This window comes from Candidatus Hydrogenedentota bacterium (genome assembly GCA_013359265.1).
Taxonomy (GTDB): Bacteria; Hydrogenedentota; Hydrogenedentia; order Hydrogenedentales; family SLHB01; genus JABWCD01.
Window position 1 is genome coordinate 115,344 of sequence record JABWCD010000001.1, and the last position, 115,343, is coordinate 230,686.

The window sequence follows — 115,343 nt, forward strand, 5'->3', positions numbered from 1 at the left end:
CGCATTACTCTCGGAAGACGCCGTCTCGGGTTTGATTCTCGTCGTTTTGGTCCTATGGCTTTTCTTGAACACGCGCCTCAGTTTCTGGATAGCGATGGGAATCCCCGTGTCGTTTGCGGGCGCACTGTGCATCCTGTGGATGATCGGCGAAACGATAAACCAAATTTCGCTCATAGCATTCATCGTCGTGCTTGGAATCGTTGTTGACGATGCGATTGTCCTTGGCGAAGCAATCTTTGCGCATCGCCAACGCGGCGATGGACCCCTCGAGGCCGCCGTCGCGGGCGTGAGCGAAGTCGGCGCGCCGGTCTTCGCCGCGGTGATGACGATGATCACCGCCTTCATCCCGCTCGCGTTCATCCCAGGAATCATGGGCCAGATCGTGGCGGTCATGCCTATCGTCGTAATCTCGACGATGATTGTTTCGACCATTGAGAGCTTGTTCCTGCTGCCCACGCATCTGAATCACCTGCCGGACCCGAACCTGCCGGAAAAACCGCGCCCGCGATGGCAACAACGGTTCATCGCGTTTCACGCGGCGTTCCCCCGCGGGCTCGAGTGGTTTGCCCGGCACATGTACCAGCCCGCAGTGCGGACAGCCATCCGGCATCGCTACGTGACGTTGTGCTGCGCTATCAGCGTTCTGCTCGTGACGGGCGGCATCGTCGCGGGCGGTTTCGTTCGCGTGATATTCTGGCCGCCGGTTGACGGCAACTCGCTGGATGCGTTCGTCGAATTCCCTCCCGGCACTCCGGGCGAAGTCACGCGCGACGCCGTCGAGCAAACGCGGCGGGCATTCGAGCGCGTTGCCGAACGCACGAAAACCGAAAGCGGCGAGCCGCTACTCCGCAATATCTTCACGCGCGTCAACTCGTTCCAGCCCAATTTCGGTTTCATCGCCGTCGAAATGTTGCACTCAAGTGCGCGCGGCGTACACTCGCAAGACCTCGCAGCCGCATGGCAGAAGGAAGTCGGCGCGATACCCGGCGCGGTGCAGCAATCGTTTCACGAGGACACCATCGGCATGGGTGGCCCCCCGATCGAAATTTGGCTGCAAGGCAAGGACCTAAACGCTCTCCGCAACGCCGCAAACGAACTCAAGGCAAAACTCGCAACCTATGACGGCGTCTACCAGATTGCCGATGATTTCCGCGCGGGCCGCACGGAAATCCAGGTGCGCCTGAAACCCGAAGCGCATGCGCTCGGACTCACGCTCGATCAGGTTGCGCGCCATCTCTACACCGGCTACTACGGAGAAGAGGCGCAACGGTTCCAACGCGGGCGCGACGACGTGCGCGTCCGCATCCGCTACCCCGAAGACGAACGCCAGACCCTCGCGGAATTGGAGCGCGTCCGCGTTCGCACGCCCCAAGGGTTCGACGTGCCGCTCATGTCCGTCGCGGAAATTGCCGCCGCGCCCGGCGTATCGAGTATCAAAGGCAGCAACGGGCTGCGCCGCATTGCCGTTTACGCGAGCGCGGACTTCAACAAGGCGAACCCCAGCGAAATCGTGACCGACCTCGGCGCCAACTACCTTGACAGCCTCTGCGCGCAATACGGCAACCTGACATGGACCGTCGAAGGCGTTGAAGAAAGCAACCGCGAAACGCTTGCGGGCATTCAGCGCGGATTCGCGATCGCGGCGCTCGGCATCTTCGTCATTCTCGCGACGATATTCCGATCGTACGTCCAACCGGTTGTCATCATGCTCATCATCCCGTTCGCGATGGTCGGCGCGGTGCTCGGCCATCTTGCGATGGGAATCCCACTCACGTTTCTCAGCCTATTCGGACTGATCGCGCTCGCAGGTATCGTCGTGAACGACTCGATCGTCCTTATCGAGTGCGTCAACGAACTCATTGCGGGCGGCACGCCCGTCTATGACGCGCTGGCCCAGGCGGGCGTACGACGCTTCCGCGCGATCTTCCTTACTTCCGTCACGACGTTTATCGGCCTCGGCCCGCTCGTATGGGAGCGTGACTTGCAGGCGCAGATCGTGATTCCCATGGGCATTTCCATCGCCGCCGGGTCGGCCTTTGCAACCTTCGTAACGCTGCTTTTCACGCCCAGCCTGCTCGCCATCACGAACGACGCGCGCCGGCTGGCCCATCGGGCCCTACACAAACAATGGCCCGAGCCCGAAGACGTCGAACCCGCCCGCGACCGCCGGAGACCCCCGGTCGGCGCCCCGGCGCCACACGGCGCGCCGGATCTTGCGTGACGGAAGTAAACTTCGAGAATTTGCACAGGACGCATGTACACTGAATGCCATAACCGTATTGGGGGTATCTGCCATGAATCGAATCGCCTCGATGTCTGCACTTCTCGTCCTCCTACTATCGAGTTGCATCTCGGTCAAGGGAAACATTCACGTCGAAGACGAGGAAGCCAAGAACGCGGGCGTCCTGCGACATGTCGTGTTGTTCAAGTTCAAGGCGGGCACGAGCGACGCCGACATCGAGAAGGTCCGCACGGCCTTCCACAATCTGAAGAACGGCATCGAAACCGTGCGCAGCATCGAATCCGGCAAGGATATCAGCACCGAGGGGCTCCAGCAGGGCTTCACCCATTGCTTCATAGTCACCTTCGCCGACGCAGCGGGCCGCGACACCTACCTCACGCACCCGGTGCACGACGAGTTCGTCAAGTTGGCCGGACCGTACCTGGACCAGGCTCTGGTTGTAGACTTCGTGCCGTAGCACACCTGGCACGTCACGTCGCAGCGAAATTCTATAGAAAGAGCACGCAGACCGGCATGGGAACGACTATCGGCTCTCCGAGCGGTGAGAGTGCGCCAGTTTTTTGATCGATCGAAAACGTGACGATAGTATCGCTCTTCTGATTGGCGGCGATGAGGTACTTGCCGCTGGGGTCGAGGTTGAAATTGCGCGGCGTGCTGCCTGCCGTTGGCGTATGTCCCTTCAAGCTCAACGTTCCGCTTGCGCTCTCCACGGTGAACACGGAGATGCTGTCGTGCCCGCGGTTCGAGGCGTATACGAACGCCCCCGATGGGTGGACGCGGATTTCCGCGGTGGTGCTGGCCTCCGCGAAATCGCCCGGGAGCGTTCCAACGTTTTGAATTTGCTTCGCCGCGCCTGAAGCAGCGTCGAAGGCGAACGTGGTAACCGTGCTATCGAGTTCGTTCACGACGTAGAGATACGGCAATGTGGGATGGAATTTCGTGTGGCGCGGACCCGCACCGGGCTTCAGCGCAGCAGGCCTCTCGTTTGGCGCCAGCGCGCCTTTCTCCGCGTCATAGCGATAGACCAACAACTTATCCAGTCCGAGATCGGCAACGACGAGGTATTTCCCGCTCGGGTCGAAGGTAACGGAATGGGCGTGCGGTCCCTCCTGGCGCTGCGGGTTCACGCTGCTGCCTTCATGCTGGACGAATGCCGACGCCCTGCCCAACGCGCCCGTGTCGTCAATGGGGAGCAGCGCGGTGCTGCCGCCGCCATAATTCGCCACGGCCACATGCTTGCCCGAAGGCGCGACGGCCACGTGGCAAGGGCCATCGCCGACCGACGACGCGCGGTTGATCAGCGTCAACGCACCGGAGACTTCGATGCGAAAGGCGCTGACCGTACCGCCGGGACCATCCGGTTCCTTAACCATCTCCCCTACGGCGTAGATCACGGGAAGCGTGGGATGCTTCGCAAGAAAGGACGGGTTCTCGGTCTTCGCAGCAAGGCGCAGATTGTCGGCCGCACCGGCGCTTGAATCGAAATCGAGGACGTAGATGCCGTCGCTTGTGCCGCTCGTGTAGGTACCGATATAGACGCGTTGCGGGTCTGCCCGTGCCGCGGGGTTTATCAATGCCGAAACGTAGAACGCCGCGGCAAGCAAGGCGCCTGTGAAACGCATGATTCGCTCCTTCTCGTTTGACCAGGAATTGCACACGGCCAAGCCCGCAAACGCGGTGCTGACGCCGGTTCGGTACCGCGCGTGACGATAACCCAATTCGTTCCGGGGTTCATAGTTACGAAACAGGCGCAAGTCCCAGCACAGCCCAAGGCGACTTCAGGCTCAATCTCGTAAATCATGTTTTAATCGATTTTCTATTTATTTTGATAGCCTTATGCCTGCATACCCCGTGACAAATCCCAAAATGTATGGTATAGTTCTCGCGCTGTAGGCTGCTGGGGAAGGCGGTCTGTGCTCCGGGGTACAGTCGCCGCGTGGTCTCAGCCGCGCGCCAGGGGAACGGTTTAGGGCCGAGTTCAGGCTTGTGCGCGCACGCCGATTGCGTGCTTTCCACTTCGCGAGCAACGAGAGACACACATGTGCCAACGGGAGTGAGAGCATGGGAATCCAGGCCACGATCCAGCGGAAAGTAAGCGAATTCTTTCAACCCTTCACCACCTCCGATACGCCACCTGACGAACTGGTCGCACCGTCCCCACCCGCGCGACCCTCGCGACGCGACATTCTCTTTGGAAGAGGGGTTCCATCCGCGCTCCTCGGCGCGGCGATGTCGATTCCCGCGTTCGCCGAGAAGACGGTGGAAGATGAAATCTCCGATCAGTACAAGAGTGGCGACAAGAGCTACGATCCCCTCTTGCGCCGACTCGTCGACCGCTGCACCTACGGCGCGAGCGCCGACGACCTCAAACTCGCCAAACAGATGGGTTACGACGAGTACCTCGATTACCAACTCGACTACAACCAGATCGACGACGGCGATCTGAACGATCGGCTCTCCGATTTTCAAAGTTTAAACTGGAGCGCCAAGCAACTCGCGGATGCCGCGAACGAGGGCAACTACGAAGTCTTCTATGAGGCCATTAACTCGACGATCGTGCGTTCCGCGTACAGCAAGCGCCAACTTTACGAGCGCATGGTCGAGTTCTGGCGCGACCACTTCAACATCTATATCGAAAAAGACTACATGTATTACGTGCTGCCGACGGACACCCGCGAAGTGGTCCGCAAGCACGCGCTCGGCAAGTTTCCCGACATGCTGTGGGCCTCCGCGCACAGTCCCGCGATGCTCATCTATCTCGACAACGATCCCAGTTCGAAGGAAGCGCCGAACCAGAACTACGCGCGCGAACTGATGGAACTCCATACGCTTGGCGTCGGTAACTACACGCAGAAGGACGTCGAGGAAGTTGCCCGCTGTTTCACCGGGTACTCGTTCGTCTGGGAGTACGAAGCCGCCAACTGGGGCACGTTCAAGTTTTACGGGTGGGCGCACGACAGAGGGAAGAAAAAGGTCCTCGGTCGCGAGATTCCCAAGAAAGGGGGCGTAGAGGACGCGGAGATTGTCCTTGACATTTTGACGGCGGATCCTAACTACGCGCCCATCACGGGCCAGTTCATTGGTCGCAAACTCGCGAATTGGCTGTGGGGTTACAACCCGCCGCAGGCGCTCGTGGACAGCATCGCCGACACCTATGTGAGCAGCGGCGGCGACATCAAGAAGATGGCGAAGGTCGCATTGAGTCAGGAGTGGCTCGCGCAATCGCTGCCGAAACTGAAACGCCCTTACCATCTTGTGATGTCGACGCTCCGCATGGTGCCCTCGACCATCTCCGATTTCTGGGGCATCCGCTACACGCTGTCGCTGATGGGCCACGAACCGTACCAATGGGCCCCGCCCAACGGGTACCCCGATACGCTCGACTTCTGGGCGGGAGGCCTGCTGCCGCGCTGGCGGTACGGCTCGTACATCTACAGCCAGAACTACAATCCCCTCTTCAATCTGAAGGCCTTCGAGGGCGACATGGACGTGAAAAAGTTCATGAACCGCCTCAAGACGACGTTCTTTGGCGGGAAGATGACCAACAGCGACAAGGAAATCCTCGAGGCATACGTCTCCGAAGACTTCGATTCCGAGTGGCGGCGCAGGGAAACGCTCGGGCTTGCCGTTTCCTCCTCCAATTTCCAGTGGTACTAATACGCGCGGCAGCGCGTTAGAGGAGTTTGGACGATGCAGGGTTGTACACATCGCGGATGCAACGAATACCACCATCTGTCGCGCAGGCAGTTTATTGGCGTCAGCGCCGCGAGCGCGGCCGCCGTCGGCGCCCCAATGTGGTTGCCGCGCGTCGCCTACGCGGGAACGCCGAGCAGCCGCGACGTTGTCATCACCGTCTTTCTGCGCGGTGGCGCGGACGGACTGACGCTATGTTGCCCACACGGCGATAACGATTACTACCGCCTTCGCCCGACGCTTAATATTCCGCGTCCGGACAGCGGCAGCCCGGACGCCTGCACCGATCTCGACGGTTTCTTCGGCATCCCGAAGCCGATGAAGAGCCTGAAGACGGCATACAACCAAGGCGATCTATTGTTCGTTCACGCGACCGGCAGCAAAGACGAATCGCGCTCGCACTTCCAGGCCGAGTACGTCATGGAAATCGGCAAGCCGCTCGATCCCTCGCTGTTCACCGGGTGGCTCGGAAGGCACCTGATGACCTCGGCGCCCGCAGACCCCAACGCGATCCTGCGCGCCGTCGGCATCAGTTCGGCACTGCAACGCTCGCTGGCCGGAAGCCCGCTCGCGCTTCCGATTCCAAACCTCTCCGATTTTGGTATCGAGGGCTACTGGGCAACGGTGGACGAACGCATGGCCGCGCTCGGCGCCATGTACGCGGAAGGCCCCACCGAATTGCAGATCACCGCGGAGAACACGATCACAACCTTCAACATGCTCCAGGCGATCGACTTCGATAATTACGCCCCCGCGAATGATGCGGTCTATCCCGACTCGTGGTTCGGCTATTCGATGAAGTCCACCGCCGCGCTCATCAAGTCGGGCATCGGCGTCGAGGCTATCGCCGCGGACGTCGGAGGCTGGGACACGCACGCCGAACAGCAACCGCGCCAGGGTTACATGGCCGATCTCATGCAGGAGCTCGCGGATACGTTGGCTGCCTTCCACGCGGACATGAAAGGCGATTCCTCGAAGAACTACGTCGTCGTCGTGATGTCGGAGTTCGGGCGCATCTGTTGGGAAAATGGCACGGCCGGCACGGACCACGGATTCGGCGGCCTGATGATGCTCCTCGGCAACAACATCGACGGCGGGCGCGTCCTTGCCGATTGGCCGGGACTAAAGGACGACGAACTCTTCCAGGGACAGGACCTCAATATCACCATCGATTACCGCGATATTCTGGCTGAAATCGTGCAATACCGGCTTGGCAACTCGAACCTCACGGAAGTCTTTCCCGACTACACGCCCGTCTTCCGCGGAGTGACAGCGGCTTAACCCCAAACGGGGGATTCAGACCTCCTCGTGTTCGCCGGGGGCCGAAAGCGGAAATTCGGTCCCCATGCTGAATTTTCTTGCTCCCCCAAATGCGAACCACCCTCTCCTGTTTTCGTCAGTACAGTCGCAATCGAATGTCCGATAAATGCGCTTGGCGCGCAAGTCACAGTCTGTGTCGTTTCGGTCCTTTTCGTCCCTTGCGTCGTTTTCCCTACGAGGAACTCGAATGCGCGGACGAATACGATTAGGATTCCCGCTCACCAGGAATAGCAGAAAGGCACCGCAACATGAACTACCGTAACGTTGGCGCATCCGGACTCGAAGTTTCGGAGCTTTCTTTTGGATCGTGGGTGACCTTTGGGGATCAGGTCGTCGAATCCGCTGCCGAAGACTGCATGAAGGCGGCATGGGAATCCGGCGTGAACTTCTTCGACAACGCCGAAGCCTACGCGCAAGGCCGCTCCGAGACCGTCATGGGCAACGTGCTCAAACGCATGGGCTGGAAGCGGTCCGAAATCGTTGTCTCCACCAAAATCTTCTGGGCGGGCAAAGGCCCGAATCAGGTCGGCGTCTCTCGGAAGCGTCTCATCGAAGGCACGGAGGCAAGCCTCGCGCGGTTGCAGCTCGATTATGTCGACATGCTGTTCTGCCACCGGCCTGACTGTCGCACGCCCATCGAGGAGACGGTGCGCGCGATGACCTATCTCATCAATCAGGGCAAGGCGCTTTACTGGGGCACAAGTTGGTGGACCGCGGAACAACTGATCAACGCCTGCCACATCGCGCGGCGCGAGCGCCTCATTCCCCCGACAGTCGAGCAGCCCGAGTACAACATGCTCAAGCGCGACTGGGTCGAAAAAGAATACGTGAATCTCTACGACGAGATCGGACTTGGCCTCACGACGTGGAGTCCGCTCGCCAGCGGCATGCTCACCGGCAAGTACGCGAAAGGGATTCCGAAAGGATCGCGCGTATCGCTGAAAGGCTACGAATGGCTACGGAAAGAGTTCGAGTCCGAAGAAGGGAAACAACGCATTGCGAAAGTGGCCGGGCTCGAACCCATCGCCAAGTCGCTAAAGTGCACTATGGCCCAACTCGCCCTCGCGTGGTGCCTGAAGAATCCTCACGTCAGCACTGTAATCACCGGCGCAACGCGCCCGGAGCAAGTCCACGAAAACATGAAGGCGCTGAAGGTCGTCCCCAAACTGACCCATGCCGTCATGGAAAAGATTGAAAAGGTGCTGCAAAACAAGCCGGCGCCGCCGGCGATTTACCGCTGACCGGGTGGGTGATTCCGGCGCCGGGCCGTCCTCACGTCATCGCGGAAACAACCGATCGATCTCGGCCTGCTCCTGATTGTTGAAGTGCAGGTTTTCAATCGCTCTTGCGCAATCGATCACCTGCTGAACGCTTCTCGCGCCGATAATCGCGCTCGTCACGCGCGGGTCGCGCAGCGTCCACGCCAGCGCATACTGCGCCATCGACTGCCCGCGCACCTCGGCCTTCTTGGCCAGCACGCGCACCTTCTCCACAAGCTGTGGCGTCACCTGGTCTTCGCGCAAGAAGCCGTCCGGGTCCGCCGCCCGCGATTCGGCGGGGATGGGCGCCGCCGGATCGAGATATTTCGCCGTCAACAGCCCTTGCGCCAGCGGACTAAACACAATCACGCCCGTGCCGTGCGAGTCGGTGTATTTCAGCAAGTCCCTTTCGATCCACCGGTTCGTCATGTTGTACACCGGTTGATGCAGTGTGACCGGCGCCCAATCATGCTGCTTCGTTGTTTTTACCGCGCGCACGAAATCCGCGCCGCGATAATTGCTCACGCCTGCATACAGCGCCTTGCCTTGCCTCACGATAAGATCCAACGCGCCCAGCGTCTCCTCAATCGGTGTCTCGGGATCGGGGCGGTGGTGATAAAAAATGTCGACATAGTCGAGGCCCAATCTCTTCAGTGACTGATCGAGACTCGCCACCAGATACTTCTTGCTGCCCCATTCCCCATACGGACCGTCCCACATCCGATACCCCGCCTTGGACGATACGATCAATTCGTCGCGATGCGCCCCAAACTCTTCGCGAAGAATCTTGCCGACCCGCTCTTCCGCCGATCCTTTCGGGGGTCCGTAGTTGTTCGCGAGATCGAAATGATTGATCCCAATATCGAACGCGGCCTTCATAATTTCGACACACGTCTGATGATCGGCCTTCCCGCCGAAGTTGTGCCACATCCCCAGCGATATCAGCGGCAACATCAACCCTGACTTCCCGCACCGGCGGTACTGCATGCGCTCATAACGGTCCGCGTTAAATGACATAGCGACTCCTAACGATTCGTGGCGCGGATAGCGCGGCACGACGAATGCATTGTGGTATTGTGGCGTTATGCCTTACACACCCATTCTAGCAACTCTCGGCTACGTCATGTCGCCGGACCGCAACCGCGTGCTGCTCGTTCACCGCAATAAGCGCGGCGGCGATCAACACCTCGGCAAATACAACGGTCTCGGTGGAAAAGTCCACGACGACGAAGACGTCGTCGCCTGCATCAAACGAGAAATTCGCGAAGAAGCCGGCGTCGAATGCACAAATCTTGCCCTGCGCGGCACAGTGAGTTGGCCGGGCTTTGGCAAAGGCGGCGAAGATTGGTTCGGCTTCGTTTTCCTCATCGACGAAATCAAAGGCGAACCGGTTCATGAAAACGACGAGGGCACGTTGGAATGGGTAGACGTCTCGCGCGTTCTCGAATTGCCCCTCTGGGAAGGCGACCGCCATTTCCTCCCCCTCGTCTTTTCCAACGACCCGCGGCAGTTCCACGGCGTCATGCCTTATCGCGACGGCAAGCCCGTGAGCTGGACCTATTCGACACTCTAACCTCGTTCGTTTGTGCGACGATTTGCACTGCGGCGGCGGGGGATGCCGATTTGGCCGGCAGCGCATTGAATCTTCGAGGGATTCTCACGAATAATCGTGGGATGCTGCGTCGATCCAATTTCTTCAGCGCGTTGCGCTTTTTTGCCGCCACGTGCGCCGCCGCGCTTTGCGTCTACGCCCAGGGCTACGCACCCGAAGACGCCCCGTCGAAAATGTCCCTCATGCCCGGCTTCCGCGCCGAACTCGTCGCCTGCGAACCCTTGGTGCGCCAGCCCGTCGCCATGGAATTCGACGACCGCGGCCGCCTCTGGGTCGTGCAATACATGCAATATCCGAATCCTGAAGGACTCAAGCGCGTCAAAGTCGACCGCTACTCCCGCACCGAATACGACCGCATGCCCGAACCTCCGCCCCACGGCCCGCGTGGCGACGACGTCATCACCATTCTCGAAGACACCGACGGCGACGGCCGCGTGGATTCATCGAAGAGTTTTCTCGAAGGCCTCAATCTCTGCACCGGATTCGCGTTCGGTTACGGCGGCGTGTTTGTCATTCAAGTGCCCTATCTTCTTTTCTACCCCGATACGGACCGCGACGACGTTCCCGACGGCGATCCCGAGGTGCTTGTTACCGGCTTCGGCATGGAAGACGCCCACTCCGTAGCGAACTCGCTCACGTGGGGCCCCGACGGTTGGCTCTACGGCAATCAAGGCAGCACCGTCACGGCGCGCATCAACGGGATCGAATTCCAGCAAGGCATCTGGCGTTATCATCCAGTCACGCACAAATTCGAATTATTCTGCGAAGGCGGCGGAAACATGTGGGGCCTTGACTTTGATTGGGAGGGAAATCTTTTCTCGAGCACCAACTTTGGCCCGTACATCGCACTGCACGGCGTACAAGGCGCGTACTACTGGAAGCAATTCGGCAAACACGGCGCCCTGCACAATCCGTACACCTACGGCTATTTCGAACACATGACGAACCACAACCCGCAGGGCGGCCATGTCGCCGTTGGCGGCACCATCTACGAAGCGGACGCATACCCCGCCGAATTCCAAGGCAAGTACGTCTTCGGGAATCTGCTCACGCACGACGCGTATGTCAGCGAGTTGAAGCGCACTGGTTCGACGTTCGAGACCCACACTATGGGCCAATTCCTCAACAGCAACGACACGTGGTTCGCCCCAAGCGATCTCACGCTTGGTCCCGACGGAGCAATTTACATCGCTGACTGGTGTGACAAACGCACCGCGCATCCCGATCCCGACGCCGAATGGGACCGCTCGAACGGCCGCATCTATCGCGTTGTAACCGAAGGCATGCGGCCGGGCAAACGTTTCGACCTCCGCGATCAATCCACGAAGAAGCTCGTCGATGCACTCGAGAATCCAAACAAGTGGTACGTGCGCCGGGCGCTCGTTCATCTTGCGCAACGAAAAGACAAATCGTCGTACGCACGCCTGCGAAATCAGATTGAGCGAAACGGCGATCCGCGCACGACGATGAACAGCCTCTTCGCACTGTACGTCAGCGGCGGTATTGACGAAACGTACTCGCAACAACTCCTGCATCATCGTCTTGCGCCGGTCCGGAAATGGGCCGTTCGGTACTTAGGGGATGCGGACACCATTTCATCGCAGTCAGCATCGATGCTCGCTTCGCTCGCCGACACCGAAACCGACGTGACCGTGCGCAGCCAACTCGCGTGCACCGCGAAGCGGTTGTCTTCGGAAGCGGGTCTCGCCATTGTCTGGAGCATGGCCAGCAATAACGACGTAGCGAACGATCCCCATTTGCCGTTGTTGATGTGGTGGGCAGTCGAACGCCATGCAGTCGCCGATACCAAGTCAATCATGAAAACGCTCGGCTCGTGGCCCGATACCGATTCCGCCTGGATTAGGGCGACGCTCCTTCCCAGCCTGATTCGGCGATACGCTTCGGAAGGCTACGAGGAATGCGACGGCGCATGCGCCCAACTCGTTGGAATCGCGAGCAAATGGGGCAATGAGGAAGCCGTATTGACGGCGCTGGATGCGGGAATCAAGGATCGGCAACGTCCTGCGCCCGCAGAGGCGCCCGGCCCGCTGTTCGCAGCGTACGCGCAACATTCCATGGGCGACGCGCCGGCTGCGCATACGGTCACGCCGGTGAACGAGCGACTGCGTGTACTGCTGGTGTCGCGTTGGCGGGAGAAACAGAATAGGGACAACCCGATCCTGCTGCGTATTGCCATGCGCCTTGAAGACAAGGAGGCGTACGCGCACGCCCTCGCCCTCGCGGGGAATTCGGCGGCAAGCGATGCGCAAGTGCTGGGTATCACGCTGCTCGGCGAATTTGGCAATTCGGATAGCGCGCCGGTCTTGCTGCGGGTGCTGGCGAGCAACACCAACGAGACAACAAAGCAGGCGGCACTGACTGCGTTGCGCCACGTTTCCGGCGATTCCATCGGCGCCGAATTGATCCGGCTGTACCCGTCCTTCGACGACGCGATGAAAGGAAAAGTGCGCGACGTGCTCGCCACGCGCGCACCGTGGTGCAAGACATTGGCGGACGCCGTGAATCAAGGCGTCATTGCGCCGGCTGAAGTGCCAATCGATCAGGTCCGCGTCATGGCGAACCATGATGACGCCGAGTTGCGCGCGCTCATCGAAAAGACATGGGGAACGATCCGATCCGGCACGCCGGAAGAAAAACTCGCCGAAGTGCGGCGATTGAACAACGAACTGAACGCAGGTCCGGGCACCCCCGCAAAAGGCAAAGTGGTGTTCGAACAGAACTGCGCGAAATGCCACCAATTCTTCGGCGAAGGGTTCAAAGTCGGCCCGGACCTTACGCAGGCCAACCGCATGGATCGCGAGTACATGCTCGTCAGTCTCGTCGATCCCAACCTGACTGTCCGCAAGGAATACACGCAATACGTGCTGGAAACCAAGGACTTCGGGTTATTCAACGGCATCATCGCCGAACGCACCCCAGGCAGCGTGACGCTGGTCAATGCGAACGAAATCAGGACAACCGTCGCGACAAACGACATCGCCGACCTGCGTGAAGCAGGCATTTCCCTGATGCCGGAGAACCTGGTGACACCGATATCCGGCGACGACTTGCGTGATCTGTTCGCCTATTTGCAGAGCCAGGAACCGCTTCCCAAACCGTGAGGAAATGACCGCATGCAAAGAACAATCTGCGCGTTGGCGCTGTGCAGCGCCGTGGTGTTTGCAGCCGAGGAACCAGCCGCGAGCTACACGTACGAAAACACGCTCGCGCCTATTTCCAATCCACAACCCATCCTCGCCGATCATCCAGATTGGGTCCAGCCGGTGCACGAAGTCATGCGCTACGAAGCGCCCATTCTGGTAAACGACGAAAAAGCTACGCTCGACGTCCGCGCGTGGCGCTTCTCGTACAACGCGCGCGGCATCATCGAAATGCCCAACAAACTCCGCGGCGATCAGACTGCCATCGTCGTTGTGCATCCATGGGGTATTGACGATGGCCAGGGCTGGCGCACGCCGGAACCCGCGGGCGTTGCCGATTTCTGTACTCCGATTAAGAACGACCTCTCGCACAAACACATCGTCGATGTGCTCAACCCATTTCTCAAGGAATACAGGAACAAGGTGAAATTCGTCTTATACAGCCAACCCGGCAACGAAGACGCTATCCGCCGCAAGCTCTATCGCTCCGTCCGTGCCAAGCCGACCCGGAAACAGATGGAGCAGGGCAAGAAGGAATTGACGGAAAAACTGAACAGTTTCAACTACAATGCCGGTCCACTTCCGCAGACCCTGACCTTGGGCAAGCAATCGCCCGTCGTCGACTACTTCAAAGCTTTCCCTGGTCTCGATTCCGGCGACCACTACAACGGTGAAGGGTTTTGGGACCTGCCCATCCCGGTCGTTTCGAGCATCGAAGTCGACCCCAACGACGTCATGATTTACGACAAGGAAGGCTACGACGTTATGAAGGAGTTCCTGAAGAAGAACGGTGTCCGCCATATCCTGCTCACTGGCTACTGTACCGATATGTGTTACAAGTCCACCTGCGCGGGCTACGAGAATCTTTCCAAGGACTTTAATGTCTTCCTGGTCGGCGACGCTACGCTCGCGACTTTTCCCTCGAACTCCACGCCGGCGTACGCAACGAACGCATCGCTTTCCTACGCGGCCTTGAATCAACTCGTTACGCAAATCTCCTGGATAAGATACACGGGGAAAAAGAAATGAACCGCAGACACTTCTTGGAACTTGGCGGCGCCGCGCTCGTGGCGCCAATTCTAATGACGAAAGCCGGTGCGGAAGCTCCAGCGTGGAAAGATGGCAAGCGCTGGGTCTATTCGATCACATACGACGAAGGTCCGCAGGAACTCCTGAACCACGCCGTACCACTTCACCGGAAATACGGCATCCCCGGCCACGTCGCTCTTGTCTCTTCGCAAATTGGCATCCCGCGCAATGTCCCCGGCAGCAGTTACCATGGCATGATGATCTTGAGCAAAGAAGAAATCGCCGGGCTCGCGAAAGAAGGCTGGGGCTTCTCCTGCCACTCGATGACGCACTGCGGCGTCACCAACGAAAACGCGCAGGTGGAAGTTGTCGAAGCTAGAAAAGTGCTCGAAGACGCGATCGACCAACCTATTACCATCTTCACGGTCCCCGGCACAAACGACGGCCACCCCCCCGCGATGAAAGTCGCTGCGCAAGCAGGTTATAAAGCGATCCTCACAATCTACGACCGCGTGAACGTGCACGATTCCGACCCTATGGGCCTCGGCCGTGTCCCGCTTCACACGCAGTATCCCGCGCCGTTCTTCTCCGAATTCGACCCCTACAAACGCATCCACCAAGCCATCGATCTCGGCGGATGGATTGTTGATTACTGCCACTGCCCCATGCCCGGCAAACCCATCCACCCCGCGAAAGACTGCACCACGCAGGAACTCGAGCAGCGCTTTCAAAAAGTCAAAGAAATCGGCGGCGAAGACGTCTGGCTTGCCGACCCCAATGACGTTGTCGACTGGCTCGTCGAACAATCCAAGAAGTCGTGAAGGATCAAAAAGGCGTCTCGACTACGAATAAGAAGTGATAATGCAGGCAAGCGTGCGACCAATACTACGTGCCTGTACGCCCGTGGTTCCTCCATTTCGAGATTTCAAATCGAGATTCTTGGACCAGTGGCCAGCATGTTGTACGGCACTTTGCCAGCGACTAGCATACTGTAGGATTCGCACTTCAGTTCGCAAAGGTGCGGCATGGTGTCAAGTTCGGGCGATTTCGCCCGTATACGGAATGACAGCTTTCCACATTGGGGGGCTGAAGGGTTGTCACGTTTGTCGCCAGTTGCATTAATCGCCAGATGATCGTCCCGTCCCCGTCGAGGCGGGAAGGACTATCAACGCGAATCGAGGTGCATGATGGTTGAGAATTCGCTCGCCCTACACATCGCCGCCACCATGCTCGGCCAAACCGGCCCGTTGCCCAATCCTTTTCCGCGCACCATGGGCCCGAACGCGGCGAAGTACGTGCAGGAGGTCATCGACTCCGGCCTCACCATCGACATGATGGGCCGCTTCGAACGCGCCTTCGCCGAAGCGCTCGGCGTGAAGTACTGCATCGCCACGCCCGGCTGCACCCCGGCACTCCATGTCCTCGCGCTCGCGTGCGATTTCAAGCCCGGCGACGAAGTCATCGTCAGCCCGATCTCGGACTACGGCACCATTCAGGGGCTGCTCGCACAACACGTCATCCCCGTGTTCGCGGACGCCGCGCCTGGCACCGTCAATTTCTCGGCGGACACCATCGCGCCGCTCATCACGGAACGCACACGCGCGATCCTCTGCGTCCATTTCACCGGCCTCATCAACGATATGGACCCTATCAACGAACTCGCGAAGAAAAACAACCTTTTGGTATTCGAAGATTGTTGCCAGGCGACCTTCGGGCAGTACAAAGGCCGCTTCGCCGGAACCCTCGGCGATGCAGCGGGCTTTTCTTTCGACGCGGAGAAGACGATGGGCGCGGATCAGGGCGGCTGCATCGTGACAAACGACGAAAAGCTACACGAGCGAGCGCGCTATATGGGCCACAACCGCGCCTCGGACATGGTCCCGCATTTCGGCCGCACGCATTCCGAAATCGGTTACTCGTATCGCATGCCGCAATGCACGGCCGCCGTTTGCCTCGCGCAGCTCGATATTGTCCGCGATCAGGTAGCCCAGCGCGACAAGATGGCGCGGCTCCTCTACAAGCTATTTGCCGAAATCCCCGGCATCACGCCATTGCCGATACCCGAATACCAGACTGTATTCTCATGTTGGATGATCGGGTTCACAATCGATCCCAAGGCCTTCAAATGTTCGACGGAAGAATTTGGCGCGCGACTCTCCGACGCGGGCATCCCTGGCGCGGGCATGGCCGAGTACTATCTGTTGCCCGCGTCAATGACGTGTCTGCAACGAATGGCCCGCGGCAACGCGTACCCATACTCGAACCCGCCCGCGTCGCGCGCCCATACCTTCTCTGCGGACGCCTGCCCCACCGCTCGCGACTTCATGAAGAGCTTCATCCGCTGGTCTACGTTCTGCGAGAAGTACACGCCCGAACATTGCGAACTCGCCGCGAATATCGTGCGAAAAGTAGCGGGAGAGCATCGAGCGTGACCTCTACAAGTCGCTTGATATCCGGAAGGTAAGATGTTATCTTACTTCTCATGAATACTTCCATCTCAAGTAAAGGTCAGATTGTTCTTCCAGCGAAACTTCGCAAGATGGATGGCATCGAGCCCGGTCAGCAATTCGAAATCGAACGAATAGGAAAAGGGGAATACAAGCTGAAGCGTAAAGCGCGACGCCGCAATGAGGGGTTGGTCGATCTGTTGCTCGCATGCCCTGTAAAGGATTGGTTTGTTTCACTGGATCGATCGGAGACCACGGAAGACATTTGGAACGCCCGCCTCAAATGAACTACCTTGTGGACGCAAACGTCTTAAGTGAGACCATGCGCCAATCGCCAGACCCGAGGGTTGTTGCGTGGCTTCGCAGCCACGAGCAGGCACTCGTTATCGATCCCATAATACTTGGGGAGATTCGACTCGGAGTTTTGTCCCTGCCGCACGGACGCAAACGTATTGCGCTCGAGTCCTGGTTTGAAACTGTTGTGCGTGCGGTCAAGTGCTTACCGTGGGATCGCACAATAGGCGAGCGGTGGGCGCGCCTTGTGGTAGAAATGAACCAAAAAGGAAAGCGGCTGCCGGCCCTGGACAGTATGATTGCGGCGACAGCACTCACCCACAATCTTGTTGTCGTGACAAGAAACGTGGGCGATTTTCAGAGGGCCGGTGTAAGAGTTCTCAATCCATTCATGTGAACCCGATGGAGGGCTGCATTTGTGCATACTCCGCTGAAACGACGCGAGTTTCTTAAGACCGTAAGCGTTACGGCAACCGGCGCATTGATCGGCGGCTACCGCGCCTCGGCCGCGGGACTGCCCGCGAATGAAACCATCCATATCGGTCTTATCGGCACGGGCGGCCGTTGCGGCCAGTTGATGGAGCGCCTGACGAACATGCCCGGCGTTAAAGTCATCGCCGTGTGCGACACGTGGGACGTCAACCTCGAGCGCGGCAAGACATTCGCGGAGCCCAACGCGCAGGCAACGCGTAATTATCAAGATCTGCTCGCCAATAAGGACGTGGACGCGGTCCTCGTCGTTACGCCCGACCATCTTCACGTGCCGATCACCATCGACGCGTGTGAGGCCGGAAAGGACGTATACGTTGAGAAGCCGCTCACGCACGATATCGCCGAAGGCCAGTCGGTCACTGACGCTAAGAACAAAACCGGCCGCATTGTACAAGTCGGCATGCAACAGCGCAGCATGCCCCACCTCGCCGAAGCCCGCGAGATCATCAAGTCCGGCCAATTGGGCACGATAAGAAAGGTCCACCTCACGTGGAACCGAAACTCCGGGCCAACCAAGAAGGTCATTCCAAGCATCCCCGAAAACACCGTCGACTGGAAAGCTTTTCTTGGCAACGCGAAGGACCAGCCCTTCGATCCGTACAAGATGCGCAACTGGCGCTTCTTCTGGGATTTTGGCGGCGGCGTATTCACGGACCTCATGGTCCACTTCATCGACGTCGCGCATTGGTTCCTCGATTTGGACCACCCCGACGTCGCCACCAGCATCGGAAACTGGTTCAACCGAAAGGACCAATGGGAAACGCCGGACACGGTCCAGACGCTCATGCAGTACAACGACCCCGAAGTGCAGGTCTACTACGAAGGCACGTTCTACAACGCGCGCAACGCGGCGATGATGGAATACATGGGTTCTGAAGCGACGCTCTACTGCGATCGTGGCCGTTACGAAATCCACCCCGAATACGACCGGAAGATCGAGTATAAGGAAAAAGTTGTGGGGACAGGTGCGCGCGGACAGGACTTCTACGATCAACCCGACGGCGAGCTGCTACACCTCGGCAATTGGCTCGAGTGCATCCGTTCGCGCAAGGCGCCCAACGCACCCGTCGAGGCGGGCGTCAGTGCCGCGAACGCGGCCCACCTTGCGAACAAGGCGCTCCGGGAAAACGCCGTCGCGCGGTGGTCATAACGTCGCCTAGTACCAGACGGTCACCACGATAACCGGTTCCTGCACGGCGGACTGGTGGCCGCGCTCATATCCGAAGGATTGCTTGATGTGCTTCGGCTCGACGTTGTGCTCCGCGAGCCACTCGTTGATGTGTTCCTCCATCTGCTGCAGCGACTCCATCGAAACCTTTCCCACAAAGGTTTGCACGCGCATCGGAATCCTCCTCCCCTCGACCCTACCCGCGCGCAGTATATCAAGTTGCGCGCGTCCATGTGCGTGCATGCGCGTCCGCGTGTAGAATCCGGCCATGCAAATCGAAATTCGCGATTACGAATCCAAAGACGAAGCCGAGTGGATGCGCGTCCACGCGATCATCATGACCCAGTCCCACGCGTGGAACTACTGCATCCAGGAGCGCCCGGCGTACGAGGGCTACTCGAGCACCCGGCTCGTCGCGCTGCACAACGGCTGCATTATCGGCCTAACCGACTGCCAGTACGAAAACGAACCCGGTGAAATCTGTTACCTGCGCGACAGCCGCGGCGGCTACGTCTGCGAGTTCGGCCGCCTCCCTGAATTCCGCGGCTGCAACCTCGGCAAACGCCTCATCGACGCCACCATTGAAAGTGCCAGAGCGAAGGGAATCCGGCGCCTCGAATACTGGAGCCAGGACCGCAACGCGCAGCGTTTCTACCAGAGGCTCGGCATGCCCGAGATAGGCCGGCACTACCGCTTTCGCATGAAACCAACGCAAGCCATGAAGGATTTACTCGGTGAGCGCCAAATCGGGATCGAGTACGTCTATGGCGTGTGCCTGCCCGAAGAGTGGCCGCTCGTGAAGGAGCGATACGAAGTCCTGCAAAAACACCCCCTCGAGCCGCACCTCTGCGTGGGGTACGAAGTGCGTTTTTGATCCCGAGAGTGGCCTTGCCACTCGGCAGCCTTTCATGTATCCTGAATGCGTAGCGGGTGACACCCCAACATATTGGGTAACGACATGCCTCCTCTAATTCGCCAGCAGAAGAAACAGCCCAGCATCTTTAAGATAGTCTTCGGCATTTTCGCCGTCGGCGCGCTGGCCTACGGCGGGTATTGGGGCGTGACCCGTATCTTCTCCGGCGGCGGCGTCGAGGCTGTCCAGACGACCGCCCCCACGACGCTCGATACGGCGCGCGCGCTCCTCGAAGAGGGTAAGTCAAACGAGGCGCGCGATGCCCTGCGCCCCCTTGCGGCAGGCTCGACGGACGCACAAATCGCCGTACCGGCGCTCATGATGCTCGCCGACCTCGATGCCCGCGCTGGCGACCGCGCGAGCGCTATCGAATCCCTCAAGCGCATCACGGCGGAATTTGCCGCGAGCCCGGAACGCCCCCGTGCTCTGGCGCAGTATGCCAGGCTCCTCGAAGATGACGGCAAGACCCAGGAAGCTCTCGCCGTCTATAACGACATCCGCGCCAATGCCCCCGCCGAATTCCGCGCACCCGCGCTCAGCGGCATCGCCCGGCAGGCCGAAAAGGACGGCAAAATATCCGAGGCGCGCGATCTCTACGCCGAGGCCGCCAAGTCGGCGACATGGGACAGCCCGGCTTGGAACGAGGCCATCGACGCAATGGGCCGCGCCAACATCGCCCTGGTGTTCTCGCCCAACGAGACGCCGGAGAGCAAAGTGTACACGGTTGAGAAAGGCGACAACCTGACTTCCATTGGCATCAAGCTAAACACTACGCAGGGGTTGCTCACCCGCGCCAACGGAATCGAAGCCGACACGAAACTGAGCCTCGGCCAGCGCCTGAAGTGGACGCCAAAGGACTTTCGCATCGTTATCGAGCGCTCCAAATGCCGCATATTCCTGCTCGACTCGAATGGAATCTTCAAGCGATATTCGTGCGGCCTCGGCAAACCCGGTCATGAGACGACCCTCGGTGTATTCAAGATCGGTAACAAGGAAAAGGACCCCGTCTGGCACAAGCCCGGCGAAGGCCCGATACCCCCGGGCGACCCGCGCAATCTGCTCGGCTCCCGGTGGATGCCGATGGTTCCCGTACAGGAGGGGCTCCCAAAAGACCTCGGCATTCACGGCGCGCCAGACCCCACGACCGTCGGCTCGTTCTCCTCGAACGGCTGCGCGCGCATGAAGATGGAGGAAGTCGAGGAACTCTACGACCTTGTCGTCCGCTCGACCCCGGTTCAAGTGGTCGAAGTCGTCGACCCCGCAACGCTCGACACACTTGCGCTCGCACAAGCCTAATGCCGCGTCTTTGCGGTTTTCTCATCCCGTGCCGCGCGGTGTATACTTCCGCCTTTCCCTTCACGTTCTAGGAGACACTCCGTGAAGCATCTCGCATTCGCCGTCGCCATTGCTATGTGTCTGACCGGTTGCCACACGTTCATGCGCGTCGCGCCGGACTACGCCGACTTGCCGGTTGACGACGTCAAGGCCGTCGCCGCCGAAATCGAACAGGCCATTCACAACAAGGAGCGACAGCCCGACATCAAGAATCGCGGCGCTGTCGTTGTCGAAACGGACGCGATCAAGCAAGCCATCCGCACGCGTGCCGCGCGCGCACACCTAATCGAGGCCTTCCTCGAAACCGGCCACCTCATGGAGGCCAATAACGGTCTCGTGTCCATCTTGCGCACCCGCGAGTACAAGCACTTCGGGTCCAGCCGCGACCGCGACCGCAATGCCCAGCTCGTGCTCGGCGAAAACGCCGACCGGTGGGCGCTCTACGAAGGAATCCTCAAGGCAAGCAACTTCTCGCCCAAGTCGCTTCCCGCGGTCCAGCGCATTTTCTTCGAGGCCCATCTCGCCGTCCTGCCCGACGGCTCCAAATTTGAAGATGAAAGTGGAAACGTGGCATACAAAGGGGGCTCCCCTGCCGCAAAAACCAACTAGCGCTGTGGCGGGAGCGCGCGCCATAGTTCCCATGACCCCCATTGCTCCCATAGACACAGCCCAGCCAACGCGATGGCGCCGCCGATGATCACGGGAACTGCTACCGCCACGATGCCCAATCTGGCCATCGATCTCGGCGGACTAAAGATGAAGAACCCCGTCACCGTTGCGTCGGGCACTTTCGGCTATGGCGGCGAGTACAGTCAATATTTTGACATCGGCCGCCTCGGCGCGGTCACAACCAAGAGCCTTTCGCTCAAGCCCCGCGCCGGAAACAAACCGCCACGGCTCGTCGAAACACCTGCGGGCATGCTCAACGCTATCGGCCTGCAGAACGTCGGCATTGAAACCTACTTCAACGACAAACTCCCGTTCCTTCGCGCCAAAGGCGCTACGATCATCGCCAATATCTACGGCCATTTCCCCGATGAATACGTCGAACTTGCGCGCCGTCTGGACGAAGCCGGCGCGGCAGACGCCATCGAGGCGAACCTGTCGTGCCCAAACGTACACGACGCCCGCAAAGCCAAGGGCGCAGTGCTCGTCTCACAGGACCCGCGCTGTGTCGAGGACTACACGCGCGCGATCCGCGCCGCAACGCGATTGCCCCTCATCATCAAGCTCACGCCAAACGTCATGGACATTACGGAACCCGCCCTCGCTGCGGAGGCCGCTGGCGCAGATGCGTTGTGCCTCATCAATACACTGCTTGGCATGGCCATCGACGCGGAGACGCGCCGCCCGCGCCTCTCCAATATCGTCGGCGGCCTCAGCGGCCCCGCGATTCGCCCAGTCGCCGTAAAGATGGTTTGGGACGCACACCGCGTTGTCAAGATTCCCATCATCGGCACCGGCGGCATCTGCCACCCGGACGACGCCATCGAATTCTTGCTTGCCGGCGCCACTGCGGTTTCCATCGGCTCAATGACGTTCCGCCAACCCGACGCCGCCATGCGCGTGCTCGAAGGTATCGAGGATTATCTCGTGCGGCATTCGATCACTGACGTTAACGATCTCATTGGCGCGATGAGAGTGTAGCGAAATGCCATTTGGATTCGTACGCACCATCTCGGTTTCGAATACAACTTCGGCCACAAAGCTCGCTGTGGCCAAGACAACCACGAAGTCAACTTCTTCTACCTTGTCCATTGGGTCCATCGCGTCCATTATGTCCATCGCCACGATAAAGTCATTCTCACTCCTTGGGTCCCTTCCGTCATTTAGGTCCTTCGGCTTGTGCCATGCCCACTGAACTCATCATCGCCCTCGACGTAGACTCCCTCGACGCCGCCAAGCGCGCCGTCGACACCTGCGTCGGTTGCACCTGGTTCAAGGCCGGCCTCCAACTCTTTTCCCGCACCGGCCCCGCGATCGTCGATCAACTCCGCGGCGCTGGCAAACACGTCTTCCTCGATCTCAAACTCCACGACATCCCGAACACGGTAAAGCACGCCGCGCGCGCCGCCGCCGATCTCGGTGTTGACCTGATGACCGTTCACGCAAGCGGCGGGCGCAAAATGATCGCGGCAGCGCGCGAAGCCGTCGACGGTACGGAAACCCGCATCCTCGCGGTCACCGTACTTACCAGCATCAGCAGCGACGTCTTGCGCGACGAAGTCGGCATCAAGGCCGGCGCGGAAACGACAGTCTCCCGACTTGCGAAGCTCGCCTACGAAAGCGGCGCGCATGGCATCGTCTCTTCTCCCCACGAAATTGCGGTCGTACGCGAATCCGTTGGTCGCAGCACGCTAATCGTCACGCCCGGAATTCGGCCCGCATGGGCAGTCGCAGACGATCAGGCTCGATTCCTCACACCGCGCGACGCCGCCCGCGCAGGCGCGGACTTCATCGTGGTGGGCCGCCCCATACTGAAACACGACAGCCCCGCCGAAGCGGTGGCGCTTGTACTAAAGGAATTGACCGCATGACCTCCGGACAAGTCCTCGATATCTTCCGCGCGACGGGCGCGCTGCTCGAAGGCCACTTCCTCTACACCAGCGGCCGACACGGCGCGCACTTCGTTCAGGCATCCCGCGTGCTCCAGTTTCCGAACTACACCGAACGCCTCTGCAAGGCCATCGCGGAAAAGTGGGCCGGTGACACGATAGAACTCGTCGTCGGGCCTGCGACCGGCGGCATCATCCTGTCATACGAAACCGCGCGCCATCTCGAATGCCGATCCGTGTTCACCGAAAGGGATGGCGCAGGCGGCATGTCCCTCAAGCGCGGGTTCCGCCTCGATCCCGGCACCAACATCCTCGTTGTCGAAGACATCGTCACCACCGGCGGATCGGTGAAGAAGACCATCGACCACCTTCGTTCGCGCGGCGCGCGCATCGCCGGCGTCTCTGTCCTCGTCGACCGCAGCGGCGGCGAGGCCAATTTCGATTGTCCATACAAACCGCTCGCATACCTCGCGCTCAAGAGCTACGACCCGAAGGAATGCCCCGGTTGCCAGGACAAGATTCCGCTCAGTGACCCAGACGATCTGGTAATCTAATGATAACAATGCGCCGCACCGCCGCATTTTTCTTCATGGCGCTGGGCCCGTTAGCGCGCGCCGGCGAGCCGCCCCAGTCACTGCCATTCGCCGCCGCCGATCACGGCGCCATCGCGAGACAACTCAACGCCCCCGGCATCACCGTACTCAAGCCCGACAAAGACGAAGCCGAATGGTGGGCGGGTGCGCCCTCGGTGGTTCGCGACAAGGACGGAACTTTCTGGATGGCCTGCCGCATGCGCACCGGCGAAGGCGAACGTGGCCTTCGCGGATACGAGGTTCGCATCGTGCGCAGCGACGATGGCGAGCGCTTTGAGAAAGTCCTGAGCATCAAGCGCGAGGAAGTCCCCATCCCCGGTTTTGAACGCCCTGCGCTCCTCATTGATCCGAACACCGGCAAGTTCAAACTCTACGCGTGCGGCCCGTGGAAGAATGGCCCGTGGTCGATCGTCAAATTCGACGACGCCGCCAGCCCCTCCGAATTCGTCGCTTCCACTGCGAGGCCCGTTATCGTTCCGCGCGAAAGCACCTACGAACGCGATCAGCAGCCCGTCGAATACAAAGACCCCGTCATCATTCACGCCTACGGCAAGTATCACTGCTACGTCATCGGCTATATCCGCCGCAATGAACGCATCTTCCATTTCGCGAGCGATGACGGCGAGCAGTGGGCCCCCGTCGGCAATCCCTACGAACCGATCATGGACCTCGCCGGCTGGCACGACTTCTTCGTCCGCCCCGCCTCCGTCGTACCCACCGGCGCGGGCTATCTCTTCGTTTACGAAGGATCGAAAACGTCCTGGTATGATCCCGTCTACAACGTCGCGACCGGCATCGCCTATACCTTTGACCTGCACAGAATCATCGACCTGACGCCCGGCGCTCCGATCGCGGTCAGTGCCACGCCCAGCGAACACTTCGCCACCTTCCGATACTCCAGTTGGCTCCGCGTCGGCGACGGTCTCTGGGTCTACGCCGAAGTCACAGCGCCAAACGACACGAAGGAAATTCGGCTGTACAAACCGGCTTCGTAGGGCCGCCCCCACCACACAAGACTCGCGCGCGGCTCCGCCTTCACGCCGTTCTGCGGGTTGAGTCCATACTCCTCATTCTCTGGTATGATCGCCCCGCCAACCACGCACCATATGTAACTTCAAGGATCGTAATGAACAACCTTTCCCAGTCCAGCGGACCACAACCTACTCCCGGCGATCGCCACTCGCCCGGCAGTCAGCACACGACCCGAAATGTCGGTGCAATTGGCGGCGTCCTCGTTGCCATCGGCCTACTTCTCGCCAAATTCAAGTTTCTGCTCGTCCCCGTCCTCAAGTTCTTCCCGCTGATTTTCAAAACCGGCGGCACAATGATCCTCTCGATCGTCTTCTACGCGATGGAATGGGGCTGGTGGTACGCCACGGGCTTTGTCCTGCTCATCCTCATTCACGAATGTGGACATCTCGTCATGGCGCGCCGGTTCGGCCTCAACGCCGGCTGGCCCGTCTTCATCCCGTTCATGGGCGCTGTCATCGCCCTCAAGGACGCGCCGAAAAACGCATGGATCGAAGCATGGGTTGGAATCGGTGGACCAATACTGGGAACGCTCGGCGCCATCGTCTGCGAGATCATCTTCCTCGCCACCGGAGAACCGATCTTCCGCGCCCTCGCCTACACCGGGTTCTTCCTGAATCTCTTCAACCTCGCACCCATATCCCCGCTCGATGGCGGCCGCATTGCGACCGCGCTGTCGCCGTGGCTGTGGATCGTCGGCCTGCTCATCATCGGGACTCTGGCCGTGCTCCGCCCGAACTTCATCTGCTTCCTCATCATCGCGCTCGCGTTGCCCCGTCTCGTCACCTTGTTCCGCAAGCGCACCGACGAGGAACGCCGCTTCTTCGAGCTCTCCGGCAGCCAACGCCTTACCATGGCCTTCTTCTACTTCGGTCTTGTCGGCTTCCTTGTTATGGGCATGCACTTCAGCCATATACCGCCGCCCGACCAGCCGCAGGTGCGGACGGAAGAAGAACTGGAGTCCTTAGACTGGCCCACTTCGCTCGATTCGCCGGCTCCGCTACAAGACGGGAACTTCGATCGCGTCGCGTACTTTACGCATTCGAGCTCAGGTCATCCGTCTTGATGCGCCTTCGCCTACTCCGGACTCGGCACGAACGCGTCCGCGTAGATATCGCTGAGGGATGCCCCAGCCAAAAACGTTTTGCGCTGCATGATCCGCACGAAGTCCGGGTGACCACACAGATAGACCTTGTGTCCGCTGAGCTTCGGAACGGTCTGTAGGCTAAACTGATCGAGCGGTACGGTCGCGACACCATCCGCCTCGCCCTGAAGCACGCTCGCGTAGTAGTGAACGTTTGCGTTCCGCGACGCCATCGCCCGCAGTTCGTCGGCAAGATACAGCCCCTCCGGCCGAATCGCGCCGTGAAACAGATGAATCGGCCCTTCGTGTCCCCGGCGCAGTGCATCGCGCACAATGCCGTAGAGCGGCGCGAGCCCGGTATTCGTACCCGCAAGAAATATCGGCTGGTGTGCGTTCCCCGGAACGTAGAAGCAATTCCCCACGGGCCCCAACAGCGCGACCTGCGCGCCCAACCCGTCGCGCCGGTGCATCCACCCGCTCATCCTTCCGCCCGGCACCGCCGCGACGTGGAGTTCGAGCAACTCGTCTTCCTCGGGCACACTCGCAAGCGAATAACTTCGCACCAGCCCGTCCGCGCGCACTAGATTGACGTATTGACCCGGCCGGTATTCGATCGGCTTTTCCGTGCGCACTCGCACGCGCACCACCGTCGCATTCAGCGGATCGATTGATTCGATAGACCCGGGCGTGCGCAGCAGCGCCGTGTCGATCAGCGCTATCTCGACGTCACCCTCCGGAACGAAACAACACGCCAGCACGTATCCTTGCGCTCGCAACGTGTCGCGCAGGCCCGTCTGCGCCTTCGCCGGTATTGTCCCGCTAACCGCCCGCATGATGCACGACTGGCAGACGCCACTCTTGCAGGAGTGTGGCATGGCGAAACCGTTCCGCAGCAGGCAATCGAGAACGCTCTCCCCCTCCCGCGCGGCATACCGCTCGTTCTGGAAATGAATGTCGTGCATGGCGCGCCTGCGCGTCAAACCGAGCGTACCAGGCGACCGCCGCTCCTACCTCCCCAGCACGTCGTTACGCGTACTCTCCGCGATTGCGGCAACCTGATCGATCAGGTCCTGCGCCACCCCCATTTCCTGCAACGTCGCGCCGAGATCCTCGACCACCGCGTCAAAGTGGCTGTCGTTGAGCCCCCGCTGCACCAAGTGGGCGTGCCCCCGGCGCATGTCGAGGCCCGTGTAATCGTTCGGCCCGCCGAACGCATACGTCAAGAACGCCTTCTGCTTGGCCGCCTGGCGCGCCATATCGACCCCGTCAAAGAAATGCGCTATGCGGTCGTCGGACAAGACCCTCCTGTAAAACAAGTCTACCGCCGCATCGACCGCCGCTGCCCCGCCCAATTGCTCGTAAAGCGTGCTCATTCAACATTTCCCCCTTCAGTAATGGTTCGAGAGACCCCCTTGAAACACTCAGAAAAAGATGTATTTTTCACACATCTTAAACAAATGTTGCATTATACACCCTCTACATGTCAAATTAAGGTAAGGGTCCAACGGCTCGGGGGAGATAGCGTTGGACCAAGGGGGAGACTGTAATGCATCTTACCCACTATACCGATTACGCCCTTCGCACGCTTATTTTCCTGGCGGCCAAGGGCGAACCCTCCACCATTGCGGAGGTCGCAACACGCTTTCGCATTTCGCGAAACCATCTCGTTAAGGTCGTACACAGCCTGGGCAAGACCGGACTTATCAAGACCGAACGCGGCAAACTGGGCGGCATTCGGCTCGCGCACCCGGCAAACCAGATTAAGGTCGGCGACGTCGTCCGTAAAATGGAGGTAAACTTCCACTTGGTGGAATGTTTCTGTCCGGCCCACAACGAGTGCCCGATCACCCCGGTATGCGACCTAAAGCGCGTGCTCGAGGAAGCGTTTGACAATTTCATGGTCGTGCTGGACCGCTATACGCTCGCCGACATGATTGCCGAACGGCAACCGCTCATGCAATTGCTGCAGCCGGCCGCAAACGCAGAGACGTCGCCTGCGCGCGCGTAGCCCCCTTACATAAAAATCGTCGTGTCGCCGAAAAACGTCTCGATGATGTTCTGCAGAATCGGCGGAACGTTAAGTCCGTAAAGATTCGTCAGAAACGAGATCGCATTCGCAATAAATCCAAGCAGCAGACTGCCTGTCATGTCGCGTACTCCCGCGCTTCGCGCACCGTAACCAAACGCTCGTTCAATCGCACGCTTTACATATCGGCATTTTCGATCTAACCCAAGAATGAGCGAGAAACGCTGCCGCGCTCGCGCACGTGTTGCTCTTGAAATATTCGATCTCGCCCCTCGTCGTTTAAGTCTTTTCAGTACTTTAGGTCCTTTCGACCTCCGCGAATTTCGGGCACGCCGTTTCTGCGATGGCGCTAAAGCCCGCCGTCCGATTCTACCACGTAGGAGCTAATCGTGAACTTGTCGCAATCGTACCCGCGATGCATTGCGTACGATTCCGCCGCGATCTGGATAGGCACGATGTCCGTTAAGAACTGCCAATCCGCGGAAATCGCCGGCAAATCGATCCAAAGATCGCGCGGATCGCGCGTCACACCCTGTCCGATGACCATCAACGCGCAATGCCGTTTCCTCAGGTCGTCGACGAGCCGCAGGTCCTGCCCGCGCGAACGCACCGGATCGATCCACAGCGCGAACCGCGCCTCCCCCGCCGCGAGGATTTCCTGCGGTCCGTGACGAAAGGTGCTCGTCGTCATCGACGTCGACGCCGCCTTCGCCACTTCCAGCCACAGCAGGCGTGCTTCGTAGCTGCTCGCCATGCTGCACCCCCGCGCAAGGAAAAATGTCGGCCCCTCCGCCTCGAGCCAACCCGACTTCCGAATCTCGCCACGCCACGCATCCACGCGCGCGTTCGTACTTTCGAACGCGCCGCCAAGCTGCTCGACAAGTGCATCGGTCAACGAATCGGTCGATTGCGCCGCAAGCAGTCCCCCCACCAGTCCCGGCGCCGTGTACGTCGCGATCGATGCCGCCGTGTCAAACGAGACGTTGCACAACAGCGTCACGTCGGCGCGCTGCGCCAGCGGACTTTCCGCCGCGTTCGTGATCGCGATCACTTTCGACTTCGCCTGCGCTGCCTTGCCGATCACGCTCACAACCTCGACGCTACGCCCGCTCCGCGACAGCACGATCAACGCAGTATCCGGCGGAATCGGGCACATAAACTCCAACTCCGCCGTTTCCACCAAATGTGCGGGAATACCAAACTGGTGAAAGATGTGCTGCACACCAATCCCGGCATGCCAACTCGCGCCGATGCCGGTGATGTATACGTGCCGCGCCTTCTTCACCAAAACCGCCGCCGCATCGAGCTGCGCGCGCCCCACGGCCGTCGTATGGTCCAAACATGTCCGAAGTTCGCCCATCTGGCGAACGATGTCTTGCCACAACTTGCTCACCGTCCGACCTTCTTTTCCGCAAGCATGCACAGCCCGTCCGACTCTATGCCCAACGGCCGATTGATCAGATTGTAGTAATTTTCCATCGCGTTCACCCACGTGATCTCGACGATTTCTTCCTCGGAGAAGTGCATCTTCAATTCCGCGAATGTCTCGTCCGAAACATTCTTTGTTTTCGTCACCTCTTCGACGTACGCCAACGCCGCGCGCTCGCGTTCCGTATACAATTCGCTCGTCGCATAATTCGGCAGCGCCCGCATTTTCTCGGGCGGCACATGCGCGAAGACCGAATGCGCCTGCGCGATGTCCACACAGAACCCGCACCCGTTGATCGACGCCACGTGCGTGTTGATCAATGCTACCAGTCCCTTGTCCAGCCGCAACCCGTTCTGCGCAAAATTCACGATCGCCCGCGACATTCCGAGCGATTTGGGCATCCGCGCGTACACGACCTTCAACGGCGTAATCACCCGCCCATACGCCCGCCGCGTCATCCAATACGCAAGGCGCAACATTAGCGTTTTCGGTTGTTCAATCGGTGCAAGTCGCATGACTATTTCACTCCGTTCACTTCTGACTGTCCGGCAGAATTAAGAAAGCAGCACGATTGCCCAATCGACAGACGATACGCCGGAATCCGCCCAACTTCCAAGCGCGGCGACATGCCCGCCTTTTCACGCCTCCGCAGCGCCTTCGTACGCCTCCCCGTGCCATATATGACGTCTAGAGCAAGCCAAGTTCGAGTGCACCGTCTGTTTCGTGCTCGTGAGTCGTCATTGTACTCGTACTCGAAACTCGAAAAGATCGAGTACGAAGACGAGGCAGGAGCACGAGCACGCCGTGCAGCCGGCCGCGAAACGCTCTGGTAGTCCCGCTTCATCCGCCCCGACAGCCAGGTCCACTTCGTCCATTAAGTCCAATGTGTCGGCTCGCTCTCCTTGGTCCTTTTGGTCATTCTGGTCCTTTGAGTCCCTTCGCACCTTCACACCTTGATCCGCCCTCCTTCCCCGGCGCACCATACCGCCCATGCCAGTCAGCACATCCGTTCACATCACGCACTGTCTTCGATACATCATCAACATGCGCCCCCGCTCGATTCTCGATATCGGCTGCGGCTTCGGCATGTGGGGCTTTCTCTCGCGTATGTACCTCGATGTCGCCGAGGAGCGCGTACAACCCGCCGACTGGAAACTCCGCGTGGATGGACTCGAACTCTTCGAACCCTACATCCAAACGCACCAGCGCGCGCTCTACTCGAACATTTTCATCGGGGATGTGCGCGAACTCGCGCCAAAGGTGGAGAATTACGAACTCATCATCGCCGGCGACGTCATCGAACACCTCGACAAGGACGACGGCGAGACTGTCATCGAACAACTCTACGACAAGGCAACCCGCGCGCTCTTGGTCAATATCCCGCTCGGCGAAGGCTGGGAACACCCCGAACGCCACGGCAACCCCGGCGAACTCCACCGCAGCCAGTGGTACATCGAGGATTTCCACCCCTACCCCAACATCGCCGAAACGTTCACGCTCCCTGCCGGGGCCTACGGCAGCTTCTTTTGCCCCAAAGACTGCCCTACGGACGAACGCGTGCTCGGTCTCCTAAGCCTCGCTGACCGCCGCAAGAACGAAGGCCGCATCGAGCGCGCGCTCAAGTATGCCCGCAAGGCCCGCTCCCTCGACCCCGCGCACCAGGAAACCGTTCTCTTCCTGGTCGACACCCTGCTCGGCAACCGCCAGACCAATGAGGCCATCGACCTGCTGCGCGCAGCCATCACGCAATCACCGGGCTTCCACTACGCGTACATCGCCCTGGCCCGCATCCTCCGCGCAACCAACAACACCCCCGAAGCCCAACGCATCGCCCAACAACTCCTCGCACTGCCCAACGTCGCCCCCGACCTCCACGCCCAAGCTGAATTGTTACTCGTTTAACTGGACAGATCCACAAAGGTTAGCAAGATTATTCCTCCCGACCAGACGTATACGGGTGCCGTATTCCCAAATCGAAAAACCCAAAGCTAGAACTGAACGATCCAATTATGTGCCTTTCGCCCCCCACCTCAGGCTCAACGTCTTCTTATTCATTGCGCAGTCCCGCAGATACAAGTTGATGAGATTTTGATATGGCATCCCCAACTCCCCGGCGAGCGACTTAAAATACACAATCGTCGTCTTATCCAGTCGGATGGTAATCGGCTGCTTGAGCCGTTTGATGTACGGATTCTTCTCCCCCTTCATCTTTCCAAAATCGTAATGCTCTCTCATGGCTATGCGCTCCAATTATCCTCACATTCCTTCTTGTTTGCCTTTCGTGCCGAAATTATCCGAATCACCGAATCGCTCTCGCGAAAGCAGTTGCACACCACCAGCACGCGAAGTTTCCAGCTCATGCCAAGCATGAGAAACCTGTCCTCGTCCTCCGAATGGTCCGGGTCGAAATACCGCACCGCATTTTCATCGAAAAACACGGACTGCGCTTCATCGAATGACACGCCATGCTTGCGGTGGTTCGCGCGGTCCTTGGTTGCGTCCCATTTAATTCGTGTTTCGCTCATACGTACACTGTACATATAAGTTTCGGTGCCGTCAAGAGTGTATTGCCCAGCCCGTACAATGCGAGCGGCGCGCTACTCGTTCCCGAATTTCATTCCAAATTTCCGTTCGGGAACGAGCTCTTGGTAAGCGCTGCTCGGAACTCACTTGCGTCGCAGCGGCCAACCCAGTACCCGCGCCGCGATCCATTCGATGGACTGCGGATGTGCGAGGAATGCCGGGCCCAGCATGTTGAGGCAATGGACGGCTTCTTCTTCGCTTCCCATCGAATACGATCCAAAACCCGAATCGCGCAGCTCGCGGCGTCCGATAAGAAAATCGGCCACGTGCGGATTCACGGAACGGGCCCGCTGGAGCGCACGCTCGGCCCCGGATATGTTTCGCGACAGCAGGCACTCGAGCAACTGCCCATAGCACCACACCGCGAACATGGGTTCCTTGTATCGCGACATCAGTTTTCGTGCCTTCTTGGTGTCGCGTTGGCGCAAGTACAGGCCGAGCAGCACCTCGCGCATTCCCTGATTGTCGTTCGGGTTCAATTCGAGCATGGACTCGCACTCGACAATCGCCTCGTCGATACGATCCAACTCCGTCAGCACATACACGAGATCGCAGCGCGCGCGCATGTACGGCCGCGTCTCGATCTTTCCCCAGAAATGGCCCTTGTTCTCGGCGAAAAACTTCGGACCCAGTTTCTGCTTCGCCCTCTCCAACGTCTCGCGAATGAGATCGACTTTTTCCTCCTGGGTTTTGGCCGTGCAACCAATAACAACCATGCTTGCGTCGACATTCAGCGGGTCCAGCGCCAACGCCTGCTTCGCCAGCCGGATGGCGCTGCGCTCGTCTTGCGCGTCCATCGCCTGATAAGCGAGTTCCTGCGCAGATTCCTCCGCGGTCATCTCGATTGCGCCCATGAGTTCGTCTAACCCGCGTCCAGCCATAGACTCCTGCAGGAACTGGTTCGCTTCCTCGATACTCTTGAAATCCTTTTTCTCAAGGGCCTTTGCGACGATGCTGTTGAATCGTTCGTTGTTGAACTGGCTACCCTGCAAGCGACCCTGCGATGCAGCGGCCTTCTTGGAGTTTTTCTCCCGAGCCATGCGGTACCCCCACGTTTTAGCGTCAGAACCCGAATCTCCCAAGACAGGAGTTCTATGGTGTTGATCTCGCGTCCCAGATTTCAATGCACCAGATATCTGCGTTTTTTCTCGTTCCCTAAAACGTATGTGGTCCCGTCCCGCGCAGCTCAGCCGCTTCAGAGGACGGAGGATGGCAGCGTGACGTCTCACCTCCCAAGCCCATTGACGATGGTATCGTCTGCTGGGCCCTCTTCTCTTTCCTTATTTACAAAATCTGTGCAATCTACGGATGGACGAAATCGGTTGTCTGCCCAGCCGCCTTTCTGCGAAATTCCATCAAGAACCTCGTTTCGCAAAATTCCACCAAGCTTGGTTGCCGATCTAATTCGCACCTTATAGCGAGTTGCGTCAGCCAAACCTCCCTCGTTTCGCAAAAACCCGTCTCGAACCACACAAAAGCTCCCTCCGTCACCGTCAATTAAACAGGGGTCGTTTCGCAGGCAAGCGCTTTGTCCAACGCGTCGTGGGAGTGCAACGCAATGGCCATAAGAAGTAGGAAGCGCAACGTAATCCATTCGCGCATGGCGTCGCGTCTGTTACTTCCGCGTCTCGTGCGTCAGGAGCAGTCCGGCCAGCGTTAGCATTGCCGCGCTCGTCAGGTACAGCCCAACCGACGCGAGGCCGTAGGTGTTGGCGAGGGTGACGGCGAAGAACGGCGCCAGCGATCCGCCGAAGATGCCCGCGAGGTTGAACGTCAGCGACGCGCCCGTGAAACGGACTTCCGGCGGAAACAGTTCGGACAGAATTGTGCCGAGCGGGCCGTAGGTCGCACCCATGAGCGCGAGTCCGAGTGACAGGAAGCAAAGCGTCAGCATCGGGCTGCCTGCGCGAAACATCGGCGCGATGAGGAATCCGAACAGGCCAATCGCTACTGTCGCGCCGATAAGCACGCTGCGGCGCCCGAGCCGATCGGCCAGGACCGCCGAAATCGGAATCGTCGCCCCGAAGAATAGCACCGCGACGAGTTGCAGCCGCAGAAACTCGGGACGGCTGTAGCCGAGCTGTTTGGTACCCCAGCTCTGCGTGAAGACGGTGAGTAGGTAGAAAAGCGCAAACGTCGTGATCGCGATGAGTACGCCGAGCACGAACGCCCGCGTGTGCCGCGTGACCACCGTGGCCGTTGGTATCCGCACGCGCGTGTCGTTCTTCAACACGTCCTCGAACACGGGCGTTTCGGTGATCTTCAACCGTACGTAGAGGCCAATGACAATGAGAATGATGCTCGACAAAAACGGGATACGCCATCCAAAGCTGAAGAACTGTTCGTCCGTCAGCGTCTCGCTGAGGATCAGAAAAAGTCCGCCGGAAAGGATGAACCCGATGGGCGCGCCAAGCTGCGGAAACATCCCGTACCACGCGCGCCTGCCCGGCGGCGCATTCTCGATTGCAAGCAACACGGCGCCGCCCCACTCGCCGCCAAGGCCCAGCCCCTGCCCCATGCGGCACACCGCGAGCAACAGCGGCGCGGCCACGCCAACGCTTGCGTACGTTGGCAGCAGGCCAATAGCAACGGTCGAAACGCCCATCGTCAACAGCGCGGCGACCAGCGTCGCCTTGCGCCCGACCCGATCGCCGAAATGCCCAAACAGCGCAGAGCCCACGGGCCGCGCGAAAAACGCAATCGCAAATGTCGCGAGCGACTCGAGCATCCCCGCCGTCTCGCTCGACGCGGGAAAGAACAACTCGGGAAACACCAAGACCGCCGCGTTGGCGTAAATATAGAAATCGAAAAATTCGATCGCGGTCCCGATCAAACTGCCAAACAGCACATGCTTGGTCGAGTTCCTGGGCTTGGCCGGGTCCGGCTGATCGTACATCGTCGCTTTCAGTACCTATTTATTACGAGGAACTCACTTCGTAACCAGCTCTTGAAAAGCGCTGCTTTGAACTGGATACACATGAGATGGACACCCAAGATTAGTCTCCCCGTGACGATGAAACTGAATAGGAACCACAACAAGCGCGACCTACCCGTAGCGCGCCCAGAGCAGCAGAATAGCCAGCGCAAGCGGAAACAGCGCAACGAAGAACGCGGCCAGGCCGCCCTTGGCCATGAGTTCGATGTGCTGTTGCTGCGGGGTCGTGGACAGAATAAGCGGTTCCCTGCGCGAACCGTGCGCGATGCGGTTACGTGTAATGCGCGCGCCAGTCTCGTACAACTCTTCCGCTACACTGGGCGGTTCGTCGTCTGGACCATCTACACCGGCGTCATTCGCGTCAACAGGTGGGACTTCACCCTCAAACGCATCCTCGCCGCCTTCGGCCACCTCATCCACCGCGGCAGGCTGTGGCACTTCGACCGTGTTCGTAAACACGCCGAGCACCAACAACGGATCGCCGTCGTAGATGCGCTCCTCCCGGTAGCGATAGGTCGAGTCCGGACTGGTATCGATGTGGACCCAACTCGCCGTGCTTCCCGTCGGCGGCACGCGCGGCGGACTGCGGTCCTCCGGCGTCTCCGTCGCGCCGTACCACTCGCTCTTGTCCGTCGGCGTGACCTCGGCCTTGACCGGATCGACTACGCACGCGCCCGACGCGTCGCGCACAAAGAACGGCGTTTCGCTCGTTTCGTCGAGGACGGCCTCCCATTGCATCGTCCCGTCCGAATCGTTACGGCGCCGCACTCGCCGTTCGACGCGTGCGCGATACCAGCAGCACGGCGACAAGGTCAGCGGCGCTGTGACCGTACGGCGGTTGATAGCCTCCACTCTTCCTTCCAGCTCGACGTAGCCCGGCCGCGCCATGCGGATAGTCGAAGTCTTCACGCGCTGAACGAGCGCCGCCCGTTGCCGGGCGTAGATGCCCGCGTACACGCAAATGCCCGTCATCGCCAGCGGAAACGCGAGCATGACGAGGAACACGGGCAGTGGTATCGACTGAAACATGAATTCGCCACCCTGCGATGCTCGTTAGCAGTGGTTGAATGTAGCGGCGCGCGGCCCTCACTGCAACCATTGGGAAAAACGATCGGCTCCGCCCGTGCGCGCTGCCAACTATTGCACGGGCTCGGGGTCCATAGCCTCAGGCGGAAGCGGCGTCAATCGGAAGTCCACGTTTCGAACGGTTTGGCGCTCATTGCGCACTTCCACTTCCGTAGCCGCGCCCGGATATCCTTCGGCGCGGACGCTCACTTCGATAAGTCCCATGTGCACGCCATCAAGCGTATACGTGCCGTCTGTCGAGTACGTCGTGCTGCGTACAGAAGTCTGGCTCACGCGCTGCCTTCCCTCCTTCGACGCATCGACACTTCCCCACGCTACGGCAAAGGATCTAATCGGTTGTCCGGTCCTTGCATCGAGTATGTGCCCGGTGATTTTCGCCGTCCCCGGCATCGTCAGCCGCATATTCCGGCTAGGTGCAATCAGATCGAAGCTGAGTGCACTGTGGTCCCAGTGGTGAACATTGAGGTGGTATTCGCCGGACTCGAATCCGGCGAGCACGAAATGGCCGTTTTCGTCCGTTGTGTCGCTGGCATGGGCGCTCCCGGTTTTCGAGTGCGCCTGCACGCTTGCCTGCTTTATCGGCTTACCCGCCGAGTCGACCACGTGACCGTCGATCATCGGCTCGACGCGAGGCGGATCGAATACAAGCTGCAACCCCGTCGCGTCCACACCTTGCCGAATGACTATCTCGAGGTCGGAATCGACCTCGTAGCTGCTGGTAGCATCAGAAATCCGGAAGCCATAGACACCTGGCGGTACTCCCGAAAACTCGAATACTCCCGGTTCGTCCCGGTTCACGTATTCACCGACGTGTACGCCTTCAACCGGGTCTCTTGCCACGGGATTCACGCGCGCATTTACGACTGGCCTGCCCGCACTGTCAATCACCTTGCCTTCGATCCGGGAGCCGGCGACGAGCACCAGTTCGATTCCCGTAATCTCCGTCGCGTTGAGATCGATCTGCGGCAGTGTGGCGCGGGCATACCCCCGCTTTACGGCGGATACATACACCTTTGCACCGCGCGAATACCCACGCAACACAAAGCTGCCGTCCGGCCGGCTTCCCTCCGTATCGCCTTCGTTGGGGTTGTCGACATTGTGTCCCGACACGCGAGCAAAGTCGACGGGGTTGCCCGCCTCGTCGACCACACGCCCGCGAATGAAGACGCATGGCTGCATTGCGAAGTCGACGCCGGTGGTTTCCTCCCCCGGCGATACGGTGACGGTTTTGTCGTCCCGCTCCTCTCCGTGCAGGTATCCGTGAATCCAACGCCTCCGCACGAGCGCGTTTCCAGGAGACACGTTGCGCAACTCGTATTCGCCGTTTGCATCTGTGCAGACTTCGCGAGAAGTAAGGGTCTGCGCGCAAATCGCCACACCATGAATCGGCGCTCCCGTCTCCGCGTCGAAGGCCCGCCCCTGCACTGTACCGCCCGCGCCAACCTTCAGTTCGAGTCCATCTACACTGTTTCCGTTCTCGATTTGGATGGACGGCGGCCGCTCATATAGGCAAAGCTCTGAATGGTCGATGTTCAGCCAGATCGCGCCGTCAGGCAGGCCCGGAAATGCAAACTGTCCATCAGCTCCCGTCGTTACGCTGCGACGCCGACGCGTCTTTTCGCCGTGCAGCGTTACCTTTACCTCGCCGATCCCGTTTCCTGTCGCAGCGTCAACGACGATTCCGGAAACGCTCCCGCCGTCGTTCAGCCTCACGACCGCGTCAGTAGTGCCAATCGGATACTGCGGCGTGATCGATTCGGCATATCCTTCGGCGAAACCCATGAGGATCCATTCCGCCACCGGCAAATCCGTGAGTGTAAAATACCCGTCGCGATTCGAGTTTGCCCGGCGCTCCGTGAAAACACGCCCGCGCCCTGTATTGCCCTCCACCGGCCTCACTTCTGCGCCGCTGACTGCATCACCCGATCGGTTCACCACGCGCCCCGCAATACTCCCGGTTGGGCCAATGCGCACTTCGACAATCTGATCTTCCGGTTCGTTTGGATCGCAGTGGACGCGATCAACTCCCCGATCCGCGCCATACGCCGCACGAACCTCGAAGAGGCCATCCGGCAGCGATGCCACACGGAACTTGCCGTTGTCGGCTGCGTGCGCGCTCCATTCGTGACCCGTGAACGATTCGAAATAGTCCCGTTCTGGATCGAGCAATTCGACTGAGATCGTCGCGCCTGCGACCGGCACATCGTTGGAGTCGAATACGACGACACCGCGAATCGCGGATGTTCCCGAAGGTCTAGCTGCGGATTGTGCCGGTCTCGTGTGCGCGTCTTGCTCTGTCATCGGCCGCCGCGAGTCCGGCGGCGCCTGAATCGCGGTCTCGTAGTTATCGGCGCCTTTCCCGTCTGATCGCGCAGGAATGTCCTCGCGAGCCGGCGCAATCCCGGCCACGCCGAATCCCAAGCGCATTAGCAACCAGGAGGCAACCAAGACGAGAATTGTCGCGACAAGTAATAGTGCAAAGCGGATACTGGATTTCATGCACTCATCCACTCACGCCAAACTGGAGACGCTGCGTAGCGCCACAGACATTTCGTCAAGCGGTCGATTCCGCGCTCCGGACCACACTACGCGCCGAAGCCGCGCTATAACTTCGACGCCGGAATCATGCGCTTTGCGCGAACGGCTATTTGCTCACTCCCGCGCTAACCGAATCGTCACAGCGCTTCCCTATTTCATTGACGAGTAGTCCATCGGCGTCATGTAAACCGACTCGACCTTTGCTGTCAACGAGCCGTTCGCTTCCGAGGCCTTTTTCGCTTCCACCCATGCCGGGTCCGCGCGGAACGCATCGAACGATTTGAGGCCGTCCTCCCTGCTCCTGTGTGCGAGGACGTAGATAAGCTGATCATTTTCCTTGTCCGAGCGCGTCCAGTAACCGATGTTGGTCATGCCGTGCTTTTCGAAAAGCTTCGTCGTGTGTTCACGGAACCGCGCAAGCAATGCGTCCATCGTCCCGGGCGCGGGTGTGTATGTACGCAACTCGAATGCGCGCGGCGCGTCGGAATGCGATGCGCGTATCACTGGAGAAAAGTCTGTGGCCGTCAGGTAGATGCTATCGACTTTCAACACGAGTTTGCCGCTTGCTTCCGTCTTTTCCACGACTTTTTTCCATTCCGGGTCGGCGGCGAAGTCCTTCCACGCTTTGTCGTGCGCATCCCGGCTTGGGCTGGAGATGATGTAGACCAGCTTGTAGTCCGGATTCTCCATCGGCACCCAATACCCGACGTTCGTAAATCCATGCTTCTCGAACAACGCGCAGGTGTGTTCGCGGAACCGCGCGTTCAACGCATCGAGTTTTCCCGGCGCGGCGTAGTAGATGCGCATCTCGTAGCAGCGCGTGTCCGGCGCCGCGGCAAACGCGCTCGCACAGGCCAGCATCAGTACGCATGAACACGCAGTCTTCATATCGAACGAACTCCCATCGGTTGTCGGTTTCAGCAACGAAAGCGGACGGCGGGCTTAGATTAACCGGCGCGAGCCACATGCGTCCACTTTCAGGCACGGTTGATTTTCCCGTCGCCTTCGCGTCACTCTATTGCTTTGGTGCATTCCTTTCCAAAGGGCGTAAACGGTGTCAGCGTCATTGGGCAATTCCACGGGAAGACGATCGGCGGCGCGCGAGTCGCGGATGAATCGCCGTAAATTTCTTAAGGCAGCCGCCGTTGCCGCGCCAATGATCGTTCCGGGTTCGGCGCTCGGGCTCGACGGCGCGACGGCCCCAAGCAATCGCATCACCATCGGCTGCATCGGCGTCGGCGGGCAGGGCGGCTCGAATATGCGCGCGTTCCTTGCGCAGCGTGACGCCCAGGTCATTGCCGTATGCGACGTGGACTGCAACCACCGCGACTCGGCGAAACAGGCGGTTGACGCGCAGTACGGCGACAACGGGTGCATGTCCTGCAACGATTTCCGCGAGATCATCGCGCGTGACGATATCGATGCCGTTTCCATCGGCACGCCGGACCACTGGCACGCGATCATCACGGTCGCCGCTGCGCGCGCGGGTAAGGACGTCTATTGCGAGAAACCGCTGTCGCTCACTATCGCCGAAGGCCGCGCGATGGTCGACGCCGTGCGCACGTATGGCCGTGTGCTGCAAACCGGCACATGGCGGCGTTCGCGCGCGGGTTGCCGCCGGGCCTGCGAGCTCGTGCGCAACGGCCGCATCGGCGACCTGAAGTCGATCACAGTCGGCGTTCCCCAAGGGTTCGCGATACGCAATGGCGAGCAGTCCGAGTTGGAGAAGCCACAGCCGATTCCCGAGGGGTTCGACTACGACATGTGGCTGGGTCCCGCGCCGTGGGCGCCGTACGCGCCGGGGCGATGCCATTTCAATTTCCGCTGGATTATGGATTACGGCGAGGGGTACATCTCCGATTGGGGCGCGCACTACTACGATATCGGCCAATGGGCCAACGGAACGGACGGAACCGGCCCAATTTCCGTAGAAGGCCGTGCCGAGTTCTCGCGAACTGGGCTTTACGACGGCCCCATCGATCACGAGTTGACCTTCACCTACGCCAACGGTGTAAAGATGGTTTCCGTCGCCACGCCGAAATCGATGCGCTACGGCATGCGTTACGAAGGTACGGAGGGATGGGTGCACGTCGAAAGCGATACGATAACGGGCGAACCAAAGTCCGCGATAGAATCGCGACTGGGTGCAAACGACATTAGGCTCTACGCCAGCGACAACCATCACGCAAATTTTCTCGAGTGCATTAAGTCGCGCGCGGAAACCGCCGCTTCTGTCGAGATTGGTCATCGTTCGGCGACGATTTGCCATATGGGAAGCATCTGCGCGCAGCTCGGACGTCCGTTGAAGTGGGACCCGGTTGCGGAAGTTTTCGATGACGCGGAGGCGAACCGCATGCGGGCGCGGCCCATGCGCGCGCCGTGGCGAGTGTAGAATCGATTTGGATATTGGATTAAGCGTGCGAGTAACAAAACCGAAGAAGGATTCTGATATGGCGAGATCGACAGACGCTAGACCATCGAAAGACACAGGGCTTTCGCGCAGACAGTTCCTACGACGAGGTGGGGTAGCCGCAGCGGCAGCGGCCCTGCCCAACATCGTGCCGCCGTCAGTGCTTGGCCTGGACGGAACAATCCCACCGAGCGAACGCATTGTGATGGCATCTATCGGAGTCGGTGGACAAGGTACAGCCAACCTGCGCGCCTTTCTGAGTCAACGCGATACGCAGGTTGTTGGCGTGTGCGATGTGGATTACGACCACGTATGCAAGGCTCGAGACCTTGTCCACGAGACTTACGGCCGTTTCATGCAAAGTGGCGAGTACAAAGGCTGCGAGGTATATAGCGATTTTCGCGCCGTGCTCGAACGTGACGACATCGACGCGGTGTGTATCTGTCCGCCGGACCATTGGCATGCGGCAATCTCCGTTGCAGCGGCAAAAGCCGGAAAGGACATGTACACGGAAAAGCCCCTTGCCAATGGCATCGCGGACGGGCGCCGCGTTGTCGATGCGGTGAAGCGTTATGGCCGCGTTTTCCAAACAGGGAGCCACGAACGCTCGCGCACGAACGCGCGCTACGCCGCCGAACTCGTGCGGAACGGACGAATCGGAAAACTGCACACGATTCACGTCAATTTGCCGATCGACAATCACGGTCCGATTCCGCCGCAACCCGAAATGCCGATTCCAGAAGGGTTCGACTACGACTTCTGGCTCGGGCCGGCGCCGTGGGCGCCGTACACCGAGAAACGCTGTCACTTTTGGTTCCGGTACATTCTCGATTACAGCGGCGGCGAAGTGACCGACCGCGGCGCGCACATCATCGATCTTGCGCGCATGGGCCACGGCAGCGACATGACCGGGCCGATGGAAATCGAAGGCAGGGGCGACTTTCCGCGCGACGGATTCTTCAACACGGCGATGGACTACACGTTCACCTTCCGGTACCCCGACGGTGTTCAAATCATCTGCAAGCAGCAGGGCCCGCGCGGCGTGAAGTTCGAGGGCGACAAAGGGTGGGTCTTCATCCACGTGCACGGCGGCAATCTCGATGCAAGCGCGCCGTCTTTGCTGAAGGAAATTATCGGCCCGGAGGAAATTCACCTTGGCCGCAGTCCGGGCCATCACCGCGATTTCCTGAACAACGTGAGATTGCGAGGCGACTGCTTCGCTGCGCCGGAAATCGGGCACCGCACAGCGACAATGTGCCACATGGCAAATATCGCCATGCGCCTCGAACGGCCGCTGAAGTGGGACCCGGACAAGGAACAGTTCATCAACGACGATGAAGCAAACCGCATGCTCGAAGTGCCCCAGCGCTCGCCGTGGCGGTTCGTATAGGAATGAGGGCGTATATCATGCGAGGAACCATACCCATGCAAAACCTTTTCTTGGCGATGGCCGCGGCTGTCGCTATGACTTTCGCCGCTCAGGCGCAGACTCTCGATGAAGCGCTCCAGAATATTGCCAACTTCAAGTTCGGCGAAGACCGCGAGCCGCAATCGGTAGTCAACGACCTCGTCCGCAAGGCGGACAACGCCGGCGGCGATGAGCGCAAGTCTGCGGAGGCGAAACTGCTCGCGTTGCTCAAAGCGAATCCGTCTCCGGACTGCGTGGACTTTCTATGCCGCCAGCTCATGATTATCGGATCGGAGGCGTCCGTCCCGGTGCTCGAACCGATGCTCACAAAGGACGAAAAAAGCGCGGACTGGGCACGGTACGCGCTCGAGTGTATCGACGGTGAGGCGGTGGACAAAGCGCTCATCAAAGCTGCGACACAAACGTCTGGCCGTGCGCGTGCCGGAATTCTGAACTCGCTCGGCAATCGCAAGTCGAAAAGCGCAGTGAGTACGCTCGCGAGCTTCACAACGAACCAGGACAAGGCCGTCGCGTCCGCGGCCATAGCCGCACTCGGGCAGATTGGCGGCGACGACGCCGCGCAGGCAATCGCGAAAGCGCGCTCCGGTAACAATAAACCGGTCGCCGACGACGCATATATTGCGTGCGCCACATCCTTTATTGCTGATGGCAAGAGCGCAAAAGCGGAAAAGATCCTGAACGAGTTGTCCGCAGACGCCGAGACGCCGCACGTGCGAGCCGCTGCAGTCATTGCCCTTGCGAAAGCGAACCCCGACGCCACGCAGAAGACACTGATGGGTTTTCTGAAGGGAGACGACGCATACCTGCGCGCGGTCGCCGTCGGCATACTGCGCAACACGAAAGAGGAAAGCGCGACGCGTGCGGTTGCTCGGGCCTTGCCGTCACTCGATCCCGGCGCGCAGGTGCTCGCACTCGGCATTCTTGAACATCACGGTGACAGAGCTTCGCTCGGCGCCGTCGCAAAGGCAGCAGCCAGCGAAGATCCTGCCGTAAGGGCCGCCGCAGTGCGCGCAGTAGGCGTGCTCGGCGATGCGTCGTCTGTGCCGATGTTGGTTTCCACTGCAACTACCGGCGCAAATGACGTGAAACAAATCGCGAACGACAGCCTCAACTCCCTGCGCGGAGCAGATGTCGATCAGAAGATGCTCGACGAGATGAGCGGCGCGGACACGGCAACGCGCTCCGTCCTGATCCGTACGCTCGCCGCGCGCGGGGCGAAAGCGGCGTTACCCGCGCTCTATGAATCGACCGGCGACACCGACGAAGGCATCCGCGCAAACGCGTTTGACGCGCTTGGTACGCTCGCGGGCCCGGGTGAATTGCCAAAGCTCGTTGATCTCCTTGCAAAGATGAATGGCAACAGCGCGCAACCCCAAGCGGAAAGCGCGGTGGTGGCCGTTTCGCAGAAGGTCGATGACTCCGGCGCGCGCGCGAAGGCAGTGCTCGACGCGCTCGACGCCTCGAGAGACGAGAAAGTCCGAACGTCCTATACAAGGGTCGCGGGGCGTATTGCCGATTCGAGCGCGCTGTCCGCGCTACGCGAACTTGCCGCGCAATCGAAGGAAGCATCGGTGCAAGACGCCGCGGTGCGCGCGCTGGCCGATTGGCCCACCGCGGAAACGCTGGGCGACCTGCGCACAATGGCCGCCGAGGCGAAGAACGACACGTTCCGAGCGCTGGCGTTCAACGGCATGATTCGCGTCGCCCGCATGGAAGGCGGTCCGGATATCGAAACGCAGTTGGCGGTTTACACGGAAGGGCTCGCGCTTGCTAAGTCGCCGGACGAGAAGCGATTGGTCCTGGCTGGACTGGGCCGTGTCGCGGACCCGCGCGCCCTCGAGTTGGCGAGAAAGCTCGAAGGCGATGAAGCGGTGAAAGAAGAAGCCAAGCAAGCCATCGAACAAATTACCAAGTCGCTCGAACCGAAATAACAACCGATCAAGATGCTTGAATCGCCCTCGGGGGAATGCCACCCCGAGGGCGCGCTGTTGGATGCGCGGCCGGTTTTCAAATCGCCCATTGCCGGGCTATGATGGTTGCAACTGCAAGGGAGGCTGCCATGAGTACCGAACGACTCGCCATGTTCGCCGCGTGCTTTGCCGCAATTCTCGCCTGGTCCGTCACTGCGGGCGCAATTCCACCGTCGCTCGATACGGCAAAGGAAGCGCTGGACAAATCGCCGCGGCACGGCGAGTTCGTGGAAGTTCCTCTGCCCGGGTCGGACGCGAAGATCAAGTCGTTTGTGGTTTACCCTGAAATCAAGGAAAAGGCTCCCGTCGTCATTGTGATTCACGAAATCTTCGGAATGACCGATTGGGTGAATTCCGTCGCGGACGCGATCGCTGCCGAAGGATTCATCGCCATCGCGCCTGACCTTATCTCCGGTAAAGAAGGCGCGGCGGAGAACCCGCGCGAGGCCATCGGCAAATTGACCGAAGAAGAGACAATCCAGCGGCTCGATGCCGTGCGTGACTACGCCGTCGCGTTGCCCGCGGCAAATGGGAAAAGCGCCGCCATCGGATACTGCTGGGGCGGCAAGACCACTTTCCTCTACGCGACCGCACAGCCGAAACTGAACGCGGGCGTCGTGTACTACGGTACTGGCCCCGCGCTGGAAAGGATTGCGTCCATTACCGCGCCGATTCAGGGCCACTACGGTGAGGACGATGCGCGCGTCAACTCGACCATTCCCGAGACCGAGGCAAGAATGAAGGAACTAAACAAACCCTTCGAGTACACGATATATGAGGGGGCGGGGCACGGCTTCCTCCGGCAGCAAGACGGCCGCGAAGGCGCCAACCTTAAGGCGAGCCAGGACGCATGGCCCAAAACGATCGCGTTTCTGAAGGCGCACACAAAGTGAAATGACCGCACATCGTCTCAAAGTTCACAGACAAGACAGCGACCGATGTCTATCGCGAACATTATTCGCGATGGCCGCCGCGCTTAGTGCAATTTTGCCGTCAGGTGCGGAAGACCCCAGCTTTGACTATTTCGAGCAGCACATCCGCCCAGTCCTCATCGAGCATTGTTACACGTGCCATAGCGCCGAGAGCGAATCGCTGAAGGCTGGTCTCCTGTTGGATACGCGCGAGGGCGCGCTGAAGGGCGGCGACTCCGGCAAGGCCGCTGTGGTCCCCGGCGCGCCGGAACAGTCGCGCATCATCGAGGCAATCCGCTACCAGAACCCGGACCTTCAAATGCCGCCGAAGCAGAAACTGGATGACGCGGCCATCGAAGCAATCATAACGTGGATTGCGATGGGCGCGCCGGACCCCCGCGATGGCCAGGCACTGGCCCCAAAGCCGCAATCGCGAAAGCTCTGGGCAACCGAGCCCGTCGCCGATCCGCCCGTTCCTGCGGTGAACGACGCTTCGTGGATCAAAACGCCGGTCGATGCCTTTGTGCTCTCCAAATTGGAAGCAGCGGGCCTTGCACCAGCGCCACCCGCCGACAAGCGCACGCTGATTCGCCGCGCGACCTACGACCTCACGGGACTGCCTCCAACTCCGGAGGAAGTTGACGCCTTTCTCGCCGACGATTCTCTCGATGCGTACAGCAAAGTCGTCGAGCGGCTGCTTGCTTCGCCCCATTACGGCGAACGCTGGGGACGCCACTGGCTCGATGTCGCGCGCTACGCGGACACGAAGGGCTATGTGTATGGCGACCGTGAAGAGGCGCGGTTTGTTCACTCCCATGTCTATCGCGACTGGGTCGTTCGCGCCCTGAACAACGACATGCCCTACGACAAGTTTCTCCTGCTTCAGATAGCAGGCGATCAGATCGCGGGCGAAGCGGATAAGGAAGACCTCGCGGCCATGGGGTTCCTGACGCTGGGGCGGCGGTTCCTCGGCGTGATGCACGACATAATCGACGACCGCATCGACACGCTCATGCGTGGGACGCAGGCATTGACTGTCGCGTGCGCGCGCTGCCACGACCACAAATTCGACCCTATCCCCACAGAAGATTACTACGCGCTCTACGGCGTCTTCGCCGGTTCGAGCGAGCGTACCGTTGAATTGGCGTCAAACGTGGAGGAAACGGACTCATTCAAAGCGTATAGGGAACAACACGACGCGCGCGTCGCGGAGTTCAACAAGAAGTTCGAAGAAAAGGCGGACGAACTGTCGACGCGGTTGCGTGGTCAGATCAAGGAGTATCTGGTAGCCGTACTCGATGCCGATACGCTTCCGACTGAAGACTTTTACGAAATTCGGCAGGCAAACGAATTAAACCCGACAATCGTGCGCAAATGGCAGGCTTTTCTCCTGAAGCGCGCGAAGGACGATCCTGTGTTCGGGCCGTGGCTTTCTTATGCGGCAATGCCAGCGGACGCGTTTGCCGATGCCGCGGCGAAGTACACCGCGGAGCGGTTTCCGAAAGAGGAAAAGAAAGAAGAAAAGAAGGAGGGCGAGACTGAAGCGGCGACCAGCGCGCCGGTGAACGCGCGCATCGCGGATCTTTTTCGCGAGAAACCACCCGCGAGTATGAAGGAAGTAGCAGAGCGTTACGGCGATCTGCTGTTGCAGATTCGCGATACGTGGCGCGACACGCTGGAGCAGGCATCCGTCAAGGCCCAGCCGATGCCCACGGGTTTGGCAAACACCGAGGATGAAGCGTTGCGGCAGGTCCTCTACGCGCCCGATGCGCCCGTTACCGTTCCCGCCGGCGCGATCGTCGATTTGGAGTGGTACTTCGACGAACCGACCCGCGTCGAGCTCGGCAAGATGCAACGCCTGATTGATCAGTCGATCGTCGAACAGTCCGGCTCAACACCGCACGCGGTCATTCTCGAGGACCGCGCGGAACAAAAGAACCCGCGTGTCTTCAAGCGTGGCAACCCTGCAAACCGCGGCGACGAAGTGCCGCGCCAATATCTCGCGGTGTTGTCCGGTCCCGATCGCCAGCCGTTTCAAACCGGCAGCGGCCGCCTCGAACTCGCACGCGCCATTGCAAGCGACAAGAATCCGCTGACCGCACGCGTGATGGTGAACCGCATGTGGCTCGGCCACTTTGGACAAGGCCTCGTGCGCACGCCGAGCGACTTCGGATCGCGCAGCGAGTTGCCCAGCCACCCCGAACTGCTCGATTGGCTGGCATCGCACTTTATGCGTGAAGGGTGGTCGATGAAAAAGATGCACCGAATAATCGTGCTGTCAAACACCTACCAGCAGAGCAGCACGCCCGCATCGGAATCTGCGGGAACCGGCGCCGATCCCGAAAACCGTCTGCTCTGGCATTTCAACCGCCAGCGCCTCGATTTCGAAGGGATGCGCGATTTTGTGCTCGCGGCATCCGGCAGGCTCGACCTCGCCATTGGCGGCCGGGCCGACGATTTCGTCAAGAACCCGGAAAACGCGCGCCGCACCATCTACGGTTACGTCGATCGGCAATTCCTCCCAGGGGTGTTCCGTGTGTTCGACTTTCCGAATCCCGATATGCATAGTCCGCAGCGCTTCGACACTACGGTCCCGCAGCAATCGCTCTTTCTGATGAACGGGCGGTTTCTTATGGAGCAGGCGCGGTGTCTTGCCAATCGCACAGGAACCGCGTCCGCCGATGACGCGCGCATCCGCGACATGTATCGCATCGTATACCAGCGCGACCCGACGGACACGGAAGTTCAAAGGGGGCTGGCCTTCGTCGCGAGCGTTCCACCGGTACCGCCCCCGGCGCCCATCCCACAGACCGTCACAGCATGGAAGTACGGCTACGGCGCGTTCGATGCAGAAACTCAGCGCATGAAATCCTTCGAACCGCTTCCCCATTTTACCGGTCATGCGTGGCAGGGTGGTACGGCATATCCCGACGACAAACTTGGCTGGCTCAAACTTACCGCCGACACCGGCCATCCCGGCAACGACATGGATCACGCCGTGATCCGTCGTTGGATTTCCCCCATTTCCGGCGCGGTGAACATCAGCGGCAAGATAAAGCACGAGACCTCACTTGGCAATGGCATCGGCGCCCGAGTGGTCTCCGGCAAGCACGGCGTGCTCGGCGAATGGAAGCTGCATAACAGCGAGGTTGCTGTTGATTTGAAGGGAATCGCGGTCGAACCTGACGATACACTCGACTTTGTTGTCGATATTGCAGACCAACTCAACAGCGACGATTTCCGTTGGACGCCGATCGTCACGCGATCGTCGCCAGCGCCCGCTGAGGCCGGCGCGGACTACGTAACGGAGTGGAACGCGGCAAAGGATTTTGCCGGAGAACCGGAAGCATTGCCCGACCCGCTGCCCGCGTGGGGCCAATACGCGCAGGTATTGCTGCTTTCGAACGAGTTCGCCTTTATTGACTGAACGGGGTACCGTATGGGAGCGGGCGGGGCTCGTGCCGACTTCGCGTGGGGGTTAGCGTGAACGATCAACTCCAGGGTTACATCGATCAGTTCCATGAAGCGCGCGAACGTATGCGCGCACTCACGGGCGATCTGTCCGACGACGTATTCAACAAGTGCCCGCCCACCGGTGGCTGGTCCATCGGCGAGATTGTTCATCACCTTTGTATCCTCGGCGAACAACTGTTGCCGCGCATCGACGTAGGTATCGATGAGGCGCGTTCGTATGGATGGCACAACCCTGGACCGTTTCGCTACCCGTTCTTCAGCCGCTGGTTCATCCGCGCCGTGGGTCCGCTCCCCGCAAGCAAGCGCGGCAAGATGAAGGCGCCCGGACTTTACGTGCCCAAAGCAAACCACGCGATGGATGAAATCCTGCCGCGTTTCGACAAACTCCAAACCGATCTCATCGCGCGCTGCGAACGCGCCGACGGAATCGACATCGCCCGGGTGGTCATTGCGAGTCCCGCCGCGGCCTGGATTCGCGTGCGCCTTGGCGCATGGATCGAAGCCATTGCCGCGCACCAACTGCGCCACTTCGCACAGATCGAGGAAACTCGCGAAGCCTTGGGGACCGCGCTACAGACGGAGTGACGCCGGCGAGCCATTGCAGCCTGCGATTTCTCCGCCGTACCCTGCCGTCGTGTGCTATCATTCCCCCATGTCGCACCATGCGCCAAATCTTGCCGATGCTTTCCTGACCCGCCGCGACTTTGTCTGCCGCTGCGGCATGGGCATGGCGTCACTCGGGCTAGGCGCATTGCTGCAACAGGCGGGAGCGCTCGAGTCGACGAACCCACTCGTGCCCCGTTCGCCGCACGCGCCCGCGAAGGCCAAACGTGTCATTCACTTCTTCTTGAACGGCGGCCCGTCGCACGTCGATACGTTCGATCCGAAACCGGCGTTGAAGCAATACGACGGGAAACCGCTGCCGACCGGCAACCTGCGCACGGAGCGCAAGACCGGCGCGGCGTTCCCATCGCCATTTGAGTTCAAGAGGTACGGGCAAAGCGGGATCGAGGTCAGCGAGATTTTTGCGAAGACTGCCGGGCATATCGACGACATCGCCGTCATTCGCTCGATGACAGCGAAAGTGCCGAACCACGAGCCGTCGCTCATGCTCATGAACTGCGGCGATGCGGTCATGAGCCGGCCTAGCGTTGGGTCGTGGGTAACCTACGGGCTCGGCTCCGAAAATCAAAACCTGCCTGGATTCATTGCGATGTGCCCGGGCGGATATCCGATCAAAGAGGCGGAGAATTGGCAATCTGGCTTCTTGCCGGGTGCGTTCCAGGGCACCTACATCGATACGCAGCACACACGGCTCGAAAAGCTGATCGAGAACATCCGCAACAGCACGACGTCGCTCGTGGACCAGCGCCGGCAACTCGATCTGTTGCACGAACTGAACGCCGACTTTGCGAAGAAGCGCGCAGAAGACGCCAAAATCGAAGCACGCATGCAGTCCTTCGAACTGGCCTACCGCATGCAGATGGAAGCCGCCGACGCCTTCGACATCGAAAAAGAACCGCAATACATTCGCGACATGTACGGCGACGGCGTCCACGCACGGCAGACGCTCATCGCGCGCCGCCTGATCGAGCGCGGCGTCCGCTTTGTCCAACTCTGGCACGGCGCCGGCCAACCGTGGGACAACCATGACAATATCGACATACACAAGACGCTTGCGGGCAACATCGACCAGCCTATTGCCGCGCTCATCACGGATCTAAAGATGCGCGGGCTTTTCGATGAAACGCTAATACTCTGGGGCGGCGAATTTGGCCGCACTCCCACAGTCGAACTCAACGCCGCGGGCTCGCCGCTCAGGGGCCGCGATCACAACCCGTACGGCTTTAGCGTATGGCTTGCGGGCGGGGGCGTCCGAGGCGGCACCGTATTTGGAGCAACGGACGAGTTTGGCTTCAAAGCCGAAGTGAACTCCCTCGAAGTCCACGACCTCCACGCCACGATGTTGAAGCTACTCGGCTTCGACCACGAGAAGTTCACCTACCGCTACGCGGGGCGCGACTTCCGGCTTACGGATGTGGCCGGCCGTGTCGTCAACGAGGTAATCGCGTGACCCCAGGAATCGCGTTACGGGGAGAGCCACCGGCGCGGTGACGGTTCCCATCGCGATCCCCCGCTCCTAAGTGGCACGAATCAATAGGTGGCGCGCTCTTGATTGACGCCGCCCCGTTATTCGTGAATGGCAAACGTCGCATCGCTGGTATCCTGCACATCACCGTCCAAGAGTGAGATGATGCGAATCGTATAGCCGCCTTTTGCCGGAATGTCCTGTCCAACCGTCCAAACGAGTTTGCCATCGTTGCGCGTCCTGTCATCAATGAGTTTGACGAAGGCGCCTTTGCGCAACAATTCGATTCGAACTGTGTCACCTGCGTCACCCTCGGTAGACCAACGAATCTTCCGTCTTGCACCGCGGGCCCATCGCTCTCCGCCGTTAGGCGTGACGACAACGATGCGTCCCATAGCGGATTGAGTGATTTGTACATCGAGCGGATTATTGGTTGCATCCGCAGCAGTAAACCGAAGCGCCCCCACGCGCGGCTCGAGAGAATTGTTCTTCTGCAGCTTTAATGTTACGGAACCGGTATCCGAACCCGAAGTTTCGCCGGAAAGAGACATCCAGTCACCGGCGAGTACTTCCGCATTCCAAGCCATTACCCCGCCGCCACTGTTCTCAATCGTCAGCAGGTGTTTGCCTTCAATATGGGAGAACAATTGCTCCGCGCCCGACACTGCGATACGCGGGCGACCCAATTGGTGGACGGCAACCTGAACAGGGCTGTTCGCCGCTTCGGACGAGAAGATCGTAATGAACGCCGTCCGGTCGGCGTCAGTTTCATTGCCATCGTAGTCCACGATAATCGTCCCGGCGTCCGTACCCGATGCGCTGCCGGTGATTCGCAGCCAGTCCGCGCTTTCGACTGTGGCGGTCCAGTTCATGTGGTCAACGCCGGTGTTGGCGACCTCGAAACTCGTCTGGCCTGATTCGGGCCCCAAGTTTCGTTCGTTTGGTGTCACGGCAATGTACGGCGATGTGACGTCTCCTATGTATCCGATGTCCGTTTTGCTTGCGGCGCTTGTCCGCGTGCCAAAGGTGGCGGTCACATAGTATTCGTAGGGAGTGTTGGGCGCCACGGAATCATCGTCATAGGATGGATCGTACGCAGACGCGATATGTGTCGCCGATAAATCCTTGGATCCGGTCCGCCAAACATCGTACCGATCCGCGCCGGCCATCATGTCCCACTTGAGATGCACTACATCGTCCGGGCTGCCGTCGCTTGCCCTGAATCGCGTTGGGGGCGGAGGTTCGGGCAAGTCACCCGTATAACGCAGCACCTCGAAGCCCCGATTGAAAGCCGCAACGTAGAGATATTCGTCTCGCATCGTTACTCGCCGTACAGGATGGGGATAAATCGCCATTTGTCGTGGTGTCGACGGATCGCTAATGTCGACGAGCACCAGACCGTCCGAGTAACTGGTGGTTATCAACACATTGCCAATTACGGTAACACTGCCTTCGTAAATAGGCCACGACCCGACAGATTCCGGATGCTGAATATCGCTGATATCGACGATTCTGATATCGTTGGATTCCCCTAGGAACGCATACTTGGAAGAAAGGCCGGCACTTTCTGCCGCGTAGTCGGGCAGTATTTCCTGTAACGGAACCGGCATCGATGGACTTGAGAAATCGAAGAAGGCGAATTCGCTGAACAACCCTACGTCGTTTGTATATGTTTCGGTCAGAATGAGCGATCCGGAGGCGTCAAAATCTCTGTGCCCAGTATTTCCCCACAGATCCGCCTTTCCGAGCAGTGTCGGGCTATTGCCGCTCACGTCCAGCGTCACGAGGCCGTAGTCATCCCAATAATTTATTTGGCCCGAGTAGTACAGTCTGTCGCCGCGCGCCCGCAACCGGTTCGCCCGGCCACGAAAGCTTCCGAGTAACAATGGATGGGAAGGGTCGCTGATTCGTATTGAGAAAATCCTATCGCTGTCCGCAACGTACATGCGCTCGCCATGCCGCTCGACATCTTGAATCAAGCCCGTTCCCGCAAATGGCCCCACAATAACCGGTTTGTTGGGCACCGAAACGTCAACCTTGATGGCTCCGGCCGAAAGCGTCCCCACCACTGCGAATGTGTCCAATGCGGAAACCGCCGTGGGTTGATACGGCATGGAAAAGAACCCTCGCTCTTCGACGTCTGCCACGTTCGCTACGTCGACAAACCTGATGCCGTTCAGGGTCGCTGCAAAGAGCCAGTCTCCGTCCGCGGCGAGAATCGTGCTGCCTGTGTGTTGTAGCGCGCCTTGTCCAATCAAAGCCGGCTCGAACGGATCGTCCAAACCGTAGATCGACACGTTCAGCCCGTCGGTCGTGTATAGCCGGTTATCCGAGTGCGCTATGGCTTGCTGGGGAATCGTGAATTCGTGTGAATGCGCTACTTCGGGATTGGACAAATCGTCAGCATCGATTACCGAGAGAGCATAGTAGCCGAGCGCGTAGCAGAGATTCCCGCGCCTAATCAAGCCCTGCACATTTTGCGGCAATGCGCATTGGCCAGCGAGGTTCGATGGAGACAGGATGCTGACGATTCCGAGTTTTGAATTTGTGCGGTTGCAGAGAAAGACATGGTCTCCGTCTCCCGCGATCGGCCCCGAAAACCCCGCCGGCGGAAAAAAGCTGATTACCTCACTGGGCGCACGCGGATCGGTTACGTCGATGATGTGGATTTGAAATTGAGACACCAAGTATACGCGATCACCGCTTACGTCCATGTAGTACGCCGTAGCGCCGCATTGAAAAATCGATTCAAGTTGAGGATTGGTGGGATCGCTCACATCGACTATTGCGAGCGAACCGTTGCCAACTGGATAGACCCCTTCCAGTGCGATGTACGCAAAGTCTCCATTGATGGAGATTAGCCGGACCGTGTCGTTGAGGCGCAGCTTGCCCACCGCATGCGGCTGTGAAGGCGTCGAATAATCGAGAACAAGCAACCATGAGCCACGGCCGGCGGCCAAATAGCCGCCAAATGGCGCAACAGCCTGACATGACCCGCCAACCTGTCCCAGCCATTCTATGTTCTCTTCATCGGCCGCCGCGCGGTTCGTGATCGCAAATTGACAAACGACACAAAGAAACAGCGCGAAGTACCGCATAACGGCTTTCCCCCCAAATCCGGCCGGTGACCAACGCCCCCGAGAAAACCGGCCACAGATAAATAGAATACCATGTCCCATTTTCGAGATCAAATCAAAGCACATTTACAGAGATTTAGCACACCGATACGAGCTTCCCGCACGAGAATCACCGCAATTCCAATACACTCGCGCTGATACCCGGAATTGTTAACTGATGCACGTTGGGAGTCAGGTTGGTTCGCATTTCCTCGATCGCCACGTTTAGCCTGTCGCCTGGATTATTGTAAGCCATCGGGTCCTTACCGCTAATTTGCCAACCTCGCACCGAAGCATGACGCTCAACCCCGACCACTTCGAGGTTGAGCGTCACCTCGTTATACGTTGGATTTACCACACCAATGGTTAGCGCCGTGCGCGTTTCGTTCCACGCCGCCACCACATCAAGTGGGTCTGTGTTTCCCGTCACCGCGACCGGAATTGTGCCGAAGTGGTCGCGATACAGTTTCAATGCGAGGCCGGTCGTTTCAAACGCTGCGGCGGTTTTGGTCGTCTTGATGGCGCCGATGACGTTGACGGTCTGCGCATAGTTGGCCATGAAGAACACATCGCTGTTGCGCGCGATCTCATGGATGCCCGCCGCGATGCCCAGCGCGTCCTGCAGGAAGTAGCGGGTACCGAGTTCGCCAAATTCGTACGGGCCGTACCAATAGTTCCATTCGTCGAGCGCAATGGGCACTTTCTTGCCTGCGAGCGACGGGATGGTATCCCAATACTGCCGATGCGCAACGGCCTTCCTGCGCACCGCGTCCGGAATTTGCTTCACGTGCTCGATTAAGCCAGGTTTCGATTGACAATAGAAATGCTCGCTCAACAGTTCCATGTGTTCCGCGCAATTCGCGAGCATCTGTTCGCTCCATTTGCCCGTATCGCCGACGGCAATCAACTGGATTGCGGGATCGACCGCGCGCATCGCGTCCGCGAATTGGTTGTGTTTCCGCACATAATCTTCCAGCGGCATATGGCCGAGTTGCCAATTGCCGTACATCTCGTTGCCGATGCTCCAATATTTGCAGCGCCAAGGCTCGCTCCGCCCGTTCGCGGCGCGTAACCGACCCATCGGCGAATCCTCGCCGCCGTTCACATATTCGACTTCGTCGCGCGCGCCATCGACGCCGCCGAGACCGCTGTTCACGGCGATGTATGGCTCGGTTTCAATCTCCTCGCAGAAAAGCATGAACTCGTGAATGCCGAAGTCGTTGTGCTCGATGCCGAGCCATGCGGGATTCTTGCGCGGGGGACGCTTGTCACGTTCGCCGATGCCGTCGCGCCAGTCGTAGCCGCTGACAAAGTTTCCGCCCGGCCAACGGTAGACTGGCGCGTCAAGTTCCTTGAGCAGCGCGAGTGTGTCCTTGCGCATGCCGTACACGTTGTCCGCTGGCATTAATGACAACGTTCCGATCCCAACAGATTCCGCCGCCGTGATTTCGATGCGCGCATTGTCCGTCGAAGCGCCCGCGCGGAAGCGCAGCCGATACGAATTGAAAGAAGTTCCCGACGGGCCGGAGGATGACTTGATCAGCACAACATTCGTGTCGCGAGCGTAATCTCCATCGCCCCAAATTAGATTCACCGTGACTTTGCCCGATCCCGACAATACGATATGGCCATCGTATCGTTTGCCGCGTACAACGCCGAGGCCCGACTGAGCGATGCCTCCGCCCGCAGGCAGGTGAGGCGTGTGTTCGCCGACAAATGCATCCGCCGCAACCATCTCCGCGCCGCTGCCAGTCGATTTCCACGGCGACTCCTTTGAATCGACCGCATAGAAGAATTTCCGGTCCTCGATCATCTCCGCCCATATACCGCCGTAGATACATCTTCCCAGATGCTCGATAAACTGACCATAGATGTATTTTGATATCGGCGCACCCATTTGCGCTGCGTCGATTGCGACGGACCGCTCCAATGGTGTTGCGCCGAGACACTCCAATTGCACGTCATCAAACCAGGCCTTGCCCGTGGCATGCCCCCAGCCGCCGAACAGGCAATTGATCATGACGGTTTCGAACCGTCCGGACTCAAACTCGAACGAAACTGGCGTCCAATCGTTGGTGCCGGTTATTGCATCGGATACGCCGGCGGGACCCTCGTGCAAGTTAATGAGGGCGCCCTTTCCGCCCGCGGGCGCCACGTTCTCCGTCTTGACGTATCCGCTCAAGCGGTACCGCGAATACGCCTTGACCGGCGCGCGCGTGAACCATGAGAGATCGCCGCCGTGTTGGCTGGTAATGCCCACACACCAACTGCCGTTGCGTCCGTTCTGGTCATACGAGAATGTGCCCGCGCCGCCCCACGTCTTCTTCTCCCAACCTTGTGGCTTTCCCTCCGGCATCTCGAACGACCCGTTGATTGGAAGCGTATCGGCCTGCGCGGCGGCCGCCGTGGTCATGACGAAGAGCACGAGCGAAAACATGATCAGAACTCCTATGAGTAGCATGCGTTTGTGCGGTTAACGCACCCGTCGACTTCAACCCGCGCGCGGGAGCCGCACTTCATCGCCACAATCGCGCGCCGCAGCGCGGCGTCTCCCGTGGCAATTTACAGTTTCGCTCGCCGGCATGCACGCGTCGAGTCAATCTCGTGACCGGACTCGAGTGCGATCTACGGATTGGCGATGATTCCCGCGGCTAAAACAATGTCATCATCGTAGAGGACGGCCCACTGCCCGGGGGTGACGGTGCGCTGGGGCTCGTGGAAGGTCAGGGAGAAGGTGTCCGGCGTGGCGCCGGGGTTGACCGTGCACGCAACGGGTGTGGCTTTGTATCGGGTTTGGACGGCGCACGCGAAGGATTCTGTTTGTGGCGGAATGGCGCACCAAGACACTTGCGTGGCTGTGAGTCCGGTGCAACGCGTTTCGTCTTCGTGCCCGACGACGAGGGCGTTGCGCTGCATGTCGATCTTGACGACATAATACGGCGTGGGCGCGGCGATGCCGAGTCCTTTGCGCTGGCCGACGGTGTAGTTGATGAGACCGGTATGGTGTCCGACGAGTTCGCCCTGCAGGTTTACGATCGGTCCGGCGGGCGGGGCGTCAACACGTGTCGCCAAGAAGTCGCGGTAGTTGTCGTTCGGCACAAAACAGATTTCCATGCTCTCGGGTTTGTCGGCGGTGACGAGTCCTAGAGAACGCGCGACGTTTCGCGTTTCCTCTTTCGTCATTTCGCCGAGAGGAAATATGGCGCGTTGAAGCTGCGCCTGGCCCAAACCGGCGAGCGTGTAACTCTGATCTTTATTGAGGTCCCGCGCGCGGCGTAGCGCAACGCGATCGCCGCGCTGCACGGCGCGGGCGTAATGCCCTGTAGCGATGACATCGGCATTGATGGCGAGCGCCTTTTCGTACAGAGCTCCGAATTTTACGCGCTGATTGCAGCGCGAACATGGGTTTGGCGTGCGGCCCGCCATGTACTCGTTGATGAAGTCGTTAATGACTTCGCGTTCGAAGCGCTGCACATAGTTGATAACGTAATGCGGAATTCCGAGTTTGTCGGCGACGCGACGTGCGTCCTGCGCAGCGTCGAGTGTGCAGCACGCCTTGCTCGAAGTCTCGCGGCCTTCGCCGGAGGCGACGCGCATGGTCATGCCGACGACATCGCAACCTTGCTCGACGAGCAGCGCCGCGGCGACGGAGCTGTCCACCCCGCCGGACATCGCGACGAGAACCTTGCGATTTTGGATTTTGGGTTCCGGATTTTGGATTGAGGGGCACATGGCATCGACCGATCCCGCGATATTATAGCGGATTCGTTATGGATGGCATGGACGGAATCCAAGCACCCGGCAATGGGGGTCGCACCTCGTGCAGTGCCGAATAGGCCGCTCGCGCCAGGGGCGCCCGTGTTACGGCTGAACCGGTTGCTGCGGCGGGCGCTGGGGCTGCGGTTGTTGATGATCGCCGCCGCCGTCGCTGGGCGCCTGACGCTGGGGCTGCTGCGCGGGTTGGGGCGGTTTCATCGTGCATTTGCCTTCGAAGAGTACGCCTTCGGCGATGCTCACGCGCGGGGCGACGATGTCGCCGATGAGCTTGCCATTGGTGGCGATTTCGAGGCGATCCTGCGCGAAGATGTTGCCTTCGACTTCGCCGGCAATCGTAACCTGACCGGCGTAGAGGTCTGCCTTCACCCGGCCGGTTTCCTGCACGACGATGGAATCTTCGCTATGTATTCTTCCAGACACGACACCTTCAATGCGGATGGTGCCTTTCGACTTAATCTCGCCGATGATGGTCGTGCCCTGGCCGATAATTGTTACCACTTTGGTTTCACCGTATACCCGTTTTTTTGCTGCGTCTAACATTTCCACCGCTTATTCGGAAAGATAGCGTTCGGGGTCGACTGCCTTGCCGTTGATTCGAACTTCGTAATGAACGTGAGCACCTGTGCTCCGCCCGGTGCTGCCGAGTTTGCCCACTTCAGTGCCTTTGACGACCTGATCCCCGACGCTCACGGTCGTTTTTTGCATGTGGCCGTACACCGTCACCAGCCCGCCACCGTGGTCTACTCGAACACAATTCCCGAGGTACTTGTCCCACCCGGAGAATATTACCTTTCCTTTGCCCGTTGCAATGATCGGCGAACCGTACGGCGCGCCGATATCGAGTCCGTCATGGAAGCTGAGGTTGCGCGTGAATGGGTCCTTACGGTAACCGTAGCGCGAGGTCACGATGGAACGCTTGCTGCGGCCCACGGGCCAGATGCCGGGCGTGCGATCGATCTCTTCTTTCTTGGCGGTGCTCGCCGCGAGATACAGTTCGTTATACTCGCGCAGGCTCTCGGTGCGGATGTTGATCTCCTGCACGATAAGGTCGGCGCTCGGATTCGCGAGGCCGTCGATTACCGACGGGGGCCGCATGAGCGAATCGTCGCTGTTCGCGGGGGCGTCGTCGCCGGGGCCGTCGGACGGCCCACCGCCCTTGCCGCCTGCCTCGGAGCTCACGTTTTCGACGTAGCCTGCGGGCTTCTTGCTGCGTGGAGGCAGGCCGTTGTTCTTGCGGAAGTTCTTTTCGACGTCGTAGAGTTCGCTCAGCTCGCTCGTAATGGCGGCCATGCGGCCTTCGTACTCTTCGCGGACCTTCTGTTCGATGGCGGCCTTTTCGTCCTCGGTCAGGATGGCGGCGGGCGCTTGGATGACCGGTGCGGCCTGAGCGCCAATTTCGCGCTTTTCGCGCTCGAGGCGTTCGATGTCCTTCTTCGCGGCCCGCACGCTCTGGTAGGAGAAGGCCGCGGTAAATGACAAGACAGCGAAGACCAGTACCACTCCGTACAGATACAAGGCGTAGAGATTTAGGCTTTTTGTGTTCCCCTGCCCGTGGGGAATGAGCATTACCGTCCAGCGCTTCATTCAAAGTGCTCCGAGCTCATTGCGGCGAAAGGGGGCGTCGCCGCGCACGATTCCCGATGTCGTCAAAAGGCTTAATTCCGCTGACTTCGCTACTGTATCCCCGTTTCCACCCCGGGGATTCCCACCAAATCGGAGCGACTATAGCACGCGGCGGGGGGCAAGTCAACTTAGAAACGGGCCTCGATTTCGTAAAATGCTGATTCTGTTGATTTTACGGAAGGGGAGATATGGACTTTTTGCCGGTGTCGACTTGCCAAACCAGCTTTCCGTTTCCGTTGGAACCGTTTGATTTCGGTTTGAATCCGGTGACGAAGAGTTCGATGAAGTCCTCCGGGCGTTTTCCCGCGTATTTCTTGCGATTGAATGCCTTTACCAGTTGGCGATAGTCGTCCTGATGTTCTTCGTCCTGAACATACAGGTCATACAGTGGCTTGACCTGGACGACGCCGTCGCGGTGGCGGGGGCAGCCGACGTTGTCGTGTAGGACAAACCCCTTGAATGACCCATCGGCAAACTCGGTAACCCGGAACGGGTACAAACGGCACAGAATTGGGCGCGCCTCGTAGATGGAGCAATAGCGGGTATTTTTGTCCAAGAAGTGGCACCGCTCGCCGTGACGCCGCAAAGCCATCATGTAGCGCTCGCCGTCGATGTCCAACCAAGTCGGATCGGTCTTGGAAACCTCCTCGATATCCTCGGGGGTAACGAACTCGAGGAAATCGTAGGGGTTTTCGCCGGTGGCCCGGACGATGCGGATCACGTCCCATGGCGTGGGCAGACAAATGACTTCCGTGCAACAGTGGTTGCAGTGATGGCAGGCGAATCGAACGGTGTTTCTTCCCATACGTGGGGCGGGACTTTATAGCAGAAGCCGGGTCGAACGCAAGCGGCCGCGGTTTGTGGCATCGGGCCGGGGGCGTTTGCTATACTCCCGCGACTCGTAGCCGGTACCTGGGCCACGGGAACTTCTATGCTCGGAAGGAGGTGATGTGAATGGCGGCAAACAACGTCGCGGAGATGGTCAAGAAGATCGTAGTCGAAAAGCTGGATCGCAAGCCCGAGGAGGTGACGCTTGAAGCGCGTTTCATCGACGATTTGGGCGCGGACTCGCTCGATCTGACAGAACTGTTGATGGCCCTCGAAGAGGAGTACAACGTCGAGATCGATGACGAGGCGAACGAAATCCAGACCGTCGGCGACGCGGTCAAGTACATCGAATCCAAGCTTCAATAATTCTACCGCGCCCCAATTAGGCGCGTTGGTAATAGGTAGATTGTCTGGATCGCCCAGGCCGTGGCACAATCGCCGCGGCCTGGGCGTTCGGCGTTTTGGGCCGCAAGGAGTTTCATGCGTACGAAGGTGGTGGTGACCGGGTTCGGCGTTGTGTCGCCGATGGGTAATGATGTGCGCACGTTTTGGGCGAACGTGTGCGCCGGCAAGTCGTGCATCAAGACAATCGATCGGTGGGACGCAACCGTACTGCCGACACAGATTGCCGGGCTGGCGCCGTCGCTCGATATGCCGGACATGTCGTCAAAGGACTTGCGGCGGCGCGATCTATATACGATTTACGCGCTGTACGCGGCGGTCGAGGCGTGGAACCAGTCCGGTCTGGATATCGACAAGGAAGTGCCGGAGCGCTGCGGCACGGTGGTTGGCAGCGGAATTGGCGGGATTCAGACCCTGGAGGAGAGTCACGAAAAGTTCATGGGCGCCGGTTACAGGCAACTTTCGCCCCTGACGATTCCCAAGCTGATATCGAACATGGGCGCGGGTGAAGTCGCAATCCGGCTGGGATTGAAGGGGCCGAACAAGTCAATCGTGACGGCGTGTGCGACGGGCGCGCAGAGCATCAGCGACGCGGCACACATGATTCGCTCGGGCGTTGTCGACGTGATGGTGTGCGGTGGCGCGGAGGCCTCGATCACGCCGTACGCCATGGGCGGATTCTGCGCGATGAAGGCGATGTCGCGCCGAAACGACGAGCCCGAACGCGCGAGCCGTCCGTTCGACATCGATCGCGACGGATTCGTCATGGGCGAGGGCGCAGGCGTGCTGGTGTTGGAATCGGAACGACACGCGCGGTCGCGCGGTGCGGAGATTCTCGGTGAGATTGCGGGCAGCGGCGAAACCTGCGACGCGTATCACATCACGGCGCCTTCACCAGACGGTACGGGCGCGGCGGCGGCGATGAGGGCGGCGCTCGCTGACGCGCAGGTGAACACGACTGACGTAGGTTACTTTAACGCGCACGGAACGAGTACGAAGCACAACGACGCGAGTGAATCGCTGGCATTGCGGCTGGTGTTCGGCGAGGACATGCCGCCGGTAAGCTCGACAAAGTCGATGATGGGCCACTTGCTGGGCGCCGCAGGATCGATTGAGGCCATCATTTGCCTGCTTGGCATTCGGGACGGTGTGCTTCCCCCATCGATTAACTATGATTCACCCGATCCTGAGTGTGTAGTGAACCTTGTTGCTAATGAAGCGCGTGAAGCGAAATTTGCAGTCGCCATGTCCAATTCATTAGGATTTGGCGGACATAACGCCTCGTTGTTGCTGAAACGGTATGATGGTATCGAGTGAGCGCGAAGCGGAATTGGAGACCCTCCGTGACCGGCTCGATTTGGGCGTTCGAGATTTCGATCTACTTGATCGGGCCTTGACCCACGCCTCGATTCAGTCCGAACAGAGTGGCCCGGCATACGACTATGAGTCGCTTGAGTTCCTGGGCGATGCCGTGCTGAGTCTGGCGGTGGCCCACCACCTCTTCGTGCACGCACCTGACCGCACTCCGGGCGAGTACAGCAGGATGCGCGCGCGTATCGTCAATCAACAGGGCTTGTGCCGGGTTGCGGAGCGCATCGAGATTGGACCCGCCATCCGGCTTGGCAAGGGCGAGGAAATGTCCGGCGGCCGAAAGCGATCGGCGCTGTTAGCCGATTGTCTTGAAGCATTGATCGGGGCGATATACCTCGATCAGGGCTTGGACGCGGCGAAGCGGTTTGTCGAGCGAGTCTTCAGCCGGGAGTTGGAGTCGGCGTCGCAGGCAGACGCGGGCTGGGACCACAAGTCTCGTCTTCAGCAATACTGCCAAGCGGAAAAGCTTGCGTTGCCGCGCTTCGAGTTGGTCGGTTCCGAGGGGCCGGACCACCAGAAGCAATTTGAAGTTGAAGTATACCTTCGCGGCGAGCCAGCGGGCCGGGGAATCGGTCTAAGCAAGAAAGAAGCCGAGCAGAATGCGGCGCGGTTGGCGCTGCTGCGAGAGGGATTGCTTATCGAATGACCGACTTAACGGTCGGTTGGGTATGGAAGAATCAGGTTTCACAACCGGGTCGAGGGGGGAGTATGAGCATCGGCTTTCTCGATATCACTGGATTCACGAGTCTTTGTGTTCTAGCCTTTGTGGGCTATCTTGCGAGCTACGTACTTTCAAAGCCGCAGGGCACGGAACGGATGGCGGCGATTTCTGGACTCGTTCAAAAGGGGGCAGCCGCTTTTCTGCGGCGCGAGTACCGGTACGTACTGGTCACAGTTTTTATTCTCGGCGTGTTCATTACGGTAGTCGGTGAAGCGCGGCCCGATCTCCCGCTCGGTTGGCGGACAACTGTGGCGTTCTTTGCAGGTGCGCTTGCAAGCACGCTTGCAGGATTCCTTGGAATGTATATTGCCACGCGTTCAAATGCGCGTACATGCGAGGCGGCGCGGACAGGCGGCGTGAAGGCGGCATTGGACGTAGCATTGAGCGGCGGCGCCGTGATGGGGATGGGCGTTGTAGGAATCAGCCTGCTGGGGCTCATCATCGTTTACTGGCTGTTTAACGGGGAAGCGCAGATCGTCAATGGTTACGCGATGGGTGCGTCGCTGGTCGCATTGTTTGCACGGTCGGGTGGAGGCATCTACACGAAGGGCGCCGACATGGGCGCGGACCTTGTAGGAAAGGTCGAGGCGGGGATTCCCGAAGACGACCCGCGCAATCCAGCCGTCATCGCGGACAATGTGGGCGATAACGTGGGCGACGTGGCAGGGTTGGGCGCCGACCTGCTCGAGTCGTATGTTGAATCGATAATCGCGGCACTGGCCGTGGCCACGGCGATGAGTATGGCCCCCGAATACGTCCGTGCGTTTCCATTCCTGGTGGCCTCGATAGGCGCGTTCGCTTCAATCGTCGGCGTGATGTACACGAAGGTATTTTCGAGGAGCAACCCGCAGAAGGCGCTGATGTTCGGCACGTATGTGGCAGCGGTGCTTACATTGGTTGGCATTGGGATTCATGCGCAATTCTATGGAGAGCCGTTCACACTTAATGGGGTGACCTATGGCAAGTTCGGACCTTTTCTCGCGTGCGTGTTAGGAATTATTGCCGGTATGGTTGTCGGCTTCATGAGTGAGTACTTTACGTCGGGATCGTATCGGCCAGTGCAGCGGCTCGCGGAAGGGTGTCAGACCGGACCGGCGATTGCGGTGACGGAGGGTACGGCGGTGGGCATGCAAAGCGTGGCAATTCCGATCATCGTATTGGCGCTCGCCAACATTGGCGCTTATCACGTGGCGGGTGTATACGGCGTGGCGATTGCCGCTCTGGGCATGTTGGCGACAACGGGCATCGTCGTCGCCGTGGATTCGTACGGTCCTATCGCGGACAACGCGGGGGGGATCGCCGAAATGAGCCACCTGGACCCGAGTGTGCGAAAGATTACGGACAATCTCGACGCAGTCGGCAACACGACGGCCGCGATTGGCAAGGGATTCGCGATTGGCTCGGCGGCGTTCGCCGCGATTGGGCTTTTGAGCGCGTTCCTGATTTCGGCGAGGCTCACGGAACACTCGATTGCGATTTCGAATCCATACATCCTCAGCGGCATTCTTATCGGCGGTATGGTTCCATTCTTCTTCTCCTCGATGCTGTTTCGCGCGGTAAGCAAGAGCGCGTTCGCGATGATTGGAGAAGTGCGACGCCAGTTCGCAGAGATTCCCGGGCTTAAGGAAGGAAAAGAGGGCGTCTATCCCGACAGTGCGAAGTGCGTCGATATCGCGACGCGGGGCGCGATTCAAGGTATGATGGTCCCGGGCATAACTGCCATCGCGCTGCCAATCGTCGTAGGATTCGCAATGGGGGCCGAGGCGCTCGCGGGAATGCTGGTGGGTTCGATTTGTACGGGCGTTATGCTCGGAATCCAGACCGCGAATTCCGGGGGCGCGATGGACAATGCGAAGAAGTACATTGAAGAGGGGCACTTTGGCGGCAAGGGGTCCGACGCGCACAAGGCCGCGGTAGTTGGCGATACCGTGGGCGATCCGTTGAAGGACACCGTCGGCCCGTCGATTAATATCTTGATCAAGCTGATGTGCGTAATTTCCTTGGTACTTGCGCCGTTGTTTGCGAAATAGCCGGGCGGGAGTGCTTTGCGGGCGAGGGTCTTCCGCAGCGAAAGGCCCTCGCTTTCGTTGGAGTCGTTCCCTTTTTGTTCGTTTCACGCTTCCGGCGAACCGGGGGTCTTTCTCACGATGACTGTTCCAGACATCGAACGCAACGCAAGCAAGCGAATCGTGTGCGTGGATCAACTACGCGGGTACGCGATTTTCGGCATGTTGATCGTAAACGCGAAGGGTCTGTTCTTTTCCCCCGTCGAGAAGTACTTCGCGGGCTCGGAGTGGCAGGCCGCCTACGAGGCCTTCATCTTCCAGATCAGTCACCATCGCGAGAATTTCACGTACGCTGACACGATCGCGCCGCTGTTTGTATTCGTGGTGGGAATGGGCATGCGCCTTTCGTGGCTGCGCCGTAGTGCGGGAGCGAACGCCGCGGAGAGTCGTAAGGCGTTACTGAAACGCTACTGCCTGCTTGTCCTGATTGGCTTTACGATTTATACGGGCTGGTTGTGGGACGCACTGACAGACATTGGATTGGCCGGCCTGTTGGCGATCCCGCTGATAGACAAAAAGCCGCGCACGCGGGTCATCGCCGCGTTCGTGTTCGTCCTGGCATATCAATGCATTCATTCGTTCACGTCGTACGGTCATTGGTCGATGCACGGGAAGTTCTCCGAAGCCGATCCTGAATACGTGCCACTCCTCGTCCGGCTGGTGCCGCTCGATGACACATTATTCGCGGTGACACTGAACGGCGGCCCGCTGGGTCCCTTGAGTTGGGTCATGATGCTGTTGTTTGGATCGGTTGCGTACGACGTGTTGTCGGCCAAGAACGAGAAGAGGTTCGTTGTACAGTGCGCCGCGTGGGGCGTCGGCCTTTGCGCGCTGGGGTATGCGCTTCACGTTGCGTGGGGAAGCGCGAAGCCCGAATGGCCGTTCTCGGCGCGTTACATGACCGCGCCGTTTCCGTTATGGTCGACGGGACTCTGTTTCCTGCAGTTGCTCGCTTTCTATTTGTTATGCGACAAACTGAACATTCGTGTTCCGACATTCACATCGGTCGGCATGAACCCGCTCGCTCTCTATATTTTCCAAAGCCTGTTTCTCGATGTGGCGGACGATTTTGCGCCGGAGCAGTTGTCGTTATTTGTAGGTGTTCTTGGCTTCTTTGCATTCTGGGGCCTTATAGCAGGCGCCGCCTATTACCTGCATCGAAAGCGAATTTATATCAAGCTCTGAGCCGGCTTCGCCGCGGACGGGACCGATACGCACATTGCCACGCTATTGCATCCGCCCCCCAAAACGCGCACACTATCTCGATCTATGAAGGCCACACCCAGTTCCATCGACACTGCAAACGCGCCCGCCGAGCGCCCGGACACCGACCTGTTTACGCGTCCGCTGTGGCGCGCCGAAGACTTGGGCAAACCGATCCCCGCGTCGCCGCACGCTGCATCGGTGGCAATGCCGCTCTGGGAACACGTCGTGCGCTATGAGCAGAAGGACCCGGCGCTGCTCGATACGCTGCAATGCGGGTACCCAAGGTTCGTGTTCAATCCGATCGTCAACGAGTTGTTTCGCGAGTGCCGAAGGCGGTTTGCGAACGAGAATGAATTGTGCCTCGCGTTTCCGTCCCGGCGAATTGCAGAGCGGTGCGCGCGGTTCCTGGACGAAACCGCGGGGTTCCCGTCACGAATCGAGGACTTCGGATTAAACGATGTACACGCCGTAGTGTTTTCCAACGAAGCGTTCGACGCGGCGAAGAGCTTCTGGCAGCATTACGGCAACATTGTAAGTTCGCGTTTGGCACAGGCGACGCTGGCGGGCCGGGAACTGCCGTACGAAACAACCGACGCAAAAAGGACGCTGACCGAGCGCATTGCCTCACTGATCGGCTCCGTTGCGAAGGACATTCGGTTGTATCCATCGGGAATGGCCGCGCTGTCGGGGGCGCTCGATTGCGTGCGCGCCAACCGGCCCGGCGCGAAGACCATTCAGCTTGGCCTGCCCTATGTGGACTTGCTGCGCATTCAATCCAAGTGGGGACCGGAGGCGACATTTTATCCCGCGGCGAACGCGGAGGTGTTCGACGCATTGGCATGGCAGGTCGAGAACGAGCACATTGCGGCGGTGTTCTGCGAACACCCGGGGAATCCACTGCTGCAATGCGCGGACATCGAGCGTTTGTCGACGTTACTGCGCGCGCATGGTGTGCCGTTGGTCGTGGACGAAACCCTCGGGTCGTTTCTCAATGTGGACGTGCAGCCGTTCGCGGACATCGTGGTTACGAGTTTGACGAAATACTTCTCTGGTGTGGGCGACGTAATGGGCGGATCGCTTGTGCTGAGCACGGCGTCTCCATTTCACGACGTGCTCGCGCGGCACCTGCGCAGACAATTCGAGGACCGGCTTTGGGAGGAGGACGCGGCCGTGCTGGAGGCAAATTCGCGCGATTTTGTCGAGCGGATGCAGCGCATCAATGCAAATGCGGAACAGATCTGCGACGTCTTGCGCACGCATCCGAAGGTGCAGCACGTGTACTTCCCGAAATTCGAGACACCTGACTTCTACAAGTTAGCCTGCCACACCAACGCGGGATATGGCGGAATGTTTTCATTGGTGCTCAAGGGCGCCGCGGCCAACGCCCCACGATTCTACGACGCGCTGCGCGTCTCGAAGGGGCCAAGCCTGGGCACAAACTACACCCTGGCGTGTCCATATACGTTGCTTGCGCATTTCGACGAATTGGATTGGGTGGAGTCGATCGGCGTGTCACCACATCTTGTTCGAGTGTCCGTGGGAATCGAGGAATCGGGCGACTTGATTGGCCGTTTCGAACAGGCGCTGGATTCGGTGGAGTAGCCGGACTCGAATTCGTCGGCGACTTGGCGGTCGAGGGGTTACGTCGGTGACCCTCCTGGCCCTGTGCGCGGCCGGTGACAGCCCCCTACGGCCGTGTACGTGCACGCCTAAAATCGAAGGGGGCGCGCACCGGGTTTGGATGCAAGCATCCGCCTGGCCTGTCCTGCGGTGAAGATCGATCCCGTGATCAGAAGCGGGCAATGCGCAGACGCTTCCTTCATTCCGACTGCAATCGCATCGCGCAAAGGCGTTGTCATTTCGTGAGGAATTGCGCCCGCGGCTGCGGACAGCTTATCCGCCGGCGTTGCGCGCGACCCTTCAAATTCGGTGAGTATTAGTTTCCTGGCAAGCGGAGCGATTTCGCGGAGCATCTCACCCACGTCTTTGTCCGATGACGCGGCGAACACGACGACACAAGGCGGCATCGATTCCACGATTCGCTGAATCCCCGCAGGGTTATGCGCGACATCGATATAGACCGGCGGGTCGTCGAGCACGCGTTCCAGACGGCACGGCCACTGTGTGTCTGCAAGACCGCGCACGATGGCACTCTCGGTTATGGACAGATTTCGCTGGACGGACTCCATGAGCGCTACGGCAAGCGCGGCATTTTCCACCTGGTGCATACCCGCGAGACTGATCGGCGCGTCGGTCAAATTGAAAGTCGGCCCGCGGTAAGACAATGTTGACGACAACGGATCGCCACCGACCGCGAACGTAAAATCGCGTCCTTTGAGTTTGATCGGTGCATTGCATTCGCGCGCGACCGTCTCGATTACATCGAACGGGCCGGGCATGCATTCACCGACGACGACAGGGACACCCGTTTTGATGACACCTGCCTTTTCGAACGCAATCTCTTCGAGCGTGTTTCCGAGATACTTCTGGTGATCGAGCGCTATGTTGGTTATCGCGCAGACTTCAGGTTCGACGACGTTGGTGGAGTCGAACCTCCCCCCCATCCCGACCTCGATGACGGCAACATCCACTTTACATTCCGCGAAGTGGCGTAAGGCAATCGCCGTGCAAACTTCGAAATACGTCGGGGGATTCGGAAGTTCGTGCGAGGCTCCCCGGAAGAAGTCAATGTGGCGGTCAAGGTCTACGTCCGCTATCGGAGTGGCGTCTATTAGAAACCGCTCGGATACGTCCAGCAGGTGAGGGCTTGTGAAGCGCCCAACACGAAGGCCCGCAGCGCGCAGGATGGAAGCGGCAAATGCCACAACGCTCCCTTTACCATTCGTGCCGGCGACGTGGATTACGGGATATCCGCGCTGAGGATTATTTGCCACATCCAGCAACCGCCGGATGTTGTCGATGCCGAGTTTTATGCCGTGGAATTCGAGACTGGCGAGGAAGTCGCGGGGCGTCACTTGGGGGTGAGGTATTTCAGTAGCCGCCCGAGGGTATCGCGCATTTCCGGCCGCGGAACGATGCAGTCTACAAATCCGTTGTTAAACTGCGATTCCGCGGACTGAAATCCTTCGGGCAATTTGACTTTCAAAGCGCCTTCGATGAGACGCGGGCCAGCGAACCCGATCTGGGCGCCCGGCTCGGCAATGAGAATGTCACCAAGACTCGCGAAGCTCGCGTACACGCCGCCCGTGGTGGGGTGAGTGAGCACGGAGATATACGGGATCGCGGCTTCGTTCAGCGCGCGCACTGCGTCAGTCGTCTTTGCCATTTGCATCAGACCAAGGATGCCTTCATCCATGCGCGCGCCGCCGGACGACGTGAACACAACGTAGGGAACCCGCTCCCGAACGGCGTCGTCCGCCGCGCGGCAAAACTTTTCGCCGAGCGCGGACCCCATGCTACCACCGAGGAAGGTGAAGTCCATCGCGCCGAAAACCGCGCGGGCCGTGTCAATCGTTCCGAAGCCCGTGACGATGGATTCCGTAACGTCCGTCTTTGCGTGGGCGCGTTTCACGCGCTCGGGATAGGAGTAGGACTGTTCGGGGATTACGAATCCGAGCGGGTCGGCGGATTGTACTTCCATGTGCGTTTCGCTGAAGGAATCGGGATCGAGCAGGAACCCAAGCCGCTGCCGCGCCGTGATTCGGTTGTGGTGCCCACATTGGGGGCACACCATCAGGTTCTCTTCGACCTCGGTAGTTGAGACGGTCTTCTCGCAACCGGGGCACTTCGAGAACATACCGTCGGGCACGCTGCTTTTGCGGCCAATCACGGACACGAAGCGACGGCGCTTCAGAAACGGCATGGCACAGTTCCTCCCCGAGCGGCCTTCCGCACGTTGGACGCGGGATTACCCCACCGGGGTTTCAAGGTAGTTTTCCGCATGGTAAAGGAGGCGCCCGCAATGGGCGCAGGCATGCACCTTGCCGCCAAGAATTTCGTTTACGGCCTGCGGCGTTACGGCCATGTTGCAGCCGCTGCATGTCGCGCCATTCATGGGAACGATCGCGGCGCCGGTCTTCTTGGCGGCGCGGATGCGGTTGTACTTCGAGAGCAGGCCGGGTTCCACCGTGGCCCGGAGGGGTTCGCGCTGCGCCTCGAGCGCGTGGCGCGAACTGATCGCTTCGGCAAGCTCGGCGTCGATTTCGGCGCACTGACCGGCAATCTGTTTCAGCTCCTGGTCGATGCGCTTCTTGTCCTCGGCGAGGCGAACTTTCGCGGCGTCGATTTCGTCCATCAGGACAAGGATGCGCTCTTCTTTGACGCCGATCTGCTTTTCGATCATGTCGATTTCATGCAGCAGCGCCTGGTATTCCTCGTTCTTTTTGACGCTGTTGAGTTGCGTCTTGTATTTGAGTATCTGCGCCTGCTTCTGCTCGATGTCCCTCTCGCAGTCTTTTTGCTCGAGTTGCAGCGCCTTGAACGCTTTGTCCCGCTCGTCGAGTTCCGCGGCGAGGCGCTTCTTTTGCACGTCGAACTTCCCTTTTTGCTTGGGGATTTCGAGTTCGCGCAGGCGGCACGCCTCAATCTTCAAATCGAGTTCTTGCAGCGGCAACAGATTCTTCAAGGCAAACAATCTCCTGGCAACTTCACGGCGCGTGTGCGACGTGCGACGATTCAATTTGTTTCTGCTCGCCGCAACCCCTCTCGGGGTTGAAGCACGGTTCGTTGCACCATATCAGCGTACGTCGCTGCGCTTCACGCGACAGCAAGCGGCGTCAGTCTACCAAAAGTAAGAACCCCGCCCAAGGGCGGGGTGTAGTCTACTTGATCCAGGGCATCATCTTCCGCAATTCCGCCCCGACTTTTTCGACGGGGTGCGCGGCGTCGGCGTCTCGCAGCCTCTGGAAGTTTTTTCCGCCCGACTGGTATTCGCCTAGCCATTCTTTAGCGAAATCGCCGGACTGGATGCGCTTCAGCGCGGTGCGCATCGCGTTTTTCGCGTCCTCGGTGACTATTTTGGGACCTACGGAAAGTCCGCCGTACTCGGCGGTGTCGCTGACCGAGTAGTTCATGAATTTGAGCCCGCCGCGGTAGTAGAGGTCAACGATAAGTTTCAACTCATGCATTACTTCGAAGTACGCAATTTCGGGTTGATATCCCGCTTCCATAAGCACTTCGAAGCCCGCCTTAATGAGCGCCGCGGAACCGCCGCACAGGACGGTTTGTTCGCCGAAGAGGTCGGTTTCGGTTTCTTCCTGGAAGGTAGTTTCGATAATTCCGGCGCGTGCGCCACCGATACCCAGACCGTAGGCAAGCGCTTTCTTCAGCGCGTCGCCGGTGGCGTCCTGGTAGATCGCAACGAGGCACGGCACGCCTGCGCCGCGCTCAAACTCGTCGCGCACGAGATGGCCGGGGCCCTTCGGCGCGATCATGAATACGTCGACGTCCTTCGGCGGGTCGATACACTTAAAGTGAATATTGAATCCGTGCGCCCACATGAGGGACATGCTCGGACGCAGATTCGGTTTGATCTCGTTCTCGAAGAGGTCCTTCTGGATCGTGTCCGGAACGAGAATCATGATAATGTCCGCGCGTTTGGTGGCGTCGGCAACGGACATTACGTCAAAGCCCGCGTCCTTTGCGGCCTGGTACGTCTTGCTGTTTTCGCCGCCTTTGTGGCCGATGATTACGTTCACGCCGCTGTCACGAAGGTTTTTCGCGTGTGCGTGTCCCTGGCTGCCGTAGCCGATGACGGCGATGGTCTTCCCTTTGAGTGCGGACAGGTCCGCGTCTTTCTCGTAGTAAATCTTGGCCATTGGTCTTCCCTTACGCGTTGTTTTTCGAGGTTCGGGCCACGGCAATCCGGCCCGTCCGCACCAATTCCTTAATACCAAACGGGCGCATCATGTCGATAAATGCCCGAACCTTTCCTTCACTACCCGTAGCTTCGACAATCATCGACTCCGGATTGATGTCGACGACCTTCGCCCGGAAGATGTTCGCGACTTCGATGATGGGTGTCCGTCCGGCGCCATTGACGGCGACCTTTGCCATCACAAGTTCGCGCTCTACAAAACTCTCCTTCGTCAGATCGATGACTTCGATAACCTCGACGAGTTTCTGGAGTTGTTTTACAATTTGTTCGAGCACGCGATCGTCGCCCTCCACCACTACCGTCATGCGCGAGGCGCTGGGGTCTTCGGTCTCGCCCACGCAGAGGCTGTCGATGTTGAATCCGCGCGCACTGAACAGTCCCGAGACACGAGCCAGTACGCCGAAGTGGTTTTCGACAAGGACGCTAATCGTGTGTTTCATACTCACTCCAAGTCTCAGTTCCGGCCCGGGAACGGGCTGAAGACCCGTCCCCCCTCACTTGGCCTTGTTGAACCGGTTCATCGCCGCCGCGACGCCGTCGGTCACGCAACAGAGCACGGCATCGGCCGCGAGCGCGAGCGCGCGCTCGACGTCGGGCTTCTCCTCCGGTGCGAACGTGCTGAGCACGTGGTCGCTGAGGTCCTGATCGGCCTTTTTTTCACCCACGCCTATGCGCAGTCTCGGGAACTCCTGCGTGCCCAAATGCTCCACCACGGACCGAAGCCCGTTGTGCCCGCCGTGGCTGCCCTTCTCGCGAATCCGGACCGTGCCGAGCGGTAACTGGATTTCGTCCAGCACGACGAGCACATTTTCCGGTTCAGGCACGCGATTGCGCGCGGCCTTTGCGACGGAAGTCCCACTGAGGTTCATATACGTCAGCGGCTTAAGTAACATCAGGCGCTCGCCTTCGTGCGATGCGATGGCCAGCAACCCGTCGTATTTCTCCTGATCAAACCGCACGCCCAGGCGTACGGCGACTTCGTCGAGCACGCGAAAGCCGACGTTGTGGCGCGTGTTGCGGTACTGCTGCCCGGGATTTCCCAAGCCGACAATCAGCTTCACGCAGCGGTCCTTTCGCGCGACGCGTCAGGCAATCACTTCTTGCCGCCCTTCTCTTCCTTCGCTTCGGGCTTGGCTTTCGCATCCGCAGCCGCCTTGGCGTCTGCGGGCGTGGCCGCAGCCGCTGCGCCTTCCTCACCCGGTGCGGCTTCGACCGTCGTCGTTTCTTCTTTGATCGCACGCGGCGCGTGGCACGCGACGACGCTTCGGTCTAATGCCGTGACCACGCCAATGCCTGCGGGTACGGTGATGTTAGACACGTACAGGTGATCGCCGATGCCCAGGTCCGTGATGTCCACATCGATCTTTTCGGGGACTTCGAGTGCCAGACATTCGATTTCGAGTTCGCGAACCTGGTAGTCAAGCACGCCGCCGTCCACAAGGCCCTTGCAGTGCCCGACGAAGTGCAGCGGCACAAGCGTCGTGATGCGTTCATCAAGCCGGATACGCTGGAAATCCGCGTGTATGGCGTTGCCGCGCACGGGATGGTACTGCACGTCTTTCAGTAGCGCGGGACCGCTGGCGGCCGTGTCGTTCGACACATCGATCTGCACGATGGCATGCGAGCCGTGTGCTTGAATCAGCTTCACAAATTCGCGCGCATTAATCGTCAGTGTGACGGGACTTCCGTCGCCGCCGTAGAGGACGCCCGGCACGTTGCCGTCACGACGTTCCTGGCGGGCTTTGCCCTTGGTGCCGGACTCGCGCGTCGCGGCTTTGAGTGTTTGCAGTTGCATGGCCTCTCGATCTCCTCGTCGTTGGCGCGGTCGCGCGCCCGTTGTGCTTGTCCTTATCGAAACAAAATGCTTAACGACTCTTCCTGATGCACGCGGCGAATCGCTTCGCCCAGGAGCGACGCGATAGAAAGTACCTTAATCTTGTCGCTTGCGATGGCGTCGGCCTTTAGCGGCACGGTGTCGCTGACAAGCACTTCGCTCAGCACGCTGTCATCGATCCGCGCAACGGCATCGCCGCTGAAGACCGGATGGGTTGAGCAAGCGATGACATCGATCGCGCCAAGTTCCTTGATCGCCTTCGCGGCCTTCACAAGCGTGCCACCCGTGTCGATCATATCGTCGAAAATGAGCGCGTGTTTGCCCTCGACTTCGCCAATGACGTGCATGACCTCGGACACGTTTTCCTTGGGGCGCCGCTTGTCGACAATTGCGAGCGGTGCATCGAGCCGGCGCGCAAATTCGCGGATGCGGGCGACGCTTCCGGTGTCCGGCGACACAACTACCAGGTTGTCGACGCCGCGCTCCATGAAATGGTTCACGAAGACAACGTCGCCGCTGAGGTGGTCAACCGGAATATCAAAAAAGCCCTGAATCTGGCCGCAGTGCAGGTCAATCGTCAAAACGCGATCCGCGCCCGCCGCGACCAACAGGTTAGAAACCAATTTCGCGGTAATGGGCACGCGGGGGCGGTCTTTGCGGTCCTGGCGCGCGTACCCGAAGTACGGCAACACGGCAGTCACGCGGTCGGCTGATGCGCGGCGGGCGGCGTCGATCAGGATGAGCAATTCCATGATATTGTCGTTGACCGGCGGGCAGGTGCTGTTGACGATGAATACATCGCTGCCGCGGATGTTTTCGCCGATCTGGACCTTTATCTCGCCGTCGCTGAACTTGCCGACATTTACGCGGCCGCGGGGCACTTCGACGGTCTGGCAAATGCCTTCCGTCAGCGCGACGGACGCGCTGCCGCTAAAGATCTTTATGCTCTTGCTGTATGCCACGATGGTTGCCCTGACCAACGATCAAAATGGCCGGTCCGGAAGCCGGCCCTCCAAAGCTAAAGTGGCTGGGGCGCTAGGATTCGAACCTAGGAATGTCGGCTCCAAAGGCCGATGCCTTACCACTTGGCGACGCCCCAGCAGAAAACCCCGCTTCGTGGGCCGCGCCGGCCCATAAAAGCGGTTCAGCCCCGCACGGGACAATCGAACAACTATAGCTAACGGAGAAGTCACAAGTCAATTCAACGGAGCGGGTTAGAATTGCGGAAATCTGGAATATCGGACCTGGATTCCGGACTCGAACTGGGGGAGGTTGGGTGATCGCGCCGGTTTGGAGTCAGCTTAAGCGAGCGCGCGGATTTCCTTTAGCAGGGCTAGGGTGCGCTTCGACACGTCCTCGGCATAGGACAGGACCTGCTGGCCTTTGCCACGGCGGAGTTCGAGGCGGAGGTGAGTTATCTCACGGGCGAGCGGGATGACCTTCAATCCCCACTCTTTAGCCAGATCGATCTTGGCCTTCCCCATCAGGCGGCACAATGCGCCGTCGCATGCGCAGACGGCAGAGCTTGCCTCGATGATACGGCTGCGGGTGTCACGGATGGGCGGAGCACTGTACATGAGGTCGACGAGCATGTCGTAGGCCTGATCCATCGCCTCCAGGTTTTGAATGGGATCACCGGACACGCTGCGCTGAAAGAGGACCTCGACGTCACCGGTGTCGAGTCCGTAGGTCTGGGCCAAGGCAAGGTTGAAGGAGAGTTGCGTGCGGTCGTCCTCGACGAGGCGCTGCGCGAGGACATCGCGCCAGTAGTTGCAGACGTTGTGTTCCGCCATCAGGACGATCTGGGCCTGGCCGGGAAACATTTCGATGTGACGCTTCAGGTTCATCGGTGTCCACGTCCGGTTCTGGACGAAGTCCGTGAGATCGATCATTTCGTATTCGGCGCGAAGCGTATTCTTCGGGATGTTGATGTTGAGGCTCGACATTCCCCGGACGTCATTGCTCGCGACGCAGAAGAGATTGAAGTCGTCGCCGCGAAGGCGAAACGAACTTGTGGGCGGTACACCTTTCGGAAGCAGCGCGAAATCGTCCGTAGATGTGCTCTCTACGTACCACTCTTTCGGTAGCCGCGCAGGCTTCGCCTGAAGCAGCAGGGGCGCGATAGCATTGAACCGTTCCATGCGGCGGTCCAGTTCCAGCCAGAGATCGCTGAACATAAGGAACGGGCCGGTGAGTGTGCGCTGAATGCTTCCGGTTGCCCAGATGGGATCGTTGTGGTACGCATAACTGAACCAACCGCGGCCGCCGTTGAGGAACGCAACATTGATGAGGAGCCGCAGTTCGGGGCACGAGTTCCATTCGGGCGTTCCAGTCGCGTAAATGAACGCGGGGCCCATGAGCCAAAACTGTTGGCCGCGGGCCAGCGGCGCGTGCGTGCGAACGACATCGCCCGCCTCCCAGGAGGCATGCGAGCGGTAGTGCGTAATGCCGGAGATAGCGAAATGCGGCGCATACAGCGGATAGGCGGTGACGTTTCGCGTAACAACCGCGACTGGATGGTTGGGATCGCATTCCTCGACCCATTGCTTGGCCTGCAACATTCCGCGAAATTCGCCTTCCGTCGGCTGAGTGCGCAAGTTCCAGGCGAGGATCGTGTTGTTGTTCGCGTAAGGCCGAATATGCGCGTCGATGAGGCGGCGGACGGCGGGCTCGTCGTCGCGTATCGGCATTTCGAACGACGGCACCAACTTGATGCCGTAGCGGTGCGCCGCGGCCAGGAGGCTTTCCCATTCGTCGTTGGTCATCCGCTCGACGCTCTCGACGAGGAGACAATTGTGATGGTGGGTGACGAGGTCTTCCATCGTAAGCCACCAAAACTCGCTCAGCGAAATGCCGAGGCGGTCGGCGCTGCGCCGAACGGTCTCGGCGTGAATGCAGGTGCCCAGCGGCATGAATTCATCAAGAATCGGGTAGCGCCTTGCGCAGTGTTTGGTTTCGAGTTCGACGCGATCGCGCTCGCACGCGTCGCGCTCCTCTTCGCTCATCGCACGAAAGCGAATGGACTGAATCTCGAACGATTCGGTCGTGCGCGTGGTCGACGAAAGGCGCAGGACCAGTGCATCTATTCGCAGCGGCACACGCCAATGATTGACGCGCCGCGCCAGCGTGCGCCACTGCTTCGAACGGGGCAAGCGATCAACGCCGTGTCCGCCGGGGTATAACCAGACCCACGACGGGTGGGAATTATCGCTCGTGCAACGATAGGTTACTTCGGCGATGGGATACCGGTTCATATCGATGGGAAAGCGCTCGTCCTTTACGTCGAAAGACGCAAGGGGGACCCAGAAGCTCGGGTCGTCCCGCGGGATACTGTCCATGCGGCGCACTTCCTCGAAGCGGCCGGTGAGCTTGACTCCTTCGGGCGTGCGCGCGCGCGAGACAGGAATACGCTTCCACTCTTTGTCGTTCTCGAAATCCTTCGTGGTCCACTTGGCGATGTCGTCCGCGGAAAACTCGACGTATTCGAGCGAATCGCGGAGCGCTTCGTTCGGGGCTTGAAGGATTGAGCTAAGGTAGCCTGCGTATTCGTAGTGCATTAGGGTCCGAGTATTGGGAACCGGGTTTCAGGCTTCGGCGAAAAAGCGCTGCGTGCAGCGTGCCGCGCCGCAGATGCCAACAAAGTGCTCCGGCGGCTTGGCGCACTGCTTACTGCCGTAGCCGTGCCTGTAATCGTGCTCGTAATCGTAGCCGTCCTTGTGATCGCAATCGAAAGTGTGGCGCGGCATTCCGTTTAGTTGCTGCGTGACCTATGCCGCGCGGGCTCGCGACCTCGAACGCCGGACGAAGAATTCATCCAGCCCGACGCCGAAAAGTATCGCCGCGCCAATGACAACATACTCCAATTGGCTCGGAATCTCCAAGATATTGACGAGATTGCGCAGGATGTTCAGGAGGGACGCGCCAATGAGCACGCCAATCACGTTGCCGGAGCCGCCGCGCAGACTGCACCCGCCAAGGACCGCGCCGGCAATCGCGTAAAGCTCGAAGAAGTTTCCGAAATCGCTGGGACCGAGCGAATTCACTTTGAACGCGAGCAAGAGTCCTCCCAATGCCGTGACCAGCGAACACAGCACGTATGCAGCGATCTTGAGGCGGGCCGTGCGGATACCGCTGAACCGCGCACCTTCTTCGTTCGCGCCGAGCGCAAAGAGATGCCGGCCGGAAGGCGAGAGATGTAAATACGCGCCGATCGCGATTGCGAGCAGAATCAGAATCACAAATGGGACCGCGAGGTTATCGCCGATGAAGCCGTTACCAAACCAGCGCATGCCGGGATATGCGCCGGCAAACCCCTGACTTTGATCGCCGGTGATGAGGCGCGTGATTCCGCGAAAGAGGAACAGGCTGCACAGCGTGACGATGAACGGCTGCAGGTCGAGTTTCGAGATGAGCAACCCGTGCCACAGACCCGCGGCGACGCCAATCCCCAGGCACATCGGTACGACCGCGACGGGCGGCAAGCCTTGCCCCTTGTTGAGCAACATTGCGGCGCAGATGCCGACGAGCCCTACCAAACTGCCAACGGAAAGATCGATGCCCCCGGTAATGATAACGAGCGCTTGCGCGAGACTCAGGATGCCGAACAGGCCAATCCACGTTAGCAGGTTGCGGATGTTCGCCGTCGTGAGAAAGCTGATTCGGCCGTCGTCTTGGGTCGCTTCCCACACGGTCGTGAACAGGACAAGCGCGACGAGCAGGCCCGATAACCCCAGCGCCTTTCGCACGGCCGGCTAATGCCCGATCTGTTCGTGCAGGGTCGTGCGGAACGCTTCGACCTCGGACTTTGTGATTGTGCGCACCGGGATGAATATCTGTTTCGATTCCGGGATTTCGTAGCCATTGCCCTTGGCAAGTTTCACGAGCACGTGCACGGACTGGTAACCGAATTCGAAGGGTTGCTGCACAATCGTTCCTTCGATGTGACCGTCGACAATTCCCTGTAACGTCTCGGCCTCTTCGTCGAAAGCCACAATCTTTACCTGGCCGAGTTTGCCCGAATCGCGCACGCCATTGAGTATGGCGGGGCCGTTGTAGCTCCACAGGCCGACGAGACACGCGATATCGGGATTGCTCACCAATGTGTCCTGGACGTTCGCTATGGCCTTCGCACGATCGGTCTCATCGGTCCGAGTCCCGAGGATTTCAATATTCGAACCCGCGAGCGTGTCCTCGATCCCCTTTTGGCGGTCCTGCGCGTTCTGCGCGTCTGCGCGACCCACGAAGAGCATGATCTTGCCGCCATTCGGCAACACTTTCTTAATCAACTCGCCAGCCGCTTTGCCCGCATCGTAGTTGTTCGTTCCGAGGTAGCAAAGCCGCTCGCTCTCCGGCGCGTCGGAGTCCTGCGTGATGAGGTTCACCTGCTTTGCGAACCCGTTCAACGTCTCCGTCCAGTTCTGCGGATCGTTCGGACTGACCGCAATGCCCGACACCCCGTTCACGATAAGGTCTTCCATGATCTGCTGCTGCTCCTGCGCCGTACCCGTCGCCGGCCGCCGGAACAACACCTCACACCCCAACTCGGCCGCAGCCTTCTTCGTCCCCGCCTCCGCTATCGCCCAGAAATCGGACGTGTTGTTCGTGACGAAGGCGACCTTGACCTTGGCGTCTGTCGGAGTTGGTGCAGGGGCCGCCGCCTTCGTCAATGTGCCGGTATCGGACGACTCCGTTGTCTGCAGCGGCGGCGCAGAGGGGGTGCACGCCGAGAGTATGAAGCAGAAGCCAAGTATTACGGACAGACAGTTGCGCATGGTGACTCCTCCCCATTGAATTCCAATTGTGTCGAATAGGAAGCGAGCCGCGCAAGCTCGTGCCATCGCAGATGTCTGCTCGTCCGCCGCATCAAACGGCGGACAGACATCTTCGCACTCTTTCCAATGCCAAAACTGCGCCCCGCGTTTGCATGGCCGCGTCGATTCGCGGATAGCCGGATTCCCATTCACTGGCGCCGTTGGGTGCGATAAAGGCCGCGTAAACGGTCTTGGCTTCAGGGTCAGTGACTAATGCCAGGCCGCAGTCGGCGTTGTAGAGGGCACGGACAAGGCTGGCGGCCTCGACGACGGCATGCTTCATGTCCTGCCCCGCGTAGCGGTCGAGCTTTTCTACGGCGCCACCCGCGAAGCACGTCGCGCCCGCGGCGATGAGGCGTTGCGCAATGTGGCCTCCGGTGAAGGTCTCGGAAATCGCGACGGTCCAGCCGCGTTTCTTGAATAGCGCGTCGACGACGCCTTCGAGCGTTTCGTCGTTTGTCCCGAAGATGAGGCCGGGCATGCGCGCGCGGACCTGCGCGTCAACCTCGTCGATCATGCGGTCGCAGTCCTCGACTGTTTCGGCCTTTGCGGAGATGCGGATGCGCACCGACTCCGGCGACGCGAGGACGCCGATCTGCGGGTTGGACAAGCTGGCCATGAGGTCGCCCATCTTCGAATCCACCCAACTCTCCCCCACGCCACAAATCTTCAGCACGCGGTGGTGAATGACTCCTTGCATACTGTACTTCCGCCGCAGGTACGGAATGACGCTATCCTCGAGCATCGCATAAAGCTCGCGCGGGACGCCGGGCATGCAGATGACTTCTCCGCGTTCGTCGCCGCAGATGATGCCGGGGGCGGTGCCGTTGGGGTTCGAAATGAGCGTCGCGCCCTGAGGTGCGAACGCTTGCTTCTTGTTGTTCTCCGTCGCGGGCCGCTTCAAGAACGCGAAGATGGCCGCAATTTGGTCCCACGCTTCCTGACGAAACTCGAGCGGTTTGCCGAACACGTCCGAGACTGCCTCGCGCGTGAGATCGTCTTCCGTAGGGCCCAGACCACCCGACGTGAGTACGACATCCGCCCGGCCCAACGCCGCTTCAAGCACCTTTGTGATGCGCTGCCGGTTGTCGCCTACAGTCGTCTTTTGGTAAAGGCCAATCCCATTTTCGGCGAGGACTTTTCCAATGTGCGTTGCATTGCTGTCGACAATGTGACCGAGCAGAAGCTCGGTGCCAATCATTACGATTTCCGCGTTCATAGATTGTTTCCAAGTGTGGCGGCGAATCGGGCAGCGCAAAGTCCCGCCCGAATGCAACATAAAATGTCATGTGGTCTTATTGATTGTCTATTTTCGCGGCGGACATTCGCGTCTGCCAAAGTTTTACGGCTTTTTTACGCGATCGGCGCCACTCTTTGCACCGAACTTTCAATTTTCGGGGTACTGTTAGGACATACGACGGAGGTGCGTTCCCATGGATTTCGTATTTGTATTGCTGATTGCGGGGTTCACGGCGGCCATGTTGCTCATGGTCGTAGCGTGCGACCGCTTGGCGGGAGGTTCGTAAGGTGGGACCTATTTACGTCATCGCGGGGACAATTGCATTCGCGCTCTTGATCTACCTCTTTTACGCGATGTTCAAACCGGAGCGATTCTGATGACAACTGGATTTTGCGTACAGCTTATTCTTTACATGGCCGTATTGGCGGGAATCACGCCCCTCATGGGCAAGTATCTGCTTGCGGCCGTCGATGGGCGGTTGGGGCGCGGGCCGCTGGGCAAGGCCGAGCGGTTGTTCTACCGCGTGTGCGGCGTCAACCCTGACGAGGAAATGACGTGGCAGCGCTATGCCTTCGGCCTGATACTGTTCAGCGGCGTCGGCGCTCTGGTGACATACCTGATGCAGCGCACCCAATTGTGGCTGCCGTTCAATCCGCAGCAACTGGCGAACGTGACGCCGGACAGCTCGTTCAATACGGCGGTAAGTTTCACGACGAACACGAACTGGCAGGGCTACGGCGGCGAAACGACGATGTCGTATTTCACGCAGATGGTGGGTCTTACCGTTCACAACTTTGTATCCGCGGCCGCGGGTATCGCGGTGGCGTTCGCGCTGATGCGCGGAATTACGCGCAAATCGACCCTGACGATCGGCAATGTGTGGACCGACCTCACGCGCATCACGGTATACGTATTTCTCCCGATTTGTTCCGTGTTCGCGCTGGCGCTCGTCAGCCAGGGCATGATTCAGAACTTCAACGAGTACGCGAAAGTGACGCCACTCGATCCTGCGCAGGGCGAGCAGACCTTGGCCATGGGGCCAGTCGCATCACAGATCGCGATGAAGATGCTCGGCACCAACGGAGGCGGTTTCTTCAACGCCAACGCCGCGCATCCGTATGAGAACCCGAACATGCTGAGCAACGCGCTGCAAATTCTGTCGATATTCTCGATTGGCGCGGGCCTCTGCTACTCGTTTGGCCTGATGGCGCGAGACAAGCGCCAGGGTTGGGCTATCTGGTCGGCCATGGCGATCATGTTTGTCGTGGCGGCATGCTTCTGCGCGGCGTTCGAGCAGCAGGGTAACCCGGTGTTCGCACAGTACGGCGTTGATCAAACGGCGTCCGAAATGCAGTCTGGCGGCAACATGGAAGGTAAGGAGGCGCGCTTTGGCATTGCGGCGTCGTCTATTTTCGCCACGATTACCACGTCAGCCTCCTGCGGTGCGGTCAATAGCATGCACGCGTCCTACACGCCGCTCGGCGGGTTGGTACCCATGTGGCTCATGCAAATCGGCGAGGTGGTGTACGGCGGCGTCGGTTCCGGCATGTACGGTATGTTGGTATTCGTGATTGTCGCGGTGTTCATCGCGGGCCTCATGGTAGGCCGCACGCCGGAGTATCTTGGAAAGAAGATCGAGCCATTCGAGATGAAGATGGCCGCGTTCGCCGTGTTGGTCACGCCGTTGCTCGTCTTGTTGGGCGCGGCGATAGCAGTGTCGTTCGGGGCAGGCCAGGAAGGCCCGTTGAACCCCGGACCACATGGATTCAGCGAGATCCTGTACGCGTTCTCCTCCGCCGCGAACAACAACGGAAGCGCTTTTGCCGGCTTGTCGGCAAACACGCCGTTTTATAACACGATGCTCGCGACCGCAATGTGGTTCGGCCGCTTTGCGATCATCGTGCCGGTCTTGGCGATGGCGGGATCGCTCGCGCGCAAGCGCGCGCTTGCGGTGACCGCAGGCACACTGCCGACACACGGTCCGTTATTCGTGTTTCTCTTGATCTCGACGGTATTGGTCGTGGGCGCGTTAACGTATCTGCCCGCGCTTGCGCTTGGCCCGGTCGCCGAGCGATTGCTGCTCGCCGCGGCGAAATAAGTGGGGTACTGAAGCAATGTTTCGTAAAGGCAAGCCGCTCTTCGACGCGCCACTTCTTAAAGAAGCGTTCAGCGGCGCATTCGTGAAACTGGATCCGCGGGTGCAAGTACGCAATCCCGTCATGTTCGTTGTGTACGCCGGCAGCATTATCACGACATTTCTGTTCGTGCATACCTGGGGCGGAAACGGCGAAGCGCCGGCGTTGTTCATTCTGGGCGTAACAATTTGGCTGTGGGCCACGCTCCTCTTCGCAAACTTCGCGGAGGCATTGGCGGAAGGCCGGGGCAAGGCGCAGGCGGCGACGCTGCGCGCCATGCGCACCACGGTAAACGCGAAGAAACTGTCGCAACCGAATTATGGCGCTGCGTGGTTCAGCGTGCCCGCGGACAATCTCGTGAAAGACGATGTCGTGCTCGTGGAAGCCGGCGACGTTATTCCGTGCGACGGGCAAGTCATCGAGGGTGTGGCGTCGGTGGACGAAAGCGCGATTACCGGCGAGTCCGCGCCGGTGATTCGCGAATCCGGCGGCGACTTTAACGCAGTCACGGGTGGCACGCGCGTGTTGTCCGACTGGCTGGTCGTTCTTGTTACGGCGAACCCGGGCGAGACCTTTCTCGATCGTATGATCGCGATGGTGGAGGGCGCCACGCGGCGCAAGACGCCGAACGAAATTGCGCTGACTATTCTGCTTGCGAGCTTCACAATCGTGTTCCTGCTTGCGACGGCAACCCTGCTGCCCTATTCGCTGTATGCGATTCGTCAGGCCGGCGCCGGCGACGTCATCACAATCACCGTGTTGATTGCGCTGCTGGTATGCCTGATCCCGACAACGATTGGCGGCCTTTTGTCCGCGATCGGGATTGCAGGTATGAGCCGCATGCTCGAAGCAAACGTCGTCGCCACATCGGGCCGTGCGATTGAAGCCGCGGGCGACATCGACACGCTGTTGCTCGACAAGACCGGCACGATCACGTTGGGCAACCGGCAAGCTACGGAATTTTTGCCCGCCCCAGGTGTGCAGGAAAAGGAGCTTGCGGACACGGCGCAGCTCGCATCGCTGGCCGACGAGACACCGGAAGGGCGAAGCATCGTCGTGCTCGCGAAACAGAAGTACAATTTGCGCGAACGCGAAGTGCACAAGATCGAAGCGGCCTTCGTGCCGTTTTCCGCGCAGACGCGCATGAGCGGCGTGTCGATGCACGGCATCGAGATTCGCAAGGGCGCCGCGGACGCCATCCGCAAGTTCGTGGAAGGCAACGGAGGGAAGTTTCCGGAAGCGGTGCAGCGCAGTGTGGATGACGTGGCGCGCCGAGGCGGCACGCCTCTCGTTGTCGCGGAGGCCGCGCGCGTCCTTGGCGTGGTCGAGTTGAAGGACATCGTGAAGGGCGGCATCAAAGAACGCTTCACGGAGATGCGCCGCATGGGAATCAAGACGGTCATGATTACCGGCGATAATCCGCTGACCGCCGCGGCGATTGCCGCGGAGTCGGGCGTGGACGACTTCCTCGCGGAGGCGACGCCTGAGACGAAGTTGTCGCTCATCCGCAAGTACCAGTCGGAGGGCCACCTCGTGGCAATGACCGGCGACGGTACCAACGACGCGCCTGCGCTGGCACAGGCCGACGTTGCGGTGGCGATGAACTCCGGCACGCAGGCCGCCAAGGAGGCCGGCACGATGGTCGATCTCGATTCGAACCCGACGAAACTTATCGAGGTGGTTGAGATCGGAAAGCAGATGCTGATCACGCGCGGCTCGCTGACCACCTTCAGCATCGCAAACGACGTTGCCAAGTATTTCGCGATCATTCCCGCGGCGTTTGCCGCGACGTATCCGCCGTTGAACGCGCTGAATATCATGCATCTCGCGACACCGTCCTCCGCGATCATGTCGGCCGTGATTTTCAACGCGCTGATCATTATCGCACTGATTCCGCTCGCGTTGCGCGGCGTGCGTTATACGCCGTCCAGCGCGGCGGCAATGCTTCGGCGGAATATCGTGGTCTATGGCGTCGGCGGCGTAGTCGCGCCGTTCATTGGAATCAAGTTAATCGACGTGCTGATCTCGGCATTATAGCCGCCACAAAGGACATACGAGAATGTTTAGCGAATTGAGACAGGCTGTATCTGTATTTCTTGCGTTGACGGTGATTACCGGCTTGGCCTATCCTTTACTCGTGACCGGCGCAGCACAGCTTGTGTTTCCACGTCAGGCGAACGGGAGCCTCGTTCCGTGCGACGGAGTCATTGTCGGATCGTCGCTCATAGGGCAGACCTTTAGCGATCCAAAATATTTCTGGGGCCGTCCATCCGCGACGTCGCCGTCGTGTAACGCCGCAGCATCTTCGGGGTCGAATCTTGGTCCTTCGAATCCCGCGCTGCACGATGCCGTGAAGCGGCGTTGCGAGGCGCTGCGCGCGGCCGATCCGGAGAACAAAGCGCCGATTCCCATCGATTTGGTGACTATGTCGGGCAGCGGGCTGGATCCACACATCAGTATCGCAAGCGCGCTGTACCAGGCGGGTCGCGTGGCGGGCGCGCGTGGACTGGATCGAGCGGCGGTCGAGGCCATGGTTGCTGAGCATGCCTCGAGGCCGATTGCGCCAGGCTTGGGCGAACCAATCGTCAATGTGCTCGAACTGAATCTGGCACTCGACGGAAAGATTTAGCGTGTGGTAGCGCCACCGGAAACTGCGCGTCCGAACCCCGACGAACTTCTGAAGCAGGTTAGCGCCGAAGAGAGCCGTTTGGGTCGTGGCAAGCTCCGTATCTTCTTCGGGGCGTGCGCGGGTGTCGGCAAGACGTATGCAATGCTCAACCGAGCGCGCCAATTGGTTGCGCAAGGTTCGGATATTGTCGTCGGTCTTGTCGAGACGCACGGCAGGCAGGAGACGGAGCAACTCCTGGAAGGCTTGGAGTTGCTTCCGAAACGCGAGATTCAGCACGCGGGCCGCACGTATCGGGAGTTCGATATTGATGCCGCGATCGCGAGGCGGCCGACAATTTTATTGGTGGACGAACTCGCGCATACGAACGTTCCCGGCTCGCGCCACCCGAAGCGCTGGCAAGACGTGGAAGAGCTACTCGACCTGGGCATCGAAGTCTACACCACGCTCAACGTGCAGCACCTCGAGAGTCTAAACGACGTTGTCGGCAGCATCACGAACATTCGCGTATGGGAGACGATCCCCGATCGCGTATTCGACCAGGCCGACGAGATCGTTCTGGTCGATTTACCGGCAGACGACTTGTTGCAACGCCTTGCCGAGGGCAAGGTGTATATGCCCGAGCAGGCGGAACGCGCGGTGCGCAATTTCTTCCGAAAAGGCAACTTGATTGCACTGCGCGAGATCGCGTTACGCCGGACGGCGGACCGGGTTGACGACGAAATCCACACCTATCGCAGGGAACGCTACGCGGACCGCATCTGGGCCACACGCGAACGGCTGCTGGTCTGCATCGGCCCCGCGCCGGGATCCGAGTACGTGCTTCGCAGCGCCGGCCGGCTCGCGTCGAGCATCAACGCGGAATGGCACACGGTCTACATCGAAACGCCCTCCCTGCAGCACCTGCCCGAATCCGTACGGACAACGATTGTTCAACGACTGAAACTTGCACAGGACCTCGGCAGCGTGACGGCCTCGCTATCGGGCAATGACGTTGCGACCGCGCTGGTCGATTACGCGCGCAAACACAATGTGACCAAGTTTGTTATGGGCCGTACTTGGCACCGCTGGCCGGTGCCTTTCCTGCGGCCGGACCTCCCGCAGCGTGTCGCGCTGCTCGCGCCGGACATCGACATCGTCCTCGTCGCACGGGTCCCGGTTGAGAAACCCCTTCAAAAGGAAAGCAAGTCCTTTGGCGCTCGGTTCGACTGGCAAAAAGACGCTCCTGGATACGGTGCGGCGCTAGCCTCATGTGTTGGGGCCACCCTTGTCTTGACACCGCTTCGCGAATACTTCGCATTAACGAATATTGCGATGGTCTTTCTGTTGGCCGTGCTGCTCATTGCGGCGAGGTTTGGCCGTGGCCCTGCTATCTTGGCGGCCATTCTAAACGTTCTCGCGTTCGATGTGTTCTTCGTGCCGCCGCGATTCTCTCTCGTCGTATCGGATGCGCAGTACTTTATTACGTTCGCGGCCATGCTTGCGGTCGGTTTGCTGACCGCGCAGTTGGCATCCAGCCTTCGCTTTGAAGCGGGCGTTGCCTCGCAGCGCGAAGAGCGCGCGCATGACCTGTATCAACTCGCGCGCGAGTTGTCCGCGGCCATCACTTCCGATCAAATCGATTCGATTATCCGCCGCGCCGTGAAGGGACTGTTCGGCTTGCCGTCCGTAGTGCTTCTGCCCGATGCAAATGACCGTATTCTTCTTGCAGACACCGAAGCTGGCCTGTCGCCAGATCGGGGAACGGCCCAATGGGTATATGATCGTGGCGCGCCGGCGGGAGTGGGTACGGACACGTTGCCCGGCAGTCCTATCCTGTACTTGCCCATGCGCGCACCGATGCGCGTGCGCGGAGTGGTGGCGATCGCTGCACCAAATGCGGTTGTCGTCGGTAACCCCGAGTCGCGACGCCAAATTGATACATTAACGGCACTTGCTGCGATAGCGCTCGAGCGTGTTCACTTCGTGGAGGTGGCGCAGGAAACGCTCCTTAAGATCGAGTCTGAGCGTCTTCGCGAATCGTTGTTGGCCGCGCTGTCCCACGATTTGCGTACGCCGCTCACTTCCCTCATGGGCATGGCCGATGCGCTTGCACAGAAGTCCGAATCGCTACCGCCGGAACAAGCCGAAGTGATCTCAGCGATGCGCGCGCAAAGCGCGCGGATGATGCGCATGGTCACCAACTTGTTGGACTTGGCGCGGCTGGAATCGGGCCAAACGCCGCTGCGCGCGGATTGGCAGTCCCTGGAGGAATTGGTTGGCGCGGCGCGCGTCTCGCTCAAGGAAGCGCTGCACGAGCGCAAGGTCACTGCGAATATCCCGCCGGACCTGCCGCTGCTGTTTTGTGATGCCGTGCTCATCGAGCGCGTTCTCGTGAATCTGATCGAGAACGCAGTGAAGCACACGCCGAAACATTCGGAGATTACGATCGGCGCGCACGAAGTCGACAATATGATCGAGATCGCCGTTTCCGATACGGGCCCTGGATTGCCCGCGGGCCGCGAAGAGGAACTGTTCGACAAGTTCGTTCGCGCGAACCCGGAATCAACCGTTCCGGGCATTGGTTTGGGGCTGGCAATCTGCCGATCGATCCTCACCGCGCACGGCGGCACAATCCACGCAGAAAACAGCCCCAGTGGAGGCGCGCGATTCGTCGTTCGACTACCGGTCAAATCGATGCCGTCCATCGAGCCCGAAGTCGAGTCGAAGGCGGATTCGATATGACTTCGGGGCAGAACCCAGCGGGCGTATTAGTGGTCGAAGATGACGAAGAAATCCGCCGCTTTGTGCGCACCGCCCTCAAAGACGAGGGTTACGTCGTGTTTGAAGCCTCTACGCTGTCGGCTGGGCTGGTCGAGACCGGCACGCGGAAACCGGAACTCGTCATTCTCGATTTGGGTTTGCCGGACGGAGACGGAGTGGACTTCATTCGCGACGTACGGTCATGGAGCAGCGTGCCGATTGTCGTCCTTTCCGCGCGCGTTGAAGAACCGGACAAGGTGCGAGCGCTCGACGCGGGCGCAGACGATTATTTGTCGAAACCTTTCGGCGTAGCGGAACTGCTCGCGCGCACTCGAGCGGCACTTCGCCGGACCGCGCGCACCGATGGCAACGAAACCTTTGTGCGGTTCGGCGACATCGAACTCGACCTATCCCGGCGCATGGTGACGCGCGGTAGCGAGCAGGTGCGTCTCACGAAAATCGAATACCGGTTATTGACGACGCTGGTCGCCAACGCCGGCAAGGTGCTTACCCATCGTCAACTGCTGCGTGACGTGTGGGGGCCGTCCTACATTGAACATAATCACTACCTTCGCATTTATATGGCCCACCTTCGGCAGAAACTCGAAGCAGACCCGACGCATCCCAAACACTTTATCACCGAAACAGGCGTCGGTTATCGGTTCACTTTGTAAGTATACCCGCAGCGGTCGGGACGGCACGGAATTCTGCGCGAACCGGCGCGTACCGCGGCGCCGGTATGAAGACGAGGGAGCGTGACCATGGACAGAAGATCGTTCCTGGCCCTGTGTTCATTGACGGGCGCGCATTTTGCCGCGTCCTCCGCGGTTCCAACGGAACCGAACGACGAAGAGTACATGGCCGCGTTTTCGCGCATGTTTCCGCCATTGCCACGCATTCGCAGTCTTCTGGCGGCCCCACTCCCCATGTCTACGGATTGGGATGTCGTCGTTACGCTGACGTCGTTTCAGGGGCTTGTGAATCGCCGCGAACCGCGCGTCTACTTCGTGCGCGATCAGACGGACCGGTTTTGGCTGGACTACTATGTCGATCGCTATGGAATCTCCTGCACCGACGTCGACGACCCCCACGAACTAATTCTGCGCTTTAAGGACGAGCTTTCCGGATACGTGCTTTACGATACGGAATTTCTGGATACGGCGAACGTCGCCACCGTTCTCGCCGGGATCGAGACTTTGCTGCCCGTATCTCCGGAACGCGAAGCGAAATTTCGGGATTGGGGATTCATCAGGAAACGGAACTTGGCGGGGCGCTGGAAGAATCGCTACCAAGCCTATCGTTGGGCGCACCGGGAATTGTGGCCCCTGTGCAACAAGCAGCTCCTGGGCGCGGCGTGCGTCGACCGGCCTATATGGCCGAGCGAGAGCGTGTGGCTTCGCGATTACCTCGTGGCGCACCGGATTTTTACGTTCGATCTTTCCGCGAGCAAGCGCGATCGGGCCGACCGAAAACTGCTCCAATCGTTTCTTGCATCCGCGGAGGGGCCCGGTTGCGTCATGGGATGGCGCTGCGCGCGGTGCAACGAACACGAATTTGTCGGTTTGGCCGCGCGCTACGATCTTGCCGTATTGAGCGCAACTGACGTGTGCAACCTTACGGTCCACGCGGCCATTCCGAAACGCAATGAACCGTTCGTACAGAGTCACCGCAGCGCGGCGGACGTTGGCGACGTAGAACGGAAAGTCTACGTTTCGTTCATGGCGACCGATGGTGACGCGATGTCGAGCATGCTGCGTTTGCAGGCCGGCCGTTTCAACGACCCGGAGCACGGACAGATTCCTTTTGCGTACGGCTTTCTACCTGTCACGTGCGACCTGATGCCGGGTGTTGCAGCGTACAACTTCGAACGGAAGACCGACAACGACTATTTCCTGGCCCCGTCGTCCGGTGCGATGTACACGTATCCCTACATGATGCCCCACGCCCGCGAATACCTGCGCGCAACAAGGCAGTATATGAATCGGTGCGGGCAAAAAGTCGCGTACATGATCAACTGGGACGATGACTACTGGTGGCAGGAAATGGAATTGCCGGAGTTTCTACCCATGCTTCGCGAGCAGTTGCCCGGTTGCATCGGCTTCCTCCGTGGTCAGGGCGAGTCCGCTTTTGAGCGGCAGTTCTTCGGCAACGGCGCACCGTACATCTTTTCGGGAGAAGGACTGCACCGCGATTCGGACGTCTATACGACGTTTCGCGACTTCATCGATGCGAACCCGATTCGCCCGTTGTTCATCTATTGCCTGTCCAATCACACCATAACCATGGGAAAGACAATTGCCGGATTGCACACGTTTGCAGATGACTCGATTCGCGTGGTGCGCATGGACGAGTTTCTGCATCTTGTCCGAAAAGCCGTCGATAAGGGCATGGTCCCAGCGGACGATTTCTATCCCGACAAATCAAAGCTCCGAGAGCTACTCAGGCAAGAAGCCCTGCCACAATGGCCGGCGGCTATTGATCGGATCGAGGAGCACGCGAATCGCGCCAGTCGCCCCGCGGAGGACTTCGCCGACGGCTTGAACGATCCGCTCGTCCGAATCATTCTTAATCGTTCCGCGACGCCATTGCCGGACATCGTTGCATTCACCGCCATCTGGGACTCGATGCTACTGACAAAGCTTGCGCTGAATCTGCGCGGAATCTATGTGAACCACAAGGCCTCGGCCGTCGAAGACTTTGTTCGCGTATTTGCGGCAGTGGAAGATGCAAAGCTCGTGCGTACGCTATGGTCACTGTGGGCGGATTGGGACTTCACGCGGGCCTCGTACCATCAGGCGTCCGCGTACGCCAACAGATTGGCTGTCCTCGCCTCACGAATCGGCAAGGTGATGGCGATTTGATAGCAGGGGTTTGGGTGTTGCCCACCATAGGGCGCTGGGCCGTCGTTGTATAGACATTCCAATCCGATTAGACTAACGCGGCAACGGTCTCGATGCCGCGGGCGTAATTCAGAAGGATTCTCCAGTCATGGGCAAGACAAATACCTCCCACTCGAGTGCGCGTCGCCGCCTATCGCGCCGACGCTTTCTAAAAACAACGGCATTCGCCGCCACCGCATCGCTGGGCGCGCCTGCGATCGTGCGCGGCCAAAATCTGAATAACCGCCTGAACATCGCAATCATCGGGTGTGGCGGACGCGGCGGCAGCAACGCAAAAGATGTGTCCGGCGAAAACATCGTAGCGCTGTGCGACGTGAACGGGAAGAATCTCGAGGCGGCGGCGGCGCAGTACCCAAAGGCGAAGACGTTTGTCGACTTTCGTAAGCTGTACGAGAAACCAGACGCATTCGACGCAGTTGTCGTCAGCACCTGCGAACACACGCACGCCCTGGCAACTTTGCCCGCGCTGAAACTCGGCAAGCATGTGTACTGCGAAAAACCGCTGACGTACAACATCTACGAAGCGCGCGTCATTCGCGAGGCGGCGGCCAAGGCGAAAGTCGCCACGCAGATGGGCACGCAAATCCACGCGGGCGACAACTACCGGCGCGTGGTGGAATTGATCCGGTCCGGTGCAATCGGGCCGGTGCGTGAAGTACACGTGTGGGTGTCGCGCGTGTGGGGTTGGCAGGAATCGGAGGATGAAGCAAAGGCCAACGACGATATCGTGTTTACGAAGGAACGTCCGACTACTGAAGACCCGATTCCCGACGGACTCGATTGGGACCTCTGGCTGGGCCCCGCTCCGTACCGGCCGTTCAACAACGTCTATTTTCCCGGGCCAAAGTGGTACCGGTGGTGGGAATGGGGCAACGGCACGATGTCTGATTTGGGAAGCCATTGGAACGATTTGCCGTTCTGGGCGCTGGACCTCAAGTATCCGTTGACCGTTGAAGCGAGCGGGCCGCCGGCGCATCCGGATATCGCGCCCGCGTCGATGCGCGCTACGTATGAATACGGCCCACGCGGCGCCATGCCCGCGCTGAAGCTGCATTGGTATCAAGGCAAAGAAAAGCCGGCGCCATTGGCCGAAGGCACGATACCGAAGTGGAATGACGGCGTCCTCTTCGTTGGCGACAACGGCATGCTGCTCTCGGACTATGGCAAACACGTATTGCTGCCGGAAGATACGTTCAAGGACTTCTCTCCGCCACCGCAGACAATCCCCAAATCACTCGGCCATCACCAGGATTGGGTGCATGCGTGCAAAACGGGCGAACCTACGCTGAGCAACTTCGAGTATGCGGGTTGGCTAACGGAAGCGAACCACCTGGGTAACGTCGCGTATCGCGTTGGCAAGAAGATCGAGTGGGAGCCAACGACGATGAAAGCGGCGAACGCGCCGGAAGCGGACCCCTATATCAAGCGCGAGTATCGTATTCCGTGGTCGCTCGACGTATAAGGGCGTAGTCCCTATCCCGCTCTCGCCTTGATTGATCGACGTTGTCGGCACTGTGGAGGAATCCTTTCGCGATGCGCTGTACCTTTTCGATACTAATCGTTGTCGCTTTTTCTGCGCTTCTGTGTAGTGCCGCAGAGTTTTCGACAGTCGAAATATGGATGGGCGCACGCTCCACGCCCGTCGAACTGAAATGCGCCGAGTTGTTAAAGTCGCGCCTAACCGAACTCGGCGGGCCTCGGGTCAGCATCGTCACTGCACCGAGCGCAGAACGAGTTGACGGCAAAACATTAGCGATTTACCTCGGGGTTTACTCGAATCACGATCTGATCGTGAAACGGTTCGAGGCCGACCGCACCAAGCCTCTCACGGAGCGCGACCCCGGCCCGGAGGGATTCCACCTTCGATCGTACTTTGGCGAAGATCGTCCCGCGTTGGTCGCCGCCGCGGTGGATCGGCGTGGAACCTTATACGCCGTGGGCGAGCTGTTGCGCCAAGCCGTCATGAACGCGAACTCCGTGACACTGCCCGATGTAATTGATGTGCGCACGGCGCCCGCGTTCGAAGTGCGCGGAACGCAGTTCGGTCAGAGCGGGGTCGCGAAGCGCGTGGCACAGGTGCGCGACTGGACGGAGGAAGAAACGCAGCGCGACATCATCGACTCGGCCCTCGCGGGCGCAAACGTGTTTGATGTTGACGCCGGTCCGGAATTCGACTTCATCAAGTCGTTCGATCTTATGACAAACGAGAATTACCACCCCAACGTAGGACAAGGCCCAAAGGAATGGCAGGGATTTGAATCGATTGGGCGCTTGAACTATCTCTGCCCATCCGTACCGGAGGCGCGGGCGCACCTGATCGAAACGTGCCGGAAGCACTACGAAAACGGCCCATCGTTCGACTTCGTAAAAATGGTTGGCGGCGATGGTGGTGGCTGCGAGTGCGACCGCTGCAACCCATACGGCTTGACGTTCATCAAGCTTTGCGAGGACATGGCTGCGATCATACACGCGAAACATCCGAACACACGAATCTGGTTTACGAACCAGAAGTTCGACGACGAAGACGATCAAGCGATCTTCAATTACCTGCTTGAAAAACCGCGCGAGTGGCTCTGGGCGTGGGGTTACGGCCCCGGCTCGGACGCGATGAGTTGGCAACCCGGACACCGCCAGACGCACCGCATGGACCTGTTCCGCTATCCCGGATTTGGCCCGTTCGATCGGTACAACCAGGAGATCATACACCAGCTTCCACCGCAACAGACGCTGCTGCATTACAATGAGATCACACACTGGCGTTATGCGCAGCACGCGTACGTGCAGGCCTATCCGCGCGCCGACCGCAACGGCGACCTCCCGCCGTGGTGGAACCACTTTATCTACGAACGCCAGCCGGACGCGGCGATTACGATGGTCTACGATCGCCTTACGTTCTACGCGTGGCCGCGTTTCTATCACTGGGTCTTCGGCGAAGTGAACCGCTACGGCGCCGGCGACATCACACACTCGAGCGGCACACACGATCACTTCAATCAATGGATGTGGCAGCGCCTGCTCTGGGCGCCCCACACCAGCGTCGAGGCCGTCGTCGACGAATACTGCCGCACCTGGTTCGGTCCGGATGCCACCCCGCTCATGGCGCAAGCGATTTTTCAACTTGAAGAAAATTTGGAGAACGATCCGAAGAAACCGATAACCGAGAAGGAAGGAATCGATCGCTACTACGATCTCGTGAAGCAGGCCGGCGAATCAATTCCACCGCACCAAATGAAATCGAACTGGCTCTGGCGTGAGTACATGCAAAAGGCCGCCCTCGACAAATACATCAAACTCAACGTGCGCGAGCAGGTCGATCTCCAGGCCCGTATCGAAAGGTCTGTCGCCGAGATTCTCGACAGCGGGAATCTCGACCGCGCCGCCGAACTCATTGCACAGATCGACGCGGATAACGAAACCGGCGCCATGCGCGCACTGCGCGAGGAAGCGGGCCGCCTCGGCGAGGAAAGCAATGCGCTGTACGGCGTGCGCAGCGAAGGTTACTACACGCTGACCGGTCACGACTTCATTGGACTTGGCTGGCTGCAGCGTCAATTGGAACGCGCGCGTGACGTAAAGTCCCAGGCAGAGAAGCGCGAACTGCTTCGAATGATCGTTGCCTACGAGGACCCCGGCGAAGGCGGGTTCTATGACAACTGCGGCACCTTCAACGAATGCCCGAGTGTGGTTAATGGATATCCCTACGATCACGGCCAACCCTACGTACCCGGCATGCTATTCGAGAAGAACCGGCCGAGCCAGCGCACAATGCACTTCACGCAGGACGAGGCGCAAGGGGTCACGCTGCATTACCGCGGGTTGGACGCGAACGCCAGCTATCGCATCCGCTTCACGCTCGTGCGCCCGTGGTACCAGGATCGCTACGCCGAACGGATGAACCAGAAATCGCAGACCATATACGCCGACGACCGAGTTCTGGCGCGCGACGTGGAATTGCCGCTCCAGTTCAGCGACTTCTTCACCTACGACATCCCCCAAGAGCTCACCAAAGACGGCGAGCTCATCATCCGGTTCGAAAAGGCCCCCGATGTCGCCGTCGGCGACCGCGTTACCGTCGAACAATGGCGCAACACCGGCGGTTGGGGAACGCTGCTGTCCGAGGCATGGTTGATGCGCAAGTAGCCCCGCGCCGAACCTCACAAAGGCGCCATTTACCGCACAGCGGGTACCCACTCCGCAACCCAAACAAAAAGCGCAGCCGCCCGGCTCAACCGAAACGACTGCGCATCAATCACTTAGACTGGCGTACCCGGAGGGACTCGAACCCCCAACCTCTTGGTCCGTAGCCAAGCACTCTATCCAATTGAGCTACGGGTACGTCGAAACAGGGCAAGAATGCTCATATGCTACCACTTGAATGCGCACGGGCGCAACCCGAGCAGCGCGGGACGGCGAGGGTATGGTATGCTTAAGGAGGGTCGCCGCTGGGGTCTTGCGCGAGACAAGGGAGGTTGATCCATGCTGCGCTGTCTCGCGACCTTTTTCGTTTGCCTTTTGCTTGCCGCCGTTCTTCCCTCCTGCCCTGACGCTTCCACGGATAGCGACAACAGTCCGGGTGGTAACGGTAACAATAGTGACAATGGCGACGGTGTCGATGGCGGGAATGATGGGGGCGATGGCAGTGGCGACGAGGGACCGGACATCCCAGACCTAGGGGTCAACGCAAGTCTGAACGGCGCACAGGTTTTCCCTACGGACAATCCATGGAACACTCCTGTAGACACACTTCCCGTCGATCCGAACTCGGACATCTTAATCGATAGCATCGGGCGCTACACCGGACTGCACGCCGACTTTGGCGCAAACTGGAACGGTGGGCCGTTTGGCATCCCCTATATCGTAGTAGAAGGGGATACGCCCGGCGTGTATGTAACGTTTCAGTACGATGACGAGAGCGACGCAGGCCCCTACCCGATCACCGGAAACGCGCCAATTGAAGGCGGGCCGAACTCGAGCGGCGACCGCCACATCATTATGATCGACCGTGACAATTGGATTCTGTACGAGTTGTTTGCCGCCTATCCTCCTGACCGCGCGGGCGATCCGTGGCGGGCGGGGTCCGGCGCGATCTGGGACATGAACTCGAACGCGCTACGCCCCGCGGGCTGGACTTCCGCGGACGCCGCAGGTCTGCCGATCTTTCCCGGCCTGGTGCGGTACGATGAGGTTTACGAACAGGGCGAAATCGGCCATGCGCTACGCTTTACCGTGAGCCGGTCCCGGCGCGCGTACGTTCATCCGGCGCGACATTTCGCCAGCAGCAGCACCGACCCGGACCTGCCACCGATGGGCATGCGCGTCCGGCTTAAGGCTGGCTTCGACGTATCCGGCTTTAGCGACGCGAATCAGGTTGTTCTCCGCGCCCTCAAGAGGTACGGCATGATCGTCGCCGACAACGGCAGCAATTGGTACATCTCCGGCGCGCCCGACGCGCGCTGGGACGACGACGAACTGAGCGAACTAAAAGATATCGAAGGCGGCAACTTCGAGGTTGTGCGGATGGGTTCCATCGTGACGGATTGAGCTTCCCCGGGCCCAAACGCGCCACGCTGGGTCACGTCCCTACGAGACGGCCTCGATTCCATGTAATCGACAGAACTCGCGTAATGGTCGTCCGCAATTACCATAAAAAATAATCTGGTGCATGCCCTTCACGTCGCGAACGTCATCCACTTCGTTGATGGTCATTTGAACGTTGGTGCGGCATCCGCCGACAGATTCCGGACAACCGACAATCGATCCCGTGTATACATACATCTTCGGCGTGTCGCCGGTCAGGTACTGCGCGATCGTTGCTTCCTGACCTTTTGTCAGCAATACGCGCGGCACACACCCCCACCCCGCTTCGGCATGGCTCCGCAACACATACGGTTCCGGTCGAGCGCCGGGACCGTTCATGTGCGACGGACACGTGCAGTGCGCGCCGAAGTACAAATTCTGCGCAGTATCCATCGATGCATTCTGCTGGAACCCCGGGCGCTCGAATAGATACTGCACCAGTAACAGCGTCAGCGTTGCGCTGAGATCGGATTGGCAACCCGCTGGAAACCCCTGATCGCGAAGGCTCATGAACGCCATGCACGGCGGAACGTGCTTGCGCGGATGCTGCAGCCCGGGAAGGCAATTCATCATTATGGCATCCACCTGTTCGGCGTCGATGAGGCTTCTCAACGCGAAGTAGCACTTTGCTGCGTCCAGCACGTCCTGCTCGTTGGGCTCGACTATCTCCTTCGCGCCGCGCGAATACGCCGAGGCAAGTGCGCGCGTCGCGTCGTCCAGAGCCGTCTCCCGATACTGCGCGTAAAAGCGCTCGTGCGGGATGGTCAGAACTTCCGTTCCAATGTGCGGTACGACTTCCGTCTTGGTTTCGGCGCCGTCAATATTGAGAATGCGGCTCTGGCGCATCCAAGCGCCGGCGCGGACCATGCGCAATCCCGGCTCCACCGAATCGAACTCTTCCGAAGTGATCAGATGTAGGCCTGCTGTTTGCCTGGCCTCGTTGATATGCTCCACCAACAGCACGCCGAGCGGCGCATAGACGACGGCCGGCACGTTCGTCGTTTCGACGATGTGTTTTACGCGCGGCCAGTGCCCCTTCTTCAGCAGAATGAGGAGGAGACCGTCCGGTCTTGAATGCCGCACTTCTTCGGCAAACGCCACCGCGCTGGCTTCGTCGTCCAACGCGGCACCGTAGGTGCTGATTGCGATTCCAAGCGACTGCTCGAGTTGCGTCATTCGCGCGCTATACGCGCGCCGGCGGCCCTCCGCATCGAACCCCGATCCGGGCCAACTGTAGTACCCCACCTGCCGCAGCGATTCGGTCGGCGGGAAAACAAATGCGCATTTGATCACGCAATGCTTCGGCCTGCGCGAAATTGGCGCGAGGACGGAAGCCGCGGCGGGCTGACCCGCCAGTATCGGCCCCGCGGCAAGCGCCCCGGCCGTCGCCTGCAGAAACACCCTGCGTGGAACATGAAATCGATCGCGCGATGGATAGGTACTCATGGCAATGCCCCCCTTCCATTTCCCCAAGACAAGTATACACCTGGTGACGAGCGCTCGGCACTTAGTAAAGGGTGGGAAATGGTGAACGGGGCGGGATTCGAACCCGCGGCCACCGGATTAAAAGTCCGATGCTCTACCGACTGAGCTACCCGTTCACCGAATGGGATTGGACAAACGGCGAGCCCCGTGGAGCTCGCCGTGCTAATTAGAAAGCATACCGCGCGCGTATGCGTGGTGTCAAAAGTAGACCACATTGCATGACCCGTCGAATCGGGAATTGGGTTTCGAGTCTCAATGAGATTTCTTTCGCTTACGATGGCGATGGCGCATGGTTGCGCAGCGGGATCTACACGAATACTCTGCAAAACGGCCCCTATCAGCCCGCGGCAAAAGTCCAGTAGCGCCCGGTCCCCGCGCCGGGCGAAACGCGGAGAGGCTAAGTTCGGCCCAAAATCGCGCCCGCCATGGAGAGCGGGACGCCACGAATTGCGGTATTTGGGCTTTTGCCACAGGCTGCTATTGCAGATCCTTTGCGACGCGCCGCAGCTTTAGTCCCACGCATCCCCGAGGCATTCCTGACAAAAAATTGATTCTGCCGCGTGCTGCTGATACAGTCGCGTCCTGAGCGGCGTCGTGGCGCCGGGCAGAGGCAAACACACTGATGAATGTACGAACACCTTCTCACGCGCGTGAGAGGGTGTTTTTGATTTTGGGGGTGCACGGTGGCCGATGACGTGAAACACAAGGGCGAATTGACGGTCGTCCTCGATGCCGGCGCGATGGATGCAGCGCTTCTTCGCATCGCGCAGGAAATCGTGTCGAACAACGAGGACCTGCATTCCGTCGCGCTTATGGGCATCTTGAAGCGCGGCCGGCCCCTGGCCGAACGGCTCGCGGCGCACATCGAGAAGATGGCCGGTGTTCCGGTGCGCGTGGGGTCGCTGGCGACAACGTTGTATCGCGACGATTTGCGCAGCGGAAAGGTTGCCGCGAGCGTGGGCACGCACGTAACCCACTTCGACTTCGATGTCGAAGGGCTGACCGTCGTGCTGGTAGACGACGTACTCTCGACCGGCCGGACAATTCGCGCGGCGCTGGACGAAATCATCGACTATGGAAGGCCCAAGCGCATTCAGTTGGCGTGCCTCGTCGACCGCGGGCTGCGCGAACTACCCATTCAAGCGGACTACCTCGGCTGGTCGATTTCGACAACCTATGAGGATCACGTGCAGGTAAAACTGAGGGAGATAGACGGCGAGGATGTCGTGCTGCTCGAACGCATTGGCGCACCGGAGACGGGTTCATGACGCGCACCGAGCTGCCTAAACCTGCATGGACTCGTAAGGACCTTATTGCGATCGAAGACCTTTCGCGCCAAGAAATCGAAATGGTGCTCGATACAGCGCCGCAGTTCGTCGCCGTATCAAGACGGGGGAGCGGGATCAAAAAAGTTCCACTTCTGCAGGGGCGTCTCGTGGTGAATTGGTTCTTTGAGCCGAGTACGCGCACGCGCACCTCGTTCGAACTCGCGGCAAAACGCCTGAGTGCGGACACGCTGACGATGAACGTGCAGGTTTCGAGTTCCAAGAAGGGCGAGACGTTGCACGACACGCTCGACAACATTGAGGCGATGCACAGCGATGTCGTGGTCATTCGTCACAGTTTCGCCGGCGCGGCGCACATTCTCGCGGATCGGCACGACTCGCACATCGTCAACGCGGGCGACGGCGCACACGAACACCCGACGCAGGGCCTGCTCGATGCGTACACGATTCGCGACCACGTGCGCAAGCAGCGTAGCGACCCGCACGCGACCATCGACCGCGTGCGCATTGCCATCATCGGCGATATCTCGCACAGCCGCGTGGCACGAAGTAACATCTGGGGGTTGACCAAACTCGGTGCGTCCGTGGTGGTGTGCGGGCCGAGCACGCTGATGCCGCAGGACATCGCCCGCATGGGCTGCGATGTGACAACAAACCTGCCCGAGGCCGTGAAGGACGCAGACGTGGTCTACGCGCTGCGCATCCAGCTCGAGCGCCAGGCCAAGTGCCTCTTCCCCAGCATCCGCGAATACATCCGCCTGTACCGGATCGACAGCGACTCGCTCAAACACGCGCCTGAGCATGCGCTCATTATGCACCCTGGGCCCATCAACCGCGACCTCGAACTCGCCACCGACGTCGCCGACGGACCGCGCAGCGTTATACTGGAGCAAGTGAGCAACGGCGTGGCCGTCCGCATGGCGGTGATGCATCTGCTGGTGAACAGCGGGTAGTTCATGTTCTACCGGCGTTCCGTTCAGCTTTTTGACGCCGACTCGCGAGTCGAGTCGGCTAAAGTTAGTGATAATGCGCTGATAATGATTGCGACGGTAGTTCACCGTCTTGCGCTTGCGTTCGTCATCATTCGCCTGTGCGCAGCGATGATGAAGCCTCTTCGAAGGACGGCGCATCTTGCCATCGAAGACATGCGCACAGAGGACTTTCTTCGTCACCATTACTCAATGGTGGTCGTGGGTTGGCGTTGGTGGGGAACATTGGAGGCCGTCATCCTCGCCGCGATATTGACGTACGTAGGACGCAAGACAAGGTCGGCGGGATCGTCCGTGATACTATTTGTTGCGTGCGCGATATGGGGCTGGTACTGGATGGCGGCTTTCACGTTCCGTTGACGAACACCCGCCCGGCACGGAGGCCGGGCGCTACAGAAGGCAGATCATGAGTCTGGTCATTAAGAACGGTCATTTGATCGAACCCACGGCGAAGATTTCCGAGCCGATGGACATCCGCATCGAGGGGAAGTTCGTCGAGAAGTTCGGCAAGAATCTCTCCGGCGATGAAGTCATCGACGCGACGGGCTGCGTGGTGTGTCCCGGACTCGTAGACATTCACGTGCATTTCCGCGAGCCGGGATTTGAGTCGAAGGAGACGATCGAGACGGGTAGCCGCGCCGCGGCGCGCGGCGGGTTTACGTCGGTCGTGACGATGGCAAACACGCGGCCCGTGATCGACAACGCGGGCATGGTCGAGTTTGTAAACCGGCGCGCTCGGGAAACGTCGCTGATCAAGATCTATCCGGCGGCGACGGCGACGAAGGGCATGGAAGGTCTCGAAATGACCGAGATGGCCGAGTTGAAGGCCGTTGGCGCGGTAGCGGTAACGGACGACGGCAAGGACATCCCGAGCAGTTGGGTGATGCGGCGCGTACTCGAGTACGCGAACATGGTCGGGCTGACGTATCTCGCGCACTGCGAGGACGAGTCGCTGATGGAAGGCGGCGCGATGAACGAGGGCTACAACGCGACCCGCCTTGGCATTCCCGGGTTACCAAAAGCAATGGAAGAAATCCGAATCGATCGCAACATCCGGCTCGCGGCGTTGACCGGCGCCAAGATTCACATTCAACACGTCACTACCGCGGGCGGCGTCGAGATTGTGCGCCAGGCAAAAGCGAAAGGCATTCGCGTGACGTGCGAGAGTGCGCCGCATTATTGGACCTTGACGGACGACGCAGTCGTCGGGTTTGGCACGAACGCAAAGATGAACCCGCCGTTGCGCGAGGCGGAAGACGTTGCAGCGATCAAGGCGGGCATCGCCGACGGTACGATCGATTGCATCGCGACGGACCACGCGCCGCACACGCCGACGGAGAAAGATGTCGAGTTTCAGTTGGCGCCGTTCGGAATCGTCGGACTCGAGACCTCGCTTGCCCTCACCATTACCGGCCTCGTCGATACCGGCGTCATTACGCTCGAGCGCGCGATCGAACTGATGACCAGCGCGCCGGCGCGCATCCTCGATTTGAAATACATGCAGTTCGAAGCCGGCGTCCTGTGCGAAGGCAACTACGCGGACATCTGCATCTTCGATCCAAGGGCCGAGTGGACCGTCGATCCGAACGAGTTCCACTCGCTCAGCCGCAACACACCCTTCACGGGAATGACGCTTCGCGGGCTTGTCAAGAAAACCATCTGGCGCGGCAACGTCGTGTACAGCGCGTAGCCTTGTTTGAATCGTGTCCCCGCGTGATTTCTTACTGAATCGTAAACTCCGTGTAACCTGCCGCTAATACTTCCTCCCCAGACTGTTTCGACAGTCGTTTTCGCATCTTGCATCACAGCTTGGGGAGTCGCCGAATGCCCATCACCCGCCGTCGTTTTCTCGCAACCGCCGCCGCCGTGACCGCAGGGTTTTCCGGATTGCGCGCCTTCGTTTACGGAGCGGTGGAATCCGCGCCTGATCCTGCGATGCTCGCAGCAGGTTTCGGTCCGCTCATCCCAGATTCGGCAGGACTTTTCGATTTGCCGAAGGGCTTCGTGTACACCATTGTTTCGCGCGCGGGCGACAAGATGGATGACGGGTTTGTAGTCCCGTCGGAAGCGGACGGTATGGCGGCTTTCGCGGGGCCCGATGGAAAGACGATTGTGGTGCGCAATCACGAGTTAAGCCCCGACAAACCGGAATGGGGCCCCTACGGCGCGGCGAACGAACTGTTCGAAAAAATCGACCGGGCAATGCTCTACGACGCGGGCCGCGGCAAGGCTCCCTGCCTTGGCGGAACGACGACGTTTGTCTACGACACCAAAACGCAAAAGCTCGGACGCCAGTATCTGAGCCTCGCGGGAACGGGCCGCAATTGCGCCGGCGGTCCCACGCCATGGAACACGTGGATCACGTGCGAGGAAACGGTGCAACGCGCGGACGACAGCTTCGAGAAAGATCACGGATACAACTTTGAAGTGCCGGCCAGCGCTTCAATTCGGCTTGCCGAACCGCACCCAATCGTCGAGATGGGCCGCTTTAATCACGAAGCCATCGCCGTCGACCCGAAAAGCGGGATCGTGTACGAAACGGAAGACCGCGAAGATGGACTTATCTACCGCTACACTCCGAATACGCCCGGCGATCTGCACAAGGGCGGCAAACTCCAGGCGCTTGTCGTATGCGACAAAGCGAGTCTCGATACGCGTAACTGGGGATACGGCAGCGCGATGGTGCCGCTTGGCGAGAAGCTCGGCGTGAAGTGGATCGACATGGAAGACGTCCAGTCGCCGAACGACGACCTGCGCGCCCGCGGGTTCGACAGTGGCGCGGCCCGGTTCGCGCGCGGCGAGGGCATGTGGTACGGACGCGACGCCGTCTATTTCGCCTGCACCAACGGCGGCAAGGCCCAGCGCGGCCAAATCTGGCGTTATACGCCCAGCCCCGTAGAAGGCACGGCGGGCGAAGAAAAGCAACGGGGGACGCTCGAACTGTTTGTCGAACCGAACAACAGCGCACTCGTGGACAACGCGGACAACTTGACGGTCGCGCCGTGGGGCGACCTGATCGTCGCCGAAGACGGCAAGAACGAACAGTACCTCGTCGGTGTGACGCCGGAAGGAAAGCTCTACCACCTCGGCAAAAACGCGAAGAGCAGTTCCGAGTTGGCAGGCGTTACGTTTTCACCCGACGGTTCGACCCTGTTCTTCAATATCCAACACGAAGGGCTGACACTCGCAATCACCGGCCCCTGGCACGGTCCGGCGTAAGGAAGACTACCCTCTCGCTCGATGCGCGCAAGGTGCGTGCTTACGGCGCTTCGCCTTCCTTCGGCGGCTCAACCGGTTTCGGTTCCGGATACGTCAGTCCTCCTTTGCCGTCTTTTTCGACGTGCAGCGCCGCACGCACGTTTCCGTCGGCATCGTACAGTTCAAGCATGGGCACGCCTTCGTTCGTGATTCCGTACGATGCGCGGCCCACTTCGTTTGCATCGAGTAAATGTACAAACGGATCGCCTTCCGGTGTCGTGAGCATGTTCACGCGCGCGCGCCCCTCGTTGTCGATGAGCATCAGGTTCGCGCCGCCTACCGACGTCAAGGACAACCACGCGCGCTTCTTTCCGTCTTTGGCGTTCAGCGTGAATTCCGGTTCGCCGTTATTCCGGGTGCCGAAGTACACCCGCGGCCTGCCCGCAATGTCCAACAGCTCAAACTGCGGTGTCTTGCCGTCAGTCGATCCAAGCACGGCCATCACGCGCCCGGAGTCATCGATTAACTCGAACCGTGTCGCACGCAGGATATAGCCGGCGGCGTCCACCGGCGTCCTTGCCGCGCCCGCCACGATCAGCCCAGCGACGAAAGCTGCGCCAATGGCAGCGATCTGAGTGTACGAAACTCGAAACGAAATCATGGGTCGCGCCTCCTTCGGTTACGCGCTGTACACGATCGAGATTACAGCCATCGCCAACGCGGAATAATACGAATCGCAGGGGTACACGTCGAACACACGCTGCACGGTGGGCTCGACGAGCGGCCGGAGCACCGCCAATTTGTCCTTTTGATCGCGCAGCAGCATCGCGGCATTCGCCAAAGTCTTTAGCGCGGCTGGCCCGGTGTACGAGGGAATGTCGTCAATGGCGGCCTGCACGTGACCCGCCCAGCGCGGATCCCCCACACCGATAAGTTCCGTCGGCCACAGGGCGACAGGGTCCGCAATTCTAAAATTGCCCGCCGTGTCGAGCGCGTGGAAGCGCAGGTAGTCCTCGAGTTCGATCACGCGCGCCGCCCATTCGGGTTGGTCGTTTCCCGTAGCCTGCGCAAACGAAGTCGCGGCCCGTAGCCCGGCACACGCTATCGCGATTGTATCGAATGATGCCGCGTCGCTGAGCCTTGCAGGATCAAACGTAAACACTCGAGTATCGCGCACGGAGCGGCACGTGTTCGCAAGAAAATCACCCGCAAGATCCACCACGTTCCGCATTTTGGCGCGGTAATCCTCGCGTTGGTCGTCCGCCACATTCGCGTCGTGACGCCAGATCGTCCAAAGGAGCCAAGCTGGCGCGTGAACGTCGAGCACCACGCTCGGCGCTGCGTCGTCGCCCGTTGCGTACAGCGCCGCTGGTAGCGAACCCGCCGGCGCGCCGGGTGCGTCCTGAGCGCGAACGTGGGCCGCAATGAACTTGAGTTGCCGGTCGACGAGTTCCGATTCGCCCGCCAAGTCGAGCGCCAGCGCGGTCCATCCAGCCAGACGCGGAAAGTCCACGGCCAAGGGTGGAGTCGAATGCGGCGCGCGGGCAATCGCGCCAGACTCAATATCGGTGCAGAGTAAAACGTTTTGAAGCGCACGCCGATAGAGGCGGCCGATAGCGTCCGGCGCTCTGTACGATAGTGACGCGTTCGTGAGCCGATTGGCCCACCATTGTTTCGTCTCGTCAAGCAGGCGTTCGTAGCCACGCTCGCGCGCGGTGCTAAGCGCCGACTGTGCAGATCCTCGGTTTTCGCCAAGCGCGACAAACATGGTCGCCACTGGACGATTCGGATCGATCGCCATGCGCGAGGCGGATGCGCACGCGCCCACGCACCTGATGTCTTGGTTCCACGCTCCTGATTCCGCGAGCGCCAGCGCAGACGGTTCGCCACGTTCCTGGCCGCACACTGACGCGCTGCACTGCGGCTCGCCCGCATAACCAATCCAGACCCCGCGTCCTTTCTTGAACCAATCGGGCTCCTTGTCGCCCGCTGTCCACGCTTGCGTCTGCGTCCACTCGAGGTTGCCCGCCCGGTCCGGCCGCGCGTGGAATGTTACGCCGTTCTCTGCGAATGCGATCATGTCTCTGCGCGATGGAAATAGCGCCTCCGACGACGGCACTCCCGGCATCGATGCAGTGCACGGCGAGAAATTCGCAAACCACGCGACCGCCGGTGGAGTCGTTTCCCGTTTGAACTCGACGTGAAAAACCGCTACGTCCAATTCCGGATGGACGAACACGGATTCCATCGCGCCACCCAATTCGTATTCGATTGCGATGACCGGCGCATCACCTGGCGATGAAACGACACGAATCGCGCCATCGGAGAACGGCAGCCATCCGATACCGTCGCCGCGAACAACACCCCACATCGCGCCGGGCATACGGTGCTCAACCTCGGGCGTAACCTGATTGGGCGCGGTGGGGTCCGGCCAGCGGACGACCGCGACGCCGCCTGTTGCCCCGATGCCAACCGTAAGCGATCCGTTTCCTGCAAAGGCCACGCAGTCCGCCGTACCCGCAATTTCCTCCGCGAATTCGTACGCGCGGGTATCTTCTCCCATGGCAGCACACAAGATAAGAATGGCCGCAATCGGATTCATGGCAATTCGCTCTCTCCGGCCTTGGCCAGATAGCCGCTGAACTTCAGCGTTCCCTCGCGCGCGACGCCGTCGACGGTCAGTCCTCCCAATCTCGATAGCGCCGTTAATCTCGGAATCACATCCGCCTTGATATCCTCCGAACTTCTGCGCGGGACCAGCCCATCTTCCGCCGCTCGCAAGACAAGCGCTTCGGCGATGGCGCCAAGCTTTTCCCACGAGGCCCTCAACGCAATATCTACGTCGGCCCCGCACGCCGGACCCTCGGACAAGTTCCCTGCCACATCCGCCATCACCGACTCGTTCGTCGTCAGTATCCAATCGTAGGGCGTCTCGGCGACGCACGGTGAAAACGCCATTCCCAGCAGTGGCGCCATGATTCCGGCACTGCCCTTCCACTCGTACGGAACCGTCTGGCGCTCGGCGAACATTTCCGCAAGCGGTTGCACATTGGGCGCGCTGTCCGCAAATCGCGCTGCAAGCGCGGCGCGCGGAATCGGAACGGAACCTGAATTATCGACATCGAGTAGAACAATCGAGACGTGGTCCGCACTCTCGAACGCGTCCGCTGCTGGCGGGCGCACACCCCAAGCCGCGATCGCCTTCGCCGTAACGGCGCGCAATGGGCCGTAGATTTCGGCGCGCGCCAAGGCCGCGTCGAGCGCTGTCCATGCGCGTGCGATGTCACCTATGTTGCGCGCGCTTATGCTGACGGCCGGCTCGACAGGCCACGACTGCGGCAGCGTGATGGGCCGCGCTCCGTCAGTGGCCGTAAACTCCACTTGCCCCGAGATAGGCATCCCGTCGCCCGGCGCGAGATTCACAAACCCGCGATGCGCGCCTTCCCACTGAATCGTGAGTAGCGCATCACTGTCGCTATGCAGAAGAGGCGCGGTTTCGTCGATGCAGGCGGCCGCGACGTACGCGCGCGACGGCGATGCGATCAAATAGCCGTCGCGCCACGCGTAGTACACGTCGCGGTACTGCCCGATGCCATTGTTCCCGGGCCCAAAACCGAATGCCCCCCGCAGCGCGTCCGCCCACCGGAGCAGCCGCCCCGGATACGCGGTAATGCCCACCCCCTCCGGCGCTACCGCAAACACGGTCCTGCACCCTAGCCAGATGTTCCATCGTTCGGGTGTAGGGCGTATGCCGGTAGTCAGGCGCGTGGCGAGTTCCAGTTCGCGATACGGCCTTGGCCAGTCTTCCTTCATTCGCTCGAAGACATCGCCGCGATCAATAGTGGTCCAGGCGCGGGGAAAGTCCCACGACGAGACCATCAGGTAAGTGCTGCGTGGATAGAACCCGCGCGCCGGCGCGCCGCGGACGAAGCGATCGTCGACGGCCAAGAACACGGCGCAGACGAGGATCGTGAAGAAAAGTAGCCGCCAGCCGGTGATAAGTTTCCGCTTGCGGGCCATGGCGAGGTACGATTCCAGCAGTCGCTAGTTCTGGTTCCAGACGGCTTCCTTGGCCTTCTCGCGTTGCTCCTCGATGGCCGCGAGGGCGCCTGCCAGCCCGCTACGCAACGATTCGAGCTCCTCGATAGTCGACGCCTTCGCCATGCGCGACTCGAACGAAAGGCGCTCTTCGGCCGCCTTGGCGTCGTACTTCTTGTCGATGCCGGCGATCTCGGCCTTCTGCGCCTCCGTCAACTTGCGTCCGGGGCCGGCCTCCTTCTCCAGACGGGCCATGGCAATTTCGTACGCACTCTTCACGGTCGCGCTCCTGGTTCGTTATACGGTGAATTCATCTTCGAGAATGCTGGAAATAAACCGCTCGATTGACACGGGATAGTACCGGCTGTTGGGCGTAATGATCACGCCCGTCGTAATGTCCTCATTGCGCTCGAGGTCATCGAGCGTCTGGGAAAGCGCGCGCTCGACGTTTGCATCAAGCATGCGCACTTCGAGGTTCTCGGACTTGCACTCGACCGGCTTGCCGCGAAACCCGAGAAAACCGAAAACCCGGCCGGAAAGCTCCCCGTCCACGTTCTCTTCTCCAAAAATCTCGTCGTAGCTCGGTTCGCAATGCGATGGACGGATAATTATCCGCGGCGAAACGTGAACTTTACCCTTGACCTGCGTTGTTCCGAATGGCTTGTCCTCCGACACGCCGAGGCACACGTAAGGCAGCGTGTGGTATCCGCTGATGATGCCATACGTCGGCTTGCGCACAATCTGCGTGCGCCGGAATATTTCGCGCAATTCGTCGGAACTTAGCATGATTTGACTCTCCACCTAAGTGTAGTTGATTGACGCGGAGCGCGGCAAACCGCGTAGCGTAAATGCGGCGGGCGGCCACACTGTAACCAGTGCGGCCGCCCGCGTACCCCATTGCGCCCCTCAGCGGTTAGCGATTAGACCTGCGCCACTTCCACATCGGATCGCGCATGTCCTGCGGCCTTACAATATCGTGGAAGTTGGCCCTCTGGCCGTCCGGGACTTTCGGCGTCGCGTCGAGCTTGTCGAATTCCTCTTGTTGCGTGGCCGTCAACTCGGGCAATTCCTGGTCCATCACGTGGCACGTGAGGAAGATAAGCAATTCGGTATTCACTTTTTCCACGTTCGTGTTGCGGAACATGAAGTTTAGTACCGGAATGTCGCCGAGCACCGGTATCTTGCTGACGTTGAGGTTGTTGGACGTATTGCGCAGTCCGCCGATGAAAATCGTGCGCCCGTTCTGTGCGCGCAACGTCGTCTGCGCTTCGCGCTTGTCTTCGATGGGCACGCCAGTCTCCGTCAAGCCGCTTACGGAACTCTGCTTGGCCTGCAGCAGCACGATCGTGTCGTTCGTATGCGTGATGCGCGGCGTTACGTCGAGCGTCACACCGATAGGCTTGAATTCGGTCGACGCGACCGGCGGGCCCGTCAGTCCCTGAGTAATCTCCTGATACGGGAATTCCTGCACGATGCTGATAGTCGCCGGCTGGTTTTCTACGGTAACGATGCTCGGGCTCGCAAGAATCTGCGCGTTGCGGCTTTGCACTTCCGCCGCGATCGTCGCATTGAGCCGCACTTCGCTCGATAGTATTCCGAGCGATAGGACGCCGGCGTTGAGCGCTTCGGTGCCAACCGCGCCCAAGTTTCCGTCAAACGCCAACTGGGATACGTCGCTGACCAAATCGCCGTTCGAGCTGTGGCGCCGGATCGCCTCGATCGTCCAGTCCACGCCAGTCTGCGAAGCATCGCGCAGGACCGCGTCGACGATCATCGCTTCGATGGCAACTTGCTTCACCGGCTTATCGACGCTGGCCAGCAATTGCTTCATTCGATCAACCGCGGCGGGCACGTCCGTCACCACGACATGACGCCCTTCCGTATCGATTTCCACTTTGCCGATCTTCTCCGACATTAGCGTTTCCGCAATCGGCTTCGCGGATTTCGGGTCGAGGTAGTTCAGCTTGATCGCTTCGGTCACCGTGGGAAGCGTCGGTTCCTTGACATCGAGTTCGCGCGCAAGTTTCTCGAACACGGCCGCGCGCTCTTCTGGACCGGAAACGATAATGACATTTGTGTTCTTGTTGGCCGACACCGTAACCAGTTTCGCGTCGCGTCCCCCGATGAGAATGCCTTCGAGCGTCGTCTTCACGTCGTCGGCTTGCGCGTTCGTGAGCGGAATCATCTTCGTCGTGCGGCGCGCGGCAACCGCTTCTTCGTACGGCACGATTCGGAAGATACCCTCCTCCTCGACTATCCCGAGGCCATTCATGCGCAACACCATGTCCATGGCCTTGCGCAACGGCACGTTGCGGATGTCCGCGGTTACGGTCCCCGTCACCTCCGTACCGGCGATGACGTTCACTTGTCCCTTTTTTGCGAGCAGCGAAACCACGTTGCTCAGGTCCATCTCGCGGAAATCGATGTTCACGATCTGGTCGAGCGGATCGACGCCCGGCGGAAGTTCTTCCCGCTCCGCCGGCACCGCGGTCGCAATAATTTTGGGCGGTTCCGCGGGTACCTGCGGTTCTTCGACGGTGGCCGGCTCTTCGCTCGTCTTCTCGTCCACCGCGGTTGCGGTTTCCTCTGCCGGCGCAGGCTGCTCTTCGGACGGCGCACTCTCTTCGGAAGTCGCGGACTCTTCCGGCGCGCCTGCGTCGGACGCCGGCGTTTCCTCCGACGACGCAGGTTCCTCTGCGGCTTCAGGAGACGGTTCGGCCAGCGCGGCAACCACCGCTGCGTCGACCTCGCTTACCGCGCCATTCAATGCGGCCGACGCTGCATCCACGGTCTCAGGCGTTGGCGCGATATTCATCGCGACGAACTCTGTCGTGTGCATACCGGTAGCCGGATCGATCGCAGGTGACGCCGCGACGGACGCAATTGCGTCGGCAAGGCGCTTCATGTCCGTGTTCAAACTGTCCAGCTTTGCGAGCGCTGTTGCGCTGGACGTCAAATCCTGTGGGGTGTCGATGATGGCCGCGGGTTCCGCCTCCGGCTCGTCGTCCCGCAACGACGCCAAGTCGCGTTCAATCTTCTCGATCGTTGACTCTATCTGTTCGCCGGAGGGCGTTCCGGTATCGTTCGCAGGCGCGGAGGGAATGTCAGCGGCCGCACTCGCCTCCGGTGCAACCGGCGCCTCCACCACGGCATGCTCAACGGTAACGTTCGCCTGATTGTCCGCTACAGACGGTTCGAGGAGAGGCTGCGCCTCTGCCTTCGCAAGCTCGATGCTCGCCGATTCCTCCGCCTGCTCGTGTTCCTGCCTGACGCGCGCGACAAGGTCGTCATACCGCTTTGCGCGCGAATCCGCGGCATCAATTATGCCGGACTCGACCGCGGCGAGATCCGTCTCCGCCTGTTTGACAGCGGCCCGGATTTCGCTCTCGATTGACGCAAGCGTCGTCTCGGCCTTGTCCGATTCAATCGTACTGCTGTATAGCGATGCTTGGAGTTCGTCCAACCGTTCGCGCTGCGTATTCAACGGTTGCCGCGCCGATTCGAGTATCGCGCTCAAACGTTCACGCGCGGCGTCATCGGACGTTGCCGCGTCCGCAAGAAACGCCGTAATCTCGTCGCTGCTCGGGCCCTCGAGTGTCGCAGGCAATGCCGCGCGCTGTATCTTTTCAATGATGCTGAGCTGTTGCGCCTCGATCCGCTGCTGCGCCTGCGTCATGTCCGATGCGACTTGCATCGCCCTCTCGGACAACGATGCGTTCACCGCCGAAGAGCCGGACTTGCGAAGCCGCATGGTTACCCTGGTGTCGTCCTGCGCAAACTCCGGTTGCGCCGCGTCCTGCAAATCGATGACGATGCGCGACACAAATTCCGGATCGAGCGAATACAGGCTCGAACGAACGCGCACCAAAGGCGCCGCGCCGATCGGCGCGAGCTTTAGCCCCGACTGCAGATGAATCGTGTTGTGGAAGTCGATGACGATGCGCTTGCCGCCATCGAGCTTGAACCACTCGAATGCGGGACGCCCCTCGGTTTGAATAATCACTTCGGGCGCGCCCAAGGTCCCCGCCATGGCAACGTCCGATATCGCGGACGCGCGAGTCGACGATGCGACCAGCGCCGCAAAGTCCCCCGTCTTCCCCTGCTTTTCGAGCGCGGTGCGGACGGCGGTCTCCTTGCGTTGCGCGACTTCCTCGCCCAGAGCCAGCGTGGGCAAGGAGGCCAGTACGGCCAATACGGCCGCGGCCCGCGTTCTCATTATGCGTCCCATCTCCTACCGCTCCTCTAGCTGAAGGGAAACCTGCGTACCGTTCGCGTCCAGAATCACACGCTCCTGCTCGACGTCGATTACCTTGATGTTCATATCGGCAAACTCGAATCCCCGCGTGACGACTTCGCTCGTCAATTGGCCTTTCATTGGATACGACACCACGGCCATCGGGTCGCGCTTGTCGTACAGGATTCCGGTCACTCGGAATGTCCGAAGGACCGATTGCGAATCGCTGGCAAGTCCGGCCGTAACGCCCGGCGTCTCTCCGCTTGTTGCGCTGGCGCCGAGTGCGACGTGCGCCGACGGACCCACCAGGGGTGTCATCGGATTGACCTGCATGCGGTCCGTGTCGTAGTCGAACGCGACTTCCTGAATGCTGTCGATCAACTGGTCAACGTCAACCGCGGCTTTCTGGAACTGCGATTTCACTGCAGGAGTTGCAGCACCCGGGGCCGTGGCAGGTATGGGAGCACCCGTGGCTGAAGAATCGCCCGTCGGCTGCGCAGCGGCACTCTTTGCCATATTCTCGCGATAAATGCGTTGCTGTTCGGTCTCGCCGAAGATGGATCGATACAACACAAACACCAGCGCGAGCCCCAGCACGCCTAGAATAATCGCGTTGCGCTTTTGTTTCGGGTTCACGAGTTGCCTCCCGGCTGCGGCGTCGTGCTGGACGCCGTTTGCTGCGCGGGTGCGGCCTTCTGCGCGGGCGCGAGGAAACGGTACGTGCTGAGCGTAAACGTCGCCTTGGAGACGCCGTCCTTCTCTTCTTCCATTTTCAGATTCGAGACTTTCAGATAGCGCTCGAATCGCTCCAGCCGGTTGACGAAACTCGCGGTCTGGTGAAACGTGCCATACGTCGTGATGCTATAGGGGATCGTTTCCTTGCGCTCGTCGCGAATGGGGGCCTCGGGCTTTAGTGCGTGCGACAGGCCCACCTCATTCGCCATCGACTCGAACTGGCGCACTAACGTAGGAATCTCGCGCTGCGACGGGAGGCGTTTCTCGAAGTCGCTCACGAGATTCTGAATCTTCTCCGTCTCTTCGCGGAGCTTCGCGATATTCTTTTCCTTTTGCTGCGCTTCCTGAAGATCCCGCCGAATTGCCGCGATATCGGCTGTAAGCGCCTCGAGTTTGGCGTTCTGCTTCACACTGACGAAAAAGATGTAGAGCGCAAGAATTGCGGCAACCACCGCCAACACGGCGCCGACCGCCATCCAGTCCTTCGGAGTAACTTTACCCTTGAGCGCTTCCATTATGGGGCAGCCTCCCCTTCCGGCTGGATTTGAAATTCCAGCGTGAACTTCTTGACGGGGAACCCTTCAAATTCGGTATCGGAAAACGATGGCGGTTCCATCTGAAACATCTTGATAAACTCGGCATCGGTGCTGAGCGCATCGGTGAGCGGACTGACATCCGACCGGCCGTCTGCGCCCGCCACCACGTATCCAGTCAATCGCAGAATGGGTTTCGATACCGACTCCGACTTAAACTCGGGTTTCTTGGTTGCCTCATTTATCTTTTGCTTGCCGGTCTTCGGATCCATGACCGGCACCTGCATCGGATACGATTTCTTGTCTTCAATGATCTCGCTGTACCAGAAGTTCTCAGGCTTCAACCGGGAGAGGTTGTGCAGTTCACGCGACCACACGATTCGGTTCGACGCGATTTCCTGGATCGTGGCGATCTTGTCCGCAAGTTGCAGCTTCAGCTTCTCGAGTTCATTGGACTCTTCGACGATTTTCTTCTTTTCTTCGAGTTCTTGCTGGTAGGAGGTTAGCTGCGCCTGCTGACCCAATATCCGGGCGGATGTCGATATGAACGAAAAAGCGATGTATAGCACTGCGAGGACCGCCACGATACCCACCGCGATATAAGGAACCGGCGTGCGCTTGACGGGACGTAAATGGTGTGGAAGCAGGTTTATGTTGATCATAGGTCTGCCATCCCGCGCGCGGCCAAACCGACCGCAACCATGAATTGGGCAGGGTGCTCCAGCATGCGGCTCACGGTGTGGTCGGGGCCGAGCGTAAGCGCGCTGTGCGTCGGGTCCGCAAGTTCAACGGCCACGCCCAATTCTTCATGTAAGGTGTCTCGCAACAGTCCGAGATGCGCAACTCCTCCGCTCACTATTAGCCGTTCGACCGCATGTTCGTACAACTGTTGTTCGTAGTAGTCGAACGATCGGCGTATCTCGCTTACAAGCCGCACCAGCGGAGGCGCGAGAATATCTTCCATCGATTTCTCGCTCTGCGGCGCGGCTTGCACAGCGGGCTTCGGCGCCGGCGCCACCGGCCCGAGCGAATCGAGCGCGCCCAACTCGTCGTCAAGCGGATCCAGCAGGTTCGATGATGCGGCGCCCATCGCAGGTTCCGCGGGCGCGCCGGGAAGCTCGGGCGGCAGTGGCGGAGGCTCCGCCGCGGCGGCGGACCTCTGTTGCGCGTACTCGAGCAACATGCGCTCGGCCTCCGGTAGTTCGACGCGTTTGGCCTTGGCTACCGCCTGGATGAGTTCCTTTGCGCCCCAGTTCACGTCGCGTATGAAGTTGGACTTGCCGTCCTTCACAAAATGAATGCTTGTATTCGACGCGCCAAGATTGATCAGTGCGACCGACTCGCCCACACGCAGAAAGTCGCAGCCTTCCGCGGCGTCGGCCAACGCAAGCGAATCGACTCCCAGGACGCTGTAGCTCATCTCCGCTTCGCTCGCGATCTGCACGCGCGATTCGATCACTTCATACCGCGCGGCAACGAGCAAAACCTTGACAAGGTTCTTGCCGGCCTCGCTCACGCTCTCGAGGGGTGTCCAATCCAGAAAGACTTCGGACCGCTCGTATGGAATGTTCTGGCCCGCTTCCTTTTCGATCGCCTCCGACATTTGCGCGTCGGACGCCTCCGGCAGGCGCGGATATCGAATAACGACGGTCTGACCCGGAAGCGCCCCGACGATCACGCTCTGTGCCGCAGGCATCGAACGCATGGCCTCGCGCAATGCGGACGCCTGCGCGATCACCGGATCGGTGTTGAGCTGCGCGCGATCAATGACGGCATAGCCAACATTGTCCACGCGGTAGCCCCCGTGCCCCTTGGAAAGTTGGACGGTCTTCACCGAATGCGAGCCGATGTCAACACCAACGGCTTTGGTCGGCTTAGTGAACAGCAACGGTTCTAAACCTCCCCGCGCGCCGGGACGATGCCGGTTCG

At 59.8% G+C, this 115,343-nt stretch carries 94 protein-coding genes and 3 tRNA genes (1 of these 97 only partly in view); 50 read left to right on the top strand and 47 right to left on the bottom strand.

Going from position 1 to position 115,343, the window contains the following annotated elements:
• Both HUU46_00435 and HUU46_00440 read left to right on the top strand, forming a co-directional pair.
• Window positions 1-2,221, top strand: the 3' portion of a protein-coding gene (locus HUU46_00435) for an efflux RND transporter permease subunit (protein NUM52086.1). Its footprint begins 983 nt before the window's first position; only the last 2,221 of its 3,204 coding nucleotides appear in the window; the start codon falls outside the window, past its left edge; it ends in the stop codon at window positions 2,219-2,221.
• 73 nt (window positions 2,222-2,294) lie between these two features.
• Complete coding sequence (locus tag HUU46_00440) at window positions 2,295-2,699, top strand: Dabb family protein (GenBank protein NUM52087.1); 405 nt, start codon at window positions 2,295-2,297, stop codon at window positions 2,697-2,699.
• 31 nt (window positions 2,700-2,730) lie between these two features.
• Here the strand turns inward: HUU46_00440 and HUU46_00445 are convergent, their stop codons facing one another.
• Window positions 2,731-3,864, bottom strand: coding sequence for a lactonase family protein (locus HUU46_00445; GenBank protein NUM52088.1), 1,134 nt, complete (start codon window positions 3,862-3,864; stop codon window positions 2,731-2,733).
• A gap of 439 nt (window positions 3,865-4,303) precedes the next feature.
• On the opposite strand from HUU46_00445, the gene HUU46_00450 reads away from it, so the two are divergent.
• The 3 genes from HUU46_00450 (at window position 4,304) to HUU46_00460 (ending at window position 8,496) form a co-directional block, all read left to right on the top strand.
• Window positions 4,304-5,899 carry a DUF1800 domain-containing protein gene (locus HUU46_00450; protein NUM52089.1) on the top strand — a complete coding sequence of 532 codons (1,596 nt, stop codon included), beginning with the start codon at window positions 4,304-4,306 and terminating at the stop codon, window positions 5,897-5,899.
• 33 nt (window positions 5,900-5,932) lie between these two features.
• The gene (locus HUU46_00455) at window positions 5,933-7,216 is read left to right on the top strand and encodes a DUF1501 domain-containing protein (protein ID NUM52090.1); all 1,284 of its coding nucleotides are present in this window, start codon (window positions 5,933-5,935) and stop codon (window positions 7,214-7,216) included.
• Window positions 7,217-7,503: 287 nt separating this feature from the next.
• Window positions 7,504-8,496 (top strand): aldo/keto reductase, encoded by a 993-nt coding sequence (locus HUU46_00460; GenBank protein ID NUM52091.1) that lies wholly within the window; start codon window positions 7,504-7,506, stop codon window positions 8,494-8,496.
• A gap of 36 nt (window positions 8,497-8,532) precedes the next feature.
• Here the strand turns inward: HUU46_00460 and HUU46_00465 are convergent, their stop codons facing one another.
• Window positions 8,533-9,531, bottom strand: a complete 999-nt coding sequence (locus HUU46_00465) for an aldo/keto reductase (protein ID NUM52092.1) — start codon at window positions 9,529-9,531, stop codon at window positions 8,533-8,535.
• A 67-nt stretch (window positions 9,532-9,598) separates the two neighbouring features.
• On the opposite strand from HUU46_00465, the gene HUU46_00470 reads away from it, so the two are divergent.
• From HUU46_00470 to HUU46_00505, 8 genes are all read left to right on the top strand, one after another.
• Entirely contained in the window at window positions 9,599-10,087 is a 489-nt protein-coding gene (locus HUU46_00470) for an 8-oxo-dGTP diphosphatase (GenBank protein NUM52093.1), read from the top strand.
• A gap of 101 nt (window positions 10,088-10,188) precedes the next feature.
• Window positions 10,189-13,248, top strand: coding sequence for a c-type cytochrome (locus HUU46_00475; protein NUM52094.1), 3,060 nt, complete (start codon window positions 10,189-10,191; stop codon window positions 13,246-13,248).
• A 12-nt stretch (window positions 13,249-13,260) separates the two neighbouring features.
• A complete protein-coding gene (locus tag HUU46_00480; GenBank protein ID NUM52095.1) occupies window positions 13,261-14,316 on the top strand; it encodes an isochorismatase family protein in 1,056 nt (351 codons plus the stop codon).
• On the top strand, window positions 14,313-15,137 hold the full coding sequence (locus tag HUU46_00485; protein NUM52096.1) for a polysaccharide deacetylase family protein: 825 nt from the start codon (window positions 14,313-14,315) through the stop codon (window positions 15,135-15,137). Before HUU46_00480 ends, HUU46_00485 begins: the two co-directional genes overlap by 4 nt.
• A 363-nt stretch (window positions 15,138-15,500) precedes the next feature.
• Entirely contained in the window at window positions 15,501-16,748 is a 1,248-nt protein-coding gene (locus HUU46_00490) for an aminotransferase class V-fold PLP-dependent enzyme (GenBank protein ID NUM52097.1), read from the top strand.
• Window positions 16,749-16,798: 50 nt separating this feature from the next.
• Window positions 16,799-17,050, top strand: coding sequence for an AbrB/MazE/SpoVT family DNA-binding domain-containing protein (locus HUU46_00495; GenBank protein NUM52098.1), 252 nt, complete (start codon window positions 16,799-16,801; stop codon window positions 17,048-17,050).
• Entirely contained in the window at window positions 17,047-17,454 is a 408-nt protein-coding gene (locus HUU46_00500; GenBank protein ID NUM52099.1) for a type II toxin-antitoxin system VapC family toxin, read from the top strand. The genes HUU46_00495 and HUU46_00500 overlap by 4 nt, the downstream gene beginning before the upstream one ends.
• A gap of 33 nt (window positions 17,455-17,487) precedes the next feature.
• On the top strand, window positions 17,488-18,699 hold the full coding sequence (locus tag HUU46_00505; protein NUM52100.1) for a Gfo/Idh/MocA family oxidoreductase: 1,212 nt from the start codon (window positions 17,488-17,490) through the stop codon (window positions 18,697-18,699).
• Window positions 18,700-18,705: 6 nt separating this feature from the next.
• Here the strand turns inward: HUU46_00505 and HUU46_00510 are convergent, their stop codons facing one another.
• Window positions 18,706-18,891: a hypothetical protein gene (locus HUU46_00510; protein ID NUM52101.1), complete on the bottom strand. Its 186-nt coding sequence runs from the start codon at window positions 18,889-18,891 to the stop codon at window positions 18,706-18,708.
• 94 nt (window positions 18,892-18,985) lie between these two features.
• Between HUU46_00510 and HUU46_00515 the strand changes: the two genes are divergently transcribed.
• From HUU46_00515 to HUU46_00550, 8 genes are all read left to right on the top strand, one after another.
• A complete protein-coding gene (locus HUU46_00515; GenBank protein NUM52102.1) occupies window positions 18,986-19,591 on the top strand; it encodes a GNAT family N-acetyltransferase in 606 nt (201 codons plus the stop codon).
• A gap of 84 nt (window positions 19,592-19,675) precedes the next feature.
• Window positions 19,676-20,926, top strand: coding sequence for a L,D-transpeptidase family protein (locus HUU46_00520; GenBank protein ID NUM52103.1), 1,251 nt, complete (start codon window positions 19,676-19,678; stop codon window positions 20,924-20,926).
• An 81-nt stretch (window positions 20,927-21,007) separates the two neighbouring features.
• Window positions 21,008-21,574: a hypothetical protein gene (locus tag HUU46_00525; protein NUM52104.1), complete on the top strand. Its 567-nt coding sequence runs from the start codon at window positions 21,008-21,010 to the stop codon at window positions 21,572-21,574.
• A gap of 111 nt (window positions 21,575-21,685) precedes the next feature.
• Window positions 21,686-22,612, top strand: coding sequence for a dihydroorotate dehydrogenase (locus tag HUU46_00530; protein NUM52105.1), 927 nt, complete (start codon window positions 21,686-21,688; stop codon window positions 22,610-22,612).
• Window positions 22,613-22,815: 203 nt separating this feature from the next.
• A complete protein-coding gene (gene pyrF, locus HUU46_00535) occupies window positions 22,816-23,502 on the top strand; it encodes an orotidine-5'-phosphate decarboxylase (GenBank protein NUM52106.1) in 687 nt (228 codons plus the stop codon).
• Window positions 23,499-24,074, top strand: a complete 576-nt coding sequence (locus HUU46_00540; protein ID NUM52107.1) for an orotate phosphoribosyltransferase — start codon at window positions 23,499-23,501, stop codon at window positions 24,072-24,074. The genes pyrF and HUU46_00540 overlap by 4 nt, the downstream gene beginning before the upstream one ends.
• Window positions 24,074-25,108: a hypothetical protein gene (locus HUU46_00545; GenBank protein ID NUM52108.1), complete on the top strand. Its 1,035-nt coding sequence runs from the start codon at window positions 24,074-24,076 to the stop codon at window positions 25,106-25,108. Before HUU46_00540 ends, HUU46_00545 begins: the two co-directional genes overlap by 1 nt.
• A gap of 131 nt (window positions 25,109-25,239) precedes the next feature.
• Window positions 25,240-26,208, top strand: coding sequence for a site-2 protease family protein (locus HUU46_00550; GenBank protein NUM52109.1), 969 nt, complete (start codon window positions 25,240-25,242; stop codon window positions 26,206-26,208).
• 11 nt (window positions 26,209-26,219) lie between these two features.
• Here the strand turns inward: HUU46_00550 and HUU46_00555 are convergent, their stop codons facing one another.
• The gene (locus tag HUU46_00555) at window positions 26,220-27,188 is read right to left on the bottom strand and encodes a 2Fe-2S iron-sulfur cluster binding domain-containing protein (GenBank protein NUM52110.1); all 969 of its coding nucleotides are present in this window, start codon (window positions 27,186-27,188) and stop codon (window positions 26,220-26,222) included.
• Between the two features lie 45 nt (window positions 27,189-27,233).
• Window positions 27,234-27,599 (bottom strand): group 1 truncated hemoglobin, encoded by a 366-nt coding sequence (locus tag HUU46_00560; GenBank protein NUM52111.1) that lies wholly within the window; start codon window positions 27,597-27,599, stop codon window positions 27,234-27,236.
• A gap of 173 nt (window positions 27,600-27,772) precedes the next feature.
• On the opposite strand from HUU46_00560, the gene HUU46_00565 reads away from it, so the two are divergent.
• Window positions 27,773-28,234 (top strand): Rrf2 family transcriptional regulator, encoded by a 462-nt coding sequence (locus HUU46_00565; GenBank protein ID NUM52112.1) that lies wholly within the window; start codon window positions 27,773-27,775, stop codon window positions 28,232-28,234.
• 367 nt (window positions 28,235-28,601) lie between these two features.
• Here the strand turns inward: HUU46_00565 and HUU46_00570 are convergent, their stop codons facing one another.
• Both HUU46_00570 and HUU46_00575 read right to left on the bottom strand, forming a co-directional pair.
• Window positions 28,602-29,645: an SIS domain-containing protein gene (locus HUU46_00570; GenBank protein NUM52113.1), complete on the bottom strand. Its 1,044-nt coding sequence runs from the start codon at window positions 29,643-29,645 to the stop codon at window positions 28,602-28,604.
• Entirely contained in the window at window positions 29,642-30,196 is a 555-nt protein-coding gene (locus HUU46_00575; protein NUM52114.1) for a carboxymuconolactone decarboxylase family protein, read from the bottom strand. Before HUU46_00575 ends, HUU46_00570 begins: the two co-directional genes overlap by 4 nt.
• Before the next feature lie 475 nt (window positions 30,197-30,671).
• On the opposite strand from HUU46_00575, the gene HUU46_00580 reads away from it, so the two are divergent.
• Window positions 30,672-31,583, top strand: coding sequence for a tetratricopeptide repeat protein (locus HUU46_00580; GenBank protein NUM52115.1), 912 nt, complete (start codon window positions 30,672-30,674; stop codon window positions 31,581-31,583).
• A gap of 105 nt (window positions 31,584-31,688) precedes the next feature.
• Here the strand turns inward: HUU46_00580 and HUU46_00585 are convergent, their stop codons facing one another.
• The 7 genes from HUU46_00585 to HUU46_00615 all read right to left on the bottom strand — a co-directional run bounded on the left by HUU46_00585 (window position 31,689) and on the right by HUU46_00615 (window position 39,711).
• Window positions 31,689-31,916 (bottom strand): antitoxin, encoded by a 228-nt coding sequence (locus HUU46_00585; GenBank protein ID NUM52116.1) that lies wholly within the window; start codon window positions 31,914-31,916, stop codon window positions 31,689-31,691.
• Window positions 31,917-31,918: 2 nt separating this feature from the next.
• Window positions 31,919-32,206 carry a BrnT family toxin gene (locus HUU46_00590; protein NUM52117.1) on the bottom strand — a complete coding sequence of 96 codons (288 nt, stop codon included), beginning with the start codon at window positions 32,204-32,206 and terminating at the stop codon, window positions 31,919-31,921.
• A gap of 141 nt (window positions 32,207-32,347) precedes the next feature.
• Window positions 32,348-33,304, bottom strand: coding sequence for a hypothetical protein (locus HUU46_00595; GenBank protein NUM52118.1), 957 nt, complete (start codon window positions 33,302-33,304; stop codon window positions 32,348-32,350).
• Between the two features lie 575 nt (window positions 33,305-33,879).
• Window positions 33,880-35,160 (bottom strand): MHS family MFS transporter, encoded by a 1,281-nt coding sequence (locus tag HUU46_00600; protein ID NUM52119.1) that lies wholly within the window; start codon window positions 35,158-35,160, stop codon window positions 33,880-33,882.
• Between the two features lie 150 nt (window positions 35,161-35,310).
• Complete coding sequence (locus HUU46_00605; protein NUM52120.1) at window positions 35,311-36,228, bottom strand: hypothetical protein; 918 nt, start codon at window positions 36,226-36,228, stop codon at window positions 35,311-35,313.
• A 108-nt stretch (window positions 36,229-36,336) separates the two neighbouring features.
• Window positions 36,337-38,784, bottom strand: coding sequence for a carboxypeptidase regulatory-like domain-containing protein (locus tag HUU46_00610; GenBank protein NUM52121.1), 2,448 nt, complete (start codon window positions 38,782-38,784; stop codon window positions 36,337-36,339).
• A gap of 189 nt (window positions 38,785-38,973) precedes the next feature.
• Window positions 38,974-39,711 (bottom strand): NIPSNAP family protein, encoded by a 738-nt coding sequence (locus HUU46_00615; protein ID NUM52122.1) that lies wholly within the window; start codon window positions 39,709-39,711, stop codon window positions 38,974-38,976.
• A 223-nt stretch (window positions 39,712-39,934) separates the two neighbouring features.
• Here HUU46_00615 and HUU46_00620 point away from each other — a divergent pair, with 223 nt between their 5' ends.
• The 7 genes from HUU46_00620 to HUU46_00650 all read left to right on the top strand — a co-directional run bounded on the left by HUU46_00620 (window position 39,935) and on the right by HUU46_00650 (window position 51,091).
• Window positions 39,935-41,215: a Gfo/Idh/MocA family oxidoreductase gene (locus HUU46_00620; protein ID NUM52123.1), complete on the top strand. Its 1,281-nt coding sequence runs from the start codon at window positions 39,935-39,937 to the stop codon at window positions 41,213-41,215.
• A gap of 58 nt (window positions 41,216-41,273) precedes the next feature.
• On the top strand, window positions 41,274-42,623 hold the full coding sequence (locus HUU46_00625; GenBank protein ID NUM52124.1) for a Gfo/Idh/MocA family oxidoreductase: 1,350 nt from the start codon (window positions 41,274-41,276) through the stop codon (window positions 42,621-42,623).
• A gap of 35 nt (window positions 42,624-42,658) precedes the next feature.
• Complete coding sequence (locus tag HUU46_00630) at window positions 42,659-44,593, top strand: HEAT repeat domain-containing protein (protein NUM52125.1); 1,935 nt, start codon at window positions 42,659-42,661, stop codon at window positions 44,591-44,593.
• A 128-nt stretch (window positions 44,594-44,721) separates the two neighbouring features.
• Window positions 44,722-45,525: a dienelactone hydrolase family protein gene (locus HUU46_00635; GenBank protein NUM52126.1), complete on the top strand. Its 804-nt coding sequence runs from the start codon at window positions 44,722-44,724 to the stop codon at window positions 45,523-45,525.
• 70 nt (window positions 45,526-45,595) lie between these two features.
• A complete protein-coding gene (locus HUU46_00640) occupies window positions 45,596-48,970 on the top strand; it encodes a DUF1553 domain-containing protein (GenBank protein NUM52127.1) in 3,375 nt (1,124 codons plus the stop codon).
• 56 nt (window positions 48,971-49,026) lie between these two features.
• A complete protein-coding gene (locus HUU46_00645; protein ID NUM52128.1) occupies window positions 49,027-49,602 on the top strand; it encodes a DinB family protein in 576 nt (191 codons plus the stop codon).
• 67 nt (window positions 49,603-49,669) lie between these two features.
• Complete coding sequence (locus tag HUU46_00650; protein NUM52129.1) at window positions 49,670-51,091, top strand: DUF1501 domain-containing protein; 1,422 nt, start codon at window positions 49,670-49,672, stop codon at window positions 51,089-51,091.
• A gap of 116 nt (window positions 51,092-51,207) precedes the next feature.
• Here the strand turns inward: HUU46_00650 and HUU46_00655 are convergent, their stop codons facing one another.
• The 6 genes from HUU46_00655 to HUU46_00680 form a co-directional block, all read right to left on the bottom strand.
• Window positions 51,208-54,204 carry a hypothetical protein gene (locus HUU46_00655; GenBank protein ID NUM52130.1) on the bottom strand — a complete coding sequence of 999 codons (2,997 nt, stop codon included), beginning with the start codon at window positions 54,202-54,204 and terminating at the stop codon, window positions 51,208-51,210.
• A 148-nt stretch (window positions 54,205-54,352) separates the two neighbouring features.
• Entirely contained in the window at window positions 54,353-56,659 is a 2,307-nt protein-coding gene (locus HUU46_00660) for an alpha-L-arabinofuranosidase (protein ID NUM52131.1), read from the bottom strand.
• Window positions 56,660-56,847: 188 nt separating this feature from the next.
• The gene (gene mnmA / locus HUU46_00665; GenBank protein NUM52132.1) at window positions 56,848-57,954 is read right to left on the bottom strand and encodes a tRNA 2-thiouridine(34) synthase MnmA; all 1,107 of its coding nucleotides are present in this window, start codon (window positions 57,952-57,954) and stop codon (window positions 56,848-56,850) included.
• A 129-nt stretch (window positions 57,955-58,083) separates the two neighbouring features.
• Window positions 58,084-58,497 carry a polymer-forming cytoskeletal protein gene (locus HUU46_00670; GenBank protein NUM52133.1) on the bottom strand — a complete coding sequence of 138 codons (414 nt, stop codon included), beginning with the start codon at window positions 58,495-58,497 and terminating at the stop codon, window positions 58,084-58,086.
• 51 nt (window positions 58,498-58,548) lie between these two features.
• The gene (locus HUU46_00675; protein ID NUM52134.1) at window positions 58,549-59,583 is read right to left on the bottom strand and encodes a M23 family metallopeptidase; all 1,035 of its coding nucleotides are present in this window, start codon (window positions 59,581-59,583) and stop codon (window positions 58,549-58,551) included.
• Between the two features lie 211 nt (window positions 59,584-59,794).
• Entirely contained in the window at window positions 59,795-60,427 is a 633-nt protein-coding gene (locus tag HUU46_00680; GenBank protein ID NUM52135.1) for a YkgJ family cysteine cluster protein, read from the bottom strand.
• 149 nt (window positions 60,428-60,576) lie between these two features.
• Between HUU46_00680 and HUU46_00685 the strand changes: the two genes are divergently transcribed.
• The 6 genes from HUU46_00685 to HUU46_00710 all read left to right on the top strand — a co-directional run bounded on the left by HUU46_00685 (window position 60,577) and on the right by HUU46_00710 (window position 67,818).
• The gene (locus HUU46_00685) at window positions 60,577-60,816 is read left to right on the top strand and encodes an acyl carrier protein (protein NUM52136.1); all 240 of its coding nucleotides are present in this window, start codon (window positions 60,577-60,579) and stop codon (window positions 60,814-60,816) included.
• Between the two features lie 114 nt (window positions 60,817-60,930).
• The gene (gene fabF, locus HUU46_00690; GenBank protein ID NUM52137.1) at window positions 60,931-62,169 is read left to right on the top strand and encodes a beta-ketoacyl-ACP synthase II; all 1,239 of its coding nucleotides are present in this window, start codon (window positions 60,931-60,933) and stop codon (window positions 62,167-62,169) included.
• Window positions 62,153-62,869, top strand: coding sequence for a ribonuclease III (gene rnc, locus HUU46_00695; protein ID NUM52138.1), 717 nt, complete (start codon window positions 62,153-62,155; stop codon window positions 62,867-62,869). The genes fabF and rnc overlap by 17 nt, the downstream gene beginning before the upstream one ends.
• A 62-nt stretch (window positions 62,870-62,931) precedes the next feature.
• Window positions 62,932-64,974 carry a sodium-translocating pyrophosphatase gene (locus HUU46_00700; GenBank protein ID NUM52139.1) on the top strand — a complete coding sequence of 681 codons (2,043 nt, stop codon included), beginning with the start codon at window positions 62,932-62,934 and terminating at the stop codon, window positions 64,972-64,974.
• 117 nt (window positions 64,975-65,091) lie between these two features.
• Complete coding sequence (locus HUU46_00705) at window positions 65,092-66,195, top strand: hypothetical protein (protein ID NUM52140.1); 1,104 nt, start codon at window positions 65,092-65,094, stop codon at window positions 66,193-66,195.
• A gap of 84 nt (window positions 66,196-66,279) precedes the next feature.
• The gene (locus tag HUU46_00710; GenBank protein ID NUM52141.1) at window positions 66,280-67,818 is read left to right on the top strand and encodes a PLP-dependent transferase; all 1,539 of its coding nucleotides are present in this window, start codon (window positions 66,280-66,282) and stop codon (window positions 67,816-67,818) included.
• A gap of 107 nt (window positions 67,819-67,925) precedes the next feature.
• On the opposite strand, the gene HUU46_00715 is transcribed toward HUU46_00710, so the two are convergent.
• The 14 genes from HUU46_00715 to HUU46_00780 all read right to left on the bottom strand — a co-directional run bounded on the left by HUU46_00715 (window position 67,926) and on the right by HUU46_00780 (window position 80,915).
• Window positions 67,926-69,191, bottom strand: a complete 1,266-nt coding sequence (locus HUU46_00715) for a bifunctional folylpolyglutamate synthase/dihydrofolate synthase (GenBank protein ID NUM52142.1) — start codon at window positions 69,189-69,191, stop codon at window positions 67,926-67,928.
• Window positions 69,188-70,039 (bottom strand): acetyl-CoA carboxylase, carboxyltransferase subunit beta, encoded by an 852-nt coding sequence (accD, locus tag HUU46_00720; GenBank protein NUM52143.1) that lies wholly within the window; start codon window positions 70,037-70,039, stop codon window positions 69,188-69,190. The genes HUU46_00715 and accD overlap by 4 nt, the downstream gene beginning before the upstream one ends.
• Before the next feature lie 45 nt (window positions 70,040-70,084).
• A complete protein-coding gene (locus tag HUU46_00725) occupies window positions 70,085-70,801 on the bottom strand; it encodes a hypothetical protein (GenBank protein ID NUM52144.1) in 717 nt (238 codons plus the stop codon).
• Window positions 70,802-70,997: 196 nt separating this feature from the next.
• Window positions 70,998-71,993 carry a ketol-acid reductoisomerase gene (gene ilvC, locus HUU46_00730; GenBank protein ID NUM52145.1) on the bottom strand — a complete coding sequence of 332 codons (996 nt, stop codon included), beginning with the start codon at window positions 71,991-71,993 and terminating at the stop codon, window positions 70,998-71,000.
• A gap of 10 nt (window positions 71,994-72,003) precedes the next feature.
• On the bottom strand, window positions 72,004-72,492 hold the full coding sequence (gene ilvN / locus HUU46_00735; GenBank protein ID NUM52146.1) for an acetolactate synthase small subunit: 489 nt from the start codon (window positions 72,490-72,492) through the stop codon (window positions 72,004-72,006).
• Window positions 72,493-72,546: 54 nt separating this feature from the next.
• A complete protein-coding gene (locus tag HUU46_00740) occupies window positions 72,547-73,113 on the bottom strand; it encodes an aminoacyl-tRNA hydrolase (protein ID NUM52147.1) in 567 nt (188 codons plus the stop codon).
• Window positions 73,114-73,145: 32 nt separating this feature from the next.
• Window positions 73,146-73,847 (bottom strand): 50S ribosomal protein L25, encoded by a 702-nt coding sequence (locus HUU46_00745; protein ID NUM52148.1) that lies wholly within the window; start codon window positions 73,845-73,847, stop codon window positions 73,146-73,148.
• A 53-nt stretch (window positions 73,848-73,900) separates the two neighbouring features.
• On the bottom strand, window positions 73,901-74,851 hold the full coding sequence (locus HUU46_00750) for a ribose-phosphate pyrophosphokinase (GenBank protein NUM52149.1): 951 nt from the start codon (window positions 74,849-74,851) through the stop codon (window positions 73,901-73,903).
• 59 nt (window positions 74,852-74,910) lie between these two features.
• A tRNA-Gln gene (locus HUU46_00755) sits at window positions 74,911-74,985 on the bottom strand.
• 202 nt (window positions 74,986-75,187) lie between these two features.
• The gene (locus HUU46_00760; protein NUM52150.1) at window positions 75,188-77,443 is read right to left on the bottom strand and encodes a hypothetical protein; all 2,256 of its coding nucleotides are present in this window, start codon (window positions 77,441-77,443) and stop codon (window positions 75,188-75,190) included.
• A gap of 27 nt (window positions 77,444-77,470) precedes the next feature.
• Window positions 77,471-77,632 (bottom strand): hypothetical protein, encoded by a 162-nt coding sequence (locus HUU46_00765; protein NUM52151.1) that lies wholly within the window; start codon window positions 77,630-77,632, stop codon window positions 77,471-77,473.
• Window positions 77,633-77,653: 21 nt separating this feature from the next.
• Window positions 77,654-78,631 carry an ABC transporter permease gene (locus HUU46_00770; protein ID NUM52152.1) on the bottom strand — a complete coding sequence of 326 codons (978 nt, stop codon included), beginning with the start codon at window positions 78,629-78,631 and terminating at the stop codon, window positions 77,654-77,656.
• Between the two features lie 6 nt (window positions 78,632-78,637).
• Complete coding sequence (locus HUU46_00775) at window positions 78,638-79,657, bottom strand: sugar-binding protein (GenBank protein NUM52153.1); 1,020 nt, start codon at window positions 79,655-79,657, stop codon at window positions 78,638-78,640.
• A 91-nt stretch (window positions 79,658-79,748) separates the two neighbouring features.
• Entirely contained in the window at window positions 79,749-80,915 is a 1,167-nt protein-coding gene (locus tag HUU46_00780) for a CinA family nicotinamide mononucleotide deamidase-related protein (protein ID NUM52154.1), read from the bottom strand.
• 308 nt (window positions 80,916-81,223) lie between these two features.
• Between HUU46_00780 and kdpF the strand changes: the two genes are divergently transcribed.
• From kdpF to HUU46_00825, 9 genes are all read left to right on the top strand, one after another.
• Window positions 81,224-81,313: a K(+)-transporting ATPase subunit F gene (gene kdpF, locus HUU46_00785; protein ID NUM52155.1), complete on the top strand. Its 90-nt coding sequence runs from the start codon at window positions 81,224-81,226 to the stop codon at window positions 81,311-81,313.
• A complete protein-coding gene (gene kdpA, locus HUU46_00790; GenBank protein ID NUM52156.1) occupies window positions 81,313-83,034 on the top strand; it encodes a potassium-transporting ATPase subunit KdpA in 1,722 nt (573 codons plus the stop codon). Before kdpF ends, kdpA begins: the two co-directional genes overlap by 1 nt.
• 16 nt (window positions 83,035-83,050) lie before the next feature.
• Window positions 83,051-85,108 (top strand): potassium-transporting ATPase subunit KdpB, encoded by a 2,058-nt coding sequence (gene kdpB / locus HUU46_00795; protein NUM52157.1) that lies wholly within the window; start codon window positions 83,051-83,053, stop codon window positions 85,106-85,108.
• A gap of 22 nt (window positions 85,109-85,130) precedes the next feature.
• Window positions 85,131-85,700, top strand: coding sequence for a potassium-transporting ATPase subunit KdpC (gene kdpC, locus HUU46_00800; GenBank protein NUM52158.1), 570 nt, complete (start codon window positions 85,131-85,133; stop codon window positions 85,698-85,700).
• A gap of 3 nt (window positions 85,701-85,703) precedes the next feature.
• Window positions 85,704-88,421, top strand: coding sequence for a DUF4118 domain-containing protein (locus HUU46_00805; GenBank protein ID NUM52159.1), 2,718 nt, complete (start codon window positions 85,704-85,706; stop codon window positions 88,419-88,421).
• Window positions 88,418-89,113, top strand: a complete 696-nt coding sequence (kdpE, locus tag HUU46_00810; protein ID NUM52160.1) for a two-component system response regulator KdpE — start codon at window positions 88,418-88,420, stop codon at window positions 89,111-89,113. The genes HUU46_00805 and kdpE overlap by 4 nt, the downstream gene beginning before the upstream one ends.
• Window positions 89,114-89,200: 87 nt before the next feature.
• Window positions 89,201-91,300, top strand: a complete 2,100-nt coding sequence (locus HUU46_00815) for a hypothetical protein (protein ID NUM52161.1) — start codon at window positions 89,201-89,203, stop codon at window positions 91,298-91,300.
• Between the two features lie 127 nt (window positions 91,301-91,427).
• Window positions 91,428-92,801 carry a Gfo/Idh/MocA family oxidoreductase gene (locus tag HUU46_00820; protein NUM52162.1) on the top strand — a complete coding sequence of 458 codons (1,374 nt, stop codon included), beginning with the start codon at window positions 91,428-91,430 and terminating at the stop codon, window positions 92,799-92,801.
• Between the two features lie 158 nt (window positions 92,802-92,959).
• Window positions 92,960-95,479 (top strand): hypothetical protein, encoded by a 2,520-nt coding sequence (locus HUU46_00825; GenBank protein NUM52163.1) that lies wholly within the window; start codon window positions 92,960-92,962, stop codon window positions 95,477-95,479.
• A 119-nt stretch (window positions 95,480-95,598) separates the two neighbouring features.
• On the opposite strand, the gene HUU46_00830 is transcribed toward HUU46_00825, so the two are convergent.
• Window positions 95,599-95,675 (bottom strand) — tRNA-Arg (locus tag HUU46_00830).
• 140 nt (window positions 95,676-95,815) lie between these two features.
• Here HUU46_00830 and HUU46_00835 point away from each other — a divergent pair.
• Window positions 95,816-96,880, top strand: a complete 1,065-nt coding sequence (locus HUU46_00835; GenBank protein NUM52164.1) for a hypothetical protein — start codon at window positions 95,816-95,818, stop codon at window positions 96,878-96,880.
• Between the two features lie 39 nt (window positions 96,881-96,919).
• On the opposite strand, the gene HUU46_00840 is transcribed toward HUU46_00835, so the two are convergent.
• Both HUU46_00840 and HUU46_00845 read right to left on the bottom strand, forming a co-directional pair.
• Window positions 96,920-98,362 carry a hypothetical protein gene (locus HUU46_00840; protein NUM52165.1) on the bottom strand — a complete coding sequence of 481 codons (1,443 nt, stop codon included), beginning with the start codon at window positions 98,360-98,362 and terminating at the stop codon, window positions 96,920-96,922.
• 79 nt (window positions 98,363-98,441) lie between these two features.
• A tRNA-Lys gene (locus HUU46_00845) sits at window positions 98,442-98,517 on the bottom strand.
• A gap of 579 nt (window positions 98,518-99,096) precedes the next feature.
• Here HUU46_00845 and pyrR point away from each other — a divergent pair.
• The 4 genes from pyrR (at window position 99,097) to HUU46_00865 (ending at window position 103,895) form a co-directional block, all read left to right on the top strand.
• Window positions 99,097-99,669, top strand: coding sequence for a bifunctional pyr operon transcriptional regulator/uracil phosphoribosyltransferase PyrR (gene pyrR / locus HUU46_00850; protein NUM52166.1), 573 nt, complete (start codon window positions 99,097-99,099; stop codon window positions 99,667-99,669).
• Window positions 99,666-100,640 (top strand): aspartate carbamoyltransferase catalytic subunit, encoded by a 975-nt coding sequence (locus tag HUU46_00855; protein ID NUM52167.1) that lies wholly within the window; start codon window positions 99,666-99,668, stop codon window positions 100,638-100,640. The genes pyrR and HUU46_00855 overlap by 4 nt, the downstream gene beginning before the upstream one ends.
• Window positions 100,641-101,082: 442 nt before the next feature.
• Window positions 101,083-102,366, top strand: a complete 1,284-nt coding sequence (locus tag HUU46_00860; protein NUM52168.1) for a dihydroorotase — start codon at window positions 101,083-101,085, stop codon at window positions 102,364-102,366.
• Between the two features lie 134 nt (window positions 102,367-102,500).
• Window positions 102,501-103,895, top strand: a complete 1,395-nt coding sequence (locus HUU46_00865) for a DUF839 domain-containing protein (protein ID NUM52169.1) — start codon at window positions 102,501-102,503, stop codon at window positions 103,893-103,895.
• A 40-nt stretch (window positions 103,896-103,935) separates the two neighbouring features.
• On the opposite strand, the gene HUU46_00870 is transcribed toward HUU46_00865, so the two are convergent.
• The 10 genes from HUU46_00870 to pilM form a co-directional block, all read right to left on the bottom strand.
• Window positions 103,936-104,535 carry a hypothetical protein gene (locus HUU46_00870; GenBank protein NUM52170.1) on the bottom strand — a complete coding sequence of 200 codons (600 nt, stop codon included), beginning with the start codon at window positions 104,533-104,535 and terminating at the stop codon, window positions 103,936-103,938.
• 18 nt (window positions 104,536-104,553) lie between these two features.
• The gene (locus HUU46_00875; GenBank protein ID NUM52171.1) at window positions 104,554-106,476 is read right to left on the bottom strand and encodes a hypothetical protein; all 1,923 of its coding nucleotides are present in this window, start codon (window positions 106,474-106,476) and stop codon (window positions 104,554-104,556) included.
• Window positions 106,473-107,894: a hypothetical protein gene (locus HUU46_00880; GenBank protein NUM52172.1), complete on the bottom strand. Its 1,422-nt coding sequence runs from the start codon at window positions 107,892-107,894 to the stop codon at window positions 106,473-106,475. The genes HUU46_00875 and HUU46_00880 overlap by 4 nt, the downstream gene beginning before the upstream one ends.
• 24 nt (window positions 107,895-107,918) lie before the next feature.
• Window positions 107,919-108,191: a hypothetical protein gene (locus HUU46_00885; GenBank protein NUM52173.1), complete on the bottom strand. Its 273-nt coding sequence runs from the start codon at window positions 108,189-108,191 to the stop codon at window positions 107,919-107,921.
• 18 nt (window positions 108,192-108,209) lie between these two features.
• Window positions 108,210-108,698, bottom strand: a complete 489-nt coding sequence (locus tag HUU46_00890; protein ID NUM52174.1) for a hypothetical protein — start codon at window positions 108,696-108,698, stop codon at window positions 108,210-108,212.
• Window positions 108,699-108,825: 127 nt separating this feature from the next.
• The gene (locus HUU46_00895) at window positions 108,826-112,128 is read right to left on the bottom strand and encodes an AMIN domain-containing protein (protein ID NUM52175.1); all 3,303 of its coding nucleotides are present in this window, start codon (window positions 112,126-112,128) and stop codon (window positions 108,826-108,828) included.
• Window positions 112,129-112,143: 15 nt separating this feature from the next.
• The gene (locus tag HUU46_00900; GenBank protein ID NUM52176.1) at window positions 112,144-112,782 is read right to left on the bottom strand and encodes a hypothetical protein; all 639 of its coding nucleotides are present in this window, start codon (window positions 112,780-112,782) and stop codon (window positions 112,144-112,146) included.
• Complete coding sequence (pilO, locus tag HUU46_00905) at window positions 112,779-113,396, bottom strand: type 4a pilus biogenesis protein PilO (protein NUM52177.1); 618 nt, start codon at window positions 113,394-113,396, stop codon at window positions 112,779-112,781. The genes HUU46_00900 and pilO overlap by 4 nt, the downstream gene beginning before the upstream one ends.
• Window positions 113,396-114,076 carry a hypothetical protein gene (locus tag HUU46_00910; GenBank protein ID NUM52178.1) on the bottom strand — a complete coding sequence of 227 codons (681 nt, stop codon included), beginning with the start codon at window positions 114,074-114,076 and terminating at the stop codon, window positions 113,396-113,398. The genes pilO and HUU46_00910 overlap by 1 nt, the downstream gene beginning before the upstream one ends.
• Complete coding sequence (pilM, locus tag HUU46_00915) at window positions 114,073-115,302, bottom strand: type IV pilus assembly protein PilM (protein ID NUM52179.1); 1,230 nt, start codon at window positions 115,300-115,302, stop codon at window positions 114,073-114,075. The genes HUU46_00910 and pilM overlap by 4 nt, the downstream gene beginning before the upstream one ends.
• Window positions 115,303-115,343 lie beyond the last annotated feature (41 nt).

Bases quoted from the DNA above. Each gene is read 5' to 3' on its own strand.
- HUU46_00440 (NUM52087.1), top strand. From the start codon at position 2,295: ATGAATCGAATCGCCTCGATGTCTGCACTTCTCGTCCTCCTACTATCG.
- HUU46_00445 (NUM52088.1), bottom strand. From the start codon at position 3,864: ATGCGTTTCACAGGCGCCTTGCTTGCCGCGGCGTTCTACGTTTCGGCA.
- HUU46_00450 (NUM52089.1), top strand. From the start codon at position 4,304: ATGGGAATCCAGGCCACGATCCAGCGGAAAGTAAGCGAATTCTTTCAA.
- HUU46_00455 (NUM52090.1), top strand. From the start codon at position 5,933: ATGCAGGGTTGTACACATCGCGGATGCAACGAATACCACCATCTGTCG.
- HUU46_00460 (NUM52091.1), top strand. From the start codon at position 7,504: ATGAACTACCGTAACGTTGGCGCATCCGGACTCGAAGTTTCGGAGCTT.
- HUU46_00465 (NUM52092.1), bottom strand. From the start codon at position 9,531: ATGTCATTTAACGCGGACCGTTATGAGCGCATGCAGTACCGCCGGTGC.
- HUU46_00470 (NUM52093.1), top strand. From the start codon at position 9,599: ATGCCTTACACACCCATTCTAGCAACTCTCGGCTACGTCATGTCGCCG.
- HUU46_00475 (NUM52094.1), top strand. From the start codon at position 10,189: ATGCTGCGTCGATCCAATTTCTTCAGCGCGTTGCGCTTTTTTGCCGCC.
- HUU46_00480 (NUM52095.1), top strand. From the start codon at position 13,261: ATGCAAAGAACAATCTGCGCGTTGGCGCTGTGCAGCGCCGTGGTGTTT.
- HUU46_00485 (NUM52096.1), top strand. From the start codon at position 14,313: ATGAACCGCAGACACTTCTTGGAACTTGGCGGCGCCGCGCTCGTGGCG.
- HUU46_00490 (NUM52097.1), top strand. From the start codon at position 15,501: ATGATGGTTGAGAATTCGCTCGCCCTACACATCGCCGCCACCATGCTC.
- HUU46_00495 (NUM52098.1), top strand. From the start codon at position 16,799: ATGAATACTTCCATCTCAAGTAAAGGTCAGATTGTTCTTCCAGCGAAA.
- HUU46_00500 (NUM52099.1), top strand. From the start codon at position 17,047: ATGAACTACCTTGTGGACGCAAACGTCTTAAGTGAGACCATGCGCCAA.
- HUU46_00510 (NUM52101.1), bottom strand. From the start codon at position 18,891: ATGCGCGTGCAAACCTTTGTGGGAAAGGTTTCGATGGAGTCGCTGCAG.
- HUU46_00515 (NUM52102.1), top strand. From the start codon at position 18,986: ATGCAAATCGAAATTCGCGATTACGAATCCAAAGACGAAGCCGAGTGG.
- HUU46_00520 (NUM52103.1), top strand. From the start codon at position 19,676: ATGCCTCCTCTAATTCGCCAGCAGAAGAAACAGCCCAGCATCTTTAAG.
- HUU46_00530 (NUM52105.1), top strand. From the start codon at position 21,686: ATGCCCAATCTGGCCATCGATCTCGGCGGACTAAAGATGAAGAACCCC.
- pyrF (NUM52106.1), top strand. From the start codon at position 22,816: ATGCCCACTGAACTCATCATCGCCCTCGACGTAGACTCCCTCGACGCC.
- HUU46_00540 (NUM52107.1), top strand. From the start codon at position 23,499: ATGACCTCCGGACAAGTCCTCGATATCTTCCGCGCGACGGGCGCGCTG.
- HUU46_00545 (NUM52108.1), top strand. From the start codon at position 24,074: ATGATAACAATGCGCCGCACCGCCGCATTTTTCTTCATGGCGCTGGGC.
- HUU46_00550 (NUM52109.1), top strand. From the start codon at position 25,240: ATGAACAACCTTTCCCAGTCCAGCGGACCACAACCTACTCCCGGCGAT.
- HUU46_00555 (NUM52110.1), bottom strand. From the start codon at position 27,188: ATGCACGACATTCATTTCCAGAACGAGCGGTATGCCGCGCGGGAGGGG.
- HUU46_00560 (NUM52111.1), bottom strand. From the start codon at position 27,599: ATGAGCACGCTTTACGAGCAATTGGGCGGGGCAGCGGCGGTCGATGCG.
- HUU46_00565 (NUM52112.1), top strand. From the start codon at position 27,773: ATGCATCTTACCCACTATACCGATTACGCCCTTCGCACGCTTATTTTC.
- HUU46_00575 (NUM52114.1), bottom strand. From the start codon at position 30,196: ATGCGACTTGCACCGATTGAACAACCGAAAACGCTAATGTTGCGCCTT.
- HUU46_00580 (NUM52115.1), top strand. From the start codon at position 30,672: ATGCCAGTCAGCACATCCGTTCACATCACGCACTGTCTTCGATACATC.
- HUU46_00585 (NUM52116.1), bottom strand. From the start codon at position 31,916: ATGAGAGAGCATTACGATTTTGGAAAGATGAAGGGGGAGAAGAATCCG.
- HUU46_00590 (NUM52117.1), bottom strand. From the start codon at position 32,206: ATGAGCGAAACACGAATTAAATGGGACGCAACCAAGGACCGCGCGAAC.
- HUU46_00595 (NUM52118.1), bottom strand. From the start codon at position 33,304: ATGGCTCGGGAGAAAAACTCCAAGAAGGCCGCTGCATCGCAGGGTCGC.
- HUU46_00600 (NUM52119.1), bottom strand. From the start codon at position 35,160: ATGTACGATCAGCCGGACCCGGCCAAGCCCAGGAACTCGACCAAGCAT.
- HUU46_00605 (NUM52120.1), bottom strand. From the start codon at position 36,228: ATGTTTCAGTCGATACCACTGCCCGTGTTCCTCGTCATGCTCGCGTTT.
- HUU46_00610 (NUM52121.1), bottom strand. From the start codon at position 38,784: ATGAAATCCAGTATCCGCTTTGCACTATTACTTGTCGCGACAATTCTC.
- HUU46_00615 (NUM52122.1), bottom strand. From the start codon at position 39,711: ATGAAGACTGCGTGTTCATGCGTACTGATGCTGGCCTGTGCGAGCGCG.
- HUU46_00620 (NUM52123.1), top strand. From the start codon at position 39,935: ATGAATCGCCGTAAATTTCTTAAGGCAGCCGCCGTTGCCGCGCCAATG.
- HUU46_00625 (NUM52124.1), top strand. From the start codon at position 41,274: ATGGCGAGATCGACAGACGCTAGACCATCGAAAGACACAGGGCTTTCG.
- HUU46_00630 (NUM52125.1), top strand. From the start codon at position 42,659: ATGCAAAACCTTTTCTTGGCGATGGCCGCGGCTGTCGCTATGACTTTC.
- HUU46_00635 (NUM52126.1), top strand. From the start codon at position 44,722: ATGAGTACCGAACGACTCGCCATGTTCGCCGCGTGCTTTGCCGCAATT.
- HUU46_00640 (NUM52127.1), top strand. From the start codon at position 45,596: ATGGCCGCCGCGCTTAGTGCAATTTTGCCGTCAGGTGCGGAAGACCCC.
- HUU46_00650 (NUM52129.1), top strand. From the start codon at position 49,670: ATGTCGCACCATGCGCCAAATCTTGCCGATGCTTTCCTGACCCGCCGC.
- HUU46_00655 (NUM52130.1), bottom strand. From the start codon at position 54,204: ATGCGGTACTTCGCGCTGTTTCTTTGTGTCGTTTGTCAATTTGCGATC.
- HUU46_00660 (NUM52131.1), bottom strand. From the start codon at position 56,659: ATGTTTTCGCTCGTGCTCTTCGTCATGACCACGGCGGCCGCCGCGCAG.
- mnmA (NUM52132.1), bottom strand. From the start codon at position 57,954: ATGTGCCCCTCAATCCAAAATCCGGAACCCAAAATCCAAAATCGCAAG.
- HUU46_00675 (NUM52134.1), bottom strand. From the start codon at position 59,583: ATGAAGCGCTGGACGGTAATGCTCATTCCCCACGGGCAGGGGAACACA.
- HUU46_00680 (NUM52135.1), bottom strand. From the start codon at position 60,427: ATGGGAAGAAACACCGTTCGATTCGCCTGCCATCACTGCAACCACTGT.
- HUU46_00685 (NUM52136.1), top strand. From the start codon at position 60,577: ATGGCGGCAAACAACGTCGCGGAGATGGTCAAGAAGATCGTAGTCGAA.
- fabF (NUM52137.1), top strand. From the start codon at position 60,931: ATGCGTACGAAGGTGGTGGTGACCGGGTTCGGCGTTGTGTCGCCGATG.
- rnc (NUM52138.1), top strand. From the start codon at position 62,153: ATGATGGTATCGAGTGAGCGCGAAGCGGAATTGGAGACCCTCCGTGAC.
- HUU46_00700 (NUM52139.1), top strand. From the start codon at position 62,932: ATGAGCATCGGCTTTCTCGATATCACTGGATTCACGAGTCTTTGTGTT.
- HUU46_00705 (NUM52140.1), top strand. From the start codon at position 65,092: ATGACTGTTCCAGACATCGAACGCAACGCAAGCAAGCGAATCGTGTGC.
- HUU46_00710 (NUM52141.1), top strand. From the start codon at position 66,280: ATGAAGGCCACACCCAGTTCCATCGACACTGCAAACGCGCCCGCCGAG.
- accD (NUM52143.1), bottom strand. From the start codon at position 70,039: ATGCCGTTTCTGAAGCGCCGTCGCTTCGTGTCCGTGATTGGCCGCAAA.
- ilvC (NUM52145.1), bottom strand. From the start codon at position 71,993: ATGGCCAAGATTTACTACGAGAAAGACGCGGACCTGTCCGCACTCAAA.
- ilvN (NUM52146.1), bottom strand. From the start codon at position 72,492: ATGAAACACACGATTAGCGTCCTTGTCGAAAACCACTTCGGCGTACTG.
- HUU46_00745 (NUM52148.1), bottom strand. From the start codon at position 73,847: ATGCAACTGCAAACACTCAAAGCCGCGACGCGCGAGTCCGGCACCAAG.
- HUU46_00760 (NUM52150.1), bottom strand. From the start codon at position 77,443: ATGCACTACGAATACGCAGGCTACCTTAGCTCAATCCTTCAAGCCCCG.
- HUU46_00765 (NUM52151.1), bottom strand. From the start codon at position 77,632: ATGCCGCGCCACACTTTCGATTGCGATCACAAGGACGGCTACGATTAC.
- HUU46_00775 (NUM52153.1), bottom strand. From the start codon at position 79,657: ATGCGCAACTGTCTGTCCGTAATACTTGGCTTCTGCTTCATACTCTCG.
- HUU46_00780 (NUM52154.1), bottom strand. From the start codon at position 80,915: ATGAACGCGGAAATCGTAATGATTGGCACCGAGCTTCTGCTCGGTCAC.
- kdpA (NUM52156.1), top strand. From the start codon at position 81,313: ATGACAACTGGATTTTGCGTACAGCTTATTCTTTACATGGCCGTATTG.
- kdpB (NUM52157.1), top strand. From the start codon at position 83,051: ATGTTTCGTAAAGGCAAGCCGCTCTTCGACGCGCCACTTCTTAAAGAA.
- kdpC (NUM52158.1), top strand. From the start codon at position 85,131: ATGTTTAGCGAATTGAGACAGGCTGTATCTGTATTTCTTGCGTTGACG.
- kdpE (NUM52160.1), top strand. From the start codon at position 88,418: ATGACTTCGGGGCAGAACCCAGCGGGCGTATTAGTGGTCGAAGATGAC.
- HUU46_00815 (NUM52161.1), top strand. From the start codon at position 89,201: ATGGACAGAAGATCGTTCCTGGCCCTGTGTTCATTGACGGGCGCGCAT.
- HUU46_00820 (NUM52162.1), top strand. From the start codon at position 91,428: ATGGGCAAGACAAATACCTCCCACTCGAGTGCGCGTCGCCGCCTATCG.
- HUU46_00825 (NUM52163.1), top strand. From the start codon at position 92,960: ATGGGCGCACGCTCCACGCCCGTCGAACTGAAATGCGCCGAGTTGTTA.
- HUU46_00835 (NUM52164.1), top strand. From the start codon at position 95,816: ATGCTGCGCTGTCTCGCGACCTTTTTCGTTTGCCTTTTGCTTGCCGCC.
- HUU46_00840 (NUM52165.1), bottom strand. From the start codon at position 98,362: ATGAGTACCTATCCATCGCGCGATCGATTTCATGTTCCACGCAGGGTG.
- HUU46_00855 (NUM52167.1), top strand. From the start codon at position 99,666: ATGACGCGCACCGAGCTGCCTAAACCTGCATGGACTCGTAAGGACCTT.
- HUU46_00860 (NUM52168.1), top strand. From the start codon at position 101,083: ATGAGTCTGGTCATTAAGAACGGTCATTTGATCGAACCCACGGCGAAG.
- HUU46_00865 (NUM52169.1), top strand. From the start codon at position 102,501: ATGCCCATCACCCGCCGTCGTTTTCTCGCAACCGCCGCCGCCGTGACC.
- HUU46_00870 (NUM52170.1), bottom strand. From the start codon at position 104,535: ATGATTTCGTTTCGAGTTTCGTACACTCAGATCGCTGCCATTGGCGCA.
- HUU46_00875 (NUM52171.1), bottom strand. From the start codon at position 106,476: ATGAATCCGATTGCGGCCATTCTTATCTTGTGTGCTGCCATGGGAGAA.
- HUU46_00880 (NUM52172.1), bottom strand. From the start codon at position 107,894: ATGGCCCGCAAGCGGAAACTTATCACCGGCTGGCGGCTACTTTTCTTC.
- HUU46_00890 (NUM52174.1), bottom strand. From the start codon at position 108,698: ATGCTAAGTTCCGACGAATTGCGCGAAATATTCCGGCGCACGCAGATT.
- HUU46_00895 (NUM52175.1), bottom strand. From the start codon at position 112,128: ATGAGAACGCGGGCCGCGGCCGTATTGGCCGTACTGGCCTCCTTGCCC.
- pilO (NUM52177.1), bottom strand. From the start codon at position 113,396: ATGGAAGCGCTCAAGGGTAAAGTTACTCCGAAGGACTGGATGGCGGTC.
- HUU46_00910 (NUM52178.1), bottom strand. From the start codon at position 114,076: ATGATCAACATAAACCTGCTTCCACACCATTTACGTCCCGTCAAGCGC.